Origin of the sequence: Pseudomonas sp. SMV71, assembly GCF_052042015.1 — a bacterium.
Lineage (GTDB): Bacteria > Pseudomonadota > Gammaproteobacteria > Pseudomonadales > Pseudomonadaceae > Aquipseudomonas.
Genome location: NZ_JBKGGU010000001.1, coordinates 54,727 through 167,571, shown reverse-complemented (window position 1 = coordinate 167,571; position 112,845 = coordinate 54,727). Strand labels below are relative to the sequence as shown.

Annotated in this window: 114 protein-coding genes (2 of these 114 cut by a window edge); 88 read left to right on the top strand and 26 right to left on the bottom strand. The window is 61.6% G+C overall.

Annotated elements, in window-relative coordinates; all coding sequences use genetic code 11:
- Positions 1-452 carry the beginning of a putative ABC transporter substrate-binding protein YdcS gene (gene ydcS / locus ACLEJQ_RS00845; RefSeq protein ID WP_440791286.1) on the bottom strand. The gene continues 700 nt to the left of window position 1, outside the view, so 452 of the gene's 1,152 nt are visible here — the first part of the coding sequence; its start codon is at positions 450-452; the stop codon falls past the left edge of the window.
- Positions 453-647: 195 nt separating this feature from the next.
- Between ydcS and ACLEJQ_RS00840 the strand changes: the two genes are divergently transcribed.
- From ACLEJQ_RS00840 to ACLEJQ_RS00770, 15 genes are all read left to right on the top strand, one after another.
- Positions 648-1,367 (top strand): tellurite resistance TerB family protein, encoded by a 720-nt coding sequence (locus ACLEJQ_RS00840; protein ID WP_440791285.1) that lies wholly within the window; start codon positions 648-650, stop codon positions 1,365-1,367.
- A 208-nt stretch (positions 1,368-1,575) separates the two neighbouring features.
- Positions 1,576-3,198 carry a methyl-accepting chemotaxis protein gene (locus ACLEJQ_RS00835; protein WP_440791283.1) on the top strand — a complete coding sequence of 541 codons (1,623 nt, stop codon included), beginning with the start codon at positions 1,576-1,578 and terminating at the stop codon, positions 3,196-3,198.
- Positions 3,198-3,734, top strand: coding sequence for a chemotaxis protein CheW (locus tag ACLEJQ_RS00830; RefSeq protein ID WP_440791281.1), 537 nt, complete (start codon positions 3,198-3,200; stop codon positions 3,732-3,734). Before ACLEJQ_RS00835 ends, ACLEJQ_RS00830 begins: the two co-directional genes overlap by 1 nt.
- On the top strand, positions 3,731-5,002 hold the full coding sequence (locus tag ACLEJQ_RS00825; protein ID WP_440791279.1) for a CheR family methyltransferase: 1,272 nt from the start codon (positions 3,731-3,733) through the stop codon (positions 5,000-5,002). Before ACLEJQ_RS00830 ends, ACLEJQ_RS00825 begins: the two co-directional genes overlap by 4 nt.
- Positions 4,999-5,670: a chemotaxis protein CheW gene (locus tag ACLEJQ_RS00820; RefSeq protein WP_440791277.1), complete on the top strand. Its 672-nt coding sequence runs from the start codon at positions 4,999-5,001 to the stop codon at positions 5,668-5,670. Before ACLEJQ_RS00825 ends, ACLEJQ_RS00820 begins: the two co-directional genes overlap by 4 nt.
- Positions 5,667-7,946, top strand: coding sequence for a hybrid sensor histidine kinase/response regulator (locus ACLEJQ_RS00815; protein WP_440791275.1), 2,280 nt, complete (start codon positions 5,667-5,669; stop codon positions 7,944-7,946). The genes ACLEJQ_RS00820 and ACLEJQ_RS00815 overlap by 4 nt, the downstream gene beginning before the upstream one ends.
- On the top strand, positions 7,943-8,953 hold the full coding sequence (locus ACLEJQ_RS00810) for a chemotaxis response regulator protein-glutamate methylesterase (protein ID WP_440791273.1): 1,011 nt from the start codon (positions 7,943-7,945) through the stop codon (positions 8,951-8,953). Before ACLEJQ_RS00815 ends, ACLEJQ_RS00810 begins: the two co-directional genes overlap by 4 nt.
- Before the next feature lie 44 nt (positions 8,954-8,997).
- Positions 8,998-9,999 (top strand): diguanylate cyclase domain-containing protein, encoded by a 1,002-nt coding sequence (locus ACLEJQ_RS00805; protein ID WP_440791271.1) that lies wholly within the window; start codon positions 8,998-9,000, stop codon positions 9,997-9,999.
- A 306-nt stretch (positions 10,000-10,305) separates the two neighbouring features.
- Positions 10,306-11,401, top strand: a protein-coding gene (prfB, locus tag ACLEJQ_RS00800) for a peptide chain release factor 2 (RefSeq protein WP_440791269.1) whose coding sequence is annotated in 2 segments (ribosomal slippage) — positions 10,306-10,377 and positions 10,379-11,401 — 1,095 coding nt in all. Because the reading frame shifts where the segments join, the coding sequence is not laid out codon by codon here.
- Between the two features lie 109 nt (positions 11,402-11,510).
- Positions 11,511-13,013 (top strand): lysine--tRNA ligase, encoded by a 1,503-nt coding sequence (gene lysS / locus ACLEJQ_RS00795; protein WP_440791267.1) that lies wholly within the window; start codon positions 11,511-11,513, stop codon positions 13,011-13,013.
- 101 nt (positions 13,014-13,114) lie between these two features.
- Complete coding sequence (locus ACLEJQ_RS00790) at positions 13,115-13,831, top strand: TetR/AcrR family transcriptional regulator (RefSeq protein WP_440791265.1); 717 nt, start codon at positions 13,115-13,117, stop codon at positions 13,829-13,831.
- 156 nt (positions 13,832-13,987) lie between these two features.
- The gene (locus ACLEJQ_RS00785) at positions 13,988-14,545 is read left to right on the top strand and encodes a hypothetical protein (RefSeq protein ID WP_440791263.1); all 558 of its coding nucleotides are present in this window, start codon (positions 13,988-13,990) and stop codon (positions 14,543-14,545) included.
- Between the two features lie 35 nt (positions 14,546-14,580).
- Positions 14,581-15,858: a flavohemoglobin expression-modulating QEGLA motif protein gene (locus ACLEJQ_RS00780; protein ID WP_440791261.1), complete on the top strand. Its 1,278-nt coding sequence runs from the start codon at positions 14,581-14,583 to the stop codon at positions 15,856-15,858.
- Between the two features lie 145 nt (positions 15,859-16,003).
- Positions 16,004-16,909, top strand: a complete 906-nt coding sequence (locus ACLEJQ_RS00775; protein WP_440791259.1) for an alpha/beta hydrolase — start codon at positions 16,004-16,006, stop codon at positions 16,907-16,909.
- Entirely contained in the window at positions 16,906-17,235 is a 330-nt protein-coding gene (locus ACLEJQ_RS00770) for a hypothetical protein (protein ID WP_041024802.1), read from the top strand. Before ACLEJQ_RS00775 ends, ACLEJQ_RS00770 begins: the two co-directional genes overlap by 4 nt.
- 198 nt (positions 17,236-17,433) lie before the next feature.
- Here the strand turns inward: ACLEJQ_RS00770 and ACLEJQ_RS00765 are convergent, their stop codons facing one another.
- The 3 genes from ACLEJQ_RS00765 to ACLEJQ_RS00755 form a co-directional block, all read right to left on the bottom strand.
- A complete protein-coding gene (locus tag ACLEJQ_RS00765; RefSeq protein WP_440791636.1) occupies positions 17,434-18,222 on the bottom strand; it encodes an OmpA family protein in 789 nt (262 codons plus the stop codon).
- Positions 18,223-18,274: 52 nt separating this feature from the next.
- Positions 18,275-18,688, bottom strand: coding sequence for a DUF4398 domain-containing protein (locus ACLEJQ_RS00760; protein ID WP_440791257.1), 414 nt, complete (start codon positions 18,686-18,688; stop codon positions 18,275-18,277).
- 284 nt (positions 18,689-18,972) lie between these two features.
- On the bottom strand, positions 18,973-19,317 hold the full coding sequence (locus ACLEJQ_RS00755; protein ID WP_440791255.1) for a pilin assembly protein: 345 nt from the start codon (positions 19,315-19,317) through the stop codon (positions 18,973-18,975).
- A 205-nt stretch (positions 19,318-19,522) separates the two neighbouring features.
- On the opposite strand from ACLEJQ_RS00755, the gene ppc reads away from it, so the two are divergent.
- From ppc to ACLEJQ_RS00720, 7 genes are all read left to right on the top strand, one after another.
- Positions 19,523-22,153 carry a phosphoenolpyruvate carboxylase gene (ppc, locus tag ACLEJQ_RS00750; protein ID WP_440791253.1) on the top strand — a complete coding sequence of 877 codons (2,631 nt, stop codon included), beginning with the start codon at positions 19,523-19,525 and terminating at the stop codon, positions 22,151-22,153.
- Between the two features lie 290 nt (positions 22,154-22,443).
- Positions 22,444-23,094, top strand: coding sequence for an adenylate kinase (gene adk / locus ACLEJQ_RS00745; protein WP_440791252.1), 651 nt, complete (start codon positions 22,444-22,446; stop codon positions 23,092-23,094).
- A gap of 93 nt (positions 23,095-23,187) precedes the next feature.
- Entirely contained in the window at positions 23,188-23,865 is a 678-nt protein-coding gene (tsaB, locus tag ACLEJQ_RS00740) for a tRNA (adenosine(37)-N6)-threonylcarbamoyltransferase complex dimerization subunit type 1 TsaB (RefSeq protein WP_440791250.1), read from the top strand.
- A gap of 314 nt (positions 23,866-24,179) precedes the next feature.
- Positions 24,180-24,488 carry a hypothetical protein gene (locus ACLEJQ_RS00735; protein ID WP_440791248.1) on the top strand — a complete coding sequence of 103 codons (309 nt, stop codon included), beginning with the start codon at positions 24,180-24,182 and terminating at the stop codon, positions 24,486-24,488.
- Positions 24,488-25,348 (top strand): DUF72 domain-containing protein, encoded by an 861-nt coding sequence (locus ACLEJQ_RS00730; protein WP_440791246.1) that lies wholly within the window; start codon positions 24,488-24,490, stop codon positions 25,346-25,348. The genes ACLEJQ_RS00735 and ACLEJQ_RS00730 overlap by 1 nt, the downstream gene beginning before the upstream one ends.
- Positions 25,349-25,380: 32 nt before the next feature.
- The gene (locus tag ACLEJQ_RS00725; RefSeq protein WP_440791244.1) at positions 25,381-26,205 is read left to right on the top strand and encodes an isocitrate lyase/PEP mutase family protein; all 825 of its coding nucleotides are present in this window, start codon (positions 25,381-25,383) and stop codon (positions 26,203-26,205) included.
- A 13-nt stretch (positions 26,206-26,218) separates the two neighbouring features.
- Positions 26,219-26,917 (top strand): extensin-like domain-containing protein, encoded by a 699-nt coding sequence (locus tag ACLEJQ_RS00720; protein ID WP_440791242.1) that lies wholly within the window; start codon positions 26,219-26,221, stop codon positions 26,915-26,917.
- Position 26,918: 1 nt separating this feature from the next.
- Here ACLEJQ_RS00720 and ACLEJQ_RS00715 read toward each other — a convergent pair whose 3' ends face one another.
- Positions 26,919-27,539 carry an energy transducer TonB gene (locus ACLEJQ_RS00715; RefSeq protein ID WP_440791240.1) on the bottom strand — a complete coding sequence of 207 codons (621 nt, stop codon included), beginning with the start codon at positions 27,537-27,539 and terminating at the stop codon, positions 26,919-26,921.
- Positions 27,540-27,632: 93 nt separating this feature from the next.
- On the opposite strand from ACLEJQ_RS00715, the gene ACLEJQ_RS00710 reads away from it, so the two are divergent.
- The gene (locus ACLEJQ_RS00710; protein ID WP_440791238.1) at positions 27,633-28,415 is read left to right on the top strand and encodes a class I SAM-dependent methyltransferase; all 783 of its coding nucleotides are present in this window, start codon (positions 27,633-27,635) and stop codon (positions 28,413-28,415) included.
- A gap of 280 nt (positions 28,416-28,695) precedes the next feature.
- Here ACLEJQ_RS00710 and ACLEJQ_RS00705 read toward each other — a convergent pair whose 3' ends face one another.
- Complete coding sequence (locus ACLEJQ_RS00705; protein ID WP_440791236.1) at positions 28,696-29,331, bottom strand: TetR/AcrR family transcriptional regulator; 636 nt, start codon at positions 29,329-29,331, stop codon at positions 28,696-28,698.
- A 94-nt stretch (positions 29,332-29,425) separates the two neighbouring features.
- Here ACLEJQ_RS00705 and ACLEJQ_RS00700 point away from each other — a divergent pair, with 94 nt between their 5' ends.
- Together ACLEJQ_RS00700 and ACLEJQ_RS00695 are read left to right on the top strand one after the other, a co-directional pair.
- Complete coding sequence (locus tag ACLEJQ_RS00700) at positions 29,426-30,526, top strand: efflux RND transporter periplasmic adaptor subunit (protein WP_440791234.1); 1,101 nt, start codon at positions 29,426-29,428, stop codon at positions 30,524-30,526.
- A 6-nt stretch (positions 30,527-30,532) separates the two neighbouring features.
- The gene (locus ACLEJQ_RS00695) at positions 30,533-33,598 is read left to right on the top strand and encodes an efflux RND transporter permease subunit (RefSeq protein WP_440791233.1); all 3,066 of its coding nucleotides are present in this window, start codon (positions 30,533-30,535) and stop codon (positions 33,596-33,598) included.
- 187 nt (positions 33,599-33,785) lie between these two features.
- Here ACLEJQ_RS00695 and ACLEJQ_RS00690 read toward each other — a convergent pair whose 3' ends face one another.
- The 4 genes from ACLEJQ_RS00690 to plsB all read right to left on the bottom strand — a co-directional run bounded on the left by ACLEJQ_RS00690 (position 33,786) and on the right by plsB (position 38,001).
- Positions 33,786-34,475: a DUF4197 domain-containing protein gene (locus ACLEJQ_RS00690; RefSeq protein WP_440791231.1), complete on the bottom strand. Its 690-nt coding sequence runs from the start codon at positions 34,473-34,475 to the stop codon at positions 33,786-33,788.
- Positions 34,476-34,507: 32 nt separating this feature from the next.
- The gene (locus ACLEJQ_RS00685; protein ID WP_440791229.1) at positions 34,508-34,912 is read right to left on the bottom strand and encodes a YbaY family lipoprotein; all 405 of its coding nucleotides are present in this window, start codon (positions 34,910-34,912) and stop codon (positions 34,508-34,510) included.
- A gap of 95 nt (positions 34,913-35,007) precedes the next feature.
- Positions 35,008-35,382, bottom strand: coding sequence for a hypothetical protein (locus ACLEJQ_RS00680; RefSeq protein ID WP_440791227.1), 375 nt, complete (start codon positions 35,380-35,382; stop codon positions 35,008-35,010).
- A 96-nt stretch (positions 35,383-35,478) separates the two neighbouring features.
- The gene (gene plsB / locus ACLEJQ_RS00675; RefSeq protein ID WP_440791225.1) at positions 35,479-38,001 is read right to left on the bottom strand and encodes a glycerol-3-phosphate 1-O-acyltransferase PlsB; all 2,523 of its coding nucleotides are present in this window, start codon (positions 37,999-38,001) and stop codon (positions 35,479-35,481) included.
- Between the two features lie 225 nt (positions 38,002-38,226).
- On the opposite strand from plsB, the gene ACLEJQ_RS00670 reads away from it, so the two are divergent.
- A complete protein-coding gene (locus tag ACLEJQ_RS00670; RefSeq protein WP_003184959.1) occupies positions 38,227-38,436 on the top strand; it encodes a cold-shock protein in 210 nt (69 codons plus the stop codon).
- An 86-nt stretch (positions 38,437-38,522) separates the two neighbouring features.
- Here ACLEJQ_RS00670 and ACLEJQ_RS00665 read toward each other — a convergent pair whose 3' ends face one another.
- The 3 genes from ACLEJQ_RS00665 to dapE all read right to left on the bottom strand — a co-directional run bounded on the left by ACLEJQ_RS00665 (position 38,523) and on the right by dapE (position 40,944).
- The gene (locus ACLEJQ_RS00665; protein ID WP_440791223.1) at positions 38,523-38,900 is read right to left on the bottom strand and encodes a hypothetical protein; all 378 of its coding nucleotides are present in this window, start codon (positions 38,898-38,900) and stop codon (positions 38,523-38,525) included.
- Between the two features lie 83 nt (positions 38,901-38,983).
- Positions 38,984-39,793 carry a putative RNA methyltransferase gene (locus ACLEJQ_RS00660; protein ID WP_440791221.1) on the bottom strand — a complete coding sequence of 270 codons (810 nt, stop codon included), beginning with the start codon at positions 39,791-39,793 and terminating at the stop codon, positions 38,984-38,986.
- Positions 39,793-40,944, bottom strand: coding sequence for a succinyl-diaminopimelate desuccinylase (gene dapE, locus ACLEJQ_RS00655; protein WP_440791219.1), 1,152 nt, complete (start codon positions 40,942-40,944; stop codon positions 39,793-39,795). Before dapE ends, ACLEJQ_RS00660 begins: the two co-directional genes overlap by 1 nt.
- A 332-nt stretch (positions 40,945-41,276) precedes the next feature.
- Between dapE and tcdA the strand changes: the two genes are divergently transcribed.
- Positions 41,277-42,095 carry a tRNA cyclic N6-threonylcarbamoyladenosine(37) synthase TcdA gene (gene tcdA / locus ACLEJQ_RS00650; RefSeq protein ID WP_440791217.1) on the top strand — a complete coding sequence of 273 codons (819 nt, stop codon included), beginning with the start codon at positions 41,277-41,279 and terminating at the stop codon, positions 42,093-42,095.
- 124 nt (positions 42,096-42,219) lie between these two features.
- On the opposite strand, the gene ACLEJQ_RS00645 is transcribed toward tcdA, so the two are convergent.
- From ACLEJQ_RS00645 to ACLEJQ_RS00630, 4 genes are all read right to left on the bottom strand, one after another.
- Positions 42,220-42,624, bottom strand: a complete 405-nt coding sequence (locus tag ACLEJQ_RS00645; RefSeq protein ID WP_440791215.1) for a SufE family protein — start codon at positions 42,622-42,624, stop codon at positions 42,220-42,222.
- Positions 42,621-43,826: an aminotransferase class V-fold PLP-dependent enzyme gene (locus ACLEJQ_RS00640; RefSeq protein ID WP_440791213.1), complete on the bottom strand. Its 1,206-nt coding sequence runs from the start codon at positions 43,824-43,826 to the stop codon at positions 42,621-42,623. The genes ACLEJQ_RS00645 and ACLEJQ_RS00640 overlap by 4 nt, the downstream gene beginning before the upstream one ends.
- A 74-nt stretch (positions 43,827-43,900) precedes the next feature.
- Positions 43,901-44,935 carry a 2,3,4,5-tetrahydropyridine-2,6-dicarboxylate N-succinyltransferase gene (gene dapD / locus ACLEJQ_RS00635; protein ID WP_440791211.1) on the bottom strand — a complete coding sequence of 345 codons (1,035 nt, stop codon included), beginning with the start codon at positions 44,933-44,935 and terminating at the stop codon, positions 43,901-43,903.
- A 32-nt stretch (positions 44,936-44,967) separates the two neighbouring features.
- The gene (locus tag ACLEJQ_RS00630) at positions 44,968-45,330 is read right to left on the bottom strand and encodes an ArsC family reductase (RefSeq protein WP_440791209.1); all 363 of its coding nucleotides are present in this window, start codon (positions 45,328-45,330) and stop codon (positions 44,968-44,970) included.
- A gap of 177 nt (positions 45,331-45,507) precedes the next feature.
- On the opposite strand from ACLEJQ_RS00630, the gene ACLEJQ_RS00625 reads away from it, so the two are divergent.
- The 3 genes from ACLEJQ_RS00625 (at position 45,508) to ACLEJQ_RS00615 (ending at position 49,459) form a co-directional block, all read left to right on the top strand.
- Complete coding sequence (locus tag ACLEJQ_RS00625) at positions 45,508-46,863, top strand: type III effector protein RopAA (RefSeq protein WP_440791208.1); 1,356 nt, start codon at positions 45,508-45,510, stop codon at positions 46,861-46,863.
- 183 nt (positions 46,864-47,046) lie between these two features.
- On the top strand, positions 47,047-48,684 hold the full coding sequence (locus tag ACLEJQ_RS00620) for a Na+/H+ antiporter (RefSeq protein ID WP_440791206.1): 1,638 nt from the start codon (positions 47,047-47,049) through the stop codon (positions 48,682-48,684).
- Positions 48,685-49,099: 415 nt separating this feature from the next.
- A complete protein-coding gene (locus ACLEJQ_RS00615) occupies positions 49,100-49,459 on the top strand; it encodes a DUF6124 family protein (protein ID WP_440791204.1) in 360 nt (119 codons plus the stop codon).
- 241 nt (positions 49,460-49,700) lie between these two features.
- On the opposite strand, the gene ACLEJQ_RS00610 is transcribed toward ACLEJQ_RS00615, so the two are convergent.
- From ACLEJQ_RS00610 to map, 4 genes are all read right to left on the bottom strand, one after another.
- Positions 49,701-50,003 carry a Fis family transcriptional regulator gene (locus tag ACLEJQ_RS00610; RefSeq protein ID WP_440791202.1) on the bottom strand — a complete coding sequence of 101 codons (303 nt, stop codon included), beginning with the start codon at positions 50,001-50,003 and terminating at the stop codon, positions 49,701-49,703.
- Between the two features lie 257 nt (positions 50,004-50,260).
- Positions 50,261-51,460 (bottom strand): succinyldiaminopimelate transaminase, encoded by a 1,200-nt coding sequence (gene dapC, locus ACLEJQ_RS00605; protein WP_440791200.1) that lies wholly within the window; start codon positions 51,458-51,460, stop codon positions 50,261-50,263.
- Positions 51,461-51,599: 139 nt separating this feature from the next.
- The gene (locus ACLEJQ_RS00600; protein ID WP_440791198.1) at positions 51,600-54,302 is read right to left on the bottom strand and encodes a [protein-PII] uridylyltransferase; all 2,703 of its coding nucleotides are present in this window, start codon (positions 54,300-54,302) and stop codon (positions 51,600-51,602) included.
- Positions 54,303-54,346: 44 nt separating this feature from the next.
- On the bottom strand, positions 54,347-55,129 hold the full coding sequence (gene map / locus ACLEJQ_RS00595; RefSeq protein WP_440791196.1) for a type I methionyl aminopeptidase: 783 nt from the start codon (positions 55,127-55,129) through the stop codon (positions 54,347-54,349).
- 463 nt (positions 55,130-55,592) lie between these two features.
- Here map and rpsB point away from each other — a divergent pair, with 463 nt between their 5' ends.
- From rpsB to ispD, 23 genes are all read left to right on the top strand, one after another.
- Complete coding sequence (gene rpsB, locus ACLEJQ_RS00590) at positions 55,593-56,330, top strand: 30S ribosomal protein S2 (RefSeq protein ID WP_003198231.1); 738 nt, start codon at positions 55,593-55,595, stop codon at positions 56,328-56,330.
- 192 nt (positions 56,331-56,522) lie between these two features.
- Positions 56,523-57,389 carry a translation elongation factor Ts gene (tsf, locus tag ACLEJQ_RS00585; RefSeq protein ID WP_440791194.1) on the top strand — a complete coding sequence of 289 codons (867 nt, stop codon included), beginning with the start codon at positions 56,523-56,525 and terminating at the stop codon, positions 57,387-57,389.
- A gap of 213 nt (positions 57,390-57,602) precedes the next feature.
- A complete protein-coding gene (gene pyrH, locus ACLEJQ_RS00580) occupies positions 57,603-58,346 on the top strand; it encodes a UMP kinase (protein ID WP_003189161.1) in 744 nt (247 codons plus the stop codon).
- Complete coding sequence (gene frr / locus ACLEJQ_RS00575) at positions 58,343-58,900, top strand: ribosome recycling factor (RefSeq protein WP_440791192.1); 558 nt, start codon at positions 58,343-58,345, stop codon at positions 58,898-58,900. The genes pyrH and frr overlap by 4 nt, the downstream gene beginning before the upstream one ends.
- Positions 58,901-58,913: 13 nt before the next feature.
- Positions 58,914-59,669: a polyprenyl diphosphate synthase gene (uppS, locus tag ACLEJQ_RS00570; protein ID WP_440791190.1), complete on the top strand. Its 756-nt coding sequence runs from the start codon at positions 58,914-58,916 to the stop codon at positions 59,667-59,669.
- A complete protein-coding gene (locus ACLEJQ_RS00565; protein WP_440791189.1) occupies positions 59,669-60,475 on the top strand; it encodes a phosphatidate cytidylyltransferase in 807 nt (268 codons plus the stop codon). The genes uppS and ACLEJQ_RS00565 overlap by 1 nt, the downstream gene beginning before the upstream one ends.
- Complete coding sequence (ispC, locus tag ACLEJQ_RS00560) at positions 60,472-61,662, top strand: 1-deoxy-D-xylulose-5-phosphate reductoisomerase (RefSeq protein WP_440791187.1); 1,191 nt, start codon at positions 60,472-60,474, stop codon at positions 61,660-61,662. Before ACLEJQ_RS00565 ends, ispC begins: the two co-directional genes overlap by 4 nt.
- Positions 61,663-61,714: 52 nt before the next feature.
- Positions 61,715-63,067, top strand: coding sequence for an RIP metalloprotease RseP (gene rseP / locus ACLEJQ_RS00555; RefSeq protein ID WP_440791185.1), 1,353 nt, complete (start codon positions 61,715-61,717; stop codon positions 63,065-63,067).
- A gap of 74 nt (positions 63,068-63,141) precedes the next feature.
- Complete coding sequence (gene bamA / locus ACLEJQ_RS00550; RefSeq protein WP_440791183.1) at positions 63,142-65,529, top strand: outer membrane protein assembly factor BamA; 2,388 nt, start codon at positions 63,142-63,144, stop codon at positions 65,527-65,529.
- Positions 65,530-65,574: 45 nt separating this feature from the next.
- Positions 65,575-66,078, top strand: a complete 504-nt coding sequence (locus tag ACLEJQ_RS00545; protein WP_024779019.1) for an OmpH family outer membrane protein — start codon at positions 65,575-65,577, stop codon at positions 66,076-66,078.
- Positions 66,079-66,081: 3 nt separating this feature from the next.
- Positions 66,082-67,137, top strand: a complete 1,056-nt coding sequence (gene lpxD, locus ACLEJQ_RS00540) for a UDP-3-O-(3-hydroxymyristoyl)glucosamine N-acyltransferase (protein ID WP_440791182.1) — start codon at positions 66,082-66,084, stop codon at positions 67,135-67,137.
- Positions 67,138-67,242: 105 nt separating this feature from the next.
- Complete coding sequence (gene fabZ / locus ACLEJQ_RS00535) at positions 67,243-67,683, top strand: 3-hydroxyacyl-ACP dehydratase FabZ (RefSeq protein ID WP_440791181.1); 441 nt, start codon at positions 67,243-67,245, stop codon at positions 67,681-67,683.
- The gene (lpxA, locus tag ACLEJQ_RS00530; RefSeq protein ID WP_440791179.1) at positions 67,680-68,456 is read left to right on the top strand and encodes an acyl-ACP--UDP-N-acetylglucosamine O-acyltransferase; all 777 of its coding nucleotides are present in this window, start codon (positions 67,680-67,682) and stop codon (positions 68,454-68,456) included. Before fabZ ends, lpxA begins: the two co-directional genes overlap by 4 nt.
- 2 nt (positions 68,457-68,458) lie before the next feature.
- Complete coding sequence (gene lpxB / locus ACLEJQ_RS00525; protein ID WP_440791177.1) at positions 68,459-69,586, top strand: lipid-A-disaccharide synthase; 1,128 nt, start codon at positions 68,459-68,461, stop codon at positions 69,584-69,586.
- A complete protein-coding gene (gene rnhB, locus ACLEJQ_RS00520) occupies positions 69,586-70,239 on the top strand; it encodes a ribonuclease HII (protein WP_440791175.1) in 654 nt (217 codons plus the stop codon). Before lpxB ends, rnhB begins: the two co-directional genes overlap by 1 nt.
- Positions 70,240-70,450: 211 nt before the next feature.
- Positions 70,451-73,972 (top strand): DNA polymerase III subunit alpha, encoded by a 3,522-nt coding sequence (gene dnaE / locus ACLEJQ_RS00515; protein ID WP_440791173.1) that lies wholly within the window; start codon positions 70,451-70,453, stop codon positions 73,970-73,972.
- 148 nt (positions 73,973-74,120) lie between these two features.
- The gene (locus tag ACLEJQ_RS00510) at positions 74,121-75,068 is read left to right on the top strand and encodes an acetyl-CoA carboxylase carboxyltransferase subunit alpha (protein ID WP_440791171.1); all 948 of its coding nucleotides are present in this window, start codon (positions 74,121-74,123) and stop codon (positions 75,066-75,068) included.
- Positions 75,069-75,202: 134 nt separating this feature from the next.
- On the top strand, positions 75,203-76,531 hold the full coding sequence (gene tilS / locus ACLEJQ_RS00505) for a tRNA lysidine(34) synthetase TilS (RefSeq protein ID WP_440791169.1): 1,329 nt from the start codon (positions 75,203-75,205) through the stop codon (positions 76,529-76,531).
- Between the two features lie 274 nt (positions 76,532-76,805).
- Positions 76,806-78,437: a CTP synthase gene (locus tag ACLEJQ_RS00500; protein WP_440791168.1), complete on the top strand. Its 1,632-nt coding sequence runs from the start codon at positions 76,806-76,808 to the stop codon at positions 78,435-78,437.
- Positions 78,438-78,441: 4 nt separating this feature from the next.
- On the top strand, positions 78,442-79,287 hold the full coding sequence (kdsA, locus tag ACLEJQ_RS00495) for a 3-deoxy-8-phosphooctulonate synthase (RefSeq protein ID WP_041022908.1): 846 nt from the start codon (positions 78,442-78,444) through the stop codon (positions 79,285-79,287).
- 247 nt (positions 79,288-79,534) lie between these two features.
- A complete protein-coding gene (gene eno / locus ACLEJQ_RS00490; protein ID WP_440791165.1) occupies positions 79,535-80,824 on the top strand; it encodes a phosphopyruvate hydratase in 1,290 nt (429 codons plus the stop codon).
- A 171-nt stretch (positions 80,825-80,995) separates the two neighbouring features.
- Complete coding sequence (ftsB, locus tag ACLEJQ_RS00485; protein ID WP_030139474.1) at positions 80,996-81,274, top strand: cell division protein FtsB; 279 nt, start codon at positions 80,996-80,998, stop codon at positions 81,272-81,274.
- Positions 81,271-81,978 (top strand): 2-C-methyl-D-erythritol 4-phosphate cytidylyltransferase, encoded by a 708-nt coding sequence (gene ispD / locus ACLEJQ_RS00480; protein WP_440791163.1) that lies wholly within the window; start codon positions 81,271-81,273, stop codon positions 81,976-81,978. The genes ftsB and ispD overlap by 4 nt, the downstream gene beginning before the upstream one ends.
- Before the next feature lie 96 nt (positions 81,979-82,074).
- On the opposite strand, the gene ACLEJQ_RS00475 is transcribed toward ispD, so the two are convergent.
- Positions 82,075-82,971: a LysR substrate-binding domain-containing protein gene (locus ACLEJQ_RS00475; protein ID WP_245139385.1), complete on the bottom strand. Its 897-nt coding sequence runs from the start codon at positions 82,969-82,971 to the stop codon at positions 82,075-82,077.
- Between the two features lie 107 nt (positions 82,972-83,078).
- Between ACLEJQ_RS00475 and ACLEJQ_RS00470 the strand changes: the two genes are divergently transcribed.
- From ACLEJQ_RS00470 to rpoS, 8 genes are all read left to right on the top strand, one after another.
- The gene (locus ACLEJQ_RS00470; RefSeq protein ID WP_440791161.1) at positions 83,079-84,191 is read left to right on the top strand and encodes an S-(hydroxymethyl)glutathione dehydrogenase/class III alcohol dehydrogenase; all 1,113 of its coding nucleotides are present in this window, start codon (positions 83,079-83,081) and stop codon (positions 84,189-84,191) included.
- A gap of 93 nt (positions 84,192-84,284) precedes the next feature.
- Complete coding sequence (fghA, locus tag ACLEJQ_RS00465) at positions 84,285-85,130, top strand: S-formylglutathione hydrolase (protein WP_440791160.1); 846 nt, start codon at positions 84,285-84,287, stop codon at positions 85,128-85,130.
- A 43-nt stretch (positions 85,131-85,173) separates the two neighbouring features.
- Entirely contained in the window at positions 85,174-85,647 is a 474-nt protein-coding gene (gene ispF / locus ACLEJQ_RS00460; RefSeq protein WP_440791158.1) for a 2-C-methyl-D-erythritol 2,4-cyclodiphosphate synthase, read from the top strand.
- A complete protein-coding gene (gene truD, locus ACLEJQ_RS00455) occupies positions 85,644-86,702 on the top strand; it encodes a tRNA pseudouridine(13) synthase TruD (RefSeq protein WP_440791156.1) in 1,059 nt (352 codons plus the stop codon). The genes ispF and truD overlap by 4 nt, the downstream gene beginning before the upstream one ends.
- Complete coding sequence (gene surE, locus ACLEJQ_RS00450; protein ID WP_440791154.1) at positions 86,690-87,439, top strand: 5'/3'-nucleotidase SurE; 750 nt, start codon at positions 86,690-86,692, stop codon at positions 87,437-87,439. The genes truD and surE overlap by 13 nt, the downstream gene beginning before the upstream one ends.
- A gap of 41 nt (positions 87,440-87,480) precedes the next feature.
- On the top strand, positions 87,481-88,116 hold the full coding sequence (locus ACLEJQ_RS00445) for a protein-L-isoaspartate(D-aspartate) O-methyltransferase (protein ID WP_171061419.1): 636 nt from the start codon (positions 87,481-87,483) through the stop codon (positions 88,114-88,116).
- A gap of 211 nt (positions 88,117-88,327) precedes the next feature.
- The gene (locus ACLEJQ_RS00440) at positions 88,328-89,173 is read left to right on the top strand and encodes a peptidoglycan DD-metalloendopeptidase family protein (RefSeq protein ID WP_440791152.1); all 846 of its coding nucleotides are present in this window, start codon (positions 88,328-88,330) and stop codon (positions 89,171-89,173) included.
- A 106-nt stretch (positions 89,174-89,279) separates the two neighbouring features.
- A complete protein-coding gene (gene rpoS, locus ACLEJQ_RS00435; protein WP_440791150.1) occupies positions 89,280-90,290 on the top strand; it encodes an RNA polymerase sigma factor RpoS in 1,011 nt (336 codons plus the stop codon).
- Positions 90,291-90,973: 683 nt separating this feature from the next.
- On the opposite strand, the gene fdxA is transcribed toward rpoS, so the two are convergent.
- The 4 genes from fdxA to ACLEJQ_RS00415 form a co-directional block, all read right to left on the bottom strand.
- A complete protein-coding gene (fdxA, locus tag ACLEJQ_RS00430) occupies positions 90,974-91,297 on the bottom strand; it encodes a ferredoxin FdxA (protein ID WP_072387901.1) in 324 nt (107 codons plus the stop codon).
- A 148-nt stretch (positions 91,298-91,445) separates the two neighbouring features.
- Complete coding sequence (mutS, locus tag ACLEJQ_RS00425; RefSeq protein ID WP_440791148.1) at positions 91,446-94,013, bottom strand: DNA mismatch repair protein MutS; 2,568 nt, start codon at positions 94,011-94,013, stop codon at positions 91,446-91,448.
- Between the two features lie 342 nt (positions 94,014-94,355).
- Positions 94,356-94,523, bottom strand: coding sequence for a hypothetical protein (locus ACLEJQ_RS00420; protein WP_245139393.1), 168 nt, complete (start codon positions 94,521-94,523; stop codon positions 94,356-94,358).
- Positions 94,520-95,245, bottom strand: a complete 726-nt coding sequence (locus ACLEJQ_RS00415) for a zeta toxin family protein (protein WP_440791634.1) — start codon at positions 95,243-95,245, stop codon at positions 94,520-94,522. Before ACLEJQ_RS00415 ends, ACLEJQ_RS00420 begins: the two co-directional genes overlap by 4 nt.
- Before the next feature lie 197 nt (positions 95,246-95,442).
- Between ACLEJQ_RS00415 and ACLEJQ_RS00410 the strand changes: the two genes are divergently transcribed.
- From ACLEJQ_RS00410 to recX, 27 genes are all read left to right on the top strand, one after another.
- Positions 95,443-96,177 (top strand): LexA family transcriptional regulator, encoded by a 735-nt coding sequence (locus ACLEJQ_RS00410; protein ID WP_440791632.1) that lies wholly within the window; start codon positions 95,443-95,445, stop codon positions 96,175-96,177.
- A 479-nt stretch (positions 96,178-96,656) separates the two neighbouring features.
- Entirely contained in the window at positions 96,657-97,085 is a 429-nt protein-coding gene (locus tag ACLEJQ_RS00405; RefSeq protein WP_440791146.1) for a hypothetical protein, read from the top strand.
- Between the two features lie 73 nt (positions 97,086-97,158).
- The gene (locus tag ACLEJQ_RS00400) at positions 97,159-97,341 is read left to right on the top strand and encodes a Com family DNA-binding transcriptional regulator (protein ID WP_440791144.1); all 183 of its coding nucleotides are present in this window, start codon (positions 97,159-97,161) and stop codon (positions 97,339-97,341) included.
- 18 nt (positions 97,342-97,359) lie between these two features.
- The gene (locus tag ACLEJQ_RS00395; protein ID WP_440791142.1) at positions 97,360-98,004 is read left to right on the top strand and encodes a hypothetical protein; all 645 of its coding nucleotides are present in this window, start codon (positions 97,360-97,362) and stop codon (positions 98,002-98,004) included.
- 109 nt (positions 98,005-98,113) lie between these two features.
- On the top strand, positions 98,114-98,464 hold the full coding sequence (locus ACLEJQ_RS00390) for a phage holin family protein (protein ID WP_440791141.1): 351 nt from the start codon (positions 98,114-98,116) through the stop codon (positions 98,462-98,464).
- 38 nt (positions 98,465-98,502) lie between these two features.
- Positions 98,503-99,015: a hypothetical protein gene (locus ACLEJQ_RS00385; protein ID WP_440791139.1), complete on the top strand. Its 513-nt coding sequence runs from the start codon at positions 98,503-98,505 to the stop codon at positions 99,013-99,015.
- A 3-nt stretch (positions 99,016-99,018) separates the two neighbouring features.
- Positions 99,019-99,630: a phage baseplate assembly protein V gene (locus ACLEJQ_RS00380; RefSeq protein WP_440791137.1), complete on the top strand. Its 612-nt coding sequence runs from the start codon at positions 99,019-99,021 to the stop codon at positions 99,628-99,630.
- 10 nt (positions 99,631-99,640) lie between these two features.
- A complete protein-coding gene (locus ACLEJQ_RS00375; protein ID WP_245139372.1) occupies positions 99,641-99,973 on the top strand; it encodes a phage baseplate protein in 333 nt (110 codons plus the stop codon).
- Positions 99,970-100,965 (top strand): baseplate J/gp47 family protein, encoded by a 996-nt coding sequence (locus ACLEJQ_RS00370; RefSeq protein ID WP_440791135.1) that lies wholly within the window; start codon positions 99,970-99,972, stop codon positions 100,963-100,965. Before ACLEJQ_RS00375 ends, ACLEJQ_RS00370 begins: the two co-directional genes overlap by 4 nt.
- Positions 100,962-101,606: a phage tail protein I gene (locus ACLEJQ_RS00365; RefSeq protein WP_440791133.1), complete on the top strand. Its 645-nt coding sequence runs from the start codon at positions 100,962-100,964 to the stop codon at positions 101,604-101,606. Before ACLEJQ_RS00370 ends, ACLEJQ_RS00365 begins: the two co-directional genes overlap by 4 nt.
- The gene (locus tag ACLEJQ_RS00360; protein WP_440791131.1) at positions 101,603-102,133 is read left to right on the top strand and encodes a hypothetical protein; all 531 of its coding nucleotides are present in this window, start codon (positions 101,603-101,605) and stop codon (positions 102,131-102,133) included. Before ACLEJQ_RS00365 ends, ACLEJQ_RS00360 begins: the two co-directional genes overlap by 4 nt.
- Before the next feature lie 24 nt (positions 102,134-102,157).
- Positions 102,158-102,778: a hypothetical protein gene (locus ACLEJQ_RS00355; RefSeq protein ID WP_440791129.1), complete on the top strand. Its 621-nt coding sequence runs from the start codon at positions 102,158-102,160 to the stop codon at positions 102,776-102,778.
- Between the two features lie 9 nt (positions 102,779-102,787).
- Entirely contained in the window at positions 102,788-103,045 is a 258-nt protein-coding gene (locus tag ACLEJQ_RS00350) for a tail fiber assembly protein (protein WP_440791127.1), read from the top strand.
- Between the two features lie 89 nt (positions 103,046-103,134).
- A complete protein-coding gene (locus ACLEJQ_RS00345) occupies positions 103,135-103,362 on the top strand; it encodes a hypothetical protein (RefSeq protein ID WP_440791125.1) in 228 nt (75 codons plus the stop codon).
- Positions 103,363-103,364: 2 nt separating this feature from the next.
- Entirely contained in the window at positions 103,365-104,531 is a 1,167-nt protein-coding gene (locus tag ACLEJQ_RS00340; protein ID WP_440791123.1) for a phage tail protein, read from the top strand.
- On the top strand, positions 104,531-105,037 hold the full coding sequence (locus tag ACLEJQ_RS00335; RefSeq protein ID WP_440791121.1) for a phage major tail tube protein: 507 nt from the start codon (positions 104,531-104,533) through the stop codon (positions 105,035-105,037). Before ACLEJQ_RS00340 ends, ACLEJQ_RS00335 begins: the two co-directional genes overlap by 1 nt.
- 183 nt (positions 105,038-105,220) lie before the next feature.
- Positions 105,221-105,787, top strand: coding sequence for a phage tail assembly protein (locus ACLEJQ_RS00330; protein ID WP_440791119.1), 567 nt, complete (start codon positions 105,221-105,223; stop codon positions 105,785-105,787).
- Positions 105,784-105,909 carry a hypothetical protein gene (locus tag ACLEJQ_RS00325; RefSeq protein ID WP_038436473.1) on the top strand — a complete coding sequence of 42 codons (126 nt, stop codon included), beginning with the start codon at positions 105,784-105,786 and terminating at the stop codon, positions 105,907-105,909. Before ACLEJQ_RS00330 ends, ACLEJQ_RS00325 begins: the two co-directional genes overlap by 4 nt.
- Positions 105,910-105,915: 6 nt before the next feature.
- Entirely contained in the window at positions 105,916-108,114 is a 2,199-nt protein-coding gene (locus ACLEJQ_RS00320; RefSeq protein ID WP_440791117.1) for a phage tail tape measure protein, read from the top strand.
- Complete coding sequence (locus ACLEJQ_RS00315) at positions 108,114-108,497, top strand: phage tail protein (protein WP_245138891.1); 384 nt, start codon at positions 108,114-108,116, stop codon at positions 108,495-108,497. The genes ACLEJQ_RS00320 and ACLEJQ_RS00315 overlap by 1 nt, the downstream gene beginning before the upstream one ends.
- Positions 108,490-108,702 (top strand): tail protein X, encoded by a 213-nt coding sequence (locus ACLEJQ_RS00310; protein ID WP_440791115.1) that lies wholly within the window; start codon positions 108,490-108,492, stop codon positions 108,700-108,702. Before ACLEJQ_RS00315 ends, ACLEJQ_RS00310 begins: the two co-directional genes overlap by 8 nt.
- A 9-nt stretch (positions 108,703-108,711) precedes the next feature.
- On the top strand, positions 108,712-109,728 hold the full coding sequence (locus ACLEJQ_RS00305) for a phage late control D family protein (RefSeq protein ID WP_440791113.1): 1,017 nt from the start codon (positions 108,712-108,714) through the stop codon (positions 109,726-109,728).
- 101 nt (positions 109,729-109,829) lie between these two features.
- Complete coding sequence (locus ACLEJQ_RS00300; RefSeq protein ID WP_440791630.1) at positions 109,830-110,393, top strand: glycoside hydrolase family 19 protein; 564 nt, start codon at positions 109,830-109,832, stop codon at positions 110,391-110,393.
- Positions 110,375-110,908 carry a lysis system i-spanin subunit Rz gene (locus ACLEJQ_RS00295; protein ID WP_440791111.1) on the top strand — a complete coding sequence of 178 codons (534 nt, stop codon included), beginning with the start codon at positions 110,375-110,377 and terminating at the stop codon, positions 110,906-110,908. Before ACLEJQ_RS00300 ends, ACLEJQ_RS00295 begins: the two co-directional genes overlap by 19 nt.
- A gap of 71 nt (positions 110,909-110,979) precedes the next feature.
- Entirely contained in the window at positions 110,980-111,480 is a 501-nt protein-coding gene (locus tag ACLEJQ_RS00290; RefSeq protein WP_440791109.1) for a CinA family protein, read from the top strand.
- A gap of 83 nt (positions 111,481-111,563) precedes the next feature.
- Positions 111,564-112,616, top strand: a complete 1,053-nt coding sequence (recA, locus tag ACLEJQ_RS00285; protein ID WP_440791108.1) for a recombinase RecA — start codon at positions 111,564-111,566, stop codon at positions 112,614-112,616.
- An 8-nt stretch (positions 112,617-112,624) separates the two neighbouring features.
- Positions 112,625-112,845 carry the beginning of a recombination regulator RecX gene (gene recX / locus ACLEJQ_RS00280; protein ID WP_440791106.1) on the top strand. The gene runs 247 nt beyond the window's last position, so only the first 221 of its 468 coding nucleotides appear in the window; it begins with the start codon at positions 112,625-112,627; its stop codon lies off the right edge, out of view.

Genomic DNA, 112,845 nt, shown 5'->3' with positions numbered 1-112,845 from the left:
AGCACGTTCGGGCCCCACTGGTACGGGGTGCCGTAGGTTTGCTGGTCGACCACGTACCACGGTGCATCCTTGAGGCGTGGGTCGAGGTTTTTCCAGTTGGGAATCAGCGCGGTATTGATCGGTTGCACGCGCTTGCCGGCGATCAGGCGCAGGGAGGCATCACCCGAGGCGGTCACCAGGTCGTAGCCGCCCTTGGTCATCAGGCTGACCATCTCGTCGGACGTCGCGGCGGTTTTCACATTGACCTTGCAGCCGCTGGCCTTCTCGAAACCAGTGACCCAATCATAGGCCTTGTCGCTTTCGCCTCGCTCGATGTAGCCCGGCCAGGCGACGATGTCCAACTGGCCTTCGCCGGCGCCGACGGCCTTGAGCGGTTCGGCGGCCTGGAGGCTGACGCTGGTCAGCAGCGCCATGGTGATTGCGCCGGGCAATGCGGTCTTGTGCGCGTACATGGAAATCCCTCTTGCTTTAATGGTGGTCGGGGCAGGGGCGCGACGGTACGAACGGCCATAGAGGCCTGCTAACAGCGTAGTGCTGTTCTTTATCCAGGCAACATCTGGAAGCAAACTCGTCGCGGCTGCCGGGCACTTTCGATCTAGGCTGGTGGCCTTAATGGTTCGCTTGACCCGAATGTGTGGAGGTTTCAAATGAACACTCGTGGATTGCTCGATCAGCTACTCAAGTCCGGCCAGGAACTGCTGCAGAACAAGGCGGGCGGCGCACAGGGCAAGTCATCCGGGGGCTTGGGCGGGTTACTCGGTGGCTCCGGTAACGCTGGCGGCCTGGGCGGCATGCTCTCCGGCGCAGGCGGCAAGGCGCTGGCCGCCGGGGCCATGGGCCTGCTGTTGGGCAACAAGAAGGCCCGCAACTTTGGCGGCAAGGCCCTGGCCTATGGTGGCCTGGCGGCCCTGGGCGTCATCGCCTACAAGGCCTACGGTAACTGGCAGGCCCAACAGGGCAAGGCACCGCTAACCGAACCGCAGACACTGGACCGCGTTCCGCCGGCGCAGGTCGAACAGCACAGCCAGGCGATTCTCAAGGCGCTGGTGGCGGCAGCCAAGGCCGACGGCCACGTGGACGAGCGCGAGCGGCAGTTGATCGAAGGCGAATTTACCAAGCTCGACAACGACCAGGAACTGCAACACTGGCTGCACGCCGAACTCAACAAGCCCCTGGATCCCACCGACGTCGCGCGCGCCGCCGGCACGCCGGAAATCGCGGCGGAAATGTACATCGCCAGCGTGATGCTGGTAGACGAGGAGAACTTCATGGAGAAATCCTACCTCGATGAACTGGCACGCCAGCTCAAGCTGGAGCCGGGGTTGAAGGCGGAGTTGGAGAAGCAGGTGCGCGAGGCGGCTGTGTAAGGCCAGATTTCATCGATCTTCGGGCGAACATTATCCCCTGTGGGAGCGAGCAGGCTCGCTCCCACAGGGGTTGTGTGTTGGCGCCAATACCTGTGGTTGCAGTTCCTTTGGGGTGATTATCGAGTCAAAAATTCCCCGCTACCGCCATACAGACCCCACGCAACCCTCGGCTATACTCCCCACCATTTCAAAGGCCTGAGGTTTTACTGTGAAGAACTGGACGTTGCGCCAACGCATCCTGGCGAGTTTTGCAGTCATCATCGCCATCATGCTGCTGATGGTGGTGGTCTCCTATTCACGGTTGCTGAAAATCCAGGAAAGCGAAGAAAAGGTACGGGCCGATGCGGTGCCGGGGGTCTATTACAGCTCCATGATTCGCGGCGGTTGGGTCGACAGCTATGTCTTGACCCAGCAGATCGTCGGTCTTTCGGGGAACCGGGAAATCACCGCCGACGACACGGCCCGCTACCAGGGCTTCGAGCGGCACCTGCGCGAAGAAATACAGAACTATCAGAAGCTGATCCAGAACCCTGCCGACCAGGCCTCCTTCGATGAGTTCGAGGCCCAGCACCAAGCGTTCAACCTGGCCATGGCGAAGGTCTTGGATCTGTACCAGCGCAAGGACTACGAAGGAGCGCGGCAGGCACTGGAGAAGGAGCTGACGCCGGCCTGGATTGGCGGGCGCACGCACTTGAATCACATCATCGAGCGCAACCGTGAACTGGCGCAAAGCGCGACCGAGACCATCGGCGATGCTGTCACCGCGGCCAAGGTCGCCATGGGCCTGTCGTTTCTCGTCGCACTGGTCATCGCTTTGCTCTGCGGCTTGCTGTTGATGCGCGCGATCATGGCGCCGATGAATCGCATCGTCGAGATCCTCGAAGTCATGCGCACGGGCGACCTGAGCGGGCGCCTGAACCTGGCGCGCAAGGACGAATTCGGCGCGGTGGAGACCGGTTTCAACGACATGATGACCGAGCTGACGGCGCTGGTCTCCCAGGCCCAGCGTTCCTCGGTGCAGGTCACCACCTCGGTGACCGAGATCGCCGCCACTTCCCGCGAGCAACAGGCCACGGCCACCGAAACCGCCGCCACCACTACCGAGATCGGCGCGACCTCCAGGGAAATCGCCGCCACTTCTCGGGACCTGGTGCGCACCATGACCGAAGTGTCCACTGCCGCCGACCAGGCCTCGGTAGCTGCCGGCTCCGGCCAGCAAGGCCTGGCGCGGATGGAGGAAACCATGCACTCGGTGATGGGCGCCGCCGACCTGGTGAACGCCAAGCTGGCGATCCTCAACGAGAAGGCCGGCAACATCAACCAGGTGGTGACCACCATCGTCAAGGTGGCTGACCAGACCAATCTGCTGTCGCTCAACGCCGCCATCGAAGCCGAGAAGGCTGGTGAATACGGACGCGGTTTCGCCGTGGTCGCCACGCAAGTGCGGCGGCTGGCTGACCAGACGGCCGTGGCAACCTATGACATCGAGCAAATGGTCCGTGAGATCCAGTCCGCCGTTTCGGCCGGCGTAATGGGCATGGACAAGTTCTCCGAAGAGGTGCGCCGGGGCATGGCCGAAGTGCAGCAGGTGGGCGAGCAACTGTCGCAGATCATCCATCAGGTCCAGGCCCTTGCACCGCGGGTGCTGATGGTCAACGAGGGCATGCAGGCCCAGGCCACCGGCGCCGAGCAGATCAACCATGCCCTGGTGCAACTGGGCGATGCCAGCAGCCAGACGGTGGAGTCGCTGCGCCAGGCCAGTTCCGCCATCGACGAGCTGAGCCAGGTGGCCGTAGGGCTGCGCAGCGGCGTCTCGCGTTTCAAAATCTGATGGGCGAATCAGAGACCAGGCGCGGTGCGGCGCCGGCGGCCCGCCAGGCGTTGTTCCTGGTGTTCTGCATCGGCGGCGAACGCTATGCCCTGCAGGCCACCGATGTCGTGGAGGTGTTGCCGCGCCTGTCCCTCAAGCCCATTGCCCGAGCGCCGTCCTGGGTGGCGGGTGTGTTTGCCTGGCGCGGGACCGTAGTACCGGTGATCGACCTCTGTGCCTTGACGTTCGGGCGGCGCGCCGAGGCCCGTACCAGCACGCGCCTGGTGCTGGTCAACTATCGACCCGACGTCGAGCCAACGGCGCGAGTGTTGGGGCTGATCCTCGAACAAGCCACCGACACGTTGCGCTGTGACCCGGCGGATTTTCAGCCCTATGGCCTGGAAAACCGCCAAGCGCCGTATCTCGGCCCGGTGCGCGAAGATGCTCAAGGATTGCTGCAATGGGTGCGGGTCAACGACCTGCTGGACGAGTCGGTCCGCGCCATGTTGTTCCCTACGCCTGCGCTGAACCTCGATGATTTCGAGGACCTGACATGAACAACGACCAGCGTTTTTTCGATTTTCTCAAGGAGCGCATCGGCCTGGATGTAACGTCCGTCGGCACCGCTATCATCGAGCGGGCGTTGCGCCAGCGTACCGCTGCCGTGCCCGGACGGTCCGCCGATGATTATTGGCAGTGCCTGCAACATTCCGCACAGGAACAACAGGCGCTGATCGAGGCGGTGATCGTCCCGGAGACCTGGTTCTTCCGCTATCCGGAATCCTTTGCGACCCTCGCCAGGCTGGCGCTCAAGCGCCTCGCCGAGATCAGGCACCTGCGAGCCTTGCGCATCCTCAGTCTGCCGTGTTCCACCGGTGAAGAGCCTTATTCCATTGCCATGGCGCTGCTTGACGCAGGCCTTGGGGCCCATCAATTCAAGGTGGACGGGCTGGACGTCAGCCCCGCGTCGGTGGAGCGTGCGCGGCAGGCACTGTATGGCAGGAACTCCTTCCGTGGCGCAGACCTGGTGTTCCGCGAACGGCATTTCACCGCCGAAAACGAGGGCTATCGCCTCAGCGAGCGGGTGCGGGAACAGGTCCGTTTGCAGGTGGGGAACCTGTTGGATCCGGCCTTGCTGGCGAACGAAGCGCCCTACGATTTCGTGTTCTGTCGCAACCTGCTGATCTATTTCGACCAACCGACTCAGCAGCAGGTGTTCGAAGTGCTCAAGCGCCTGACGCATCAGGACGGCGTGTTGTTCATCGGCCCCGCCGAAGGCAGTTTGCTGGGCCGCCTGGGCATGCGCTCGATCGGGGTGGCCCAGTCGTTCGCCTTCAGCCGCCAGGGTGTGCCCGAATCGCAGCCTCAGCCACAGCCGGCGTTGATGCCGACGCCGTTGCCGGTTCGCCAGCCTGCGGCCCGGGTCGTTCCGGCGCCGGTCCGGCCCCGCCCGTTTGCCACCAGTACCGCGCCGATCGCCGTGCCCAAGGGCAGCGACGCCGCGACCTTGCTGGCGCAGATTACCGCCCTGGCCAACAGTGGCAAGAGCGCCGAGGCCCGCGCCGCCTGCGAGCACTACCTGCGCAACCACGAACCCAAGGCCCAGGTGTTCTACTGGCTGGGGCTGCTCAGCGACATGGCCGGCAGTGCGCTTGAAGCCCAGGGCTTTTATCGCAAGGCACTTTATCTCGAACCGCAGCATGCCGAGGCCCTGGTGCATCTGGCGGCGCTGCTGGCTTCTCAGGGAGACGCGGCCGGAGCCCGTCGATTGCAGGATCGCGCTGCCCGCAGCGGGCGCGCGACAGACAGTGAGCGTAAACGATGAGCGGTTCGGCTCCTTACAAGGTCACCCACGATGAGGCCCAGGTCATCGACGATTGCTGGAACCGCATCGGGGTGCACGGCGACAAATCCTGCCCATTGCTGGCCGAGCATATCCATTGCCGCAACTGCTCGGTGTATTCGGCTGCCGCGACCCGGCTGCTGGACCGCTATGCCTTGCAGCAAGAGGATCGGCAACCGGCCCGCGCTGCGCCGGACAGCGAGATTGTCACGCGTTCGCTGTTGATGTTTCGCCTTGGCGAGGAGTGGTTGGGCCTGACCACTCGCAGCCTGGTGGAAGTGGCGCCGTTGCAGCCGATCCACTCCTTGTCCCACCAGCGCTCGCGAGCCTTGCTGGGCGTGGCGAACGTGCGCGGCGCCCTGGTGGCCTGCCTGTCGCTGGTGGAATTGCTGGATCTGGAACCCGGCGCGGCGGTGCAGGCCGGCGCAAGGATCATGCCGCGCATGTTGATTGTCGCCGCCAAGGGCGGGCCGGTGGTGGTGCCGGTGGACGAAGTGGACGGTATCCATGCCATCGACGAGCGGATCCTGGCGAGTGCTTCGCAATCGGCGGGCAAATACACCCGCGGCGTACTGCCCTACAAGGGGCGCAGCCTGCGCTGGCTGGACGAGGAACAGTTGCTCGCCGCCGTGGCCCGGAGCCTGTCATGACCCCTGACCAGATGCGCGACGCCTCGCTGTTGGAACTGTTCAGCCTGGAAGCCGAGGCCCAGGTCCAGGTGCTCAGTACCGGATTGCTGGCCCTGGAACGTGATCCGACCCAGGCCGAATACCTGGAATCGTGCATGCGCGCGGCGCATTCGCTCAAGGGCGCGGCGCGCATCGTCGGCGTAGACGCCGGGGTCAGCGTGGCGCACGTCATGGAAGATTGCCTGGTCGGCGCCCAGCAGCGGCGCCTGGTGCTGAGTGCCGAACACATCGATGCCTTGCTGCGAGGCACCGACCTGCTGACGCGTATCGCTACACCGGGCAACGACGTGGGCGCGCCGGACATTGAGGCCTATGTGGCGATGATGACGCGTCTGGTTGACCCGGATGCGCCGCAGGTTCCCCTGGTGGCGCAGACTCCGGTGGCGCCGACGGAAATCCAGACGCCCGTCGAACCGGTGCGTGTCGAGGTGCCTGAAGCAGCACTCGATGCGCCAACGGAACCAGCCCCCCGCAACAGGCGGGTCACCGACAGTGGCGAGCGGATCCTGCGCGTCACCGCTGAACGCTTGAACAGCTTGCTCGACCTGTCGAGCAAATCCCTGGTGGAAACCCAGCGCCTGCAACCCTGGCTTGCGGCGATGCAGCGGCTCAAGCGCCAGCAAAGCAACGGCCTGCGAGCCCTTGAAGCGCTGAACGTGCACCTCAAGGACCACGCGCTGAGCCTGCAAGCCCAGGAGGCCCTTGGCGATGCCCGGCGGATGCTGGCTGAAACCCAGCAATTGCTGACGGACAAGACCGCCGAGCTGGACGAGTTCGCCTGGCAGGCCGGCCAGCGTGCCCAGGTGCTGTATGACACGGCGCTGGCCTGCCGCATGCGTCCGTTTGCCGATGTGCTCTCGGGCCAGGTGCGCATGGTTCGCGACCTGGGTCGCAGCCTGGGCAAACAGGTACGCCTGGAAGTCGAAGGCGAGAAAACCCAGGTCGACCGTGACGTGCTGGAAAAACTCGAAGCGCCGCTGACCCATCTGCTGCGTAACGCAGTCGACCATGGTATCGAGAGCCCGGAACAGCGGATGCTGGCCGGCAAGCCCGCCGAAGGCGTGATTCGCCTGCGCGCCTCCCATCAGGCCGGCCTGCTGGTACTGGAGCTGGCGGACGATGGCGCTGGCGTGGACCTGGAAAAGGTCCGCCGCAGCGTCGTCGAGCGCGGCCTTTCTCCCGAGCACACCGCCGCCAGCCTGAGCGAAGAGGAGCTGCTGACCTTCCTGTTCCTGCCCGGTTTCAGCCTGCGGGACAAAGTCACCGAAGTTTCGGGGCGGGGCGTGGGCCTCGATGCCGTCCAGCACATGGTCCGGCAGTTGCGCGGTGCGGTGGTGCTGGAGCAGACGGCGGGCGAGGGCAGTCGTTTCCATCTCGAAGTGCCGCTGACGCTGTCGGTGGTGCGCAGCCTGGTGGTGGAGGTCGGCGGTGAAGCCTACGCCTTCCCCCTGGCCCACATCGAGCGCATGTGCGACCTGGCCCCGGAAGATATCGTCCAGGTCGAGGGGCGCCAGCATTTCTGGCACGAAGGCCGGCATGTCGGGCTGGTCGCGGCGAGCCAGTTGCTCAATCGCCCGGCGACCCAGAACAGCGGCCAGACCCTCAAGGTCGTGGTGATCCGAGAGCGCGAGACGATCTACGGCGTGGCGGTGGAGCGGTTCATCGGCGAGCGGACCCTGGTGGTCCTGCCGCTGGACGAACGCCTGGGCAAGGTCCAGGACATTTCCGCCGGGGCCTTGCTGGACGACGGTTCGGTGGTGTTGATCATCGACGTCGAAGACCTGCTGCGCTCGGTGGACAAGTTGCTCGACACCGGGCGCCTGGAACGCATCGCCCGGCAGAACCAGGCCCAGGCCCCGCGCAAGCGGATCCTGGTGGTGGACGACTCGCTGACCGTACGCGAGCTGCAACGCAAGCTGTTGCGGGGGCGCGGCTACGACGTGGCGGTGGCGGTGGACGGCATGGACGGTTGGAACGCCTTGCGCTCGGAAGAGTTCGATCTGCTGATCACCGACATCGACATGCCGCGCATGGACGGTATCGAACTGGTCTCGCTGCTGCGGCGCGACAACCGCCTGCAATCGTTGCCGGTGATGGTGGTGTCCTACAAGGATCGCGAGGAAGATCGCCGTCGTGGCCTGGACGCCGGAGCCGACTATTATCTAGCCAAGGCGAGTTTCCACGACGACGCCTTGCTCGATGCCGTGGTCGAATTGATCGGAGGGGCCCGCGCTTGAAGATCGCCATCGTCAATGACATGCCCCTGGCGGTCGAAGCCCTGCGCCGCGCCCTGGCGTTCGAGCCGGCGCACCAGTTGGTCTGGGTGGCCGCCAACGGCGCCGAAGCGGTGCAACGCAGCGCCGAATATACCCCGGACCTGATCCTGATGGACCTGTTCATGCCGATCATGGATGGGGTGGAGGCCACCCGGCGGATCATGGCCGAGACGCCATGTGCCATTTTGATCGTCACCGGTGACAGTCAGCAGAACGTCCACCGCGTGTTCGAGGCCATGGGCCACGGCGCACTGGATGTCGTCGATACGCCGGCCCTCGGGGTCGGCAAGCCGCAGGACGCCGCGGCACCGCTGCTGCGCAAGATCACCAACATCGGCTGGTTGATCGGTGAGCGCAACAAGCATGAGCGCCCGGCTCAGGCGGCCCAGCGTTGCGCCGTGTCGCGCAACAGCCTGGTAGCGATCGGTTCATCGGCGGGCGGGCCGGCGGCGCTGGAGGTGCTGCTCAAGGCACTGCCTCGCAACTTCGAACCGGCCATCGTGCTGGTCCAGCATGTGGACGAGGTGTTTGCCGCCGGCATGGCGCAGTGGCTGGGTAGCGCGTCGGGCCATAAGGTTCGCCTGGCGGTGCACGGCGAGACGCCACAAAGCGGCACGGTGCTGCTGGCCGGGACCAATCACCATCTGCGTTTGTTGAAGGACGGCACCCTGGCTTACACCGCCGAGCCGGTGAACGAGATCTACCGACCCTCCATCGATGTGTTCTTCGAAAGTGTCGCCCAGTTCTGGAGCGGTGACGCAGTAGGCGTCCTGCTCACCGGGATGGGGCGCGACGGTGCCCAAGGGCTTAGACTCATGCGCCAGCAAGGCTGCGTGACCATCGCCCAGGACCAGCGCAGCAGCGCGGTGTACGGCATGCCGAAAGCGGCGGCCGCTGTCGACGCCGCTACCCATATCCTTGCCCTGGACGATATTGCACCACGGCTGTTGAAGATATTTACCCAATGACAAGCTCCGGCAGCCTTGTCCCTAGCCGTACTCAGGTAAGTCCCATGAATGAATTACAGCTCGACGAATTCAAGAGCGATGAAAATGCCGCCATGGTCCTGCTCGTCGACGACCAGGCCATGATCGGCGAGGCAGTGCGGCGCGGGCTGGCGGATGAGGAAAACATCGACTTCCATTTCTGTTCCGACCCGCACCAGGCTGTCGCCCATGCGATCCGTATCAAGCCTACGGTGATTCTCCAGGACCTGGTGATGCCTGGTCTCGATGGCCTGAGCCTGGTGCGTGACTACCGCAACCACCCGGCCACCCGGGATATTCCGATCATTGTCTTGTCCACCAAGGAAGACCCGCTGATCAAGAGCGCGGCGTTCGCGGCCGGGGCCAATGATTACCTGGTGAAGTTACCGGACAACATCGAGCTGGTGGCGCGCATCCGCTATCACTCGCGCTCCTACATGATGTTGTTGCAGCGTGACGCGGCCTATCGCGCCCTGCGGGTCAGCCAGCAGCAGCTGCTCGACACCAACCTGGTGCTGCAACGCCTGATGAACTCCGATGGCCTGACCGGGCTCTCGAACCGCCGGCACTTCGACGAATACCTGGAGCTGGAGTGGCGGCGGGCGTTGCGCGACCAGAGCCAGCTGTCGCTGCTGATGATCGACGTGGACTACTTCAAATCCTACAACGACAACTTCGGTCACCTGGATGGGGATGAGGCCCTGCGCAAGGTCGCTACGGCCATCCGCGAGGCGTGCAGCCGGCCCTCCGACCTGCCGGCCCGCTACGGCGGCGAGGAGTTCGCCCTGGTCCTGCCCAGCACCTCGCCCGGCGGCGCACGGCTGATGGCCGAGAAACTCCGGCAGAGCGTCGCGGCCCTGCAAATCCCCCACGCCACGCCGAACGGCGGCCAGTACCTGACCGTCAGTATCGGCGTCTCGACCGTGACCCCGCAGCAGGGCGGTGATTACCGGCAAGTGATCTCTGCGGCAGACAAGGGCCTGTACATGGCCAAGCACAATGGGCGCAATCGGGTGGGGGTGGAGTAGCCCCTCGCGGACGAAGATGCTTCTGTGGCGAGGGAGCTTGCTCCCGCTGGGCTGCGCAGCAGCGCCAAAACCGACGACTCAATCGTCCCGACACACCGCGCCGCCTGGTTTCAGGGCCGCTTCGCGCCCCGGCGGGAGCAAGCTCCCTCGCCACGGGAACTGCACAGCACCTGCACTTTGGTGCCCACACGGTCTGCACAGGGGTTGCACATTGGTGCCCCTAAAGCCGCCAGGCGGGCTGCCGCTGGCGCTTGATTACGTTATACTCGCCGGCTTTCAAAAGTTCGCCAACGAGTGCTGCCCGCCATGGAAATCAACCCGATCCTGAACACCATCAAGGACCTGTCCGAGCGCTCCGAAACTATTCGGGGGTATCTTTGACTACGATCAAAAGCATGAGCGCCTGACTGAAGTCAACCGCGAGCTTGAAGATCCGAGTGTCTGGAACAACCCTTCGTACGCCCAGGAACTGGGCCGCGAGCGTTCTGCCCTGGCGCAGATCGTCGAAACCCTGGACGAGCTGTCCAGCGGCCTGGCCGATTGCCGCGACCTGCTCGACATGGCTGTCGAAGAAGCCGACGAAGGCGCGGTCGGTGATGTCGTCGCCGAGCTGGCGCGCCTCGAGGAGTCCCTGGCCAAGCTGGAATTCCGTCGCATGTTCAGCGGTGAGATGGACATGAACAACGCCTACCTGGACATCCAGGCCGGCTCCGGCGGTACCGAAGCTCAGGACTGGGCCAACATCCTGCTGCGCATGTACCTGCGCTGGGCCGACAAGCGCGGTTTCGATGCGACCATCATGGAGCTGTCGGCCGGTGAAGTCGCCGGGATCAAGGGCGCCACCGTGCACATCAAGGGTGAATACGCCTTTGGCTGGCTGCGTACGGAGATTGGCGTGCACCGCCTGGTGCGCAAGAGTCCGTTCGACTCCGGCAACCGTCGCCACACCTCGTTCTCGGCGGTGTTCGTTTCGCCGGAAATTGATGACAACATTGAAATCGAGATCAACCCGGCGGACCTGCGCATCGACACCTACCGCTCTTCGGGCGCCGGTGGCCAGCACGTCAACACCACTGACTCGGCCGTACGGATCACCCACGTACCGACCAACACCGTGGTCAGTTGCCAGAACGAGCGCTCCCAGCACGCCAACAAAGACACCGCGATGAAGATGTTGCGGGCCCGTTTGTACGAGCAGGAAGTGCAGAAGCGCAACGCGGCGTCCCAGGCCCTGGAAGACACCAAGTCCGACATCGGCTGGGGTCACCAGATCCGTTCGTACGTGCTCGACGCCTCGCGGATCAAGGACCTGCGCACCAATATCGAACGCAGCGACTGCGACAAGGTGCTCGACGGCGACATCGACGAATACCTGGAAGCGAGCCTCAAGCAAGGGCTTTGACGCGACAACCATGCGCCGGACGGGCACGCTTGCACGATGAAGCGAGGCTTGCCGGCAAACTCCGGCCGGGGGCCGGAGGCAACGAACCTGTGATGGAATCCTTAAAGACATGAGCGACCTAGAACTCGACCCGCAAGCCCTGCAACAGGAAGAAAACTCCCTGATCGCCCTGCGCAAGGAAAAGCTTGCTGCCGAGCGCGCCAAGGGCCAGGCCTTCCCGAATGATTTCCGCCGCGACGCGTATTGCGACGTGTTGCAGAAGCAATACGCGGACAAGACCAAGGAAGAGCTGGCCGAGGCGGCGATCCCCGTCAAGGTGGCCGGTCGCATCATGCTCAACCGCGGGTCGTTCATGGTGATCCAGGACATGACCGGGCGCATCCAGGTCTACGTCAATCGCAAGACGCTGCCGGAAGAAACCCTGGCCGCCGTCAAGACCTGGGACCTGGGCGATATCATCGCCGCCGAAGGCACCTTGGCCCGTTCCGGCAAGGGCGACCTGTACGTTGAAATGACCAGCGTGCGCCTGCTGACCAAATCCCTGCGACCGCTGCCGGACAAGCACCACGGCCTGACCGACACCGAGCAGCGCTATCGCCAGCGCTACGTCGACCTGATCGTCAATGAAGACGTGCGCCAGACGTTCCGCGTGCGCTCGCAGGTCATTGCCCACATCCGCAGCTTCCTGATGAAGCGTGACTTCCTCGAAGTCGAGACGCCGATGCTGCAGACCATCCCCGGCGGTGCGGCGGCCAAGCCGTTCGAGACCCACCACAACGCCTTGGACATGGAAATGTTCCTGCGCATCGCGCCCGAGCTGTACCTCAAGCGTCTGGTGGTCGGTGGCTTCGAGAAGGTCTTCGAGATCAACCGCAACTTCCGTAACGAAGGCGTTTCGACCCGGCACAACCCCGAGTTCACCATGCTCGAGTTCTACCAGGCCTACGCCGATTACAAAGACAACATGGATCTGACCGAGGAACTGTTCCGCGAGCTGGCACAGCTTGTTCTCGGCAGCACCGACGTGCCGTACGGCGACAAGGTGTTCCACTTTGGCGAGCCGTTCGCGCGGCTGTCGGTGTTCGATTCGATTCTCAAGTACAACCCGGACATCACCGCCGCCGATCTGCAGGACGTCGACAAGGCGCGGGCCATTGCCAAGAAGGCCGGCGCCAAGGTGCTCGGCTTCGAAGGCCTGGGCAAGCTGCAAGTGATGATTTTCGAAGAGCTGGTCGAGCATAAGCTGGAGCAGCCGCATTTCATCACCCAATACCCGTTCGAAGTTTCGCCGCTGGCCCGTCGCAACGACGAAAACCCGAGCGTGACCGACCGCTTCGAGCTGTTCATAGGCGGCCGTGAAATCGCCAACGCCTACTCCGAGCTCAACGACGCCGAAGACCAGGCCGAGCGCTTCATGGCCCAGGTGGCCGACAAGGACGCGGGTGATGACGAAGCCATGCACTACGACGCCGATTTCGTGCGCGCCCTGGAGTACGGCATGCCGCCGACCGCCGGTGAGGGCATCGGGATCGATCGCCTGGTGATGTTGCTGACCAACTCACCGTCGATCCGGGATGTCATTCTCTTCCCGCACATGCGGCCTCAAGCGTAAGTGCTTCAATTAAAAAGCCGCCTCGATGGGCGGCTTTTTATTGCCTGTCTGGTACAAACGTATCAAATGGTTACTTGTGAAACAGCGAGGAAAGACCTGTCGTGAATCGTGCAATGGCTTCAGAAGGTGCAGCGGGCGTCGCCACGGCTGTCGCTGAAAGTGTTCAGTACCAGGGTCGCAAGGCCAGCCGGCAGGGCAGTGAGCAGCGTCGCCAGGAAATTCTCGACGCGGCCATGCGCATCGTGGTGCGCGACGGCGTGCGGGCCGTGCGCCATCGTGCCGTGGCCGCCGAAGCGGGCGTGCCACTGTCGGCCACCACTTACTATTTCAAGGACATCGATGACCTGCTCACCGATACCTTCGCCCAGTATGTGGAGCGCAGTGCCGCGTTCATGGCCAAGCTGTGGACCAACAAGGAAGGCCTTTTGCGGGAAATGGTCGCCTACGGGGACGGCAGCGCCGAGTCCCGCTCACAACTGGCGGACGATATGGCGCGCCTGGCCGCCGATTACGTGCAACACCAGCTGCATACCCGTCGTGAGTACCTGATGGCCGAGCAAGCCTTTCGCCAGGAGGCACTCCTTAACCCCCGGCTGGCTGAACTGGTGCGTTCCCATCAGCAGATCCTGCTGCAAGGTACCTGTCAGATTTTCCAGGTACTGGGCTCGCGCGATCCGCAACAGGATGCCAAAGTGTTGACGGCGATTATCGGTCGGATGGAATATCAAGGCTTGCTCAATGGCGCCGAGCCGGTGGCCGATGAAGACATGCTCGGCATCCTGACCCGCTACATGCACCTGGTATTGGCGTCGGTGTAAACCCATTTTTGGGGGGGCACCATTGTCTTGTGGCGAGGGAGCTTGCTCCCGCTTGAGTGCGCAGCACTCACAAAATGGGGCCGCTGCGCAGCCCAGCGGGAGCAAGCTCCCTCGCCACAAGAGAGACAAAAGCGTCGTCTACCATAGGGAGTTCAAATGAAAGCCTGGCGTGCCGTTGTACTGGCCGTGTCGTTGCTGCTGCTGCTCAGTGGCTGTCTGGTGTCTTTCAAGGCGCCGTTGCCTGACAGCGAAGCCGCGCCCAAGGGCCTGCTCGGTCACTGGACCAGCACCAATGCCTGGGGCGAGCCGCTGAATCTTGAACTCACCCAGGTCAGCAAGCATCATTACCAGGCCATCAGCTACTTCCGGGCCCGCCCCCAGGAGCGCGAAGCCATCCCCCTGACCGTCTCCCGACATGGCAGCCGCTGGTACCTGTCGGCCAAGGTGCCGGCCCGATTCGGCGGCCATTACATCATCGCCGGTTTTGAACTGACCGATCGGCAGGAACTGGTGGTCTACAACCTGGACCTGGAGCAGATCAACCAGGCCATCGGCCAGAAGCGGCTCAGCGGCCAGGCGAACCCGAGCGATGAAGGTGATGGCGTGCTGATAGACAGCGACATGCGCACGGTCTTCCGTTACCTCGACGATCCGGCCAATTCCGATGTGTTCTCCGAGGCCGTGCGCTACCGGCGGCTGGACAAAACCCAATAACGCAGCAGGCAGACGTTTTTTCACAGGAGTTCCGGGTGGACGATTACCAGCAGACGATACGCACCTTGTCCGATCGCATTGTGCTGGCGCAAACGCCGATTCGCATCCTCGATGCGGTGAAGTGGGACGAGAACATCCGCAAGGGGTTCCTTAAGGCCAAGGGCAAGGAAATGCCTGCGGTGGACCGCGATTATTACCTCAACCGGCCGCTGTCCTTCGATTCCAGCAAAGTGAAGCTGGAGTTCCAGAACATCGAGCGCGACATCACCCGCCAACTCGGGCAGTTCAACCCAGTGGGCCAGATCATGCGCCGCATGTGCAAGGAATACCGCATGGTGGTGCGCATGCTCGAAGCCCGTGGGACCGAGGATTTCGGGCTGATTTCCCAGGAGTTGTATGGCGCCGCGTCCGACGCGTTCCATGCCGGCGACCCGACCCTGGCCGACCTGGGCCTGATGCTATCCGACTACTTGAACAACATCGACGGCCGTGGCGACTTGAAGGACGAGCCCAAGGTGCTCAGTGCCAAGGAAGCCGTCGATCTGCTGCAACACCGCCTGAACCGGGTCTTCGGCGAGGCCGAGGAAACCATTCGGGTGTACGAGTCCGATGGCATCGTGGCCGACGCGGCGGCGGGCGCCGACTACATCAAGATCCGCACCGATGCGATGTTCAACGAGCGCGACGTGCGGGCCCTGGAAGTCCATGAAGGACTGGTGCATGTCGGCACCACACTCAACGGCCTGAACCAGCCGATCTGCACCTTCCTGTCCAAGGGGCCACCCTCGTCCACGGTGACCCAGGAGGGCCTGGCGATCCTCATGGAAATCATCACCTTCGCCTCCTACCCGAGTCGGCTGCGCAAACTCACCAACCGCACCCGCGCGATCCACATGGTGGAGGAGGGCGCCGACTTTCTGCAGGTCTTCGAATTCTTCCGTGAGCAAGGCTTCGAGATGGCGGAAAGCTACGGCAACGCCAGCCGGGTTTTCCGTGGCTCGGTGCCGACCGGTCTGCCATTCACCAAAGACTTGTCCTACCTCAAGGGCTTCATCATGGTTTACAACTACATTCAGCTGGCCGTGCGCAAAGGCAAGCTGGAACAAGTGCCGCTGCTGTTCTGCGGCAAGACCACCCTTGAAGACATGCGCACCCTGCGGCAACTGGTGGATGAGGGCCTGGTCGTACCGCCCAAATACCTGCCCGAGCAATTTCGCGACATGAACGCGCTGTCGGCCTGGATGTGTTTCTCCAACTTCCTGAACCACCTGAGCCTGGATCGGATCGAAGCGGATTATTCCAATATCCTTTAACCACAACGCGGTCAAAAATGTGGGAGCGAGCTTGCTCGCGATAGCGGTTGTTCAGTCGACATAGATGTTGAATGTTCGACCGTCATCGCGAGCAAGCTCGCACCCACAGGTCCTGCATTTCAACCCTCCATCGAGGCTTCACCGGATGCGAACCCTCGGCATTATCTGCCTGCTATTGACACTCAGTGGTTGCAGTTCGCTGCTGTTCTACCCCGAGCGCGGCCTGCCGTTCACCCCGGAGCGGGCCAGACTCGACTACCGCGACGTGACTCTTGTCACCGCCGACGGCCTCAAGCTCCACGGCTGGTGGTTGCCGGTCAAAAAGGGCGTCGAGGTCAAAGGCACGGTGCTGCACCTGCACGGCAATGGCGGCAACCTGGCCTGGCACCTGGGTGGCAGTTGGTGGTTGCCGGAACAGGGTTATCAGGTGTTGATGGTGGATTACCGGGGGTACGGCGTGTCTGAAGGCGAGCCGAGCCTGCCGGCGATTTACCAGGACATCGATGCGGCCTTCAACTGGCTCGACCAGTCGCCCGAGGTCCAGGGCAAGCCACTGGTGTTGCTCGGCCAGAGCCTGGGTGGCGCGCTGGCAGTGCATTACCTGGTGGAGCATCCACAGCGCCAGCGTCAGCTCAAGGCCCTGGTGCTCGATGGCGTACCTGCCAGCTATCGCGACGTCGGGCGTTTCGCCTTGAGTACTTCATGGTTGACCTGGGCCTTCCAGGTGCCGTTGTCCTGGCTGGTGCCCGACGGTGACAGTGCCATCGGCTCGATCGCGCAACTGAGCGAGGTGCCGAAACTGATCTACCACAGTCTCGATGATCCCATCGTGCCGCTTTCCAATGGCATTCGTCTGTATCAAGCTGCGCCGCCGCCCAGGGTCTTGCAATTGACCCGCGGCGGGCACGTGCAGACATTCGCCGACCCGACCTGGCGCACCGTGATGCTGCGCTACCTCGACGACCCCCGGCATTTCGACGGCCTGCGTCGCCTGGGCGAAGTGCCGAATTATCCGAAATCACCCGCTGAATCCCCAGAGAGCCCGCAATGAGCGAAGAACGTAACGCCATCCCCCTGATCATCACCGGCATCTGTAGCATCCTCGGCACCGTCGCGGTGCTGTGGTACTACGGCTACCTGCACTTCGCCAAGCCCGAGGATGCGCTGCTGCTCAACGAGTTCACCATGCTCAAGACCGTGCCGGGCGAAGACTACAAAGTTTCCCTGGAGCCGGCGCCCCAGGTGGCCCAGTGCATCGACGGCGTGCTGGTGTTGTTCGACACCGAACAGAAAGGCCTGACCGGCGTATTGGTCAACGAGAAGAAGCGCGCCGTGCGCTGCATGGGGCAGGAGACGCCGCAGAAGCTTCAGCCGTAATGCTCTGAATGTCGGTGATCCCTGTGGGAGCGAGCCTGCTCGCGATAGCGGTGGGACAACCAGTTATGAGTTGACTGGTTCACCGCAATCGCGAGCAGGTTCGCTCCCACAGGGAATGTGTTCAGTCGAATTATGTGACAGCCCATAAAAAGCCCCGCCTGATCGCTCAGGCGGGGCTTTTGCGTTGCACTCAGCCGATCAGTTGGCGCTCATGCTCGAACGCGGGGCGACGGGCTGGTTGTCGTTGGAAATGGTCACTTCCACACGACGGTTCATGGCACGGCCCGAGACGCTGGTGTTGTCGGCGACCGGGAATTCCTTGCCGTAACCCTGGGTCACGATACGGGCCGGATCGACGCCCATTTTCACCAGGGCGGTACGCACCGAGCTGGCGCGACGCTCGGACAGCGACTGGTTGTAGGAATCCGAACCGGTGCTGTCGGTGTAACCCTCGATGATCACCTTACGGTCCGGGTTTTCCTGGAGGAATTGCGCCAGTTTGTTCACATTGGACACGCCGCTGGCACGCAGGTCGGACTTGTTGGTGGCAAACAGCACGTCGCCGAAGGTCACCAGGGTGCCGCGTTCGGTCTGCTTGGCGTTCAGGCTGTCCTGCAGTTTCTTGATCTGCGCGTTGCGTGCGTCGAGCAAGGCGCGGGCGCGTTCGTCGCCGGCGTTTTTCAACGCGGCTTCGGCGTTGCGCAGGGCGATGGTCTGCTTGGCCACTTCAACGCGCTGGTTGGTCAGGTAGGCCAGTTGGTCGACCTTGGCTTCGTCTTCCTTGTCCAGGTAGGCCTTGTCAGCCTTGGCCAGGAAGTCGGCAGCGTCCTTGGTTTCCAGGGCGGCGACCTTGGTGGCGGCCGGGTCGGCCTGCAGGCCGTTGTAGTTGGTGCGAGCCTGTTCCAGGTTGGCGTTCGGATCGTGAGAGCAAGCGGCCAGTGCAACGCAAGCGGCGAGCAGGGCGGGCATCATCAAATGTTTGTGCATCATAGTCTGTCGTCCTTTTATCAATGGGCAATACGTCGTGGCGTGAACAGGTTTACTGAATCTTGTTCATGCCTTCCTGACGCAGTTCCTGAACCCCTTTCTGGGAATCCTTGAGCGCTTGTTCAGCCTTGGCGGCCTGGGCCTTGCGTTCGGCGACGCGGGCGTCCCACTCGGCCTGTTCGGCCAGACGCTTGGCTTCGTCGTATTTCTTGTCGTGCATGGCCAGCTCGGCTTGCTTGAGCTTGTCCTGGGCGGACTTCATTTCCACGGCGGCGAATTCGGTACCGCCTGCGGTGACGGCGCTGTTGACCGCCGATTGGGTCACGGCGTACTGCTCCGAAGGCGGGTTGCCAGCGCAACCGGCCAGGATGAAGCCGCTACCGATGGCCAGGGCAGCCAATTTCAGGCCACGCAGGCCCGCGGATGAGGGTTTGGCAGTGCAGGTATTCATAGGCTTCAACTCCATTGGAAAACTCCTGAAAAAAACTACATATCCATGCCGAGGCATCAGCCATGACGTCTAGGTGGCGCTGGCGCCAAGGGTGTTTATCAAACGACCGTTCCAGCATGGTTATTCGGTGTGACCTGAAGCTTTTTTCAAAAGTTCAGCGGGGATGGCCAATCGCCAAAAAGCAATTGCTGACTGATCGGTCAGCGCTAAAAAGCTGAACTTTCCAGGCGCGCGGTGGTATCCCCGGCACTTGTCGCGCAGTCAGGACAGTGTGCCGGGAGACGCAATGGGGGAGGCTTTCAGTGTTTCGACTTGTCAGTCTGGGAAGTGAGTTGCTGTAGGTGTCGACGGGACAAGGCGAGGAATCGCGGGGTCGGGCCGACGTCTTCGTACAGCGGGTCGCCTTCCTCATCGGTGGAGACGACTTGCGAACCCTTGACGTATGGGAAGCTCGCCTCAAGCTCTTCCAGCGCTGCGCCGATCAATTCACCCAACAGTTCTTCGGGCTGACGCTTGGGGTACATGTCGCAGATCGCCGCCAGGCGGGCGGCCGCTTCCATGTCCAGATGAATCGTATAGCCGGTCTGGGTCAAGCGACCCTTGGCATTCTGTTCCCAGTGCTGGGCAAGCTCGCGGATTTTCATGATGACCTCAATCAGCCTGCTCGTGGCGGCGCGGTGAGTGACAAGCCGTTGTGTGGCTTATTCATCAGACTAGCTTTGTCCTACAAGGTTTACAGACCCTTCGTCGCTTGTCATAAACGATCAGCATCGGCACTCTTTACCCAGTGCGTCTATCTCAATGTGTCTAATCCGATCGCTGTCCGGACCTTTTGCTGGAGAACTGCTGATGACCGATATCGATGCGCGTCTGCGCGAGGATGTTCACCTGCTCGGCGAACTGCTGGGCAATACCATCCGCGAGCAGTACGGGGACACGTTTCTCGACAAGATCGAACAGATCCGCAAGGGCGCCAAGGCCGACCGCCGTGGCTCCGTGGACGCCGAGCTCAGCGCCAGTCTCAATCAATTGAGCGAAGACGAATTGCTGCCCGTGGCGCGGGCATTCAACCAGTTTCTCAACCTCGCCAACATCGCCGAGCAGTACCAGTTGATCCACCGCCGCGAGGAATCGCAGCCGGCGCCCTTCGAGGCGCGGGTCCTGCCTGAGCTGCTCGGCCGACTGCGGGCCGAGGGGCATGGCGCCGAGTCCCTGGCCCGACAGTTGGCGCGCCTGGAGATCGAACTGGTGCTCACGGCCCACCCTACGGAAGTGGCGCGCCGCACCCTGATCCAGAAATACGATGCCATTGCCGCGCAACTGGCAGCCCAGGATCACCGCGACCTGACCAGCGCCGAGCGCGCCCAGATTCACCAACGCCTGCAGCGGCTGATCGCCGAAGCCTGGCACACCGAAGAAATCCGCCGCACCCGGCCGACGCCGGTCGACGAGGCGAAGTGGGGATTCGCGGTGATCGAGCATTCGCTGTGGCAGGCCATTCCCAATTACCTGCGCAAGGCCGACCAGGCCCTGCACGCCGCCACGGGGCTGCGCCTGCCTCTGGAAGCGGCGCCGATCCGCTTCGCTTCGTGGATGGGCGGTGACCGTGACGGCAACCCGAATGTCACCGCGGCGGTGACTCGTGAGGTTTTGCTACTGGCGCGCTGGATGGCGGCAGATCTTTATCTGCGGGACGTCGACCACCTCGCTGCCGAGCTGTCCATGCAGAAAGCCAGCGAGGCCTTGCGTGCCCAGGCGGGCGACAGCGCAGAACCCTATCGCGCCGTGCTCAAGCAACTGCGTGAGCGCCTGCGCGCCACGCGCAACTGGGCCCAAGCTTCCCTGAAGTCCGCCACGCCGGTCACCGCCGACGTGTTGCAGAACAACCGCGAACTGCTGGAGCCGCTGGAGCTGTGCTATCAGTCACTGCATGAATGCGGGATGGGTGTGATTGCCGACGGGCCGCTGCTCGATTGTCTGCGCCGGGCGGTCACCTTCGGCTTGTTCCTGGTGCGCCTCGACGTGCGCCAGGATTCGACGCGCCATACCGCGGCCATGACCGAAATAACCGATTACCTGGGTCTTGGCCGCTACGAGGACTGGAACGAAGAACAGCGCATCAGCTTTTTGCTGGAAGAGCTGAACAACCGCCGTCCATTGCTGCCGGCGCATTTCAAGCCCTCGGCCGATACGGCGGAAGTCCTCGCCACTTGCCGGGAAGTCGCTGCGGCGCCGGCGGCGTCCCTGGGGTCGTACGTTATTTCCATGGCCGGCGCGGCTTCCGATGTACTCGCGGTGCAGCTGTTGTTGAAAGAGTCCGGCGTGCTGCGGCCGATGCGCGTGGTGCCGCTGTTCGAAACCCTGGCCGACCTGGACAACGCCGGGCCGGTGATCGAGCGATTGTTGCTGCTGCCGGGCTATCGCTCGCGGCTGCAAGGGCCGCAGGAAGTAATGATCGGCTATTCCGATTCGGCCAAGGATGCCGGGACCACCGCGGCGGCCTGGGCGCAGTATCGGGCCCAGGAACGCCTGGTGGAGATCTGCCGCGAGCAGCAGGTCGAACTGCTGCTGTTCCACGGTCGCGGTGGCACCGTGGGGCGTGGCGGCGGTCCGGCGCACGCGGCGATCCTGTCCCAGCCGCCGGGCTCGGTAGCCGGGCGCTTCCGTACCACGGAACAGGGCGAAATGATTCGTTTCAAATTCGGCCTGCCGGACATCGCCGAACAGAATCTCAATCTTTATCTGGCCGCCGTGCTGGAGGCGACGCTGTTGCCACCGCCGCCGCCGACGCCGCAATGGCGAGACCTGATGGACGAGCTCGCCACAGATGGCGTCAACGCCTACCGCGCCGTGGTGCGGGAGAACCCGCAATTCGTCGAGTACTTTCGTCAGTCCACGCCGGAGCAGGAGCTGGGCCGCTTGCCCCTCGGCAGCCGGCCGGCCAAGCGCCGGGCAGGCGGGATCGAGAGCCTACGGGCCATTCCGTGGATCTTCGGCTGGACCCAGACCCGCCTGATGTTGCCGGCCTGGCTCGGCTGGGAAACCGCACTGGGCAAGGCGCTGGAGCGCGGCGAAGGCGCCTTGCTGGCCCAGATGCGCGAGCAATGGCCGTTTTTCCGGACCCGCATCGATATGCTGGAAATGGTGCTGGCCAAGGCGGATGCCGATATCGCCCGCTCCTACGACGAACGTCTGGTGGAACCTGAACTGTTGCCTTTGGGTGCGCACTTACGCGACCTATTGTCGCAGGCCTGCTCCGTTGTACTCGGGTTGACCGGTCAGTCGCAGCTACTGGCACATAGCCCGGAGACCCTGGAATTCATCCGCCTGCGCAACACCTACCTCGACCCGCTGCACCTGTTACAGGCTGAACTGCTGGCGCGCTCACGTAAGCCGGAAGTCGCCCAGGGCAGCCCCGTGGAACAGGCGTTGCTGGTGTCTGTGGCAGGGATTGCCGCCGGTTTGCGCAACACCGGCTAAAGTCAGATAGCCTACCGAAACGGCCCGCCCACAGGCTCGTGGCGTTCCCCGGCAGGAGGAGGCAACAGGTCGGCCAGGCGACAGTTTGTTGTCGGGTTGCGACGCTTGCAACCTCCTCCGAAGGTCGCGCCGGGGGCCGGTTCCTCCGACTTTTGGCGGCTTGTGTGGGTGGGGCCTGCTGTGTATCTTGATCAGCCTTTGGCCGTTTGGGCGGTCACCAACCCGTTTTGCGAGATTGGCCCCACGAGGCGAATCCGAGCGTTTACATAAAAAAATTGAGGAGCACATCGATGCGCGTCATTCTGCTGGGAGCTCCCGGGGCCGGTAAAGGTACTCAGGCAAAGTTCATCACCGAAAAATTCGGTATCCCGCAAATCTCCACCGGCGACATGCTGCGCGCCGCGGTCAAGGCCGGCACGGAGTTGGGCGTCAAGGCCAAGAGCATCATGGATGCCGGCGGCCTGGTATCGGATGACCTGATCATCGCCCTGGTCAAGGACCGTATCGCTCAGGCCGATTGCGCCAATGGCTTTTTGTTCGACGGTTTCCCACGCACCATTCCCCAGGCCGAAGCCCTGGTAGAGGCCGGCGTGGAGCTCGATCACGTGGTTGAAATCGCCGTCGATGACGAGGAGATCGTCCAGCGCATCGCCGGTCGTCGCGTCCACGAGCCGTCGGGTCGCGTCTACCACACCGTGTACAACCCGCCGAAACTCGCCGGCAAGGACGACATCACCGGTGAAGAGCTGGTGCAGCGCAAGGACGATACCGAGGAAACCGTGCGCCATCGCCTGTCGGTCTACCATTCCCAGACCAAGCCGCTGGTAGCCTTCTATCAGCAGTTGTCGGCCAAGACCCAGGGCAAGCCGAAGTACAGTCACATCGCCGGCGTCGGTTCGGTAGAAGCCATCACCGGCAAGGTGCTTCAAGCGCTGAGCTGAAAAGTCCGATTGCTGCAATCATCCACGGCCCGCTTGCGGGCCGTAGTTGTTTATACTGGCGCACTTTTTCCCACCTGATTTACGGACACACCGATGAGCACCTTGCTGGCCCTGGACACCGCGACTGAAGCCTGCTCTGTTGCCTTGCTGCACGACGGCAAGGTCACGAGCCATTACGAGGTGATCCCGCGCCTGCATGCCCAGAAACTCTTGCCGATGATTCAGCAACTGCTTGGCGATGCCGGAGTGACCTTGCAGCAAGTGGATGCGATTGCCTTCGGTCGCGGGCCTGGAGCCTTTACCGGCGCACGGATTGCCATCGGCGTGGTGCAGGGCTTGGCCTTTGCCCTGGAACGACCGGTGTTGCCGGTTTCCAACCTGGCGGTACTGGCCCAGCGTGCGTTGCGTGAGCATGGCGCCCGACAAGTGGCGGCGGCCATCGATGCGCGCATGGACGAGGTGTACTGGGGTTGCTATCGCGAAACCGATGGCGAAATGCGTCTGGTAGGCGCTGAAGCGGTACTGCCACCGGAAGCGGCGACATTGCCAGCGGGTGCTGACGGCGACTGGTTCGGCGCCGGCACCGGCTGGGGCTATGGCGAGCGGATCGCCGTCAACCTCAGCGGCCGAGACGCAACCGCGCTGCCCCATGCGCAAGACCTGCTGGCCCTGGCCCGCTTCGCCTGGGAGCGCGGCGAAGTCATTCCGGCGGACGATGCGCAACCGGTGTATCTGCGGGACAAAGTCGCTGTTCCCAAGTCTGAGCGGTAAATCTCTATAGCGATGAACATTTGAGTGGGCAGCGTTGTGGCGAGGGAGCTTGCTCCCGCTTGAGTGCGAAGCACTCATCGCTTTTTTTGGGGCCGCTTCGCGACCCAGCGGGAGCAAGCTCCCTCGCCACAGGGGGATGCGTTTCTCTCGAAAGTCATTTCCCAGTCGCAAAGTCACACCCCATATCGCCAGTCGTCACTTTTTCATCGGGTTTTTAAACCTTTTCGGCTTTATGTGTTCTAGTTATCACTTGTGCGTTTGCGCGGCCAGGAAAGTGCCGCTAAATTGCCATCACTGATACCGAGCATTTTGTCATGCGTATAGACGGCGTTTCCTCTCAGTCCTATCCCATCAAGCGCAAGCCTCGTGCGAGCAAGGCTGCCGAGCCCGAGTCTTTCGATGACATCGATGGTGAGTTGGAAACCCCATCTGAAGAACAATTGGCCGCCCGCGCCGCCAAGGCTTCCGCGCAACGCCTGAGCAATCTTCCGGCCCGCCAGCAAGACATGCTGTATCACCGCTCCATGAGTCGCAGCGTGGCGACGGCCCTGGCCAGCTACCTGAGCACCGCCGGCTTCGTCGATTGGGATATGGAAGTGCTGGGTCTCGACCTCTACATCTGATGGTGTTGCCTTACTACCTGGGCTGTCCGTCCTGGAGCGAAAACGCCTGGCGTGACTATCTGTATCCCCAGGATGCCAAAAGCTCCGATTTCCTCAATCTCTATTCCCAAGTGTTCAACGCCGTGGAAGGCAACACGACCTTCTACGCGAGCCCGTCTGCGACCATTGTCCAGCGCTGGGCCGAGAGCATGCCCGAGCACTTTCGCTTCACCGCCAAGCTGCCCGGCGACATCAGCCACAACGGCGACTTGCGCGAGCATCAGACGGCTATCGAAACCTTCGTGCAGCTGCTCAGCCCATTGGGACAGCGGGTTTCGCCGTACTGGTTGCAGTTGTCCAAGGCCTTCACGCCCCATCGGCTGCCAGAGCTGGCAGGTTTTATCGATGCCTTCGACGGGCCGTTGGCGGTAGAAGTCCGCCACGCCGAGTTTTTCGCCAAGGGCGAGGCTGAGCGACGTCTCAATCGCCTGCTGCTGGATCGGGGCATCGAGCGCATCTGCCTCGACCCTCGGGCCTTGTTCAGTTGTACCTCCACCGATCCCTCGGTGCTCCACGCCCAATCGAAAAAGCCCCGTGTGCCGCCCAGGCCCACGGCGTTCACACAGTGTCCGCAGGTGCGTTTCATCGGGCATCCGGTGTTGGAAGCCAACGAATCGTTCCTGACCCCGTGGGTGGAGAAAATCGCCGGCTGGATCGAAGAAGGGCGCACGCCTTACATTTTCCTGCACACCGCCGATAACCGGCTGGCGGCAAAACTGGCGCAACACTTCCACAGTCGATTGATGCGTCGATTGCCTGGCTTGCCGGCCTTGCCTGAGCTATACAGAGAGCCCGCCGCCGAGCAACTCGGTTTGCTCTGAGGCGCATTCTTCCCTGCCCAGGAGCGAACACCATGGATGCGCAAATTCGACGAGCCCAGGCCTTCAAGGCCCTGCATGAACGTGACGGGGCGTTTGTCATCCCCAACCCGTGGGATGCCGGGTCCGCCAAAATGCTCGCCTCTCTTGGATTCCAGGCCCTGGCGACGACCAGCGCTGGCCACGCGTTTTCCCTGGCGCGGCCCGATGGTGCGGTGGGGCTGGAAGACACCCTGGCCAATGTCCGGGCGATTGTGGCGGCCACCGACCTGCCGGTGGCAGTAGACCTGGAAAACGGCTTTGCCGATGCGCCCGAGGATTGCGCCCGCAACCTGCTGCGTGCGGCAGAAGCCGGCGCGGTGGGCGGCTCCATCGAGGACGCCACGGGGCGTGAGGACAGCCCGATCTATTGCTTCGATCATGCCGTGGCACGGGTCAAGGCCGCAGCCGAGGCGGTGCGCAATTTGCCGTACCCGTTCCTGCTGACTGCCCGTGCGGAAAACTTCCTGCATGGCAATCCGGACCTGGACGACACGATTCGCCGCCTGAAAGCCTTTGCGGATGCCGGCGCCGATGTGTTGTATGCCCCGGGGCTGAGCACCGCCGGACAAGTGCTGGCGGTGGTACAGGCCGTGGCACCGAAGCCGGTGAATGTGCTGATGTCCGGCGCGTTGGACATGACCGTTGCGCAATTGAGCGAGCTGGGCGTCAAGCGCATCAGTGTCGGGTCGGCTCTGGCCTTGGCGGCATATGGCGAGTTTTTCCGTGCTGCCGAGGAAATCCAGCAGCAGGGCACGTTCACCTTCACCCGGCGCTCGATGCCGTTCAAGCAGGCCAACGAGCTGTTCAAGGGGCGATGAACGAGGCATGGCCGTGCGGGTTCTGAAAGGATTACTGGTGCTGGGGCTATTGATTGGCGTTGCGGCGTTCGCGGTGTGGCGCGGTTGGCTGTCACTGCCGCCGCAATGGAATCCCTGGGCGCCCCTGGACGTCAACGCGGCGCCGAACCTGCTGACCCGCTACAAGCTCATGGCCCTGCGCAACGACCCGCAACTGTGCGACCAGGCCATTGCGACCTCCGGGCTGCGGACCGCTCGCCAGGCCGATAGCGGCGCCAAGACCGATTGCCCTCTGGTCAATGTGCTGCGGGTTCAGGGCGGTGAAGTGGCGTTGAGCAGCAGCTTTCTGGCCAGTTGTCCGCTGGCGGTGGCGTTCGCGCTGTTCGAGCGTCATGCGCTGCAACCGGCGGCGGCAGCGGCCTACGGGCAGAAAGTCGCACGGGTCGACCATCTCGGCAGTTTCGCCTGTCGCAATATGTACGGGCGTGAGAGCGGGGCGCGCAGCCAGCATGCCACGGCCAGCGCCCTGGACATCGCCGGTTTTCGCTTGGCCGATGGGCGCACGGTCAGCGTGCTCAGGGATTGGCCGAAAGACAGCAACGACGCGCGTTTCCTGCGTCAGGTGCGCGACGGCGCCTGTGACACGTTCAGTGTGGTCTTGAGTCCGGATTACAACGCCGCGCACCGTAACCATTTTCATCTGGACGTGGGGCCGTGGTGGATCTGTCGCTGAATCAAGCGGCGATGCGCAGGTTCTGCAAGACGATCGGGCGTGCCCAGCGGGTGTCGAAGTCCAGTTCTTTCTGCTGGGCCACGAGTTCTTCTTCCGGGAACGGCGGGAAGGGTTTGTCCAGCAGGTCGAGATCGAACTCGGCGATAGGCAGGTGCAGCGGGCGCGGCTGTGGCGCCGGGCCGGGCTCTGGCAATGGTTGGCCGGCGGCAAGGACGATGGGGCGAACCCAGTGGCTTTCGAAATCCTGCTGTTTTTGCTGGGCGGTGATTTCTTCCGGCGGGAAGGGTGGGAAGGGCTTGTCCAGCAGGTCGAGTTCGAATTCGGCAATCGGCAGGAACAGCGGCTCGGGCGGGGCCACCAGGGTTTCCTTCACGTCGCAGGTGCGCTGGCTGACAATGTGGTCCAGCAGCTCGGCGCCGAGGGTCGGCTCGACATTTTCATCAAGGGCAACGGGCTGGTAACTACCCGGCGCCGGAGCGGCATCACCCAACTGATCGGCCAGGGCCTGGGCAAAAAAATCCTGCCACAGGTGACTGACGCCGCTCAGGGCCTGGGTGTTGCGCAGGCGGTAATCACCGTAGGGGGAGATGATGCCTGGCGCTATGGAATGAATGTCTGACATTTTTCTCGGTCGACGCTCAGCTCTGGCAAAATGCCGTTCACTGATGTTATCGGCCGGTTTTGCCGATCCTTAATTTTTTGAGCGTGTTTTTCCATGAGCGAACAACCGGCGGCCTGCCGCATCCATGTCGAGGCCCTGGCCCCGAATTTCCAGGCGCAGGCCGAACATTGGGCGCAGCGGCTCGACTTGCCGTTGCAGGTAGACGATGGCGAATTCGCCTTGCAAGTCGGCGAACAAGGGCTGCAACTCCAGCAATTGGGCCCGGATGCGCCGGGGCCGGTGCGGGTGGACTTCGTCGAGGGCGGCGCGGCCCATCGTCGGCTGTACGGCGGTGGCAGCGGCCAGATGATCGCCAAGGCGGTCGGCATCGCCCAGGGCGTGCGTCCGCGAGTGCTGGATGCCACAGCCGGGTTGGGCAAGGATGCATTCGTGCTGGCGAGCCTGGGCTGTGAAATGAGCCTGATCGAGCGCCAGCCGCTGATCGGCGCCTTGTTGGAGGATGGCCTGGCCCGTGCGGCGGAGGATTTCGACGTCGCACCGATTGTGGCCCGCATGCGTTTGCTCAAGGGCAATTCCATCGAGGTGATGCGCAACTGGGAAGGGGAGCCACCCCAGGTCATCTACCTGGACCCGATGTTTCCTCATCGTGAGAAGACGGCCCTGGTGAAGAAGGAAATGCGTCTGTTCCGTCCCCTGGTGGGCGATGACCCCGACGCCCCGGCGCTGCTCGCCGCAGCCCTGGCCCTTGCGACCCACCGGGTGGTGGTCAAGCGCCCGAGAAAGGCCCCGTGCATCGAAGGGCCGAAGCCGAGCCACGGGCTTGAGGGAAAATCCAGTCGCTACGATATTTATCCCAAGAAAGCCCTCAAGGCCTGAGACCGCGGCGCCCCCATCGCGAGCAGGCTCGCTCCCACAGGGTCCTGTGGTGTGCCGTAAATCCTGCAAACAACATAGATCACTGTGGGAGCGAGCCTGCTCGCGATAGCGGTGGGTCAGTGGGTGCAGATCTTGATTGTGCCGACGCTTTCGCGGGCAAGCCCGCTCCCACAGGGGGGGCTGCGGTGGACATGGATTCTGTGGGCACCTCGATCAAAACTGTGGGAGCGAGCCTGCTCGCGATGAGGCCCTTGTAGCCCGCGCAAAGCTGCGGGATGACCTAAGGCCTGTAAGCCCGCAGGAACAACCCCACCACCTCCTGCACATGGGCTTCGGCCGCTTCGGGTCCCAGCGGGGCGCCGCAGCCATACAGCAGCCGGAAATTCGCCGCGCCCTTGATCAGGCAAAAGAAATGCTCGGCGGCATTGCGGGGTTTGTCGATGTTCAAGGCGCCGCTCTGGTTGACCTTGTTCAGCAGGCGCTCCATGCCGGACAGCATCCGCTGCGGGCCGGCCTCGTAGAAAATCGCCGAGAGTTTCGGATCCTGGCTGCCCAAGGCCATGATCACCCGATGCAGATTCACCGACTCTTCGCTGTTGATCAACTGGTGAAAGCCGCGGGCGATGTTCAACAACACCTGTTCAATCGCAGCGCCGTCCGGCCATTCGAAGAACAGCGGCGGTACCTGCTCCTCGCATTTGGCGATCACGGCGGCGGAAAACAACGTCTCCTTGTCATTGAAATGGCTGTACACCGTCAGCTTGGAAACACCCGCCTCGGTGGCGACTGCGTCCATGCTGGTACTGGCGTAACCCAGGCTTACGAACAGGCGTTTGGCCGCGTCAAGAATGGCCTGGCGCTTGGCCGGGTCCTTCGGACGGCCGGGGCCGCTGGGAGTTGAAAGATTGTTCGACATTTCTTCGCTTTAATACTGGACTGGTCAGTTTGCTATTAATAACATACTCGCCAGTATAATTATTCCAAGCATCATTAGCGAAAGGTCGCCCGCCATGTTCCGCTATGCGTTGTCCCTCGCCGTGCCAGTCAGCCTGGCTTTTTTATTGTCTGCGTGTGGCCATGACGAGCCGGTGGCCGTCGCCGTGCGCCCGGCCATGGTGGTCAAGCCCGAGCCTTCGGCCCAGGCGACAGAGAGTTATCCCGGTGAAGTACGCGCGCGGTTCGAGCCTGACCTGGCGTTTCGCATCGGCGGTAAAGTGAGCCGGCGGCTTGTTGAAGAGGGGCAGCGGGTCAAGGCCAATCAGCCGCTGGCTGAGCTCGATCCCGAAGATGTCCGGTTGCAACTGGAAGCGACCCGGGCCCAGGTCGCTGCCGCCGAGGCCAACCTGAACCTGGTGCGCGCCGAGCGTGATCGCTACAAGACCCTGATGGAGCGGCAGATGGTCAGCCGTTCGCAATACGACAACGCCGAAAACCTCTATCGCGCAGGCAGCGCGCGACTCAAGCAGATCAAGGCCGAGTTCGATGTAGCCAGCAACCAGGCCAGCTACTCGGTGCTGCGTGCTCCCCAGGATGGCGTGGTCGCCCGCCGTGCAGTGGAAGTCGGGCAAGTGGTGTCGGCTGGGCAAACCGTCTTCACCCTGGCCACCGACGGTGAGCGTGAAGTGCTGATCAGCCTGCCGGAACAGAGCTTTGGCCGGTTCAAGGTTGGTCAGCCGGTCTCGGTGGAACTGTGGAGCCAGCCCGACCAGCGTTTCAGCGGTCGCATTCGCGAACTTTCCCCGGCCGCCGACCCCAGGTCTCGTACCTTCGCGGCCCGTGTTGCCTTTAACGCTGGCAGTGTGCCGGCCGAACTGGGCCAGAGTGCCCGAGTGTTTATCCAGACCGCCGACAAGGTGCCGCTGGCCGTGCCATTGTCAGCCCTGACGGCGGAGAACGGTGCGACCTATGTCTGGGTGGTCAACCCTGACAGCACGGTGAAGAAAGTCCCGGTCCGGGTCGGCGCCTTTGGCGAAAAAACCGTCCCAGTGCTCGAAGGCCTTGGCGCCAATGACTGGGTGATCGCGGCGGGCGTGCACGTGCTGCTCGACGGCCAGAAGGTGCGGCCGGTGGATCGCTCCAATCGCGTGGTCAACCTGGCGGCCAAGGAGTAATCCCCGATGGGTTTCAATCTTTCCGAATGGGCGCTGCGCAATCGCCAGATCGTACTGTTCCTGATGCTGTTGCTGGCCATCGTTGGCGCGCTTTCCTACACCAAACTGGGGCAAAGCGAGGACCCGCCGTTCACCTTCAAGGCCATGGTCATCCGGACCAACTGGCCGGGAGCGACCGCCGAGGAAGTCTCGCGCCAGGTCACCGAGCGCATCGAAAAGAAACTGATGGAAACCGGCGATTATGAACGGATCGTTTCGTTCTCTCGCCCTGGTGAATCCCAGGTGACGTTCATGGCCCGTGACTCCCTGCATTCGGCGCAGATTCCCGAGCTTTGGTATCAGATCCGCAAGAAGGTCAGCGACATTCGCCACACCTTGCCGCCGGGCATCCAGGGGCCGTTTTTCAACGATGAGTTCGGCACGACTTTTGGCAATATCTACGCGCTCACCGGTGACGGTTTCGACTACGCGGTACTCAAGGATTACGCCGACCGTATCCAGATCCAGCTGCAACGGGTCAAGGACACCGGCAAGGTCGAACTGATCGGCTTGCAGGACGAAAAGATCTGGATCGAGCTATCGAACGTCAAGCTGGCCACCCTCGGCCTGCCGATGGCTGCGGTCCAGCAGGCCCTTGAGGAGCAGAATGCGGTGTCCACCGCCGGGTTCTTCGAAACCAGCAGCGAGCGTTTGCAGCTACGGGTCTCGGGCAATTTCCAGACCGTGGAGGAGATCCGCAACTTCCCGATCCGCGTCGCCGACCGCACGTTCCGTATCAGCGATGTCGCCGATGTACGTCGTGGTTTCAACGATCCACCGGCGCCGCGCATGCGCTTCATGGGCGAGGACGCCATCGGCCTGGCCGTGGCGATGAAGGAGGGCGGTGACATCCTGGTGCTGGGCAAGGCCCTGGAAGCCGAGTTTGCCCGGATCCAGAACAATCTTCCCGCCGGCATGCAGTTGCGCAAGGTTTCCGATCAGCCGGCGGCGGTGAAGACCGGCGTCGGCGAGTTCGTCCGGGTGCTGGTGGAGGCGCTGGTGATCGTGCTGCTGGTGAGCTTCTTTTCCCTGGGGCTGCGCACCGGGATGGTGGTGGCCCTGGCGATTCCGCTGGTGCTGGCGATGACCTTTGCCGCGATGTACTACCTGGGGATCGGTCTGCACAAGATCTCCCTCGGTGCGCTGGTGCTGGCTCTCGGATTGCTGGTGGATGATGCGATCATTGCGGTGGAGATGATGGCGATCAAGATGGAGCAGGGCTTCGACCGGCTCAAGGCCGCCAGTTTCGCCTGGACCAGCACCGCGTTCCCGATGCTGACCGGTACGCTGATCACTGCGGCGGGCTTCCTGCCGATTGCCACCGCGCAATCAGGGACCGGCGAATACACCCGCTCGATTTTCCAGGTGGTGACCCTGGCCTTGCTGGCGTCCTGGGTGGCCGCGGTGGTGTTCGTGCCCTACCTGGGTGAGCGGCTGCTGCCGGACCTGGCGAAAATCCATGCAGCCAGGCATGGCAGTGGTCACGGCCAGCCCGATCCCTACGGCACGCCGTTCTACCAGCGCGTGCGGCGGTTGGTGGAATGGTGCGTGCGGCGGCGCAAGACCGTCATCACCCTGACCGTGCTGTTGTTCGTCGGCTCGGTGGTGCTGTTCCGTTTTGTACCGCAGCAGTTCTTCCCGGCGTCAGGGCGGCTGGAGCTGATGGTCGATTTGAAACTTGAAGAAGGCGCGTCCCTGAGTAACACCGCCGAGCAGGTCAAGCGTCTGGAGGCGTTGCTCAAGGATCACCCCGGCATCGACAACTATGTCGCTTATGTCGGCACCGGTTCACCGCGCTTCTACCTGCCGCTGGATCAACAACTGCCGGCGTCCAGCTTCGCCCAGTTTGTGGTGCTGGCCAAGACCATCGAAGACCGCGAGCCGCTGCGCAGCTGGTTGATCAGCACCTTGAACGAACAATTCCCGACCCTGCGCTCGCGGGTCACGCGCTTGGAAAACGGTCCGCCGGTGGGCTACCCGGTGCAGTTTCGCGTGACCGGGGAGCACATCGAGGAAGTCCGGGCTCTGGCGCGGAAAGTGGCGACGAAGGTTCGCGAAAACCCCTACGTGACCAATGTGCACCTGGACTGGGAAGAACCGAGCAAGGTGGTGTACCTGAACGTCGATCAGGACCGTGCCCGTGCCCTGGGCGTGAGCACCGCCAACCTGGCGAGCTTCCTGCGCAGTTCCCTGACCGGGTCCAGCGTCAGCCAGTACCGTGAAGACAACGAGCTGATCGAGATCCTGCTGCGGGGCACGGTGCACGAGCGCACCGAGTTGTCGCTGTTGCCGAGCCTGGCGGTGCCTACCGAGAATGGGCGCAGCGTTGCGCTGTCGCAGATCGCGACATTGGAGTACGGCTTCGAAGAGGGCGTGATCTGGCACCGCAACCGCCTGCCGAGCGTGACCGTGCGGGCGGATATCTACGGCAAGGAACAACCGGCGTCCCTGGTGCAGCAGATCTTCCCGACCCTGGACCCGATTCGTGCCGAGCTGCCGGACGGTTATCTGCTGGAAGTCGGCGGTACGGTGGAAGATTCGGCCCGTGGACAGAAGTCGGTGAATGCCGGGGTGCCGTTGTTCATCGTCGTGGTGTTGACGCTGCTGATGCTGCAACTGCGCAGCTTCTCACGCACGGCGATGGTGTTTCTGACCGCGCCTCTGGGCTTGATCGGCGTCACGCTGTTCTTGCTGGTGTTCCGCCAGCCGTTCGGGTTCGTCGCCATGCTCGGCACCATCGCGCTCTCGGGGATGATCATGCGCAACTCGGTGATCCTGGTGGATCAGATCGAGCAGGACATCGCAGCCGGGCTCACGCCTTGGCAGGCGATCATCGAAGCGACCGTGCGCCGTTTCCGACCCATCGTGCTCACCGCACTGGCGGCGGTGCTGGCGATGATCCCGCTGTCGCGCAGCCTGTTCTTCGGCCCGATGGCCGTGGCGATCATGGGCGGGCTGATCGTGGCGACGGCGTTGACGCTGTTGTTCCTGCCGGCGCTGTATGCGGCGTGGTTCAGGGTCAAGAAGGCCTGACACGCCACTGCACTCCGAAACTGTGGCGAGGGAGCTTGCTCCCGCTCGGTTGCGCAGCAACCGCAAACGCTTGGGGCCGCTGCGCGGCCCAGCGGGAGCAAGCTCCCTCGCCACAGGTCATGTAGTTTGTCAGGTATGTAGTATTTTCATCGCGAGCAGACTCCCACAGTTTGTTTTATGTGGGGGCTTAGAGCGTCCCGAACACCTTCTTCGCCAGGCTGGTCGCCGCGGCAGCCGGGTTCTGGCGAATGGTGGCTTCCTGTTTGCCGATCATTTCGAACAACCCGTCCAGCGCCTGTTCGGTCACGTAGTTCTCGATGTTCGCGCTCTTGGCGTCCACCACGCCGAGGGACGCGGCCTGGCCGGCGAAGGTGTTGTATTTCTGAGCCAGACCGACCTTGTCGGTGGCTTGCTTGACGATGGGCAGGAACTTGGCGCGGATCTGCTCGCGGCTGCTCTTGTTCAGGTATTGCGTCGCCGAGTCATTGCCACCGCTCAGGATGCCCTTGGCATCGTCCACGCTCATGTTCTTCACCGCGTTGACCAGGATCGGCTGGGCCTGGACCACCGCCGCTTCGGCGGCCTGGTTCATGCTGGTTTCCAGTTGATCGACCTGCTCGCCCATGCCGAAGGCCTTCATCTTGCTGGCGACTTTGCCGAGCTTGCCCGGCAGCTCGATCTTCACGTCCGGGTTATTGCTGAAACCGCCCGGCGCGCCCAGTTGCTTGACCGCCACTTGCGCGCCCTGGGTCAGGGCATCCTTGAGGCCACCGGTGGCATCCTTTTGCGACAGGTCGCCCAAGGACAGGGCCATGGCGTTGGCGCAGATCAGCAGGCCCGCGCACAGGCCGGTGAAACGGAGGGTAGAACGGAGCATGGTGGCGTCCTTGAAGAAGTTTGGAGAGGCAATCAGCGTGCGGCGTTGACGCGGATCTTCAACGGTTGCGGGTCCTTACCGTCGAGCTGCACGGGGTGTTGCTCGGTGGTGATGAACATCAACTGGCCGTCCGCCTCGATGCGGGCGCTGACGGCGTAGCGATGGCCGGGCTTGACCCGGGTGGGATCATAACTGAGGTGGAACGGTAGTGGGACCTGGCCGTTGACCGGGCCGCTCTGCTCGTCGAGCACCACGGCTGGCGCGTCGGCCAGCGAGACATCCTGCAGGCTCACGCTCAAGGTGGCGTTGGGCGGCAGGGCGATGCGTTGCAGGTAGAAGACTTCACCGTCCAGGGACGCGACGGTGGCGGTAGGGGATGGCGCCGATTGGCAGGCGGCCATCAGGGCGATGGATGCAAACAGAGCGATTTTTTTCATTGGAAGTACCTGGTTCGGTGGCGCCCGGCATGTACCGGGCGCCACCGAACCTCTAGCGAAATTTACGTCCAGGCATCCAGCCGTTACGTCGCGGTTCAGGAACCGAACGCGGGTGCCTGGGCAGTTTCAGCCTGCGATGCTGGCGCCAGGCTCAAGGGGATGTCAACGTGTTGATCGGTGCCATCCCAGGCGAAGGTGTGTTCGGTATCCAGAAAAACAGCGGTGGCCCCTTGGTAAATCTGGGCGCTGACCGACAGCTCGTCCCCTTCGTCAAAGGCTTGCGGATCGATCTGGAAACGATGCTGCCAAGGGTTTGCAGCCACCGGTTCCGTTGGCGCTACGTTGGAACCCTGGCCGCCGCTTGCGCTGATCTGAATGCCGCGGGCGTCCCGAACACTGACTTCGGGGCGGCCGTCTTCCGGCAGTTGAAAGCCTTCCGGCAGGCGCATGGTTAATGTGATGATCTTCATGATGACTTCCTTTTCATTACGTCGACATTGACGTGAGCCCATCCTAGGGCTCACTTACGCAGCTTTCTGTAGGTCTTTTCTTCGAGTGCTGTGGGTTTATCCGTTTAGCGGTGTCGAATCATCGCTTTCCGTGGTCATGACGGCCTCCGCCGCGTCCTCGCTGCGATGCAACGCGACCTGGCGGATCGACAGGCGAATCTCTGCCGGCAGCACCCGCTTCGCCGCGCCCTCGGCCAACTCGCCCAGCAGTTCGTGATAGCTCAGCTTGCCGGCTTCGTCGCGACGCAGTACGTCGAGGTCGAGCAGGGTCTGGATGAAGTGCCGGAACAGGCTCTTGTCGAAGAACTCCGGGGCGTTCAGCCCATGCAGGATCGACAGGCGCTGGGCCATCACGGTGCACAGGTCTTCCAGCTCTTCGGCGCTGACGCTGTTCTGCCCACTGTTGAGCAGCAGCGAGACGGTCATGTAGAAACGCTGCAAGGTCTGGGCGATGCTCTTGGACAGCAACGTCAGCAATACGAAGTGCCGCGAGCTCGGGGCCGGGCGCAGGTACAGATCCTTTTCGAAACGCAGCAGGCCCTGTTCGACGAACGCTTCGAGCCACTGGTCGACCACGCCCTCCAGCTCCTCCAGCGACCAGCGAATGAACAGCTCCGATTGCAGGTACGGGTACAGCGCACGGGTGTAGCGCAGGATTTGCTCGCGGCTCATGCGCGAGGTGCTCTGGAAGAAGCTGGCAAGCAACGCCGGCAGGGCGAAGATGTGCAGCACGTTGTTGCGGTAGTAGGTCATCAGTACCGCATTCTGCTCGTCCAGGTACAGGATTTTGCCCAGGGCGTCGCTCTGTTCGGACAGCAGGTCCATGTCCTTCACATGTTTGATCAGCGCTTGCCCGTCGCCCTCGGGCAGGGTGGTGTGGGGGGAATAGGGCACTTTGCGCAGCAATGCCAGGTAAAGGTCCAGCACCCGGGCCATGGCATGGTGGTCCAAGGCCAGGCGGCTGGTGGACAGCAAGGCCAGGGCCACGAGGTTGACCGGGTTGATCGCCGCGGCTTCGTTCAAGTGCCGGGCCACGCGCTCGCCCAGGCGATGGGTGGTTGCGTTGAGCCACGCCGGTTTGAACTGTGGCCCCAACTCCTGTTGACGCCAGTCGGGCTGTTCGGCGTCCAGAAACTCCGCCAGCTTGATCGGCTCGCCGAAGTTCACTGCCACCTGGCCAAAGCGCTGCTTGAGGGCGCCGATGACTTTGAAGATATCGAAGATCGATTCCTTCTTCTTGCTGGCCCCGCGCAGTTCGCCCAGGTAGGTACGGCCTTCCAGCACGCGCTCGTAGCCGATATAGACCGGCACGAAGACGATGGGCGTGCGCGATGAACGCAGGAAGCTGCGCAGGGTGATGGCGAGCATGCCGGTCTTGGGTTGCAGCATGCGCCCGGTGCGCGAGCGCCCGCCCTCGACGAAGTATTCCACCGGGAAGCCCTTGGTGAACAAGGTGTGCAGGTATTCGTTGAACACCGCGGTGTAGAGCGGGTTGCCCTTGAACGTGCGGCGCATGAAAAACGCTCCGCCACGGCGCAGCAGGCCGCCGATGACCGGCATGTTCAGGTTGATGCCGGCGGCGATGTGCGGTGGTGTCAGGCCGTTGCGAAACAGCAGGTACGACAGCAGCAGGTAGTCGATGTGGCTGCGGTGGCACGGTACATAGATGACCTCGTGACCGGGCGCGATCGCTTGCACATTTTCGATGTGGTTGACCTTGATGCCGTCGTAGATCTTGTTCCAGAACCAGCTCAGCACCACCTCCAGGAAACGGATCGCGGTGTACGTGTAGTCGGAGGCGATTTCATTGCCGTAGCGCAGGGCCTGGGCCTTGGCTTTTTCCGGAGCAATCTTTTCCCGTTCGGCCTCGTCGGCAATCGCCTGCTTGACCAGCGGCTGGTTCAACAGGCCCTTGACCAGGTTGCGCCGGTGAGAAATGTCGGGGCCGATGACCGCAGACTTCAGGTTGCGAAAGTGCACCCGCAGGATCCGCTGGGCCATGCGCACGGTGCGTTCGTGGCCCTTGTCGTGCTCGATCAGCTCGCGCAGGTGGATCGGCGCGGAGAACTGCACGCGGGTCTTGCGCCCCAGGATCATGATGCTCAGCAGACGCCGCAGGCGCCCGGTGACGGCCCAGCTGTCGGCGAACAGCAGCTTCCAGGGACTGGATTCACTGTCGGGCGATTGGCCCCAGAACACGCTGACCGGGATGATCTGCGCATCCTCGGCGGCATCATGGCTCAGCACATTGACCAGCCGCGTCAGGGTCGGCGGCGCGCCGCGTTTGTCCTGGCGCCCGAGCCAGTCCGGTGCCGGGGTCAGGTAAAAAAACGCCGCCGGCTCCAGCAAGTTACCTACTGATACTGGCAGAACCGGACGGGGCAGGCCGGCCTTGGTGCACTCGGTGTCGAGCACCGCCAGGTCGGTCAGCGATGGATCTTGCAGGACGTAGAACACCGGACGGCTGCGGTCGAGGTTGAGGGTGAAGGACGACTGGTTGATGGTCTCGGAGCGAACCCAGAGGTACAACAGCCGGCGCAAGGTGCCAAACACAAGACGGCGGAACGGAGAACGGGTCATACGGCTTCTGCATGAGTGGATGAAACCGAGCGGCTGCTCGGGCTGGCTAGTGTGCAGGATTCATCGAAAATCGGCAAAAAAGCGCCGAAGTAAAGTCAGTTGAGAGTTTTTGCGGCTGTCATATACTCGGTCGGCTAGCCGCCTTCGCATCTCATGGACGGTCGGAGGCCGGCGAAAGTTCGTACGACTACCAGTCGGCTAAAAATAAGAATAGGAGTGAGCATCATGGCAGCACGCGAAACCGGCAACGTGAAGTGGTTCAACGACGCCAAAGGCTATGGCTTCATCCAGCGCGAAGGTGGGGCGGATGTCTTCGTGCATTACCGCGCGATCCGCGGCGAAGGCCACCGCTCGCTGACCGAAGGCCAGCAGGTCGAATACGCGGTGGTGGAAGGGCAGAAGGGCTTGCAGGCTGAGGATGTGGTGGGGTTGTAAACTTTTTCAGCCATATCAGGGACCCCTGTGGGAGCGAGCCTGCTCGCTCCCACATCGGATCTGCTTTTACATCCGCAAAGGCTGCATCAAGCCGTCCGCCAGGTAATCTCCTCTTCCCCATCGGCACTGATGCGAATCCAGCGGTCCGCCGATTCTTCCCCTTCTTCCTCCACCCATGACCCCGGTGCGCAGCGCACTTCGACGTTCAGCGCGGCGTAGGCGGCGCGGGCGCAGGCGATGTCGTCGTCCCACGGGGTCTGGTCGCTTTCCAGGTACAGGCTGTTCCACTTGCCGACGGCTTTGGGCAGCCAGGTCACCGGGATGTTGCCGGCCTTGCACTTGTAGGTCTGGCCTTTCTGAGTCCATTCGCTGCACGGGCCCAGCGCCTGGGTCAGCCAGGCGGCGATGGCCTTGTGGTCGACGTCGGCGTCCTTGAGGTAAATCTCGATATCGGGTTGGCGCATGGATGTCCTCGCTGCGGTCCTGAAAAATCCATTCGCGGATTTATCTGGCCCCGGCCGAATGACCGAGGCCTGGAATCTAAAGGTTATTGAAGAACGAAATAATCGTAGCGCATCGACACCGTGACCTCGAAGGGCGCCGCCTGCTCAATCACGCTGGCGCGGCGTTCGGCGCTGGCGCGCCAGCCGTGGGGCGTCATTGCCAGCAAGTTGGCGCGGTCCTGGCCGCTGTCGAGCGTGAGCTTGAATTCCAAGGTCTCGCTGTGATCCAGCATCATGCCGGCAGGCACCAGGGCCAGGTGTTTGTCATCGGTGTATTCGCGCACTTCGTCGTACAGCCGCTCGCGCAGTTCCATCAGGTGGCCGCTGGTGGGGCCGACTTTCATCAGGCCGCCACCGGGGCTGAGCAGGCGCTTGGCCTCCTGCCAGTCCAGTGGGCTGAACACGCTGGCCAGGAACTGGCAACAACCGTCCGCCAACGGCACCCGGGCCATGCTGGCAATCAACCAGGTCAACTGTGGGTTGCGTTTGCAGGCGCGTTTGACCGCCTCGCGGGAAATGTCCAGGGCATAGCCGTCGGCATGGGGCAGGGCGTCGGCGATTTGTGCGGTGTAATAGCCTTCGCCACAACCGATGTCCAGCCAGCGTCCCGGCGCACGTTCAGCCGCCAGCTCGGCCAGGCGCCGGGCGACGGGGGCATAATGCCCCGCGTTGAGGAAATCCCGGCGGGCCTCGACCATGGCCTGGTTGTCGCCCGGATCGCGGCTGTTCTTGTGCTGCACCGGCAGCAGGTTCAGGTAACCCTGGCGGGCGCGGTCGAATCGATGGCCGGCCGGGCAGACCACGCCGTTGTCCACCGCATTGAGCGGTTCATTGCAGATCGGGCAGGCGAGCATCAGGCGAGCAACTTGATCAGCGTCTGGTAGTAGATCTCGGTCAGCACGTCGAGATCGGCCGCCAGCACGCGTTCGTCCACCTGGTGGATGGTCGCGTTGACCGGCCCCAGTTCCACCACTTGAGTGCCCATGGTAGCGATGAAACGACCATCGGAGGTGCCGCCGCTGGTGGAGGCGTGGGTTTCGCGGCCGGTGACGTCCTTGATGCTCGACGACACCGCGTCCAGCAGCGCGCCCGGCTCGGTGAGGAAGGGCAGGCCGGACAATGCCCAGTCGATGTGCCAGTCCAACTGATGTTTATCAAGGATGTCGGCCACCCGCTGTTGCAGGCCTTCGACCGTGGACTCGGTGGAAAAGCGGAAGTTGAACACCGCCACCAGCTCGCCTGGGATCACGTTGGTCGCGCCTGTGCCGGCGTTGAGATTGGAGATCTGGAAGCTGGTGGGCGGGAAGAAGTCGTTGCCGTGGTCCCAATGCTCGGCAGCCAGTTCCGCCAGGGCCGGCGCGGCCAGATGGATCGGGTTTTTCGCCAGGTGCGGATAAGCCACGTGGCCTTGCTTGCCGCGCACGGTCAGTTTTGCACCGAGGGAACCGCGCCGGCCGTTCTTCACCACGTCGCCCACCAGGGTGGTGCTCGACGGCTCGCCGACAATGCACCAGTCCAACCGCTCCTGCCGTGCCTTGAGGCGCTCGACCACAGCCTTGGTGCCGTGGTGGGCCGGGCCCTCTTCGTCACTGGTGATCAGGAAAGTCACGGAGCCCTTGTGGTCCGGGTAATCGGCGACAAACCGTTCCGCCGCCACCACCATCGCCGCGAGGCTGCCTTTCATGTCCGCCGCGCCACGGCCGCAGAGCATGCCGTGCTCGTCGATGACCGCATCGAACGGGTCGAGCTGCCAGGCCTGCACCGGGCCGGTCGGCACCACGTCGGTGTGCCCGGCGAAACACAGCACCGGCCCGTCATGCTTGCCATGGCTGGCCCAGAAGTTATCCACATCCTCGATGCGCATGGGTTCGAGTTTGAAACCCGCTTGGCCCAGTCGCTGCATCATCAGTTTCTGGCAATCGGCATCCACCGGCGTGACGGACGGACGGCGGATCAGGTCGCAGGCGAGTTGCAGGGTCGGCGAGAGGTCGGCGTGGGCCGTCATGGAAAGCTCCGGGAAAAGGGATGATGGCTGGATCTTGTGGGAGCGGGCTTGCTCGCGAAAGCGCTGTATCAGTCACATATCTATTGCCTGACACACCGTATTCGCGAGCAAGCCCGCTCCCACAGGATCTGAGGTCGACCATTGGATAGGTGTTCGGCCAACGCTCACAAAATGGCGGTTATCTTATAGCAAAACCAACCTGATGGGCGCCTTGGCCCCGTCGGTTGGAACATAAAACCTGTGGGAGCGAGCCTGCTCCCACAAAGGTTTTCGACAGGCCTGCATCGCCATCGCTCACGGGTGCCCTATAATGCGCGCCGGTTTTTGGGGTAATGGTCATGAGTACAGAAGATCCACGATTTGCCGGTATCGCCCGGTTGTACGGCATCGAAGGCCTCGATCGCCTGCGAGCGGCCCATGTGGCGATTGTCGGGGTGGGCGGTGTGGGATCGTGGGCGGCGGAAGCCATAGCCCGTTGCGGCGTGGGCGAGATTTCCCTGTTTGACCTGGACGATGTCTGCGTCAGCAACGCCAACCGCCAGTTGCACGCGCTGGACAGCACCGTTGGCAAGCCCAAGGTCCAGGTGATGGCCGAGCGCTTGCGCGGCATCAATCCCGACTGCACCGTGCATGCGGTGGCGGATTTCGTCACCCGCGACACCATGGCCGAGTACATCACGCCGAACATCGATTGCGTGATCGACTGCATCGACAGCGTCAACGCCAAGGCCGCACTGATTGCCTGGTGCAAGCGCCGCAAGATCCAGATCATCACCACCGGCGGCGCGGGCGGGCAGATCGACCCGACGCTGATCCAGGTCTGCGACCTGAACCGCACATTCAACGATCCGCTGGCCTCGAAAGTGCGCTCTACCCTGCGCCGCGACTACGGTTTTTCCCGCACCGTGACCCGCCACTACAGCGTGCCGTGCGTGTTCTCTACCGAACAACTGCGCTACCCGAAGCCGGATGGCAGCATCTGCTTGCAGAAGAGTTTTGTCGGCGATGGTGTGAAGCTCGACTGCGCCGGCGGGTTTGGCGCAGTGATGATGGTCACGGCGACATTCGGCATGGTCGCGGCGACCAAGGCTGTGGATAAGATCGTGGCGGGGGTTCGACGGCCGGCCGACCGGGCCAAGCCCGCGCAGTGACTGCCATTGTGGCGAGGGAGCTTGCTCCCGCTGGGTCGCGAAGCGGCCCCCATTGCGGGATCAATCATCTTGAACTCAAGGCGGCTGCTTTGCAGCCGAGCGGGAGCAAGCTCCCTCGCCACCGTTATCGCGCCAATTCAACCATTCGCTGCAACACCGCATTCAACCCATTACTGCGCGAAGGCGAAAGCTGACGCGACAATCCCAACTCAGCAAACCACCCCGGCAGATCGACCTGCAGCAACTCAGTGGCGGTCAGGCCGTTGACCCGTGCCAGCAATAGCGCCACCAACCCGCGAATCAACCGGGCCTCACTGGCCGCAGAAAACTGCCAGTGCCCATCCTGCAACTGGCCCACCAACCACACCTGGCTTTCACAACCACTGACCAGGTTGGCCTCGCATTTGTCCGCGTCGCTCAGGGGCGGCAGGCGCTCGCCCCATTGCATCAACAGGCGGGCGCGTTGTTCCCAGCCCGAGGCATCCTGGAAAACGTGCAACGCGGTGGCGGCGTCGGTCGGCAGATTCATCGCAGCATCTCCAGAGCCTGATCCAGCGCTTCAAAAAAACGCTCGATGTCGGCGGAGTCGTTGTACAGCGCCAGCGAGACCCGGATCGCCCCCGACAGCCCGAGGTGCTTGAACAGCGGCATGGCGCAATGATGCCCGGCACGTACGGCGATGCCTTGCTCGGTCAGCAGGTGGGCCAGGTCAGCGTTATGCACGCCCTCGACGCCGAAGCTGACCAGAGCCAGGCGCGGGTTGCCGATCAAGCGCACACCATTGCGTGCCAGCAGACCCTGGAGCAGGTAGTCGTGCAGCGCTGCCTCGTGGTCGACGACGCTTTGCGGATCGAGCGCGGACAGGTAGTCCAGGCTTGCTCCCAGGCCGATCACACTGGCGACCGGCGGCGTGCCGGCCTCAAAGCCCAGCGGTGCAGGGCGGAACGTGGCGTGGTGGTAATCGGCCTGCTGCACCATTTCACCGCCGAACTGCCAATGACGCAGTTGGCCGAGCGCTTCGTTACGACCAAACAGCACGCCCAGCCCGTCGGGACCGTAGAGTTTGTGGCTGGAAAACACGTAGAAATCGCAGCCCAAGGCCTGCATGTCGTGACGACCATGCACCACGCCCTGGGCACCGTCGACCACCGTCAGCGCCCCGTGGGCCCTGGCCAGGGCCAGCAGCGCCGGCAACGGCTGCCAGGCGCCCAATACGTTGGACAACTGGCTGACCGCCAGCAGCCGGGTACGCGGGCCGATCAGTTCGGCGGCGGCATCCACGTCGATCACGCCGTCGGCACCCAACGGCAACACCACCAGCTTCAACGAGCGGCGTTCGGCCAGTTGTTGCCAGGGCAGCAGGTTGGCGTGGTGTTCCAAGGCGCTGATGACGATTTCATCGCCCGGGCTGAACCGATGTTCCAGCCCGTAGGCCAGCAGATTCAGTGCGCTGGTCGCGCCATGGGTGAAGACGATCTGCCCGCAATCGCCCGCGTCGAGCCATTGCGCCACTTTCAGGCGACTGTCTTCGAACGCCTGGGTGGCGTGGGCGCCCGGCAAATGCTGCGCGCGGTGCACGTTGGCCGCGCCGTTGGCGTAGTAATGCGCCAGGGCGTCTAGCAAGGCTTGGGGTTTTTGCGTGGTGGCGGCGTTGTCCAGGTAGGTCTGGCCTTGCCGTTGCAGGGCGGCGATGGCCGGGAAATCAGCGCGCCAGGGAGAGGGGATCAACATGCTTTCGGGCCCTGCTGGAGTGAAGCCGGACCCTGTGGGAGCACGTCGGCTCCCACAGGTGACTGTGAAGCGGCTTAGTTATGCGCGTGCAGTGCTTCGTTCAGCTCGATGGCCGACTTATGGGTCTTGCATTCCACCGCGCCGGTTTCGGAGTTGCGGCGGAACAGCAGGTCAGGCTGGCCGGCCAGGTCGCGGGCCTTGACCACCTTGACCAGCTGGTTGTTGTCGTCCAGCAACGCGACCTTGGTGCCGGCGGTCACGTACAGGCCCGACTCCACGGTATTGCGATCGCCCAACGGGATACCGATGCCGGCGTTGGCGCCGATCAGGCAGCCTTCGCCAACCTTGATCACGATGTTGCCGCCACCCGACAGGGTGCCCATGGTCGAGCAACCACCGCCCAGGTCCGAACCCTTGCCGACGAATACGCCCGCCGAGACACGGCCTTCGATCATGCCCGGGCCTTCGGTGCCGGCGTTGAAGTTGATGAAACCTTCATGCATCACGGTGGTGCCTTCGCCCACGTAGGCGCCCAGGCGGATCCGTGCGGCATCGGCGATGCGCACGCCGGCCGGGACCACGTAGTCAGTCATTTTCGGGAACTTGTCCACCGAGAACACTTCCAGCAGCTCACCGCGCAGGCGCGCTTCGAGCTGGTGCTCGGCCAGTTCGGCGAGGTCGATCGCGCCCTGGCTGGTCCAGGCCACGTTCGGCAGCAATGGGAAAATCCCGGCCAGGTTCAGGCCGTGGGGCTTGACCAGGCGATGGGACAGCAGGTGCAGCTTGAGGTACGCCTCGGGGGTGGAGCTCAGTTGAGCGTCTTCGGCCAGCAGGGTGGCGACCAGTGGCTTATGGCTCTCGGCCAGGCGGGTCAGCAGCTTGGCTTGTGCCGCGTCGACGCCCTTGAGGGCTTCGGCCAGCTGCGAGGCCTGGGCGGTGGTAAAGGTGATGGCCTGGTTGCCTTCGCTGTAGTTCAGGATCGGCGCGACGGCGTTGACGATATCTGCCGATGGGTTGAGCAGTGGCTGTGCGTAGAACACCTCCAGCCAGGCGCCTTCACGGTTTTGAGTGCCGACACCAAAGGCCAGGCTGAACAGGGTAGTGGACATGAAATTACCTCTAGAAAATGGACTGGGCAGGATTACTTGATCGCTGCCGCATAACTATCTGGCTTGAAGCCAATCAGGGTTCGGTCACCGAGATCCAGCACCGGGCGCTTGATCATCGAGGGTTGGGCGAGCATCAGTTCGATGGCTTTCGTCTGGTCGAGATCGGCTTTGCGTTCGTCGTCGAGCTTGCGAAAGGTCGTACCGGCACGGTTCAACACCACCTGCCAGCCGTGCTCGTTGCACCATTGGGTCAGGTGCTCACGATCGATGCCGGCAGTTTTGTAGTCGTGAAAGTCATAGCGCACCGCGTGCTCATCGAGCCAGGTACGCGCTTTTTTCATCGTATCGCAGGCTTTGATGCCGAAAAGCTGTAAGTGCTTGTTTTCCTTGGGCATGTAGGGTCCCCCAAAACGTTCCCGGTATCGTCCTGAAAATCAGCGGACGATTATGCCACGTCGATCCTTTCAGTGCCTTGACTGTCGCGACGGATCGGGCGAGGCGGAACCGATAGCAAAGAGGTAACCACACAGCACAGGTAAACCCAGCACTTTTTTCGCACAAGAGACCCGCCCATGGATCCCATCTCCCTGACACCGCCCCATCCACTGACGCTTCAGACTGAAGAGACGCTTGCGCCCCATTCAACGACATCGACCACCGGGACCACTGCATCCGTCCCGATCGGCCCTGTCTCGGCTGAACAGGACCTGGCAAATCGAACTGGTGCAATCAAGGCCCAGCTCACCCGGATATTCGAGCCGCATATGAACGGTGCCAATCGCCAGGCCTTCGAAGCACTGATCGACGATCGGTCGCGTACCCTGGCCAATGACGGGGAAACCGCGCAAAGCGTCGATGCTGTGCTGACCAAAGGCTCGCGGCTGGATCGCGCGTCTCATGACGCTGTTGGATTCATTCGTTCGGTTCCCTTCGGCGCGGCGTCCATCGCGCTGGACTTCGCCCCGGCGGTGACCGGCAATGGCTCGATTACCGCGCCATTGGCATTGTCGGCGATTGCCGGCCTGGTCAGCAGCGCCACCGACACGGTCGGCAATGGCCTGATCAAGCGCGCCACCAGCGACACCCAGTGGCTGGTGGCCGAGAATGCCGATCTGGAGCCGGTCATGCAGGAAGCCGCCCAGGCGGTGAAGCCGAGCCTGACGACCCAGGCTATTGAAGGCAGCCTGACTTTCCAGACCTTCTCCGCGCGAAACGTGCTGCGCACGGTCATCCAGCCCGTCGTGACGAAGACCGTCGATGCGCAAACGGGCAGCAAGGTGGACTCGGTGATAGCTGCCGTCGGTTCTCCGCTTTCAGGCATGGCCGCTTATGACCTGCAACATTCCATTGATAAATCGAAACACCGGATTGGCCCGGAATACCTGTTGGGGCGTCAAGACTGGCATCAGCGTTACAAGGATCTCAAGAATTACGGCGTGGGAAGCGCTGCGATGGGCATTGCGAAGCGGGTCGGCAGCCTGCCGCTGGACGCGATGCGCGATGGCAGCAAATCGCTGCAAGCCTTGGTTACGCCGACAGGCTTGGTCAGTGGTCTCGGCGCCTTGGCCGGCGGTATTACCGCGATCGGCATGGCCCAGACCGCCGCTGTCAACGCAGCCAGGAGCGCCGGGATTTCGCCTGCGGGTGTTGCAGCGGCGGGCAAGGCGACGGTTACAGCGACGATGGCCCCGGTGCTCGCCGCCTGGGTGACCACGGCTGTGATGACCCAACCGTTGGCGGACAAGGCTTCTGCGGCGTTGGACAGGCTTTCGGCCGGTCCCGCGCATCCGGATGAGCTGCAGGGAATGTTGCCCCTGGTCGAAAGGTCGACGACCGAACATATCGCGGATGACAGCGACAACGAGGGTGACAGCGTCGATTTTGTCTCGGCTCGCTCGACGCTCAGTGCCGCCGAGCGAGCTGTTTAGCGTCGGATAATCGCCGGTCGCTCCTGCCGCGTGGAGGTTAGGAGCGGCCAAGGGGCGATTGCGCATTGACGCCGCTGAGGTGCGACCAATGTGCAAAGGCGGGGGTTCACCTTGGCAGTTAATATGGCACTTCTGCGGCCGGCTGTTGCCGCAGATGTGTATGGCTGTCATTGGAAGTCCGTTATGCAAAGCGCCTATACCGTCCTGATCCTGTTGATGCTGGTGGGCGTCTCGCGCCTGATCGGACGGTTGATCCCGCTGCCGTTGCCCCTGGTGCAGATCGGCGCCGGCGCTGTGCTGGCCTGGCCGTCCCTGGGGCTGCATGTAGCCCTTGATCCTGAGCTGTTCCTGTTTCTCTTTTTGCCGCCCTTGCTGTTCTCCGACGGCTGGCGCATGCCCAAGCGCGAGTTGTGGCGTCTGCGCGGGCCGATTCTGATGCTGGCGGTGGGGCTGGTGTTGTTCACCGTGGTGGGAGCGGGTTACTTCATTCATTGGTTGCTGCCGAGTATCCCGCTGCCGGTGGCCTTCGCGTTGGCGGCAGTGTTGTCGCCCACCGACGCCGTGGCCGTCTCGGCGATTGCCCGCGACCGCTTGCCCGCGCCGCTGATGCATATGCTCCAGGGCGAAGCGCTGATGAACGATGCGTCGGGGCTGGTGACCTTCAAGTTCGCCCTGGCAGCGGCCATCACTGGTGCGTTTTCCCTGGCCAATGCCAGCCTGACGTTCATTCTGGTGGCGCTGGGCGGACTGCTGGTCGGCGTGGCCCTGAGTTGGCTGGTGGGGCGGCTGCGGGCCTGGATGGTCGCCCGGGGCTGGGACGATCCCGCTACCCATGTCGTATTCATGTTGCTGTTGCCGTTCGCCGCTTATGTGCTGGCTGAACGGCTGGGCGCGTCGGGGATTCTCTCGGCGGTGGCAGCAGGGATGATGCAGAGCTGGCTCGACCTGCTGCCGCGCCAGACCGGCACGCGGCTGCTCAACCGCAGTGTCTGGGCGCTGTTGGAGTTCGCCTTCAACGGCCTGATCTTCCTGCTGCTGGGCCTGCAACTGCCGGACATCATCAAGGCCGTGACCAGCCACGAAAACGCGCTGTGGCCAATGCTGTTCTACCGCTGCCTGGACGTGGTGGCGATATTCCTCGTGCTGCTGGTGCTGCGGTTCATCTGGGTACAGAGCACCTGGCGGCTGTCCGGACTGCTGCGGCGCTGGCGCGGTCGGGGTGAACTGACCCTGGTGCCGACGGCGCGTTCATGCTGGCTGCTGACATTTGGCGGCGTGCGCGGTGCAGTGACCCTGGCGGGTGTGCTTTCAGTGCCGCTGATGATCGACGCGGGCGAGGCGTTTCCCGAGCGGGACCTGCTGATTTTCATCGCCGCCGGGGTGATCCTGCTGTCGCTGGTCGCGGCCTGCATCGCCCTGCCCATGCTGCTGCGGGGCGTCGAAAAAAGCCCCGACGACAAACGTCGCAACGAAGTCCGCGACGCCTGGCGCAAGACCGCTGAAGCGGCAATCCGAGCGCTGGAAGTGGAAGAACCAGCCGAGCCTGCCAGCGCGCCGGCTGCGGCCATGTCGACCGAGGTCAAGGCGCGACTGATGTCCGAATACCGTCATCAGTTGGAAGTCTTCAACGACTCCGCCGAAGCCCAGGCCCTGGCGTTCGAAATGGACCTGCTGGAACGCCGGCTGCGCTTGAAGGCACTGAAGGCGCAGCGGCTGGAGCTGTATCGGCTTAGCCGCCTTCATCAGATTGGCGATGACGTGTTGCGCGAGGTGTTGGGGGAGTTGGATCTGGCGGAGGCGAATTTGGGGTTGGTTAAATAGTGCGGGTCAGAGTGGAAGGTAGGCCTTTCTTACTCACAGCTCTTTGTAGCCATCGGATTGGAGCGTAGTACGTTTTATTTGTTTTTTGTCTGAACAGCCGGTCGTGGTCTGTCAGACGCGCCGAAGTTTCCGACAAGTTTTTAGGGTTGTCCGTCGGAAGCGAGCGCTCTAGCCTCTGGGGGTCGCTGCCAATTCAGCGACCGGACGTGAGAATCCGATCTCCTCTAGGCGAGCAGGCGCCCACCATATAAAGTGCAGGCGCTTTTCGTCTGCGCATTGATATGGCGGCTGTGCGCGGGCATGCTTCGGCATGGCCGAGTTCCTAGAGACTCGGATTCTCACCCCGCGTATGGCTGCCACCTTCCGGTCCGTGAGAAGACTCGGTGGCGGCTCCCAATTCTCTAGGAGCATTAGCATGATCAAAGAAACGCCGAATCCGCCAAATCCAGCCTCCACGTTCCCCTACGGCGACTACGCCCCCGAAAAGCTGCAAGAAGCCGCTGATCGGGCACTGGATCACTACCTCAAGCCTGAGGAAAGCAAATCAGAACCCCCATCCTCGTCGCAGCTGTTCAAGGTGGTGGACACGGCCGATACCGAAGTCCTGCTGGCCAATCTCAGCGAAACCCTGGCCTCGGCCAATGCCATGCTCAACGACTTGCTCTTCGACCTGAACGGCTCGCGGCGGCATGTGGCGTTGGGGGTGGTGCAGATGATCGAGTTTGGGGGCTTGCTGGTGGACAAGGCTTTGGATCGGGTCGAGGTTCGGACTTGATGCAGTAAGGTCCGGCCCCATCGTCGGAACGCCGCCCGGAGCAGGCTCGCTCCTACAGTGGATTGGTGTCGTTTACAAAAATACGAATCGACACCAAGCCCCTGTGGTGAGAGAGCTTGCTCCCGCTGGGGCGCGAAGCGCCCCCAAGCCCTGATACCCCGATGTGTCAGGCAAATTGAGTAGACTGCCTTGGGGCCGCTGCGCAGCCCAGCGGGAGCAAGCTCCCTCGCCACAACAGCATTTACGCGTGAGTCCCTTCCTGCTCAGGAACCAGCCGTACCTCCACTCTCTGACCCAGCGCACGAGCCGCACTGGCAAGCGTTGCCAGTGTCATTCCCGCATCGTTCTGATCAAGCGCACGATCAACCGCGGTACGGCTGGTATGCATACGCTCCGCCAAGGCCTTTTTGGTCACTTTCTGAAGTCGCATGGCCTCGGCAATTTGCCAGGAGATGACGCGTTTGAGCGCGGCCGCAGAAACTTCCTCGGCAATGCCTTGCTCGGCAAGGAAGTCGTCAAAGTCAGATCCAATGTGTTTGTTCATTGCCGGTGTCTCGTAACAGGTTCCAGTTCTCAGTGGTTCTCTGAATGCTGTTAGCCCCGCCGTCCGGTGTGGGAGCGAGCTTGCTCGCGATGAGGCAATGTCAGGCAGTGAAGATTTGATGCCGGTCAGAAAGCTCTTGTGGCGAGGGAGCTTGCTCCCGTTGGACTGCGCAGCAGTCCCAAAAAGCGAGGGACGCTTCGCGCCCAGCGAGAGCAAGCTCCCTCGCCACAGGTTCAGTGTCCAACCGAAACGGCCTATCAACCCCGTCGTTGGATGAACGCCCGGATCCGCTCCGCCGCTTCTACACATCCCGCCAGCGGCGCGACCAGGGCCATGCGCACGCGTCCGGCGCCGGGGTTGGTGCCGTTGACGTCGCGGGACAGGTAGGAGCCCGGCACCACGGTGACGTGTTCCTGTTCGAACAGGTCCCGGCAGAATGCCGCGTCGTCGCCCGCCACGTTCGGCCACAGGTAGAAGCTGCCGTCGGGTCGTTGCACGTCCAGTACCGGGCTGAGGATGTCCAGCACGGCATCGAACTTCTCCCGATACAGCGCCCGGTTGGCTCGCACATGTTCTTCGTCGTTCCACGCGGCGATGCTCGCCAGTTGAGTCTGCACTGGCATCGCGCAGCCGTGGTAGGTGCGGTATAGCAGGAAGCCCTTGAGGACGTCTGCGTCGCCGGCCACGAAACCCGAGCGCAGGCCTGGCAGGTTGGAGCGTTTGGACAGGCTGTGGAACACCACGCAACGCTTGAAGTCCTTGCGTCCCAGTTCGACGCAGGCACTGAGCAGGCCCGGCGGTGGGGTCTGTTCGTCGAAGTAGAGTTCGCTGTAGCACTCGTCCGCCGCGATCACGAAGTCATGCTCATCGGCCAGGGCGATGAGTTTTTTCAGCACATCCACAGGAATCAGCGCGCCGGTCGGGTTGCCGGGCGAGCACAGGAACAGGATCTGGCAACGTTTCCAGATGTCCGGCGAAACGGCGTCGAAGTCCGGATTGAAGCCGTTTTCGTCCAGGCACGGCAGGTAATGCGGCTTGGCTCCGGCCAGGAACGCGGCGCCTTCATAGATCTGGTAGAACGGGTTCGGGCTGACCACCAACGCATCGTCGCCACGGTTGACCACGGTCTGGGTGAAGGCGAACAGCGCTTCACGGGTGCCGTTGACCGGCAGCACATGGCGCGCCGGGTCGAGCCAGCCGTTCGGAACGTTGAACCGCCGCTCGCACCAACCGGTGATGGCTTCGCGCAGTGCCGGCAGGCCGAGGGTGGTCGGGTACACCGCCATCTGGTCGAGGTTGTTTGCCAGGGCCTCGGCCACGAAGCTTGGCGAACGGTGCTTGGGTTCGCCGATGGACAGGGCGATCGGGCGCTTGCCAGGGTTCGGCGTGACGCTGCCCAGCAGGGCGCGAAGCTTTTCGAACGGGTAGGGCTGCAACTGGTTCAGAGCGTTGTTCATCGGGGGCCTCGTTCAATGTGGGCGCTGCCCTTGTGGGAGCGAGCCTGCTCGCGATTGCGGTGGGTCAGGCAACATCAATTTGGATGTTCTGCCGCCATCGCGAACAGGCTCGCTCCCACAGGGGAAAAAATCCTTGGGTTCAGATGCTGATGCGCGTCGGGTTGATATCGTTTTCCTGATTGACGCTCAAATGCCGCACCATCTCTTCCTGCAAGCGACTGCACAACTGCGGGTCGGACAAGGGCTGGTTATGGGCGTCGGTGATGAAGAACACGTCCTCCACCCGCTCGCCGAGAGTGGCGATCTTGGCGTTTTGCAACGACAGGTCGAAGTCCAGGAAAATATGTCCGACCCGCGCCAGCAGGCCCGGGCGGTCCGGGGCGCTGAGCTCCAGGACGGTGACCTGGCGCAGGGCATCGTTGTGGATGGTCACCTGGGGCGCAAACGCGAAATGCTTGAGCTGGCGCGGCACCCGGCGCTGGATGATGGTCGGGTAGTCCGCCGGGTTGCGCAGGGCTTCGGTGAGACCGTCGCGAATCTGCTTGATCCGTGCAGGATTATCGCCAATCGAGTCGCCATCGGTGTCGAGCACGATGTAGGTGTCGAGGGTGAACTGGCTGCTGGAGGTGATGACCCGTGCGTCATGGATGTTGAGGTTGAGCTGGTCCATCGCGGCCACGGTCACGGCGAAGAAGTCATGCTGGTCCGGCGCATAAATAAAGATCTGCGTGCCGCCCTCGAACTCCCGCTGCGTGGTTTCCTTGATCAGTACCAACGGGCCGCCATCGGCCGGTTGCTGCAGGATCGCGTCGCTGTGCCAGGCCACGTCGCCGGCGGTGTGGCGCAGGAAGTAGTCATCGCCCAGTTGCGACCAGAGCTGCTCGACGTCGTCCGGGTCGGTGCCGCCGCGCACCAGAATATCCAGGGCGGCGCTTTGGGTACGACGGATCTGCTCCTCACGGTCCACCGGGTTCTCCAGGCCTCGGCGCAAGGCGCGCTTGGTCTCGGTGTAGAGCTGGCGCAGCAGGCTGGCGCGCCAGGAGTTCCACAGGGTCGGGTTGGTGGCGTTGATGTCGGCCACGGTCAGTACATAAAGGTAATCCAGACGGGTTTCATCGCCGACGATCTGGGCGAAGTCGTGGATCACCTGCGGGTCGGACAAGTCCTTGCGCTGGGCGGTGGTCGACATCACCAGGTGATTCTGCACCAGCCAGACGATCAGCCGGCTGTCCCATACCGGCAGTTGATGGCGCTGGCAGAACGCCTCGGCATCCACCGCACCGATTTCGGAATGGTCGCCTTGACGGCCCTTGCCGATGTCGTGGTACAGCCCCGCCATGTAGATCAGCTCAGGCTTGGGCAGTTTGCCCATGAGCTTGCTGGCGAGCGGGAATTTCTCCGATACCTGGGTGTATTGCAGCTTGCGCAAGTGCTTGATCAGGTTCAGCGTGTGGGCATCCACCGTATAGATGTGGAACAGGTCGTGCTGCATCTGCCCGACGATGAAGCCGAACTCCGGCAGGTAGCGCCCCAGGATTCCGTAGCGGTTCATGCGCCGCAGGTTGCGGTGAACGCCGATCTTGCACTTGAACAATTCGATGAACAGGCTGGTGTTGCGGATATCGTGGCGGAAGCCGTCATCGATCAGATGGCGGTTTTCCCGCAACAGGCGGATGGTGTCGGCGCGTACACCCTTGATGTCCGGCTGCTGGGCCATGAGCACGAAGATTTCGAGCATGGCAAACGGCGTACGACGGAACACATTGGCGTTACGCGCTTCGATGTAGCCGTCGTGCAACTGGAAGCGCGCATTGATCGGTTGCGGCGCCTCTTCATCTGCCGGGGCGAGGATGACTTCCTCGAAGTGCTGAATGATCAACTCACTGAGCTGGGCGATGCTCATCACCACCCGGTAGTACTGTTGCATGAAGTTTTCGATGGCCTGCTTGGCGTCCTGACCCTCGAAACCCAGCAGGCCCGCGATGGAGCGCTGGTGATCGAACAGCAAGCGGTCCTCGGCACGACCGGCGAGCATGTGCAGGGCGTAGCGAACTTTCCACAGAAACTCCTGGGACGAGGCCAGCAGGGCGTTTTCGCTTTCCACCAGGAAACCTTCGCCGGCTAGGGCGCGCAGGTTCAGCGTGCCGTACTGACGACGGGCGACCCAGAGAATCGTCTGGATATCCCGCAGCCCGCCGGGCGAGCCTTTGACGTTGGGTTCCAGGTTGTACTCGGTGTCGTTGTACTTGTGGTGACGGGCTTTCTGCTCGGCGTGCTTGGCCAGGAAAAAATCCTTGCTCGGCCACATGTGCGCGGTGCTGGTGACATCGAGCATGCGCTGGCGCAGCCGTTCCGGGCCGGCGATGGTGCGGCTTTCCATCAGGTTGGTGATCACCGTCAGGTCGGCGCGGGCCTCGTCGGCACATTCCTGCACCGAACGTACGCTCTGGCCGACTTCCAGGCCGATGTCCCAGAGCAGCGTCAGGAAGCGCTCGATGGAGTCGCGAAACACCTCGTGATCGGCATTGTCCAGCAGGATCAGCAGGTCGATGTCGGAGTAGGGGTGCAGTTCGCCGCGCCCGTAGCCACCCACCGCCACCAAGGCGATGTCGGCCTCCTGGCTCCAGTCGAACTGGTCCCAGGCCCTTTGCAGGATGTTATCGACGAACCAGGCGCGGTCCTCGATCAGCCGGCGGATGTCGCGGCCATCGCGAAAGCGTTGGTCGAGCACTTCGTGGGCCTGGCGGATCGCCTTCTTGAAGGCCGCGATGGGGCTTGCCTTCAGGGCCAGTTCAGCCTGGAACTGGCCACGGTCGAAGAGTTCGGGATCCACCTGCGGCATCGAATGGCTTTCCTTTCTATCTATAGCTATAGGCTGGGTTCGGTTCAGGCAGAAACGCGAGGTATGGTGTCGTCGCTGCGCAAGGTGAAGATCTCATACCCGGTCTCGGTCACCAGCAGGGTGTGCTCCCACTGGGCCGACAACTTGCGGTCCTTGGTGATGGCGGTCCAGCCGTCGCCCAGCACCTTGGTGTCGGCGCGGCCCTGGTTGATCATCGGCTCGATGGTGAAGGTCATGCCGGCCTGCAGTTCCATGCCGGTACCGGCACGGCCGTAGTGCAGGATCTGCGGTTCTTCGTGGAACACCTTGCCGATGCCGTGACCGCAGAACTCGCGTACCACCGAGAAGCCATTCTTTTGCGCGTGCTTCTGGATCACTTCGCCGATGTCCCCGAGGCGGCAGCCCGGTTTCACCAGTTCGATGGCCATGTACATGCATTCCTGGGTGACCTTCGACAGGCGCTGGGCCCACTCCGGCACGTTGCCGACATGGAACATGCGGCTGGTGTCGCCGTGATAGCCGTCCTTGATGACCGTGACGTCGATGTTCAAGGTGTCGCCATCCTTCAACGGCTTTTCGTTGGGGATGCCGTGGCAGACCACGTGGTTGATCGAAGTGCAGATCGACTTCGGAAAGCCTTTATAGTTGAGCGGCGCGGGGATAGCCTTCTGTTCGTTGACGATAAAGTCATGGCAGATGCGGTCCAGCTCTTCGGTGGTCACGCCAGGCTTGACGTAATCGGCGATCATTTCCAGCACGTCGGCGGCGAGTTTGCCGGCGACACGCATTTTGGCGATGTCCTCGGGAGTCTTGAGGGTAACGGTCATACAGGCTCTCTCTGCGCCCGACGGCGCTGTTCGATGCGAAATGGGCGGCGGGTGATGATACGCCGAGCCCTGAAAGAGGCGATTCTAACAGACCATCCTGGCAATCCGCGCCTGTCAGCAATACCAGATCGGTCAGGCACCATAAATAAACCGTGGCGAGGGAGCTTGCTCCCGCTGGGGCGCGTAGCGGCCCTCGCTTTATTGGGGCTGCTGTGCAGCCCAGCGGGAGCAAGCTCCCTCGCCACGGTTTTGTGCCCGGCTTGAGGTGTTTTGCCTACCTGCAGAATCCGTGTTCCGTTTTCGCCCACGCTGTGGTATAAAATGCGCCGCTTTCCGGGGATGACCCCGCAAGCTTAAATCCACACACGTGTCGACACGATGACCTGGGTGCCTTCGGCTCATGCAGCTGCTGGTTGGTCATTGGGATACGTGGAGGCCAAACCCGACTTATCAAGGAACTATCATGTCCCAAGTCAACATGCGCGATATGCTGAAGGCCGGTGTGCACTTCGGTCACCAGACCCGTTACTGGAACCCGAAAATGGGCAAGTACATTTTCGGCGCGCGTAACAAGATCCACATCATCAACCTTGAAAAAACCCTGCCGATGTTCAACGAAGCACTGACCTTCGTAGAGCGCCTGGCCCAGGGCAAGAACAAGATTCTGTTCGTCGGCACCAAGCGTTCCGCTGGCAAGATCGTTGCTGAAGAAGCAGCACGTTGCGGTTCGCCGTACGTCGATCACCGTTGGTTGGGCGGCATGCTGACCAACTTCAAGACCATTCGTGCTTCCATCAAGCGTCTGCGTGACCTTGAAGTGCAGTCCGAAGACGGTACTTTCGCCAAGCTGACCAAGAAAGAAGCGCTGATGCGCACTCGCGATCTTGAGAAGCTGGACCGCTCCCTGGGCGGTATCAAGGACATGGGCGGCCTGCCTGACGCACTGTTCGTGATCGACGTAGACCACGAGCGCATCGCGATCACCGAAGCCAACAAGCTGGGCATCCCGGTCATCGGCGTAGTCGATACCAACAGCAGCCCGGAAGGCGTTGACTACATCATCCCAGGCAACGATGACGCCATTCGCGCCATCCAGCTGTACATGGGTTCGATGGCTGACGCTGTTATCCGTGGTCGCAACAATGTTAATGGCGGCACCGAAGTCTTCGCTGAAGAAGCTCCGGCCGCAGCCGCTGAGTAATCGACGCCCTGGCGTTGACTCAGTAAGCAAAAAGGGGGCTTGGCCCCCTTTTTGCCACCTCGAAAACCATTTGTCGCCGGCGCAGCTACCTGTTTGTCACGTGTCCCGGTCTATAAGCAGTGGTTCGAGGAAGAATTGATCGCCCGTTCGGTCGGGTGGAATGGTTGAAAACCTATCCAAGAGGATTTTGAAATGGCAGAGATTACTGCAGCGTTGGTCAAAGAACTGCGCGAGCGTACCGGCGAAGGCATGATGGACTGCAAGAAAGCCTTGACCAAGGCTGGCGGCGACATCGAGAAAGCCATTGATGACATGCGTGCCTCGGGCGCCATCAAGGCCGCCAAGAAAGCGGGCAACGTTGCCGCTGAAGGCGCCATCGCCATCAAGGACGACGGCAAGGCCGCCGTTCTGCTGGAAGTCAACTCCCAGACCGACTTCCTGGCTCTGCAGGATGACTTCAAGGCATTCGTCGCTGCCAGCGTCGAGAAAGCCTTCGCTGACAAAATGACCGACGCCGCTCCGCTGATCGAAGCCCAGGAAGCTGCACGCCTGGTCCTGGTCGGCAAGACTGGCGAGAACGTCAACATCCGTCGCCTGGTTCGCGTCGAAGGTGACGTGGTCGGTACTTACCTGCACGGTAACAAGATCGGCGTGGCTGTTGTCCTCAAGGGCGGCGACACTGAGCTGGCGAAAGACATCGCCATGCACGTGGCTGCGTCCAACCCTGAGTTCCTGCTGCCTTCGGACGTATCGGCCGAAGCGATCGAGCGTGAAAAGAACGTCTTCCTGCAACTGAACGAAGAGAAGCTCAAGGGCAAGCCTGCCGATATCGCCGAGAAGATGGTTTCCGGTCGTATCTCCAAGTTCCTGGCTGAAGCAAGCCTGGTCGAGCAAGCGTTCGTCAAGAACCCGGAAATCAAGGTCGGCGATCTGGCGAAGAAAGCCGGTGCCGAAATCGTTTCGTTCACCTACTTCAAGGTTGGTGAAGGCATCGAGAAGCCGGTCGACAACTTCGCTGAAGAAGTTGCTGCCCAGGTAGCTGCTGCCAGCAAGCAATAAGACAGGTTTTTACAACTGTCGCCCGGAAGAGGCTGCCCGCTCACGCGCGCAGCCTCTTTTTGGATGAGGATGCCGATTTTTATTGGTTTCCTGTCGGAACTGACTTACAAAGCCGTGTTCCGATGGCGCTGTGTCAGCGCCAAGCTAGAGTGAACGCAGGCTGTAAAACGGCCGCAGAGAATTTTCAAAAATACGCCGCAGGAGAGATTCGCAATGGCTCAGCAGGGCAGTGGTTATCAGGCTCGCTATAAACGCATTCTACTCAAGCTTAGCGGCGAGGCCCTGATGGGCTCCGAAGAGTTCGGAATCGATCCGAAAGTGTTGGATCGCATGGCCCTGGAAGTCGGTCAGCTGGTCGGCATCGGTGTCCAGGTCGGCCTGGTCATCGGCGGTGGCAACCTGTTTCGCGGCGCGGCGCTGAGCGCAGCCGGCATGGATCGGGTCACAGGCGACCACATGGGCATGCTGGCCACCGTGATGAACGCCTTGGCTATGCGCGATGCGCTGGAGCGTGCCAATATCTCGGCCATCGTGATGTCGGCCATTTCCATGGTTGGCGTGACCGATCACTACGATCGCCGCAAGGCCATGCGCCACCTCAACTCCAAGGAAGTGGTGATTTTTGCCGCCGGCACCGGTAATCCGTTCTTCACCACGGATTCGGCTGCCTGCCTGCGAGCGATCGAGATCGATGCCGATGTCGTGCTCAAGGCAACCAAGGTCGATGGTGTCTACACTGCCGACCCGTTCAAGGACCCGCATGCCGAGAAGTTCGATCATCTGACCTACGATGAAGTACTGGATCGCAAACTGGGGGTCATGGACCTGACGGCCATCTGTCTGTGCCGCGACCACAAGATGCCGCTGCGCGTCTTTAACATGAACAAGCCCGGCGCCCTGCTGAATATCGTACACGGCGGCGCGGAAGGGACTCTGATCGAGGAAGGCCAACAATGATCAACGAAATCAAGAAAGACGCCCAAGCGCGTATGCAAAAATCCCTGGAGTCTCTGAGCCACGCGTTTGGCCAGATCCGTACCGGCAAGGCGCACCCGAGCATCCTGGGCAGCGTGATGGTGCCTTACTATGGCGCCGACACGCCTATCAGCAGCGTTGCCAACATCACCGTCAAGGATTCGCGAACCCTGCAAGTCGTGGCCTTCGAGCGCAACATGCTCGCGGCGGTCGACAAGGCGATCCAGAGCGCCGGCCTGAACCTCAACCCGACCAACCTGGGCGAGTTGCTGCTGGTCTCCATGCCTGCCCTGACCGAAGAAACCCGCAAGGGCTTCACCAAGCAGGCGCGCAGCGCAGCCGAGGATGCTCGGGTGGCTGTGCGCAACATCCGCCGCGATGCCCTGGGTGAGCTGAAGAAGCTGGTCAAGGACAAGGAAATCAGCGAAGACGAAGAGCGTCGCGCAGCGGCCGACATCCAGAAGCTGACCGACAAGGCAGAGGCTGACATCGATGCGGCCACCAAGCAAAAAGAAGCGGACTTGATGGCCGTATAAGGGTCTCGTTTTCATGGAAAAGACCAAGCAGGCCTTGCCGTTCGCGGTGCCGCGCCATGTGGCGATCATCATGGACGGCAATAACCGTTGGGCCAAGAAACGCTTCATGCCTGGCGTTGCCGGGCATAAGGCCGGGGTCGACGCGGTTCGCGCGGTCATCGAGGTGTGTGCCGAGGCCGGGGTCGAAGTGCTGACCCTGTTCGCGTTCTCCAGTGAGAACTGGCAGCGCCCGGCCGATGAGGTCAGTGCTTTGATGGACCTGTTCCTCAAGGCCCTGCGCCGCGAGGCCAAGCGCCTCAACGATAACAGCATCAGCCTGCGCATCATCGGTGATCGCTCGCGTTTTCATCCCGAGCTTCAAGCTGCGATGCGCGAAGCCGAGGCTGCAACGGCCGGTGCCGACCGGTTTGTCCTGCAGATTGCCGCCAACTACGGTGGCCAGTGGGACATCGCCCAAGCCGCCCAGCGGCTGGCACGGGAAGTCCAGGCCGGTCATCTGCGTCCGGAAGATATCACCCCGGACCTGCTGCAGACCTGTCTGGCGACCGGGGACCTGCCGTTGCCGGACCTGTGTATCCGTACCGGTGGCGAGCACCGCATCAGCAACTTTCTGCTCTGGCAACTGGCTTACGCCGAGTTGTACTTCTCCGACCTGTTCTGGCCGGACTTCAAACACGAAGCCATGCGCACCGCACTGGCCGATTTCGCTTCCCGTCAGCGTCGCTTCGGTAAAACGAGCGAGCAGATCGAGGCTGGAGCCCGGGTTTAATGCTCAAACAACGAATCATCACCGCCCTGATCCTGTTGCCCATCGCCCTGTGCGGCTTTTTCCTGCTCGAAGGTGCCAGTTTTGCCCTGTTCATCGGGCTGGTCGTGACACTGGGCGCTTGGGAATGGGCGCGGTTGGCGGGTTTTCCTGCGCAGTCGGCACGTGTGACCTACGCCGTGGCGGTGGCCGCCATGCTGTTCATCATGCATCTGATACCGGGCCTCGCGCCCTGGGTGCTGGGGGCTGCGGTGCTCTGGTGGGCGACGGCGACCTTCCTGGTGCTGACCTATCCGAACACCACTCATCATTGGGCCAATGCGGCCACCAAACTGATGATCGGCCTGCTGATCCTGCTGCCCGCCTGGCAAGGCCTGATCTGGATCAAACAGGGACCGTTGGGCAACTGGCAGATCATGGCGGTCATGGTGCTGGTCTGGGGCGCCGACGTCGGCGCGTATTTCTCCGGCCGGGCCTTTGGCAAGCGCAAGCTGGCCCCCAAGGTCAGTCCCGGCAAGAGTTGGGAAGGGGTCTATGGCGGCCTGGCCTTGAGTCTGGTCATCACGACCGTGGTCGGTTTCGTGCGGGACTGGACGGTCGCGCAGTTGCTGATGGGCCTGTTTGGCGCCGCTGTCGTCGTCTTTGTGTCGGTAGTCGGCGACCTGACTGAAAGCATGTTCAAGCGCCAGTCCGGAATCAAGGACAGCAGCAACCTGTTGCCCGGTCACGGCGGCGTGCTGGATCGTATCGACAGCCTGACCGCCGCGATTCCGATCTTCGCCGTGCTGCTGTGGATGGCGGCTTCGTGAGTCGGCCGCAACAAATCACAGTACTGGGTGCCACCGGCTCGATCGGGCTCAGTACGCTTGATGTCATCGCTCGGCATCCCGAGCGTTATCAGGTATTCGCCCTGAGTGGCTTCACACGCCTGAGTGAGTTGCTGGCGTTGTGCATGCGCCACGCGCCTCGGTTTGCCGTGGTGCCCGAGGCGGGCGTAGCGCAGGCCTTGCAGGATGATCTGCGCGCCGCCGGGCTGTCCACCCGAGTGCTGGTGGGGGAGGAGGGCCTGTGCCAGGTAGCCTCCGACCCGGAAGTCGATGCCGTGATGGCGGCAATTGTCGGCGCGGCGGGCTTGCGTCCGACGCTCGCAGCGGTGGAGGCCGGCAAGAAGATCCTGCTGGCCAATAAGGAAGCCCTGGTCATGTCCGGCGCACTGTTCATGCAGGCCGTGCGCAAGAGCGGCTCGGTGCTGCTGCCCATCGACAGTGAACACAATGCGATTTTTCAATGCATGCCGCAGGATTTTTCCCGTGGCCTGGGCGCGGTCGGGGTCAGGCGGATTTTGCTGACAGCCTCCGGCGGTCCGTTCCGGCAGACACCGCTGGAAGAATTGATGCATGTTTCACCCGAGCAGGCCTGTGCGCATCCGAACTGGTCCATGGGGCGCAAGATTTCCGTGGATTCGGCCAGCATGATGAACAAGGGGCTGGAGCTGATCGAAGCCTGCTGGCTGTTCGATGCCAAGCCGTCGCAGGTCGAGGTGGTGATTCACCCGCAGAGCGTGATTCACTCCCTGGTGGACTACATAGACGGTTCGGTGCTGGCTCAGTTGGGCAACCCGGATATGCGCACGCCGATCGCCAACGCCCTGGCCTGGCCGGTGCGGATCGATTCCGGCGTCGCGCCGCTGGACCTGTTCGCCATCGCTCGCCTGGATTTCCAGGCGCCTGACGAACAGCGCTTCCCCTGCCTGCGCCTGGCCCGACAGGCGGCCGAGGCGGGCAACAGCGCGCCAGCCATGCTCAACGCGGCCAATGAAGTGGCGGTTGCGGCGTTTCTCGATGGGCGTGTCCGTTACCTCGAGATCGCGAGTATCATCGAGGAAGTGTTGAATCTGGAAGCCGTGGTCGCGGTCGACGACCTCGATGCGGTATTCATGGCGGATGCCAGGGCTCGTGAATTGGCGGGCCAATGGCTGCAGCGCCACGGGCGTTGAAGCTGCGATACGTTAGCCAGGGTCGCCCTGGACAGGATTGCGGAGAAAACAGATGAGCGCGCTCTATATGATTGTCGGCACCCTGGTAGCTCTGGGGGTGTTGGTTACCTTTCACGAATTCGGTCATTTCTGGGTCGCACGTCGCTGTGGCGTCAAGGTGCTGCGTTTTTCCGTGGGCTTTGGCATGCCCCTGGTGCGCTGGCACGACAAGAAAGGCACCGAGTTCGTCGTGGCGGCGATTCCACTGGGCGGCTACGTCAAGATGCTCGATGAGCGCGAAGGCGAAGTGCCCGCCGATCAGCTCGATCAATCGTTCAATCGCAAGAATGTCCGCCAGCGCATCGCTATTGTCGCTGCGGGGCCGATTGCGAACTTCCTGCTGGCGTTGGTTTTTTTCTGGGCGCTGGCAATGCTGGGCAGCGAACAGGTGCGTCCGGTCATCGGCGCGGTAGAGGCGGGCAGTGTGGCGGCCCGGGCCGGATTGGGGGCTGGGCAGGAAATCGTCGCCATCGACGGCGAGCCGACATCGGGCTGGGCCGCAGTCAATCTGCAACTGGTGCGTCGTCTGGGTGAGAGCGGCTCGTTGCAATTGAAGGTGCGCGAGCAAGGTTCCTCGGTAGACACGCCGCGCGAGCTGATGCTGGATAACTGGCTCAAGGGTGCGGACGAGCCGGATCCGATTCGCTCCCTGGGCATCCGCCCATGGCGTCCTGCGTTGCCGCCGGTGCTCGCCGAACTCGATCCCAAAGGCCCGGCCCAGGCTGCCGGTCTCAAAGCCGGCGACCGTTTGCTGGCACTCGATGGCCAGGCCGTGACTGACTGGCAACAGGTTGTCGATGCGGTTCGCATACATCCTGATACCAAAATTGTGCTGCGCGTCGAGCGTGACGGGGCTCAGATCGACGTCCCGGTCACCCTGGGTGCCCGTGGCGAGAGCAAGGCGCCGACCGGCTACCTCGGGGCGGGCGTCAAGGCCGTCGACTGGCCGCCTGAAATGGTCCGCGAAGTCAGTTTCGGTCCGGTGGCGGCGATTGGCGAGGGCGTGCGTCGTACCTGGACCATGAGCGTGTTGACCCTCGACTCGCTGAAGAAAATGTTGTTCGGCGAGCTCTCGGTAAAAAACTTGAGTGGACCGATAACCATTGCTAAAGTGGCGGGCGCTTCTGCCCAGTCGGGCGTCGCTGATTTCCTGAATTTCCTTGCTTATCTGAGCATTAGCCTGGGGGTTCTGAATTTGCTGCCCATCCCGGTGCTGGATGGGGGGCATCTGCTGTTCTATCTGATTGAGTGGGCGCGTGGTCGTCCCTTGTCGGATCGGGTTCAAGGTTGGGGGATACAGATTGGTATCAGTCTGGTGGTCGGGGTGATGTTGCTTGCCTTGGTCAACGATCTGGGTCGTCTGTAACGCTTTGCTGAATTGCGAATCTGCCGCATTTTGCGGCAGTTTGTTTATTGCCAGTTGGAATAAGAAAGGACTTCATGAAACGTCTGCTGCTAACCGCGGTTATTACCGTGTTGATGATCGCCGAAGTTCACGCCGAGTCCTTCACTATCTCTGATATTCGCGTCAACGGCCTGCAGCGGGTTTCCGCGGGCAGCGTCTTTGGTGCCTTGCCGTTGAACGTCGGTGAGCAGGCGGATGATCGGCGCCTGGTGGAGTCCACTCGTGCGCTGTTCAAGACCGGCTTCTTTCAAGATATCCAACTGGGCCGTGACGGCAATGTCCTGGTCATCACGGTAGTCGAGCGTCCGTCGATCGCCAGCATCGAGATCGAAGGCAACAAGGCGATCTCTACTGAAGACCTGATGAAAGGCCTCAAGCAATCGGGCCTCGCCGAAGGCGAGATCTTCCAGCGCGCCACCCTCGAAGGCGTGCGTAACGAACTGCAACGCCAGTATGTCGCCCAGGGCCGCTACTCGGCCACCGTCGACGCCGAAGTCGTACCGCAGCCGCGCAACCGCGTGGGCCTGAAGGTCAACATCAACGAAGGCACCGTGGCCGCCATCCAGCACATCAACGTGGTGGGCAACACGGTTTTCCCTGACGAAGACCTGACCGACCTGTTCGAACTCAAGACCACCAACTGGCTGTCGTTCTTCAAGAACGACGACAAGTACGCCCGTGAAAAACTCTCCGGTGACCTGGAGCGGCTGCGTTCCTACTACCTGGACCGGGGCTACATCAACATGGACATCGCTTCGACCCAGGTGTCTATCACCCCGGACAAGAAGCACGTCTACATCACCGTCAACGTCAATGAAGGCGAGAAGTACACCGTTCGTGACGTCAAGCTCAGCGGTGACCTCAAAGTCCCGGAAGACCAGGTCAAGTCGCTGCTGCTGGTGCAGAAGGGCCAGGTGTTCTCGCGCAAGCTGATGACCACCACGTCCGAACTGATCACCCGTCGCCTGGGGAACGAAGGCTACACCTTCGCCAACGTCAACGGCGTGCCACAGCCGCACGATGACGACCACACCGTCGATATCACCTTCGCGGTGGACCCTGGCAAACGTGCCTATGTGAACCGCATCAACTTCCGTGGCAACACCAAGTCCGAAGACGAAGTGTTGCGGCGTGAAATGCGCCAGATGGAAGGTGGCTGGGCCTCGACCTACCTGATCGACCAGTCCAAGACCCGCCTGGAGCGCCTGGGCTTCTTCAAGGAAGTCAACGTCGAGACGCCGGCGGTGCCGGGTGTCGATGACCAGGTCGATGTGAACTACAGCGTGGAAGAGCAGGCTTCCGGTTCGATCACCGCCAGTGTCGGTTTCGCCCAGAGCGCGGGCCTGATCCTCGGTGGCTCGATCACCCAGAACAACTTCCTGGGTACCGGTAACAAGGTCAGCATCGGCCTGACCCGCAGCGAGTACCAGACCCGTTACAACTTCGGCTATGTGGACCCCTACTGGACCGCCGACGGCGTCAGCCTGGGCTACAACGCCTTCTATCGCACCACCGACTATGACGAGCTCGACTCCGATATCTCCAGCTATGCAGTGGACAGCCTGGGTGCAGGCGTCAACGTGGGGTATCCGATCAGCGAAACCTCGCGCCTGACCTTCGGCCTTACTGCTCAGCAGGACAAGATCAATACCGGTCGCTACACCGTCGACGAGATCTTCGATTTCGTGAACCGTGAAGGCGACAACTACCTGAACTTCAAGGCCTCGGCCGGCTGGTCCGAATCGACCCTGAACAAAGGCGTGCTGGCGACGCGTGGCCATTCCCAGAGCCTGGTATTGGAAACCACGACCCCTGGCAGCGATCTGTCGTTCTTCAAGCTCGATTACCGCGGCCAGTTGTTCCAGCCGTTGACCGACAACTACACCGTGCGCCTGCACACAGAGTTGGGCTATGGTGATGGCTACGGTTCGACCGACGGCCTGCCGTTCTACGAGAACTACTACGCCGGTGGTTTCAACTCGGTTCGTGGCTTCAAGGACAGCACGCTGGGGCCTCGCAGTACGCCGAGCCGCGGCGTAGGCGCCACAGGCAACGTAGGTACGATTGCGGACCCGGATCAGGATCCGTTGCCGTTCGGTGGCAACGTGCTCATCCAGGGCGGTCTCGAGGTGCTGTTCCCGATGCCGTTCGTCAAGGATCAGCGCTCGCTGCGTACCTCGGTTTTCTGGGACGTGGGTAACGTTTTCGACTCCAAGTGCGAAACCACCACCAATACCAATGGGACCAAGTCCAACACGACGTGCAACGACATCAGCCTGAGCAACATGGCCAGTTCCGTCGGCGTGGGTGTGACCTGGGTCACTGCGCTCGGTCCTTTGAGCTTCGCCCTGGCGATGCCGATCAAGAAACCGGATGACGCTGAAACCCAAGTGTTCCAATTCTCCCTCGGCCAGACGTTCTAAACGCCTGACCCAAGACAACGACAATGGATTTTGTAGGAGTGCATCGTGCGTAAGTTGACTCAATTGGTTCTCCTGGCGACCGTACTGGTCGCAGGTCCGGCTTTTGCCGACATGAAGATCGCCGTGCTGAACTATCAGATGGCCCTGCTGGAATCCGATGCGGCGAAGAAATACGCCGTGGATGCCGAGAAGAAGTTCGGCCCGCAACTGACCAAGCTCAAGAGCCTGGAAAGCAGCGCTAAGGGTATCCAAGACCGCCTGGTAGCCGGTGGCGACAAAATGGCCCAGGGCGAGCGTGAGCGCCTGGAGCTTGAATTCAAGCAAAAGGCCCGTGACTTCCAGTTCCAATCCAAGGAGCTGAACGAAGCCAAAGCCGTTGCCGACCGTGAGATGCTCAAGCAGCTCAAGCCGAAACTCGACAGCGCCGTGGAAGAAGTCATCAAGAAAGGTGGTTTTGACCTGGTGTTCGAGCGGGGTGCCGTGATCGATGTCAAACCGCAGTACGACATCACGCGCCAGGTCATCGAGCGCATGAATCAGCTGAAATAATCCATGACAGCGACTATCAAGCTCGGCCAGTTGGCCGAGTTCCTCGGCGCCACCCTGCGTGGCGACCCGGAGAAGGCAATGACTGGGCTAGCCACTTTACAAGAGGCTGGCCCAGCTCAGTTGAGCTTCCTGGCAAACCCCCAATATCGTAAATACCTGGCCAATAGCCGGGCCGGCGCGCTGTTGCTCAAGGCGGCGGATGCCGACGGGTTTGCCGGCGATGCCTTGATCGTGCCTGATCCGTACCTGGCGTACGCGCGGATTTCCCATCTGTTCGATCCCAAGCCCAAGTCGGCCGCCGGTATTCACCCCAGCGCGGTGATCGCACCGGACGCGATAGTCGATCCCAGCGCCAGCATCGGTCCATTCGTGGTCATCGAAAGCGCGGCGCGGATCGGCGCCGGTGTCACCCTGGGCGCTCATTGCGTCATTGGTGCACGCAGTGAAGTCGGTGAAGGCGGCTGGCTGGCGCCACGTGTGACCCTGTACCACGACGTGCGCATCGGCAAGCGGGTGGTGATTCAATCGGGCGCGGTGTTGGGCGGTGAAGGCTTCGGTTTCGCCAACGAGAAGGGCGTCTGGCAGAAGATCGCTCAGATTGGTGGCGTCACCATTGGCGATGACGTTGAAATCGGCGTCAACACGGCGATTGACCGTGGTGCGCTGGCTGACACGATCATTGGCAATGGCGTCAAGCTCGACAACCAGATCCAGATCGCTCACAACGTCCAGGTCGGTGACCACACCGCCATGGCTGCCTGCGTGGGTATTTCCGGCAGTACCAAGATCGGCAAGCACTGCATGCTCGCCGGTGGCGTCGGGCTGGTGGGGCATATCGATATCTGTGACAACGTGTTCCTGACCGGGATGACCATGGTGACCCACTCGATTACCGAGCCGGGTGCCTATTCTTCCGGTACGGCGATGCAACCGGCGGCCGAATGGCGCAAGAGCGCGGCCCGCATTCGTCAGCTCGATGACATCGCGCGACGTCTGCGGCAACTGGAAAAGCGTGTAGGGGACGTGACCCCTGACGGTAATGCTTCATCAGATGGCTGATACCATTTCCATATCAAGTGTGCACAGCCGTTAGGGCATCTTGATTTGCTAGCGGAGTGCGCGTCACTCGTGCGCTCCCAATCTTTACATAGGCTTCCCCCCGAAATGATGGACATCAACGAGATTCGCGAATACCTGCCTCACCGTTACCCGTTCCTGCTGGTGGACCGGGTGGTGGAACTGGATGTCGAAGGCCAGCGCATTCGCGCCTACAAGAATGTCAGCATCAACGAACCGTTCTTCAATGGTCACTTTCCCGCGCATCCCATCATGCCGGGCGTGTTGATCATCGAGGCGATGGCTCAGGCTGCCGGGATCCTTGGTTTCAAAATGCTCGACGTAAAGCCTGCCGACGGCACGCTCTACTACTTCGTAGGCTCCGACAAGCTGCGTTTCCGCCAGCCGGTCACCCCGGGCGATCAGTTGATCCTGGAAGCCAAGTTCATCAGCTGCAAACGCCAGATCTGGAAGTTCGAATGCCAGGCTTCGGTCGATGGCAAACCGGTCTGCTCGGCTGAAATCATCTGTGCGGAACGCAAGCTATGAGTTTGATCGACCCTCGCGCAATCATCGATTCGACGGCCGTCCTGGCCGCCGATGTCGAGGTCGGCCCGTGGTCGATCATCGGCGCAGGTGTGGAAATCGGCGAGGGTACGGTGATTGGTCCCCACGTGGTTCTCAAGGGACCGACCCGGATCGGCCGTCACAATCGCATCTACCAGTTTTCCTCGGTAGGCGAGGACACCCCCGATCTCAAGTACAAAGGTGAAGAAACCCGCCTGGTCATCGGCGATCACAATGTGATCCGCGAAGGGGTGACGATTCACCGTGGCACCGTCCAGGATCGTTCCGAAACGACCCTGGGCGACCACAACCTGATCATGGCCTATGCTCATATCGGCCATGACAGCGTGATCGGCAACCATTGCATCCTGGTCAACAACACCGCGCTGGCCGGCCATGTGCACGTGGACGACTGGGCGATCCTGTCCGGCTTCACCCTGGTGCACCAGTATTGCCATATCGGTGCCCACAGCTTTTCCGGCATGGGGACCGCCATTGGCAAGGACGTACCGGCCTATGTCACGGTATTCGGCAACCCGGCCGAGGCCCGCAGCATGAACTTCGAAGGCATGCGCCGACGGGGCTTCAGCGAAGAGGCCATCACTGCATTGCGCCGCGCCTACAAGGTTGTGTATCGCCAGGGCCTGACGGTGGAGCAGGCACTCACCGAGCTGGCCGAGGCCGCGGCCCAGCACCCGGAAGTCGCGATATTCCGCGACTCCATCCAGTCTTCGACCCGCGGCATCACGCGTTAATCATGGCCAATCTGCGTATCGCGCTGGTGGCAGGAGAGGCTTCCGGCGACATTTTGGGCGCAGGCCTGATGCGGGCGCTCAAGGCGCAGCATCCGGCGGTGCAGTTCATCGGTGTCGGCGGGCCGTTGATGCAGGCCGAAGGGCTGGTGTCCTACTTCCCGATGGAACGCCTGTCGGTCATGGGCCTGGTGGAGGTCCTCGGTCGCCTTCGGGAACTGCTCGCGCGGCGCAAGAAACTGATCGAAACCCTGATCGCCGAACAACCGGATGTGTTCATCGGTATCGATGCCCCGGATTTCACCCTCAACATCGAGCTCAAGCTACGCCAGGCCGGTATCAAGACCGTGCACTACGTCAGCCCTTCGGTCTGGGCCTGGCGGCAGAAGCGAGTGCTGAAGATCCGCGAAGGTTGCGACCTGATGCTGACTTTGCTGCCCTTCGAAGCCCGGTTCTACGAAGAGAAGGGCGTGCCGGTGCGGTTTGTCGGCCATACCCTGGCCGATACCATCCCGCTGGAAGCCGACCGCCCGGTTGCCCGGCAACTGCTGGGCCTGCCGGACGGTCCGCTGGTAGCCTTGATGCCTGGCAGCCGTGGCGGTGAAGTGAGTCGCCTGGGCGGGCTGTTTTTCGACGCCGCCGAACGTCTGCTGGCGAAGCGTCCGGATGTGCGATTTGTCCTGCCGTGTGCCAGCCCGGAGCGCAGGGCCCAGCTTGAAGCGCTGCTGGCCGGACGCGATCTGCCGGTGACCCTGCTCGACGGGCGCTCCCATGACGCGCTGGCCGCGTGCGATGCCGTGTTGATTGCCTCCGGCACTGCTACGCTTGAGGCGTTGCTGTTCAAACGCCCGATGGTGGTCGCCTATCGCCTGGCGCCGCTGACGTTCTGGATCCTCAAGCGCATGGTCAAGAGTCCTTACGTGTCCTTGCCCAACTTGCTGGCCCAACGGCTGCTGGTGCCTGAACTGTTGCAAGATGCCGCCACGGCCGATGCGTTGGCCGATACGCTGGCGCCATTGATCGACGGCGGGCAGGAGCAGACCCGGGGCTTTGACGAAATTCACCGTACCTTGCGTCGCGATGCTTCCAATCAGGCCGCCGACGCGGTACTGACCCTGATCGGCGCGAAATAATGATTAACTCGAAGCTACAGATGGGCCTGGACTTCAATCTGGTCGCTGAAGTCGACGCGCTGGTGGCCGGCGTCGATGAAGTGGGCCGTGGCCCTTTGTGCGGCGCGGTGGTGACGGCGGCGGTGATTCTCGATCCGAACCGGCCCATCCTGGGACTCAACGACTCGAAGAAACTCACCGAGGCCCGTCGTGAAAAGCTCTACGACGAGATCTGCGAAAAGGCCCTGAGCTGGTGCATTGCCCGCGCCGAGGTCGAAGAAATCGATGAGTTGAACATCCTGCACGCGACCATGCTCGCCATGCAGCGCGCCGTGGAAGGCCTGCACATCAGGCCGAAACTGGCGATGATCGATGGCAACCGTTGCCCGAAACTGTCGATGCGCGCCGAGGCGGTGGTCCAGGGCGACGCGAAGGTGCCCGCCATCGCGGCGGCATCGATTCTGGCCAAGGTCAGCCGCGACCGGGAGATGAGCGCTTTTGAACTGATCTACCCAGGCTACGGCATCGGCGGCCACAAGGGTTATCCGACGCCCGTTCATCTGGAAGCCCTGGCGCGCCTCGGGCCAACGCCGATCCACCGGCGCTCGTTCGCCCCGGTGCGGCTGGCTTATGAAGCGCGCGAAGGGCTGATCGAAAGCGAGAGATTCGCCTGACTCATTGTGGCGAGGGAGCTTGCTCCCGCTGGGGCGGTCCGACGTCTCGGGCGAAGCGCCCATAAGAAAGGGGACTGCTGTGCAGTCCAGCGGGAGCAAGCTCCCTCGCCACGGTTTCCGTCCTGAAGAGCATGAGCTGCTGGCTGATGTTTTACCCCAGGCCCGGTACAATCCGGGCCTTGTTGTTTTCATGACTTTACGCAGGATCACTATGCCGGCTTCATTCGTTCATCTACGCCTGCACACTGAATACTCCCTGGTCGACGGTCTGGTGCGGATCAAGCCCCTGGTCAAGACCCTGGTGGGCATGAATATGCCGGCCGTGGCGGTCACCGACCAGAACAACATGTGCTCGCTGGTCAAGTTCTACAAGACCGCCATGGGCGCCGGTATCAAGCCGATCTGCGGCGCCGACCTGTGGCTGTCGAACAAGGACCCGGACGCCCCGCTGAGCCGTATCAGCCTGCTGGTGATGAACGCCGTGGGTTATCGCAACCTGACCGAGCTGATTTCCCGTGGTTTTATCGACGGCCAGCGCAACGGCTCGATCATCATCGAGCGTGAGTGGGTGGCCGAGGCCAGCGAAGGCTTGATCATGCTGTCGGCGGCCAAGGAAGGCGAGATCGGCCTGGCCCTGCTCAGCGGCAACGCCGAAGAGGCCGAGACCCTGGCGCGTGACTGGATGGCGGTATTCCCGGACCGCTTCTACATCGAGGTGCAGCGCACCAGCCGCCCCAACGACGAAGAACACCTGCACGCCGCCGTTGCCCTGGCAGACCGGATCGGCGCGCCGCTGGTGGCGACCAACGATGTGCGCTTCATCAAACAGGAAGATTTCGAGGCCCATGAAACCCGCGTCTGCATCGGCGAAGGCCGGGCCCTGGATGATCCGCGTCGCTCCAAGAACTACAGCGACCAGCAATACCTCAAGAGCGCCGAGGAGATGGCCGAGCTGTTCAGCGACCTGCCCGAGGCGCTGGAAAACACGGTCGAAATCGCCAAGCGCTGCAACATCGAAGTGAAGCTGGGCAAGCACTTCTTGCCCAACTTCCCGATTCCCGATGGCATGACCATCGACGAATACTTCCGCAAGGTTTCCTTCGATGGCCTGGAGGAGCGCCTCAGCGTCCTGCTGCCCAAGGACACCACCGAAGATTACGAAGCCAAGCGCCAGGTCTACGTCGACCGGTTGAATTTCGAGCTGGATATCATCATCCAGATGGGTTTTCCCGGTTACTTCCTGATCGTGATGGACTTCATCCAGTGGGCCAAGAACAACGGCGTGCCGGTAGGCCCGGGGCGTGGATCGGGTGCGGGCTCGCTGGTGGCCTATGTGCAGAAGATTACCGACCTCGACCCGTTGGAATACGACCTGCTGTTCGAACGTTTCCTCAACCCGGAACGGGTCTCCATGCCCGACTTCGACGTTGACTTCTGCATGGACGGCCGTGACCGGGTGATCGACTACGTGGCCGAGAAATATGGCCGTAACGCCGTGAGCCAGATCATCACCTTCGGTTCCATGGCTGCCAAGGCGGTGGTGCGGGACGTGGCGCGGGTGCAGGGCAAGTCCTACGGCCTGGCGGATCGCCTGTCGAAGATGATCCCGTTCGAAGTCGGCATGACGCTGGAAAAGGCCTATGAGCAGGAAGAAATCCTGCGGGACTTCATCAAGGTCGACGAAGAGGCGGCGGAAATCTGGGAGATGGCCCGAAAGCTCGAAGGCATCGTCCGTAACGTCGGCAAGCACGCCGGTGGCGTGGTCATCGCGCCGACCAAGCTGACCGACTTCTCGCCGATCTATTGCGATGAAGAGGGCGACGGCCTGGTCACCCAGTTCGACAAGGACGACGTCGAGGCGGCGGGCCTGGTGAAGTTCGACTTCCTCGGCCTGCGGACCCTGACCATCATCGACTGGGCACTCAAGACCATCAACCGCGACCGGGCCAAGGCCGGCGAAGAACCGCTGGACATCGCGTTCATTCCGTTGGACGACAAACCGACCTACAGTCTGTTGCAGAAAGCCGAAACCACTGCGGTGTTCCAGCTTGAATCCCGGGGCATGAAGGAGCTGATCAAAAAGCTCAAGCCCGACTGCCTGGAAGACCTCATCGCCCTGGTGGCCCTGTTCCGTCCGGGCCCGTTGCAATCGGGCATGGTGGACGACTTCATCAACCGTAAGCACGGTCGCGCCGAACTGGCGTACCCGCATCCGGATTATCAGTACGACGGTCTCAAGCCGGTCCTGGCGCCTACCTATGGCATCATCCTGTATCAGGAACAGGTGATGCAGATCGCCCAGGTCATGGCGGGTTACACCCTCGGCGGCGCGGACATGCTGCGTCGGGCGATGGGTAAGAAAAAGCCTGAAGAGATGGCCAAGCAGCGCGGTGGTTTCATCGAGGGTTGTGCGAACAACGGCATCGATGCGGACCTGGCCGGCAACATCTTCGACCTGGTCGAAAAGTTCGCCGGTTATGGCTTCAACAAATCCCACTCCGCCGCCTACGGCCTGGTGTCGTACCAGACCGCCTGGCTGAAAGCCCACTATCCGGCGCCGTTCATGGCCGCGGTACTGTCGGCGGATATGCACAACACCGACAAGGTCGTGACCTTGATCGAGGAAGTGCGGACCATGAAGCTGCGCCTCGACGCGCCGGACGTGAACGCTTCGGAGTTCAAGTTCACGGTGAATGACGAAGGTCGCATCATCTATGGCCTCGGCGCGATCAAGGGCGTGGGCGAGGGGCCGGTGGAGGCCATCACCGAAGCGCGCCAGGACGGGCCGTTCAAGGACCTGTTCGATTTCTGTGCGCGGGTTGACCTCAAGCGTATCAACAAGCGCACCCTCGACGGTTTGATCCGCAGTGGCGCGCTGGACCGCCTGGGTCCCTATTTTCACGATGAGCCCAAGGCCTACCAGGCCAACATCGACCGCAATCGGGCGGTGTTGCTGGCAGCCATGGAAGAAGCGATCAAGGCCGCCGAGCAAACCGCCCGCACTCACGACAGCGGTCACGCCGACCTGTTTGGCGGGCTGTTCGTCGAGGAGGATGCCGATGTCTATGGCAACCATCGCAAGGCCAAGGAGCTGACCCTCAAGGAACGCCTCAAAGGCGAGAAAGACACCTTGGGCCTGTACCTGACCGGGCACCCGATCGACGAATACGAAGGCGAGATCCGTCGCTTCGCCCGCCAGCGCATCATTGACCTGAAGCCGGCCCGCGACACCCAGACCGTCGCCGGCATGATCATCGCCCTGCGGGTGATGAAGAACAAAAAGGGCGACAAGATGGGCTTTATCACCCTCGATGACCGCTCCGGGCGCATTGAGGCATCGTTGTTTGCCGATGCGTTCCACTCGGCGCAATCGCTCTTGCAGACCGACGCGATGGTGGTGGTCGAAGGCGAGGTCAGCAACGACGACTTCTCCGGTGGCCTGAGGCTGCGGGTCAAGCGGGTGATGAGCATGGAAGATGCCCGCACCAACCTCGCCGAGAGCCTGCGCCTGAAATTGCAGACCCAGGATCTCAACGGCGATCAGCTACGCTGGTTGGGTGAGTTGTTCAAGCGCCATCGCGGCGCCTGCCCGATCACCATGGAGTACATGCGCCCCGACGCCAAGGCGGTGTTGCAGTTCGGCGAAGGCTGGCGAATTGACCCGGCGGATGCGTTGATTCAAGCCTTGCGTGACCAGTTCGGCAAAGACAACGTCTTCCTCCAATACCGTTGACGGCCAGGGGCCACTGTCCAAACCTGTGTGCCCCTGATCTCGACCCGGATTTTAATCTCGACCTGAACGCGCCTCTCCCTTAAGGTAGGCGCGAATAGACAACCGGCCGGCCCAAGCTCTCTTGGACGTCGACCCAAGACGGACGCCTATGAACCCGAATTTTCTAGATTTCGAACAGCCGATCGCCGACCTGCAAGCCAAGATCGAAGAGTTGCGCTTGGTCGGTAACGACAATTCGCTGAATATCGGCGATGAAATCTCTCGTCTGCAGGACAAGAGCCGTACGCTGACCGAAGACATCTTCGGCAAGCTGACCAGTTGGCAGATCGCTCGCCTGGCGCGTCATCCGCGCCGTCCGTACACGCTGGACTACATCGATCACATCTTCACCGAGTTCGACGAACTGCACGGCGATCGTCATTTTGCCGACGACGCCGCGATCGTCGGCGGTGTCGCCCGCCTGGACGACCAGCCGGTCATGGTGATCGGTCACCAGAAAGGTCGCGAAGTCCGCGAGAAGGTGCGCCGCAACTTCGGCATGCCGCGTCCGGAAGGCTACCGCAAGGCCTGCCGCCTGATGGAAATGGCCGAACGCTTCAAGATGCCGATCCTGACCTTCATCGACACCCCGGGTGCCTACCCTGGTATCGACGCCGAGGAGCGCAACCAGAGCGAAGCGATCGCCTGGAACCTGCGCGTCATGGCCCGCCTGAAAAACCCGATCATCGCCACCGTGATCGGTGAAGGTGGTTCCGGCGGTGCACTGGCCATCGGTGTCTGCGATCAGTTGAACATGCTGCAGTACTCCACCTATGCGGTGATCTCGCCGGAAGGCTGTGCCTCGATTCTGTGGAAAACCGCCGAGAAGGCGCCGGATGCGGCCGAAGCCATGGGCATCACCGCCGAGCGGCTCAAGGGCCTGGGCATTGTCGACAAGGTGATCAGCGAGCCCGTGGGCGGCGCTCACCGCGACCCGGCCGCAGCCGCAGCATTGATTCGCACCGAGCTGAGTTCGCAACTGGCGATGCTGAAGAAACTCGACAACGACGCGCTGCTGGCCCGTCGCTACGAGCGGTTGATGAGCTACGGTCTCTGACCTGACCCTGCCTCATCCCATGTGGGAGCGAGCCTGCTCGCGATTGCGGTCTGACAGCCAACAGATAGGTTGAATGTTAAGCGGTCATCGCGAGCAGGCTCGCTCCCACATTTGTTTTGTGCAAGGTAATCGATATGAGCCAGCCAACGATTGATCTTGTAGCCCGGCTGCTGCTGAATCTTGCCCCCTGGCGCAACGCCGCCACTTGGCGCATCGCCTTCTCCGGCGGCCTCGATTCCACCGTCCTGTTGCACCTGCTCGCGTCTCTCGCAACCCGCCATTCCCTGCCGCCCCTCGGCGCCATCCATGTTCACCACGGTCTTCAATCGGCGGCGGATGCCTGGCCAGCTCATTGCCGTTCGGTGTGCGAGGCTGTTGGCGTGCCATTGGAGGTCGTGAATGTCCAGGTGCTGCCCGGCGCCAGTGTCGAGCGGGCTGCTCGGGATGCGCGTTACGCGGCATTCTGCGCCGCGCTTCACAGTAATGAGGTGCTGCTCACTGCCCAGCACCGCGACGACCAGGCCGAAACCCTGCTGTTTCGCTTGCTGCGTGGGGCAGGGGTGCGGGGGCTGGCGGCGATGCCGAGACAACGCCCACTGGGGCAGGGACATCTGCTGCGGCCACTGCTCGATGTTTCACGAGCCGAGCTGGAAGGTTACGCCACGCAGCACGGCTTGAGCTGGAACGAAGACCCGTCCAATGCCGACCTCCGCTACGCCCGCAATTACCTGCGCCAGCGGGTTTTCCCGGTATTGGCCGAACAGTGGCCGCAAGGCTCGCAGACGCTGGCGCGTAGCGCCGGGCACATGGCTGAGGCCCAGGGCTTGCTGGAGGAGCTGGCGCAGCTCGACCTGGCCCAGGCCTCGACCCCCTGCGCGTTCGACTGGCTCGGTTTGCGCTCCTTGGCGCTGGCACCGTTGCAGGCGTTGTCGCCGGCTCGTCAGCGCAATGCGTTGAGCCACTGGCTGGCGTCAATGACCCCGTTGCCCGATAGCGATCACTGGTCTGGCTGGGAATCGTTGCGCGATGCCGACAGCGATGCCCGACCCATCTGGCGGTTGGCGGCAGGTGAGTTGCATCGGGCCGGCGGGCGGGTCTGGTGGCTATCCGACCACTGGCTGCGTCCGGTTGCAGGCATCGTACCCTGGCCGGATCCGACGATAGCGTTGTACTTGCCTGGCAATGGCTCGCTGGCCTTCAGCGGCACCGCGCCGCCGGGGCCACTTTGCATACGCTATCGTCAGGGCGGCGAGGTGATGGAGTTATCGGGTCGAGGTCATCGTGATCTCAAGCGTTTGCTCAATGAACGCGCCGTGCCGGCGTTCATTCGCAGCCGATGGCCGCTGCTTTTTCGAGGTGAACAATTGCTGGCGGTGGCCAATCTGCCGGGGCTCGACAGCGCAACTGATGGCAGTTGGCAATTGAACTGGGCACCAGGAGGCCAAGATCGGGGTTTGAGCTGATAGGGGGTTTCCGGTAGACTACGCTCCCTTCTTGATACAACTTCTGTGGATTCGCCTGAATTGCAGGAGTTGCCGATTACCAAGCAGTCTTTGCTGGGCGATTCCAAAAAATGTGTAGCGAGCAACGTACCGGTGATTTCACTTCCGGTCTGTCCCAACGCGGCGGTTTTTTTGAAAGGTGCACTGTGATTAATGCAGGTGATCGGGGGCTTCGGCCTTCCTTCGCTTTCCCCGGCGGCTCGGACCGCTTTAACGCAGACTTCTAGGGTTTTTCATGACGCGCTACATATTCGTCACGGGCGGTGTTGTTTCTTCATTGGGGAAAGGCATTGCCTCGGCTTCATTGGCGGCCATCCTGGAGGCGCGGGGGCTCAAAGTCACCATGCTCAAGCTGGACCCCTACATCAACGTCGACCCGGGCACCATGAGCCCGTTCCAGCACGGTGAGGTGTTCGTCACCCACGACGGCGCCGAGACCGACCTGGACCTGGGCCACTACGAGCGGTTCATCCGCACGACCATGACCCAGAACAACAACTTCACCACCGGCCGTGTCTATGAGCACGTGCTGCGCAAAGAGCGCCGTGGTGACTACCTGGGCGCGACCATTCAGGTCATCCCGCACATCACCGACGAGATCAAGCGCCGCATCATCAAGGGTGCAGGCGATGCCGACGTGGCCATGGTCGAGATCGGCGGTACCGTGGGCGACATCGAGTCCCAGCCGTTCCTGGAAGCCATCCGCCAGCTGCGTTTCGAAATCGGCGCCAAGCGCGCGATGCTGATGCACCTGACACTGGTTCCCTACATCGCCACTGCCGGCGAAACCAAGACCAAGCCGACCCAGCACTCGGTCAAGGAACTGCGTTCCATCGGGCTGCAACCCGACGTGCTGGTCTGCCGCTCCGATCATCCGATCGACATCTCGTCGCGTCGCAAGATCGCTCAGTTCACCAACGTTGAAGAGCGTGCGGTCATCGGCCTGGAAGACGCCGATACCATCTACAAGATCCCGGGCATCCTGCACTCCCAGGGGCTGGACGATTTCGTCGTCGAGCGCTTCGGCCTGCAATGCGCCGGCGCCGACCTGTCCGAATGGGACGCCGTGGTCGATGCCAAGCTCAACCCGGAGCACGAAGTTACCATCGCCATGGTCGGCAAGTACATGGAACTGCTGGACGCCTACAAGTCGCTGATCGAGGCGATGAGTCACGCCGGTATCAGCAACCGCACCAAGGTCAACCTGCGCTACATCGATTCCGAAGACATCGAGAACCAGGGCACCGGCCTGCTAGAAGGCGCCGATGCGATCCTCGTACCGGGCGGCTTCGGCCTGCGCGGCGTGGAAGGCAAGATCACCGCCGTGCAGTACGCTCGCGAAAACAAGGTGCCTTACCTGGGTATCTGCCTGGGCATGCAAGTGGCGGTCATCGAGTTCGCCCGTAACGTCATGGGCTGGAAAGACGCCAACTCCACTGAATTCGATCGCGCCAGCGGCCACCCGGTCGTGGGCTTGATCACCGAGTGGGAAGACGCCACCGGCGCCGTGGAAATCCGTACCGAAGCCTCCGACCTGGGCGGCACCATGCGCCTGGGCGCCCAGGAATGCCTGCTCGAAGCTGGCTCCCTGGTGCACCAGTGCTACGCCAAGGACGTGATCGTAGAGCGTCACCGTCACCGCTACGAAGTGAACAACAACCTGCTGCCGCAACTGATCGAGGCCGGCCTGAAAATCTCCGGTCGTTCCGGTGATGGCGCGCTGGTGGAAGTCGTCGAGGCCCAGGACCACCCATGGTTCGTCGCCTGCCAGTTCCACCCCGAGTTCACCTCGACGCCGCGCGACGGTCACCCGCTGTTCAGTGGTTTTGTGAAAGCCGCTTTGGCCCAACATCAGAAAAAGGCATAAGACGATGGCCCAGAAGATCATCCGCGTCGGCGACATCGAGATCGCCAACGACAAACCAATGGTGCTGTTTGGCGGCATGAACGTGCTGGAAAGCCGCGACATGGCGATGCAGGTCTGCGAGGAATACGTGAAGGTCACCCAGAAACTGGGCATCCCCTACGTGTTCAAGGCCAGCTTCGACAAGGCCAACCGTTCGTCCGTGACCTCCTACCGGGGGCCGGGCCTGGAGGAGGGCATGCGGATCTTCCAGGACATCAAGCAAGCCTTTGGCGTGCCAATCATCACCGACGTCCACGAGCCTGACCAGGCCGCGGTCGTGGCCGAGGTCTGCGACATCATCCAGCTGCCGGCCTTCCTGTCGCGCCAGACCGACCTGGTGGTCGCGATGGCCAAGACCGGCGCGGTGATCAACATCAAGAAAGCTCAGTTCCTCGCGCCCCAGGAGATGAAACACATCCTGAGCAAGTGCGAAGAGGCCGGTAATGACCAGTTGATCCTCTGCGAGCGGGGCTCCAGCTTCGGCTACAACAACCTGGTGGTGGACATGCTCGGCTTCGGCATCATGAAGCAGTTCGAGTACCCGGTGTTCTTCGACGTGACCCACGCCTTGCAGATGCCTGGCGGCCGTTCCGACTCTGCCGGTGGTCGTCGCGCCCAGGTGACGGACCTGGCCAAGGCGGGCATGAGCCAGTCCCTGGCAGGCCTGTTCCTGGAAGCCCACCCGGACCCGGACAATGCCAAATGCGACGGCCCTTGCGCGCTGCGCTTGAACAAGCTGGAACCGTTCCTGTCTCAGCTCAAGGCTCTGGATGAGCTGGTCAAGGGTTTTCCGACGATAGAAACCGCGTAACGCGGTTTTCTCCGGTAAAGTACCGCTCGATTATCGCTCTGGCCCGCGGGCCGCATTGCTCTTGTGGGAGCCTGGTTTGCGATGGTGTCCTTCAGGGCTCATCGTCGGCAAGCCTTGCTTCTTGTGGCGAGGGAGCTTGCTCCCGCTGGAGCGCGAAGCGCTCCCCATCCAGGCTCTGGGCTGCATCGCAGCTGAGCGTGAGCACGTTTTCTACAACGTTCTAGTCAACTTTGGAGTGTTTACAACAATGGCAAAAATCGTCGACATCAAAGGTCGTGAAGTTCTCGACTCCCGCGGCAACCCCACTGTTGAAGCGGACGTGCTTCTCGACAACGGTATCATCGGCAGCGCCTGCGCGCCGTCCGGTGCTTCCACTGGCTCGCGCGAAGCGCTGGAGCTGCGTGATGGCGACAAGAGCCGTTACCTGGGCAAGGGCGTGCTCAAAGCCGTCGCCAACATCAACGGTCCGATCCGCGACCTGTTGCTGGGCAAGGATCCGGCCGACCAGAAAGCCCTCGACCTGGCGATGATCAAGCTCGACGGTACTGAAAACAAAGCCTCCCTGGGCGCCAACGCGATTCTCGCCGTGTCCCTGGCCGCCGCCAAGGCCGCTGCCCAGGACCAGGACCTGCCTCTGTACGCACACATCGCCAATCTCAACGGTACGCCGGGCGTCTACTCGATGCCGGTGCCGATGATGAACATCATCAACGGCGGCGAACACGCCGACAACAACGTCGACATCCAGGAATTCATGGTGCAGCCGGTGGGCGCCAAGACCTTCTCCGAAGGCCTGCGCATGGGCACCGAGATTTTCCATCACCTCAAGGCCGTGCTCAAAGCCCGTGGCCTGAGCACTGCGGTAGGTGACGAAGGTGGCTTCGCGCCGAACCTGGCCTCCAACGAAGATGCGCTGAAAGTGATCTCCGAGGCCGTGGCCAACGCCGGCTACAAGCTGGGCACCGACGTGACCCTGGCCCTGGACTGCGCCGCCAGTGAGTTCTTCGAAGATGGCAAGTACAACCTGTCCGGCGAAGGTCAGGTGTTCACCGCCGAAGGTTTCGCCGACTACCTCAAGGGCCTGACCGAACGCTACCCGATCATCTCTATCGAAGACGGCCTGGACGAGTCCGACTGGGCTGGCTGGAAAATCCTCACCGACAAGATCGGCGAGAAAACCCAGCTGGTGGGCGACGACCTGTTCGTGACCAACACCAAGATCTTGAAAGAAGGCATCGACAAGAAGATCGCCAACTCGATCCTGATCAAGTTCAACCAGATCGGCACCCTGACCGAAACCCTGGAAGCCATCCAGATGGCCAAGGCTGCCGGTTACACCGCCGTGATCTCCCATCGCTCCGGCGAAACCGAAGACTCGACCATTGCCGACCTGGCCGTGGGCACTGCGGCGGGCCAGATCAAGACCGGTTCGCTGTGCCGTTCCGACCGCGTTTCCAAGTACAACCAACTGCTGCGTATCGAAGAGCAGTTGAACGGCAAGGCCAAGTACAACGGTCGTGGCGAGTTTCGCGGTTAAGCTGTAAATGATAAAAAGACAGCGGGTTGGCTCGGAAAAGTCGTCATGACAGCGCTTTTCCCTCTAATCTGATGCCTTATCAAGCACAAGCCTGGTTCTTCCAGGCTTCGTGCTATCAGACGCTTCAACGTTTGGCATGGCGGTCTTTTTCCACTGGATACCTGATATTCGATGCGCAGTCCCAATTGGTTGTTTCTTGTCTTGCTCCTGTTGCTGGCCGGTCTGCAGTACCGCCTGTGGGTGGGCAATGGCAGCCTCGCGCAAGTGGCCGAGCTGACTCAGCAGATTGCCGACCAGCATGCCGAGAACGAGGCGCTGCTGGAGCGCAACCGGGTGATGGACGCCGAAGTGATGGAGCTGAAAAAAGGCATGGAGACCGTCGAAGAGCGGGCTCGTCATGAACTGGGCATGGTCAAGGAGGGTGAAACCCTCTACCAGTTGGCCCAATGAGTATTCGTCTACCGGCCTTCTGGGCCGTGATTCCTGCCGCGGGCGTTGGAGCCCGGATGGCCGCTGACCGTCCCAAGCAATACCTGCAACTGGGCGGACGCACAATTCTCGAACACAGCCTTGGCTGTTTCCTCGATCATCCGACCGTCAAGGGCGTGGTGGTCAGTGTCGCACACGATGATCCTTACTGGCCGACCCTGGCCTGCGCCGGCGACCCGCGCATCCAGCGCGTGGATGGTGGCGAGCAGCGCTGCGATTCAGTGCTCAATGCCTTGCTGCATCTGCACGGGCAGGGCGCGGACGTTCACGATTGGGTGCTGGTGCACGACGCCGCCCGACCCAACTTGTCCCGGCACGACCTGGACACGCTGCTCAGTGAGTTGGCGAACGACCCGGTCGGCGGCCTGCTGGCGGTCCCGGCGCGCGATACCCTCAAGCGCGTCGACAAGCAGGGCCGGGTGCTGGAAACCGTTGACCGTAGCGTGATCTGGCAAGCCTACACCCCGCAGATGTTCCGCCTTGGCGCGTTGCATCGGGCGTTGGCGGACAGCCTGGTGGCCGATGCCTTGATCACCGACGAGGCCTCGGCGATGGAGTGGGCAGGGCAGGCGCCCCGGTTGATCGAAGGGCGGTCGGACAACCTCAAGATCACTCGCCCCGAGGACCTGGAGTGGTTGCGCCAGCGTTGGGCGAATCGGCATTGAGCCGGATCTGTTTCCTCGTTAGATTGTCATCGTCTGGGCCGGCGCCATCGCGAGCAAGCTCGCGATGGCGTCATCCCGGACGACAAGAAAGCACTGTCATCCCCGATACTCCGGCCGCTGCGCCAACCCTTCCTTCAAATACTCCACCAACTTGCGCACCTTCGGCGACAAATGCCGCTGCTGTGGATACAACGCCCACACCGCCGTGTTGGGTGGCTGGTGGGCTTCAAGCAGCGAGATCAACGCCCCGCTGTGCAGATGCTCCAGCACGTAATAATCCGGTAACTGACACAACCCCACGCCTTGCAGGGCAGCGTCCAGCACCGCCTGCCCACTGTTGCAGCGCCAGTTACCCTGAACGCGCTGGGAAAACTCCCGCCCGTTCTGCTCCAGTTGCCAGAGGTCGGAGCTGCCGATCAGGCAGTTGTGGCGGCTCAGTTCCGACAGGCTGTGGGGGCGACCGTAGCGTTCCAGGTAGGAAGGCGAAGCGCACAAGTACATGCGCCGCGGCGCGAGGCGGGTGGCTACCAGGCGAGAGTCCTGCAAGCGACCCAGGCGAATCGCCAGGTCCAGGCCCTCGTGGACCAGGTCCAGCGGGCGGTTGCTCAATTCAATGTCGACCCGCAATTGCGGGTAAAGCCCCATGAAGCGCGTCACCAGCGGCACGATAAAGCGCTCGCCGTAAGCCACTGCACAGGTCATTCGCAACATGCCCTTGGGCTCGCTGGTCAGGTCCCCCACCGCCCGCAGCGCTTCCTCACGGCCATCCTGCAAGCGTTGGCAATGCTGCAAGAAGGTCTGGCCGGCCTCGGTCAGGGTGACCCGACGGGTGCTGCGATAAAGCAAGCGTGTCTGCAGGCGCTCTTCCAGCCGTACGATCTGGCGACTGATATGGGAAGAAGAAACCCCCAGACGCTCAGCCGCCGCAGTGAACTGGCTGCATTCAGCCACGGCGACAAACTCGTCGATCCCATCCCAGCGGTTATCCGACATGAAGGATTATCCCTGTACGGCAATAATGTTTTGCTTTCGGCTGGATTATTCATTGTCCGGCAGCGGATTACACTCCCGATCTCGTTTTTATTTGCTGGAGAATCCGGATGATCAAGTCCCGCGCCGCTGTCGCCTTCGAGGCCAAGAAACCCCTGGAAATCGTTGAAGTCGACGTCGCCATGCCCAAGGCGGGTGAAGTAATGCTGCGGGTGGTCGCGTCCGGGGTCTGCCACACCGACGCCTACACGTTGTCGGGTGCCGACCCGGAAGGGATTTTCCCGTCGATCCTCGGCCATGAAGGCGGCGCGATTGTCGAAGCCATTGGCGAAGGCGTGACGTCGGTTGCCGTGGGTGATCATGTGATCCCGCTGTACACACCGGAATGCGGCCAGTGCAAGTTCTGTAAGTCGGGCAAGACCAACCTCTGCCAGGCAATTCGTGCCACCCAGGGCAAAGGCCTGATGCCGGACGGTACCTCGCGTTTCTCCTACAAGGGCGAGACGATTTTCCACTACATGGGCACCTCGACTTTCTCCGAGTACACCGTGCTGCCGGAAATCTCCGTGGCGAAGATCCCTAAAGAAGCCCCTCTGGAGAAAGTCTGCCTGCTGGGTTGCGGCGTCACCACCGGGATCGGCGCGGTGATCAACACCGCCAAGGTCCAACCGGGCGACACCGTGGCGATCTTCGGTCTGGGCGGCATCGGTCTGTCAGCGGTGATTGGCGCGGTCAAGGCCAAGGCTTCGCGCATCATCGCCATCGACATCAACCCGGCCAAGTTCGAAATCGCCAGGCAACTGGGCGCCACCGATTGCGTCAACCCGAAGGACTTCGACCGTCCGATCCAGGAAGTCATCGTCGACATAACCGACGGCGGCGTGGACTTTTCCTTCGAGTGCATCGGCAATGTCCAGTTGATGCGTGCCGCCCTGGAGTGCTGCCACAAGGGTTGGGGCGAGTCGGTGATCATCGGCGTCGCCGGGGCCGGCCAGGAAATCGCTACCCGTCCGTTCCAGCTGGTCACCGGGCGCGTCTGGCGCGGTTCGGCATTCGGCGGCGTGCGCGGGCGCAGTGAGTTGCCGAGCTACGTGGACATGGCCGAGAAGGGCGAGATCCCGCTGGACACCTTCATCACCCACACCATGGGCCTGGAAGATATCAACAAGGCGTTCGACCTGATGCATGAAGGCAAGAGCATCCGTACCGTTATTCATTTTTAAGGAGCAGCTTCAAGTTGCACGCTACAAGCTGCAAGTGAAGCGCAGTGCTTTTCTTGCAGCTTGAAGCGTGCAGCTTGTAGCTGAGGTGAAGTTATGAGCCTTGAAAACATTTCCTGCCAGAAAAGCTTCGGCGGCTGGCACAAGCGTTACCGGCACCGCTCCGAAGTGCTGGGTTGCGACATGGTGTTCGCCGTCTACCTGCCGCCGCAGGCCGAACAGGGGGGCAAGTTGCCGGTGCTGTATTGGCTGTCCGGGCTGACCTGCACCGATGAAAACTTCATGCAGAAGGCAGGCGCCCAGCGCATGGCCGCCGAACTGGGGCTGATCATCGTGGCGCCGGACACCAGCCCTCGCGGCGCCGAGGTGCCGGGCGATCCGGACGGTGCCTGGGACTTCGGCCTGGGGGCGGGCTTTTATCTGAACTCCACGCAGGAACCTTGGGCGCGGCATTATCGGATGCATGACTACGTGGTGCAGGAGTTGCCGGCGCTGGTCGAAGCCCATTTCCCGGCCTCGGATAAACGCGGCATCAGCGGTCACTCCATGGGCGGCCATGGCGCGCTGGTCTGCGCGCTGCGCAACCCCGGGCGTTACCGTTCGGTGTCGGCCTTTTCGCCGATCAACAACCCGATGGATTGCCCGTGGGGCCAGAAGGCTTTCTCTCGTTACTTAGGAGAGGATCGTTCGAAATGGCGCGAATGGGACGCCTGTGCGTTGATCGCCGAGGCTACCGAGAAGCTGCCGCTGTTGGTGGACCAGGGCGATCGCGACGATTTCCTCGACAACCAGCTCAAGCCCCAGGCCCTGCAGCAAGCGGCCAAGGCGGCCGATCATCCGCTGGAGTTGCGTTTGCAACCGGGCTACGACCATAGCTACTACTTCATCGCCAGCTTCATTGATGAACACTTGCAGCATCATGCACGCGCCCTGAGCCGCTAATGCAGGTAGAATCACGCCCTGACAAAAATCGGGGCGTTTTTTTATGCGTATTGGCCACGGCTACGATGTTCACCGTTTCGCTGAAGGCGACTTCATTACTCTGGGCGGCGTGCGTATCGCACACGGCTTCGGGCTGCTCGCGCATTCTGACGGTGATGTCCTGCTGCACGCCCTGAGCGATGCATTGCTCGGCGCAGCGGCGCTGGGTGATATCGGCAAACATTTCCCTGACACCGACCCGCAATTCAAGGGCGCCGACAGCCGCGTGCTGTTGCGTCATGTGGTCTCGCTGGTTCACGCCAAGGGCTGGAAAGTCGGCAATGTTGATAACACCATCGTTGCCCAGGCACCGAAGATGGCGCCGCACATCGAGGCGATGCGCCAGTTGATTGCCGAAGATCTGCAAGTGGAGCCGGACCAGGTGAACGTGAAGGCCACCACCACTGAAAAACTCGGTTTCGTCGGTCGCGAGGAAGGCATCGCCGTTCACTCCGTTGCCTTGTTGCTGCGCTCATGACCGAACTGGAACTGCTGGGCCCACGAGCCTATGGCGAGTCGCTGGGCAGTGCGGTGCTCAAGGCCACCGCTGAAGATTTCCAGGTCGATGAAGTGCTCGACATCCCGTTGACCGGTGATGGCGAACACCTGTGGATCTGGGTCGAGAAACGCGGCCTGAACACCGAAGAGGCCGCCCGGCGAATTGCCAAGGCCGCCGGCGTGCCGTTGCGCACCGTCAGCTACGCCGGGCTCAAGGACCGGCAGGCCCTGACCCGCCAGTGGTTCAGCGTTCAATTGCCCGGCAAGGCCGATCCGGACCTGTCGGCGGCCGAGAACGACACGCTGAAGATCCTCAAGACCGCCCGGCATAAACGCAAGCTGCAACGCGGCGCGCACTCGGCCAACGGTTTCACCCTGCGCCTGACCCAGTTCAAGTGCGACGCGGCGGCGATCGATGCGCGCCTGCAACAGATTGTCCGCCAGGGCATCCCCAACTATTTCGGTGCCCAGCGGTTCGGCCACGATGGCGGCAATGTCGTCGATGCCCGTAGCTGGGCGTCGCGCAAGGCCTTGCCCGAACAACGCAACGTGCGTTCGCGGCTGCTGTCGGCGGCCCGCAGCTTTCTGTTCAACAAGGTCTTGGCGGCCCGGGTCGCCGATGGTTCCTGGCAGCGCGCCCAGGTCGGCGATTTGCTGGCCTTCACCGACAGCCGCAGCTTTTTCCCCGCTGGCGAGGCCGAGTGCAGCGACCCGCGCCTGGCGATTCTGGACCTGCACCCGACCGGGCCACAGTGGGGCGAGGGGCCTTCGCCTGCCGCCGGCGCCACTTTCGAGCTTGAACAGGCGGTCGCCGAAGGCGAGGCCGAGCTGCGCGACTGGTTGGTAAACGCGGGGATGAGTCACGAACGTCGCATCCTGCGACTGCCCATTGGCGGGCTGTCGTGGCATTATCCCTCGCTAGACATTCTGCAATTGGAATTCGTCCTGCCGGCCGGATGTTTCGCCACTGTCTTGGTGCGCGAACTCGTCGATCTGGTGCCGGTGGGGCAGACGGACAGCCCATGCGTATTCTGATTTCTAACGACGACGGGGTGACAGCACCCGGTCTTGCCGCGCTTTATGCTGCGCTGGCCGATTATGCCGAGTGCGTGGTCATCGCTCCGGACCAGGACAAGAGCGGCGCCAGCAGTTCGCTGACGCTCGACCGTCCGTTGCATCCCTGCTATCTGGATAACGGTTTCATCAGCGTCAACGGGACACCGACCGACTGTGTGCACCTGGGGATCCACGGGTTGCTGGAGCGTGAGCCGGACATGGTCGTCTCAGGCATCAACCTGGGTGCCAACCTCGGCGACGATGTGCTGTATTCCGGCACGGTGGCCGCCGCCCTGGAAGGGCGGTTCCTGGAACGACCGTCGTTTGCCTTTTCGTTCGTTTCGCGCCAGGTCGATAACCTGCCGACCGCAACCTACTTCGCCCGTAAACTGGTGAAGGCCCATGGCGAGCTCGACTTGCCGCCGCGTACGGTGTTGAACGTGAATATCCCGAACCTGCCGCTCGATCATATCCGTGGTATCCAGCTCACGCGCCTGGGCCATCGCGCCCGCGCCGCCAAGCCGATGCACGTGGTCGACCCGCGCGGCAAGGCCGGTTACTGGATCGCCGCTGCCGGTGATGCCGAGGATGGTGGGCCGGGCACCGATTTTCATGCGGTGATGCAAGGCTATGTCTCGATCACGCCGTTGCAGTTGGACCGCACCTTCAACGATGCCTTTCGGAGTCTCGATGGCTGGCTGGAGGGGCTGCACTGATGCCTCGTGAGCAAGACGATATGTTGCGCCGCGGAATCGGCATGACCTCCCAACGGACCCGTGAGCGGTTGATACAGCGTCTTTACGAAGAAGGCCTATCCAACGCCCAGGTCCTGGAAGTGATCCGCCGTACGCCCCGGCATCTGTTCGTTGACGAAGCCCTGGCCCATCGCGCCTATGAGGACACGGCGTTGCCTATCGGCCACAACCAGACCATTTCCCAGCCTTATATGGTGGCGCGCATGAGCGAGCTGCTGCTGGAGGCGGGGCCGCTGGACAAGGTGCTGGAGATTGGTACCGGCTCGGGTTATCAGACGGCCGTGTTATCGCAACTGGTAGAACGGGTGTTCTCGGTAGAGCGGATCAAGGTACTGCAGGATCGCGCCAAGGAGCGCCTGGTTGAACTGAACCTGCGCAACGTGGTGTTTCGCTGGGGCGATGGCTGGGAAGGCTGGCCGGCCCTGGCGCCTTATAACGGCATCATCGTGACTGCCGTCGCCACCGATGTGCCCCAGGCCCTGCTGGACCAACTGGCACCGGGTGGGCGATTGGTCATTCCGGTGGGCGCCGGCGAAGTGCAGCAACTGATGCTGATCGTGCGCGAAGAACAGGGTTTCTCCCGACACGTGCTGGGAGCGGTGCGTTTCGTGCCGCTGCTCAACGGGCCATTGGCCTGAGCATTTATGAACAAACGTTGAATTGCGCGGCGGCGATTTTGTCTTACAGCGGCACCGTGTGCATGAACAACGTCCGTTGGTGTCAGGCAAACGTGTGCGGTGGCATTTTTCGCTTCATTAATAGAGGCAGGGTTGCAGCCAGCCTGATTTGCGTGACCTCTGCCTGGACAGGCAGTTTTCCATTTTTCAGCCACCACAAAGGGAGCGGCGGGTGAGTCTCACAGTCATTGCGCAGCGTATGGGTATCACGAGCTTTCAGCGCCTGGTGACTGGCCTCGTCTTGAGTACCTTGCTGGTCGGTTGCTCCAGTACGCCATCGGGTAATGTCCGAGTGGTCGATCGCAACAGTGCAGCACCTCAGCGTCCTACAGTAACGACCGGCCAGTATGTAGTCCGTCGCGGCGATACGCTGTTTTCCATCGCTTTTCGGTACGGCTGGGACTACAAGGCTCTCGCAGCACGGAACAACATTCCTGCGCCTTATACGATTCACCCGGGTCAGACGATTCGCTTCGACGGTCGTAGTGGATCAACACCGACCGCTGTCGTCACGCACTCGGGTTCGACCCCTTCGTCATCGAGTAAAACCACGGTCATTCGCCGTCCGGCCGGGCCGGAAACGGCGACAGTACCGTCCGTCGCGAGCAAACCGGCCCCGGCGCCGATGCCCCCGGCAGGCCCCGCCCCGACGGGCTGGGGATGGCCTTCTAATGGCGTTCTCATTGGAAAATTCTCTTCAAACGGTAGTTTGAATAAAGGAATTGATATCGCCGGGGATTTGGGACAGCCTGTTTTAGCTGCGTCTGATGGCACGGTTGTGTACGCCGGGAGTGGTTTGAGGGGCTACGGCGAACTCGTCATCATCAAACACAGCGATACCTACGTCAGTGCCTATGGTCACAACCGCAGGCTGTTGGTTCGGGAGGGGCAGCAGGTCAAGGTCGGACAGACAATTGCCGAAATGGGATCGACAGGAACGGACCGGGTGAAACTGCATTTTGAGATTCGCCGACAAGGTAAACCTGTGGATCCGCTGCAATTCCTGCCACGGCGTTGATTTGATTGTCAGCCTGTTCCGTCACGTAGAGGGAACAGGCTCCAGCGTTGCCAAGGATAAAGGCGTCGCTTGAGCTTGAGGTCGAACTCACCAAAGGACTATAACAATGGCTCTCAGTAAAGAAGTGCCGGAGTTTGACATCGACGATGAGGTTCTCCTGATGGAGACCGGCATCGCTATGGATTCGATGTCGAATGATGAAGGGGCGTCGTCTCCACCTTCCGTTCGTGCCAAATCCAGACACTCCGCTTCGCTTAAACAACATAAGTACATCGACTACACCCGGGCGCTGGACGCCACTCAGCTGTACCTCAACGAAATCGGTTTCTCGCCACTGCTCTCCCCCGAGGAAGAAGTTCATTTTGCGCGGCTTTCGCAAAGTGGCGATCCGGCCGGTCGAAAACGCATGATTGAAAGCAACTTGCGCCTGGTGGTGAAAATCGCCCGGCGCTACGTCAATCGCGGGCTTTCGCTGCTGGACCTGATCGAAGAGGGCAACCTGGGGTTGATTCGGGCGGTCGAGAAATTCGACCCCGAGCGAGGCTTCCGTTTCTCGACCTACGCGACCTGGTGGATCCGCCAGACCATCGAGCGGGCGATCATGAACCAGACCCGGACCATCCGGCTGCCGATTCATGTGGTCAAGGAGCTGAACGTCTACCTGCGGGCCGCCCGTGAGCTGACCCAGAAGCTCGACCATGAACCTTCGCCGGAGGAAATCGCCAACCTGCTGGAAAAACCGGTAGGCGAGGTCAAGCGCATGCTTGGGCTCAACGAGCGGGTTTCCTCGGTGGATGTCTCCCTGGGGCCGGACTCGGACAAGACCCTGCTCGATACCCTCACCGATGACCGACCCACCGACCCGTGTGAGTTGCTGCAGGACGATGACCTCTCCCAGAGCATCGACCAATGGCTTTCCGAACTGACGGACAAGCAGCGGGAAGTGGTGATCCGGCGCTTCGGCTTGCGCGGTCATGAGAGCAGCACCCTTGAAGACGTTGGCCTGGAGATCGGGTTGACCCGTGAGCGGGTCAGGCAGATCCAGGTCGAAGGTCTGAAGCGTCTTCGGGAGATCCTGGAGAAGAACGGTTTGTCGAGTGAGTCGCTGTTTCAATAGCAGCCATTGTTGTATGAGCATGTGAAGAAGGGCGCCATGAGGCGCCCTTCTTCTGTTTTTGATGATGCATGACTCAAGACCACCTGTGGCGAGGGAGCTTGCTCCCGCTGGGCTGCGAAGCGGCCCCGGCGTTTTCAGCCGACATACTGCAGGGGACGCTGGCGCGTCCAACGGGAGCAAGCTCCCTCGCCACAGAGTCTGTGGCTTACCCAAGTGACCTCGGCGAATCATCAGGGCTTTTCCATTCCCGCGAGAGACAGCTTCTGCTTCCTCCCATTTTCCAGCTCAGTTTGTAAGCCTTTGCCTACTGTTGCGTAAGCGTTCGGATTTCCTGCCCAGGGATAGACACCCATAAAATACGTCGGACATTTATATCTAGCTGATCTATAAAGGTTTTTATTTTATGACCGTCCTGTTACAGCGCCTGTGGACGCTCCGGGCTCCATTGCACTCGCTCGGGAAGACACTAATATCAGTCCTGTGTCGACGGACAGACACACCCGTCAAGGATGATGGGACAGGAAGGACATCGCAGGATGCGATTCATCAGGACGATGAAAAGGATTAAAGGGATTAGGGAAAAAATGTGGGCGGGTCAAACCGCCCCTTTTTTTGCCTGCGTTTTGGCAAATCCGGAAAAGCAAAAAGGCCCGCAAGGGGCCTTTTTTGAGAAAGCAGGGCGATCAGCGTTCGAGATCAGCGATCTTGCCTGGCTTGCCGTCCCACTCTTCAGCGTCCGGCAGAGCGTCTTTCTTCTCGGTGATGTTTGGCCAGATGTCCGCCAATTCGGCGTTCAGCTCGATGAAATTCTCCATGCCAGCCGGCACTTCGTCCTCGGAGAAAATGGCTTGTGCCGGGCATTCCGGTTCACACAGGGCGCAGTCGATGCACTCGTCCGGGTGAATGACCAGGAAATTCGGGCCTTCGTAGAAGCAGTCCACCGGACAGACTTCTACGCAATCGGTGTACTTGCACTTGATGCAGTTGTCGGTGACGACGAAGGTCATTTCTAATTCTCTCCTCAGGCGGCTACGGCGAAGCCCCTTCACGGGTGGGGTCGCCAGGTTCGGGAGCGATAGTCTGCCTGCGGGCCAGGCTAATAGCCCGCAGCATCCCAAACCGCGCGAGATTCTAACAGCTTGAAAGCCCTGTGCGTTAGATCCGCGTCTTCAATGTGTAGAGTAAATCCAGGGCTCGACGCGGGGTCAGGTCGTCCAGGTCGAGCTTGGCCAGCTCGTCGAGCACCGGGTGCGGCAGGCTGGCGAACAGATCGCTCTGCTGCGGCGTGGCCGGCTTACCTTTGGTCGGGCGCGGCGCCTCGTGTGGCAGGCTGGTGGTTTCCAGACGGCTCAGGTGCTCGCGGGCGCGGCTGATCACCTCACCGGGTACGCCGGCCAGTTGCGCCACGGCCAGGCCGTAGCTCTGGCTGGCCGGGCCAGGCAACACGTGGTGCAGGAACACAATGCGCTCGTTGTGCTCGGTGGCATTGAGGTGGACGTTAGCCACCAACGGCTGGCTCTCCGGCAACACCGTCAGTTCGAAATAGTGCGTGGCGAACAGTGTGTAGGCCCGCAGTTGCGCCAGCCGCTCAGCTGCCGCCCAGGCCAGAGACAGGCCGTCGAACGTACTCGTGCCGCGGCCGACTTCGTCCATCAACACCAGGCTGCGCTCAGTGGCGTTGTGCAGGATGTTCGCGGTTTCGCTCATTTCCACCATGAAGGTCGAACGGCCGCCGGCCAGGTCGTCACTGGAACCGATCCGCGTGAAGATCCGGTCCACCAGCGACAGCTCGCAAATGGCCGCCGGCACGAAGCTGCCGATGTGGGCCAGTAAGACGATCAGTGCGGTCTGGCGCATGTAGGTGGATTTACCACCCATGTTCGGTCCGGTGATCACCAGCATCCGGGTGTTGTCGTCCAGGCTCAGGTCGTTGGCTACGAACGGTGTGGTCAACACTTGCTCGACCACCGGGTGCCGGCCTTGGCTGATGCGCATGCACGGTTCGCTGACGAAGCGAGGGCAGTTGAGGTCCAGGTTCAGCGCACGCTCGGCCAGGTTGCTCAGCACGTCCAGTTCCGCCAGGGCGGCGGCGGTGTCTTGCAACGGCGGCAGCTGGCTGATCAGGTCCTCGAGCAGCGCTTCGTAGAGCATCTTTTCCCGAGCCAGGGCGCGGCTTTTGGCCGACAATGCCTTGTCTTCGAACGCCTTGAGTTCCGGAGTGATGAAACGCTCGGCACCCTTGAGGGTCTGACGGCGAATGTAGTCTGCCGGGGCCTGTTCGGCCTGTTTGCTGGGCAACTCGATGAAATAGCCGTGGATACGGTTATAGCCGACTTTAAGGTTGGTCAGGCCGGTACGGGCTTTTTCCCGGGCTTCGAGGTCGATCAGGAACTGGCCGGCGTTTTCGCTCAGCGATTGCAGTTCGTCGAGTTCGGCGTCATAGCCGGTTTTCAGTACGCCGCCGTCACGGATTACCGCCGGCGGGTTATCGATGATGGCTTTTTCCAGCAGCGCCGCCAGCTCAGGATACGTGCCGGTGGTGCGTGCCAGTTGTTGCAGGTGCGGCGCTTCAAGATCGGTCATCGCCGCTTGCAATTCCGGCAGGGCACCGAGGGCATCGCGCAGCCGGGCCAGGTCCCGGGGACGGGCGTTGCGCAGGCCGATCCGCGCCAGGATCCGCTCGATATCGCCGATTTCCTTGAGCTGCGGTTGCAGTTGCTCGAAACGATAACGATCCAGCAGGCAGGTAATGGAAGACTGCCGCGCAAGAAGAACCGTCAGGTCCCGCAGCGGTCGGTTCAACCAGCGCGTCAACAGGCGACTGCCCATTGCGGTCTGGCAACGGTCGACCACCGATTGCAGGGTGTTGTCCCGTCCGCCGGCGAGGTTGGTGTCCAGTTCCAGGTTGCGGCGGCTCGCGCCATCCAGCACAACAGTGTCATCCAGGCGTTCATGGCGCAGGCTGCGCAAGTGGGGCAGGGCGGTGCGCTGGGTTTCCTTGGCATAGGCCAACAGGCAGCCCGCTGCGCCGATGGCGAGGGTCAGGTTCTCGCAGCCGAAACCCTTGAGGTCCTGGGTGGAAAATTGCTGGCAGAGACTTTTCAACGCCGAATCGCGCTCAAAATCCCACGGCGCCCGACGCCGAACCCCACGACGTTTCTCCGCCGGGAGGTCCTTGGGCCAGTCATCCGGGATCAACAGCTCGACCGGGTTGACCCGCTCCAGCTCCGCCAGCAGGTTTTCCCAGCCCTTGATCTCCAACACCGAGAAATTGCCGCTGGTGATGTCCAGCACTGCCATGCCGAACAGGCGCTCATCCCCCAGCACCGCAGCAATCAGGTTGTCGCGGCGTTCATCCAGCAAGGCCTCGTCACTGACGGTCCCCGGGGTGATGATCCGCACCACCTGGCGTTCCACCGGCCCTTTACTGGTGGCCGGGTCGCCAACCTGCTCGCAAATCACTACCGACTCGCCCAGCTTGACCAGTTTCGCCAGGTAACCTTCCGCCGCGTGGTAAGGAATCCCACACATCGGAATCGCCATGCCCGCCGATTGCCCACGCGCCGTCAGGGTGATGTCCAGCAACTTGGCGGCTTTCTTCGCATCCTCATAGAAGATCTCGTAGAAGTCGCCCATGCGATAGAACATCAGCTGATCGGGGTGCTGGTTCTTCAGACGCCAGTATTGCTGCATCATCGGGGTGTGGGAGGACAGATCGTTCACGGCGGTATTCATCGGTGTCAGGCAAACTCGTTGAAAGATGTAGGGCAAAAGGAGGGGCATCGGCCCGGCTTTTCCGCGATGGGCGCAAGGTTAACATGGGGGGGCGGGGGCGACCCAGGGATGAGTGAATTTGGGGTCGAGGGTATGGAGATGCCTATCGCGTAATGCCTGCGTTCGGCCTAAGCGGTTAACGGGGCGCCAGATCAAAAGCCGACCAGCCCCCTGGCTGTACCTGGATTCACTTGTGGCGGCAAAGCTTGTTTGCGACAGCGGAGTATCAGCTAGCTCAATATCGAGTTAAAAAACCCGGCACTTGGCCGGGTGTCTCTGAAAAACTTGATGTCAGGCTCGTTTCGATTCGGCTTGCATCATCACCAAGTTCTGTTGCTTGGTAGCCTCAGTCAAAACTTCGCTGTAGACACGTTTTTTTTGATCCGATTTGGCGTGACGGATGAAGTCGGCAAATGTACTTTTGGTGCCCTTGGACAAGCCTAGCTTGATCGAGATCATAAGTGCGCTCCAGATAGCGGCCCGAGCGTAGCCTCTAGGTCGGCTCGCGTGTGTTGCTCAGGGATATGGTAGTCAATTTTATCGACACCAGCCTTGTAAAGTCGTCCCGAGTTGTCGATATGCTTGAGCAGAAGATCTACATGAACATCGCCTCGATACTCTAGCTTAAGCGCGTTCACCACGTCACGTGCGGCAAAGTACTGGTCGATGAAATGTTCCTTATGAATCCTCCTGCCCTCGGCAGCCTCGCGGGCATTTACAAAGCCCCAGGCCAGTTGCGGCGCCTGGTACACGTATAAAATTTGCACGAACCTGCCCTTTTTCAAGGAGCGGTCCACATTTCTTCTGGCCACGTCAATGTTTGAAAACGTTCCATCGAGGATGAAGGACTGTCTTTGATCCAGCGCAAAATCCAGGATTTTTTCAACGAGAATCGATACGCCGCCCTGAAAGAGCCAGGAGTTCTTCCCCTGGTAACCTGGAAATTCGTGGCGCAGTTCATCAGGATCTATACGTAGGATTGCGGCATCCGCAAATAGATTCACCAAAGCAATTGAAGCTTCGGTTTTGCCTGCGCCGGGTGATCCTGCCATGAAAACTGAAACGGGGGCTTCTTCCGGCGGGTAAAGCAGCTTGTCGGTGCGCCGCCTTGCAACAATTTTCTTGTTCGAGCGAGCGAAACGCAGTGCATCTTCGCAAAGGCTTTGCTCTGCTGGCGTCATCAAGCAGCGTCCTCCATCAGCACCCGCTCCTACATGTAAGTTCGAACGTCTGTACTATTCGGGCCAGACCTTTCGCAGTCGAGTCAGGTTAGCACCACCGACCAGGGACGCTGCGGACGGAGTGTTTCTTCATTTATATGCGGATTTATGCGAATCAGCATTTGTCTTCCGCAAAAAGAACAAGCATCATGCGCGTTATGCAAAAACGCAACGTATCTACCGTATTAAGAGCATTGCTCGATCAGCACGGGATCTCCCCCACGGAGCTTCACCGTCGTACCGGCGTGCCCCAATCCACCCTCTCACGGATTCTCAGCGGCAAGATTGTCGATCCTTCGGATAAACACATCTCGAAAATCGCCGAGTACTTCGCCGTCAGCACCGATCAGTTGCGCGGGCGTGCGGAGGTTGCGCCGTTGGGCGGCGTTCGCCGTGACGCTTTGCATGCCGAGCTCAAGGACATAAGCCTTTGGGATGACGAAACACCGGTCGAGGAAGACGAGGTGTCGGTCCCTTTTCTGCGTGAGGTCGAATTGGCTGCTGGATCAGGAAGATTCGTCATCGAGGAGAGCGAGCGCTCCAGCCTGCGTTTCGGCAAGCGCAGCCTGCGGCATAACGGCGTGCAGTTCGACCAGGCCAAATGCGTAACGGTGCGCGGCAACAGCATGTTGCCGGTGCTGCGCGACGGCGCCACGGTCGGGGTGAATGCGGGCAAATGCGGGATCGGCGACATCGTCGACGGCGATCTCTACGCCATCAATCACAACGGCCAGCTGCGGGTGAAGCAGCTCTATCGTCTGCCCACCGGTATCCGCCTGCGCAGCTTCAACCGCGATGAACATCCGGATGAAGACTATAGCTTCCAGGAAATGCAGGACGAGCAGATCGTCATTCTCGGCCACGTCTTCTGGTGGGGCATGTACGCCCGTTAACCCCATCGCTGTCAGATAAAACCCGCCACCGTGCGGGTTTTTTTTCGCCCATGAATTCCTCCCCGATCCCCGTGTTCATTGAGGCTCGATGCGCCAATGCATTTGACGTGCATAAATAAATGCATTTGCGCATTGACTGTATATGCATACATGCATACTCTGTGTCCAAGCCGCTCGACAAAGCGGCTGGCAGCAAAGCTCTTTAGTGGCAATCCACAGGCAGCGATGAACCGGCCTTGACGGTTCAGAGGGTTGGCAACTGACCCAGGTGTGCAGCGTAAAGCACCAGAAGCAGTTATCCGGCGGGCAGGGGCCGCGGTCGGAGGAACAATTTGAATGGATCCGTACCGCGCCAGTCGCGCCGAAAGATCAAGCGCATTACTGAAAAGCCTGGGCGACCGGGCTTTTTGGAATGCCTGTGCCAATAGGCAGCGTTGTACCCACGTCTCGAACCCTATTTACCTAAAGGAATTAGACCCATGAAAAAACTGTTCGGAGTGCTTATCGCGGCGGTCCTGGCGAGCCAGACCTTCCAGGCGTTTGCCGAAACGTCGCCTGTCGGTTCCTGGCAATTCGCTGCCTACCATGTTCCAGGCGGTGGCTTTTATGCCAACCAGACGATCTGTTTCAAGGAGGACAACACTTGGTATTCCAGTTCGCAGGCTGGTTGGAATGGCGCGTGGTTCCAGAACGGGGGTGACCTGCAATGGAATGGCAGTGTGCCAATGAAGGGCGCAGGAAGCGCCAACAATCTCGCCACCATCGCCATGGGCAAGATCACCGCCGCAGGTGCGATGTCGGGTAGCTATGCGGAATGGGCTGCACCCAGCACGCTGCCGCTGTCGTGGGACAGGCATTACACCTACACCATGACTTACAAAGGCGCGACCTGCGGCGCTCCGAAGTGAAGCCAGTCTTGTTCAATCGAGCAACAAAGGCTTGAGCCGAACGCATCTCGCCGTCGCCCAAGGAGGGTTTTCAATGCTGAAGGATTTCAGATGCGGTCAGTGCAATCGACTTCTGGCCCGCGTGGGCGAGAACACCGAACTCCAGATCAAATGCTCCCGATGCGGGACGTTGAATCATGTGAAGGCCGTTGAGCCTCGAGTGAACGCCGGCGAGCGAAAAGTTTGCGGGATAGACCGTACAACCATAGCTCAATGACATCTATCGAGGTCACAAATGAAACTGCTCAAGACTCTTCTGTTGGCAACGGCGCTTCTGTCGTCCTTTTCCTCCCTGAACGCCCTGGCGGATACGGCCATGTCGTGGAATCTGGCCCGGGACATGTACCTGATGACCGAAGCCGCGCCTGCCGGGTCGCCCTGGTCCTTCATGCAAAACAAATCGGGGATAAATGCTTCGGCCAACTACACGCTTTTCCCGACGTTCCAGGGCGGGGTCTGCAACGGAAAGCCAACCACCTGTTGGCGGGACGATGCCACCGGTGCCTGGATTTCCATTCCCAACGCAAGCTTCACCTTCACCGGTTCGGGCACCAGCTTCGTGTTCAAGCAGGGCGACGTAGCGACGCATCCAGGGACCGCCAGCCAGAGCATCTTTCGCTGGGCCAGTCCGGTCACCGGCAATATCAACGTGTTGGGGCGGGTCAATAACTTGCACAACGCTTGTGGTGACGGCATTGGCTGGTCGCTCAACCTGGGCGACACCGTGCTCCAGTCTGGCAGCCTGGCAAACGGCGGCAGCAGCACTTTCATGCTCAACAATGTCGCGGTCACGCCTACGTCTTTGCTGTATCTGGTGATTGACCGCAAGGCCAACAACACCTGCGACGCGACCAGCGTCGACATGCTCATCACTCGCTGATTGTCATCGAGTAATGCGTGCCGGCTTGAGTTTTACATCCAATCTGAACGGCTCGGGAGCCTGCAATTAGGCCCTGAGCTTTCGAATCGTCGCCCCCCAGGAGGCGTGAATGACAAACGAGCAACAAGCGTTGCTGGAAATGCCGATCTGGCTGGTCATCGTGCTCGCCCTGGTGGGCGGGGTGTCCGGCGAGATGTGGCGCGCCGACAAGGAGGGCGCCCGCGGCTGGCCATTGCTGCGTCGTGTCGCCCTGCGGTCCGGTGCCTGCGTGGTCTGCGGGGTCTCGGCGACCATGCTGTTGTATGCCCTCGGCATGTCGATCTGGAGCGCCTGCGCCCTGGGTTGCCTGACCGCGATGGCCGGTGCCGATGTGGCTATCGGTCTCTACGAACGCTGGGTCGCCAAGCGGATCGGTGTGTGCGAAGCACCGCCGCCGGATTCCCGTTCCGACCAACATTGAGCCCCGGTGCCACCGATCCTCAGGAAAGAGGCTATTCCATGCCCGCTCCCATTGAAAAACCATCGCAGCTGTTTTCCGCCATCGCCGAGACGCTGCGTACCACGCTTCCCGGCCTGAAGGTCGGGAGTCCCCGAGACTTTGACGATACGGGCGATCAACCTTGGGTCTTGATCGCCATCGAGCGCGACGCATCAGGCAACCGTGCCAACGACGGACGTATTGCCCATGTCCTGACGCTGTCCATGCAGGTCGTGTCGCCCGGCACGGGCCTGACGGCGTGCGATCTGGCCAGTGAGTTGAAACGCGTGATCGTCGACAACCGCTGGAACCTGTCGGCCGAGCAATGCAGCCGGCCAGCAGACGTCGAGGGTATTGCGTCCGCCTTCAGCGCCGGGACTCGGCCGTATACCGCCTGGACTCTTTCATTCACCCAAACCTTGTACCTCGGTCCAACGCTGTTGGAGGACCCGTTGGGCACGCCGAGATTTGCCCGGACCTGGGAAGTTTCGGACATCGACGACCCGGATCAATACACCGCGCTGGAGGATTGAGCCATGTTCGATGCGCTTTTGCGCCTGCATCTGGCGCCGATCATCGAGCGTCTGGCCGAGATGGAAACCGAGCTCGAAGACCTGCATCGGCGTGCCGACAGCGTCTGTCGCATCGGCGTCTGCCAGGAGGTCGACGCTGTGAGCAACACCTGCAAGGTCAGCCATGGAGGGCTGTTGACGCCGGCAATCCGCTTCTTCAACCCGAGTGCCGGAGCGCAGAGCGAGTCGCGGATCCCTTCCGTGGGCGAGCAATGCCTGTTGCTCAACCATGGCGGCGGCGATGGCGGCGGGCTGTCGGTGGCGTTGTTCGGCCTCAACGGTGGTCAGTTTCCGCCCGTCTCGACGCAGGCATCGCTGACGCGTCGCCTCTATCAGGACGGTACGGAAAATGGCTACGACCACGCAGGACATGTCTTGCACTGGATAAACGGCCCGGCGGCGTTCAGTGGTTCCCGTGAATCCCTGGAGCTGAGCATCGGCCCGTCGAGGCTGACGATGACGCCGCAGTCCATTGAGGTGCAAATGGGCGCAGTCGGCATTCGTCTCGATGCGTCCGGTGCGCACTTCAGCGGCCCGTTGGTGGAGCACCAGGGCCGCGTCATCAGTACCGCATAAGAGGTTTCCCATGATTGGTATCGATCGCAACACCGGCGCGACAGTCGATGATTGGCTGCAGTTCGTGCAGCGCGCCACCCGGGCACTGACCACGCCGTTGGGCACCCGGCAGAAGCGGCCACTGTATGGCTGCGCACTGACCCGGTTGCTGGGCCAGAACCTGGGCGATGACCTGCTGATGCTCGCCCAGAGCCATGCGGCGCAAGCCTTCTACAACCCGCACAACGGCATTGGTGATTTCGAACCGCAAGTCATCGTGGCCAGCCGGCAGGGCGCCGGATTGTTATTGCGCTTCGCCGGCACCTGGAAAAACCGCAAGCAGACCTTCGAGGTGGTGACATGAGCATGTTGATCCCCGGTCAGAACCAGTTGGCTGAACCGGCTATCGTCACCGTCGAGGCGTTCGAGGACCTGCTGGCCGAATTCAAGACTTTCGTGGTCGAGTACGTCGGCGCGCGTTCCCCGGCAAGCGCGGCCAAACTGGTCGATAGCCTGGAAAACGAAAGCGAGCTGCTGACCCTGGCCCTCGAAGCGTTCTGCGTACGGCTGCAAACCCACGAACGCAAGTACAACGCCCGGATCAAGCAGATGCTGGCGTGGTGGGCCACGGGCAGCAACCTCGACGCCCGTCTGGCGGACATGGGCCTGGAGCGCCAGTTGATCGACCCGGGCGATCCGGCGGCGTTCCCGCCGATTCCCCCAATCTACGAGAGCGATGATGACGCGCGGTTGCGTTATTACCTGGCGCCCCATGCACCGGCGGCAGGTTCGCGGATGCAGTATCGGCGGGAGATCTTCACGCTGGGCGAGCGACCGGCGGTGAAGGTGCACAGCAGCGCAGCCGGCGTCGTGACGGTGACCTATACCTTTGACCCGGATGGTCTCGCGGCGCAGGTCAAGGATGGGAACGCACGTCGCACTGCTCCCGGCAAGGTGATGGTCACCGTGTTGTCGCGTGAAGGCAATGGCGTGCCTTCTTCGGCGTTGCTCGACGGTGTACGCCGACATTTTGCCCGGCCGGACGTCCGGCCGGAAACCGACCGTGTGACGGTACAGGGGGCGCAGATCAAACCCTACCGCATCCGCGTGATAGCGCGAATCAACGGTGGGCCGGACTCGGGGCTGACCCGCATGGCGGCGCAGCAGCAGTTGCAGAGTTATGCGCACGCCTGCCACCGACTGGAAGGTCGAGTGGATCCCAGTTGGATCGATTACACACTCCATTCGGCGGGTGCGGTGCAGCTCCAAGTCCTAGAACCGCTGGAGCCCATCGTTGCCAGTGCCTTCGAAGCGCCGTACTGCACGTCGGTAGACGTGGAGGTGTTGACACTATGAGTGACTCTGTTTCTCGCTCCAGTCTGCTGCCGGCCAACAGTTCGATGCTGGAGAAGGCGCTGGACCTGGGGTTCGCCAAGCTGCTCGATCGTGTCCAACCGCCGTTTCCCGAATTGATGAGCCCGAGTCAGACCCCGGCAGCGTTCTTGCCTTATCTGGCAGCTGATCGTGGTGTGAGCGAGTGGGATGCAGGGGCGAACGACCTGGAGAAACGCCTGACGGTTTCATTGTCCTGGCAGATTCAGCGCCAGGCTGGCACCCGTCAGGCGTTGAACCACGCTGTCGAGTCTATGGGATTCACGCCCCGCGTCACCGCCTGGTACGAACAGCAACCCAATGCTCAGCCTTACACCTTTGATGTGCAAGCCATCATCGGCCAAGGCTGGGCCAGCGGTGACCACAATCGCCTGATCCAACGAATCAATGCAGCCAAGAGCGAGCGTGACCTGGCCACCATCACCGTGGTGCATCAAACCAGTGGCGGTCTCGCGGTAACAGCGGCCATGCACCGGCCATTGAGCGATGGCGAGTTGTTTCTATGCGGCGCACTGCCGGCGCTCGAACTTCGCGCGAGGCTGACCCAGATCGGGGTTTCTCAACCCTACACCATTAACGATTACGACCTCAGGGCGCAGCCATGACAGAAGATATTACGCGTTTGGTTCGCTTCACTTCCGCCGGCCTGGCGGAAGTGTTGCAGGCAAAGAGCCAAGGCTTGAAAGGGGAGATCACCCACATCGGTGCGGGCACCGCCCGCTACGATCCGACCGGATCGGAGACTGCGCTGCGCGATGAACGACAACGTGGGGTGATCGTGGATTACGAAGACTTAGGTCCTGGACAGTTGAGGATGGCTGCGTTGTTCGATGGGGTGGATGAATACGAAATCGGTGAGTTCGGTTTTTATTTGTCTACCGGCACGTTGCTGGCGGTGTATTCGGTGGCTGGAAAGTTACTGACGTACAAGGCGGCTGCGGCGCGTGTGCTGCAAAAATTCACGCTGGATATTTCACCGTTACCGGCGCAAAGCGTCACGGTGGTTATCGGCTCCGAGAACCTGAACATCCTGGTCAGCGAGGAGATCGCTGCGCTGGCGACGGCCAATATCGACAACATGGCGCGGCATGTCGGCCTGATGTTCCGGGTCATGACGCTTGAAGCCAAATAATCAACTGCACAAGGAGTTTGAAACGTGAGTCTGGAAACTACTATCGCGTCACTGGTCACAGCGGCCAATAACTTGACCACGGTGGTCAATGGAAAGATTGGCAGTATCAATACAACCATGGCGACCGCATTGGCACAGTTCAATGAATGGCGAAGCCTGAAGGATGTGGAAGGAGATCCGACTGCGCTCGGTACCATTCGGCGCAATGTCTTGCAAGGACATGTCAACGGGACCGGAGGAACCTATGGTTCTAGCGCGCAAGGCGATTTTACATCCACCGAGCTCGGTTCCAGCACAAATGTATACATGCATTTCAAGGTGCCATTGAACGTCAATGCCAACTCGGAAATGTTTTGGTTCAACATCAAAGGGTATAGCTACGGCACGGCAAAAATTATCGAAGAGACCCTGGTCGGATATTGCTATCAGCCGTCTCGGGTTCTACAGAGTGTCTCCACTTTTGGGAACATGACGCCGGCGGTCTACGTTGATACGAGCGGTAACATTGTCATGCGCATCCTGATTCCCAACATTTATTACACCACCATCCGAATTGACACCATGCGTGTCGGCAACGGTCGGTTGTTCAACCTGGGCGACTTGAAGACCAAGTTGTCGCTGTCCGATACCGTCGTTTTCAATTAAGGAGCGAACATGTCTGATACCCCTTTTGTAGATACCTTCGAATTTCCACTCGCCATACCGTCACGCGAAATTGAATGGGCCACCATTCGTACCCGCCGCAACCAGTTTTTGCGAGATACGGATTTCACCCAACTGCTGGACTATCCTGCGACAGACGTCCAGCGAGCCGAGGTGAAAGCATACCGTCAGGCGTTGCGTGACATTCCCGAGCAGGCCGAGGATCCGTCCAAGCTCGTCTGGCCTGTGCTGCCGACCTTCATTAAGTAACCCCCCGACCGCGAGAGCGGTTTTTTTTCGCCCGCAATGAGCCCCAATGATCGGGGCTTTTGTGTTTTTGCGTCTGAAGGAACCCAAAGATGCCCATTCGAAAGCAATACACCGTGCTGCTGCCTTTCCCCATTGGCGGTGGCCACTGGTCGAGTGTCGACCAGAAGCTGGAGTTGCTGGATGTTGAGGCCAGCGCCTTGCGCAGTGCCGGTCGCCTTGAATTGACCAGCGTTCTGCAAACCAGCACGCAGGCCGCCGACACGCAAGCTATCCCCACCACCCCGGCCAAGAAGGCCGCCACCAAGAAGGCTGAATAACCATGGCTGAGGTTTTGAACTTCGAGCACAACGGCATTACCGTCAATGCCACTGAATCTCCCGAGGCCATGGGTGGCCTGGGGGACAACGTCATCGGGCTGGTCGGCACCGCGCCGAATGCCAATCCGCTGATTCCGAAAAACACCCCGTTCCGCATCAACAGCTTCACCACCCAGGCCCAGTTGGACCCGACGGGTGCCGAGGCGGGGACGCTGTTCCAGGCGGTCTACCAGATCCTCAAAGTGGTCAAGGTGCCGGTCTACGTGGTCATCGTCGAAGAAGGCGCGACCCTGGCCGACACGCAGAACAACGTCATCGGCGGCATCGAAGCACAGACTGGTCGCAAGCTGGGCCTGGCCGCACTGAGTGGCGTCGCCGAAGACCTGACGATCATCGGCGCGCCGGGCTTCACCGGCAGCAAAGCGGTGGCCGGTGAGTTTGCCTCATTCGGCAAGCGCATCAAGGCGCGGGTGGTACTCGACGGCAAGGACGCCTCGGTCGCCGACCAGGTGACCTACAGCCAGGAACTGGGCGGTGCGGACCTGGGTTTCGATCGTTGCCTGGTGGTGCACAACATGCCGGCGGTGTACTCCAAGGCCGCCAAGAAAAACGTTTTCCTGGCGCCGTCGAGCCTGGCGATTGCCGCACTCGCGAAGGTCAAGCAATGGGAAAGCCCGGGCAACCAGGTGACCTTTGCCGAAGACGTTTCCCGCACCGTGGAATACAACATCCTCGACACCTCCACCGAAGGCGATCTGCTCAACCGCTACGGCGTCAGCTACTACGCCCGCACCGTCCTGGGCGGCTTTTCGTTGCTGGGCAACCGCTCAGTCACGGGCAAGTTCATCAGCTACGTGGGCCTGGAGGATGCGATCAGCCGCAAGCTGGTGAAAGCCGGGCAGAAAGCCATGGCCAAGAATCTGACCAAGTCGTTCATGGACCAGGAGGTCAAGCGCATCAACGACTGGCTGCAAACCCTGGTCGCCGACGAAACCATCCCTGGCGGCAGCGTCTACCTGCACCCGGAACTCAACAGCGTCGAGAAGTACAAGAACGGCACCTGGTACGTGGTCATCGACTACGGCCGCTACGCGCCAAACGAACACATGATTTATCAACTCAACGCCCGCGATGAAATCATCGAGCAGTTCCTGGAGGACGTTCTCTAATGTTTACCAACCGCGTAAGACAGGCCATCGCGGCCACCCTGCAAGGCTTGCCGTTGTCGGCGACCGTGGAAACCTTCACCCCACCAAAGATCGAGTTCGCCATGGAGTCGATGACAGGCGGGCGCTTCATCGCCGAGGAAATGGCCAAGAGCGGCACCGTGCTCGGCGCTTCGTTGACGCTGCAAGGCATGGGGCCGGAAGTCATGCTGGCCCTGGGTGTGAACCTGGGCGACGACATCCTGCTGAATGTGCGCGAGGCCGGCCAGGATCAGGATGGCAACACCTGGTTCACCTACCACACCGTGGGTGGCAAGCTGAAATCCCTGACCGAAACGGCGCTGAAAATGGGGGAAAAACCGACCACCGCCCTGGAGCTCTCCTGCCGCACCTACAACCGCCTGGAAAACGGTGTCCCGGTAATTGACATCGACGTGCGCACTCAGAAGTTCGTGCTCAACGGCGTCGACATCCTTGGCGATGCCCGCCGTGCGGTGTTGTTGCCTTAATCACCGCAACACTTCCAATGCCCGTCAATTAAACGCAGTCCCTGTGGGAGCGAGCCTGCTCGCGATAGCGGTGTATCAGACCACTTGATATTGAATCTACCGCCGCCATCGCGAGCAGGCTCGCTCCCACAGGTTGTACACCGGGCTTTGTGTTTCCCTCTGCTCTCCAAGGAACCCCGATCCATGTCCTGGACCCCTCCCATCCATGTCCTGTTGTCGCCGATCACTGCCGACGATGGAACGCAGATCGACCAGCTACAACTCAAACCGCTGTTCTACGCCGCGCAGAAAGAAGCGCTGGCGCGTGCCGGTGACGACGAAGACGATCAGTTCTTCGAACTCGCCAGGCTGGCCACCGGCCTGTCGGTCAAGGAGCTGGAGCAGCTCAAGCGTCCCGACTACGTGAGCATCGCCCTGTACGTCCAAGAAATGTCGACCCGCCCGACGTCGCACTTCCTGGAGATCTCACAGGCTGACCCCGATCAGGTGCAGTTGCTGCAACCGATCAGCGTGGCAGGCCGCAGCGTGATGTCGCTGACCCTGGAAATGCCGGTGCTGCGGGCTACCAAGGCGATGAAAAAGCTGAAGACGGCCAAGGAACGCGCCGAGTTCATCACCGCCCATTGCACGGGCCTGATGATCCCTGATCTCGACCTGTTGAGTGTGCCCGACTGGACCCAGTTGCAGGTGCGCATCGACGATTTTTTAAACAAACCGGCGGACTTCTTTCGGAGCGCGACATCGAAGTGATCCTCGATGTGGTGCCGCTCATTTACCCGGTAAGTGAGGCGGAAATTCTGGAGTGGGACGCCGGCAAGGCACTGCGCCGTTACGACATCGCGATCACTCGCCTCGGCGTGAAACAGGAGTAAAGCGCAATGGCGGACGATAGATATTCGCTCAAGTACGCAGCCTTCGATCAGAGTGGCCTGGCGTTCGGTAACATCGGCCTCAGTCCGGCCGCAATGAGCGGCGCAACCGCCCAAAAGGCGGGCCTATTCGCCGCGGATCCGCTGTCTGGCCTGGGGCTGGCGCTGAATGACGTCGGGCTCAAGCTCGGCCTGCTGACGACCGCGATCGAGGCGTTGACGTTGAAGCTCTCGACCCAACGATTGTTGTCCCAGACGACGTCCGCCGGGTCCAAAAGTGAAGCTGGCGCTCAGCAAAAAGACGCGGCTAAGACTTCTGGCTTTTTTGACCCGCCGGATCTACTTAAACCTGCGATAGAAATGGATTCGGCCGTCGCCGATTTGAAACTGGCTACCCGATTCACCGCTCGCCAGAGCCAGGAAATGGCTCGGGACACGCAGCACATCGCCAGTGCTGCCCTAGTGTCGGCCGGTGGGACCAAAGCGGTGGACTTGGTGCGGATTGAAAGCCTGGCAGCCAGGGCCGGAATCGCCAGTAATCTGCCCGATGCCTCGGACCGCAAGTTCGAATTACTGCGTTTTGCCAGCGATGCGGGAGTGGTCGCCTCGGCGTTCAAGATACCGGCTATGGAGGTCGCCGAGATGCTGGCCTCCTGGCGCACCTCGATGAAGCTCAGCGGCGCCGAGGCGTTCGACCTGGCAGATGCCACCAACCAATTGGGCAAAATCCAGGGTGGCGCAAAAGCGAGTGACATCGGCACGGTCCTGCAGCGTGACGGTGCCGCTGCGACGCAAGCGGGCCTGGCCCCGGCGCAAGCCGCTGCATTGACGGCGGCTTTGCTCAATACCGGTACGCAACAGGCTGAAGCCGGCGTAGCCCTCGATAAATTCACCACGGCGTTGGGCAAGGGAGAGCACGCCTCCGCCACCGAACAAGCGGCCTGGAAGCAATTGGGCTTGGCGCCCGATGCGGTAGCCAATGGCTTGCGCGACAAGGACACCGCGCCTGGCACTTTGATGACGGTGCTGGCGGCACTGAGCGCGCAACCGGCCGAAAAACGCTCGACGCTTGCCGCCACGCTGTTCAGCAATGGCGATGAAGCCGTGCTGCGCATGGCGCGCAAAATCAGCGATGTGAACGAAGCCTTCGGGCAAGTAAAAGACCCCGCGCAGTATGCCACTTCGCAATTAGGTAACCAGGGCTCGGTCAGGCAGGACGCATTGGCGCTGTCGCAAACCCGGCAGGGTCAGTTGAACGCCATGAGTGCGCGCAGCGAGCGACTGTCGGTGGCTACGGGTGATGCCCTGGCGCCATTGATGGACAGCTCGCTCAAGATGTCGGGTTCGCTGGTGGACGGCATGAGCGAGCTGGCTGAAACCTCACCGAAGGCCGCCGCTGCACTTGTGCTGGTAGCAGCCGCGATCAAGCCTCTGGCGAGCGCGTTGCTCAAGGCCATCACGGACGAATTAGGCAGTCAAGTGGCCAAGCGTGTCCTGGGCGGTGTGGCGACGCGGCTGCCGGGGCGTTTGGGTGAGGTGATTTCCCAGGACGTCAGCAAGGGCAGGCCTACGGGCCGGCTGGATTTCAGGGAGACAAGCCGACTCGAGCCAACCAGCGTGGCGAAAGCCGAGGCGAGCATGAGTGCCAGCGGTTACCTGCGCGGTGCCAGTGCTGCACTGCGACCATTGACTCGAATGGTTCCTGCGGCGGTTGTGTTAACTGCCGCCCCGCAGGTGGCCGAAGGCGCGCTGAGCGGCGATGCCCGGATGATCGGCGCGGGCCTCGGAGCGGCGGGCGGCGGCTGGGCAGGGGCATCGGCCGGAGCGAGTGTGGGGGCCACCTTGGGCACCTTTATCTCACCGGTGATTGGCACGGCCATCGGTGGAGCGCTCGGCGCGATCATCGGTGGGCTGGGGGGAAGCTGGCTGGGCGGTGAGTCCGGTTCCTGGCTGGGCGAAAAGCTTGCCGCGCCCGTCGACAAACTCGCCACCCCGGAACAGGTCAGCAAGGACCTGACCAGCACCCAGACCAGCACCCAACAAAATACCATGACGGCCAACATCTACATCAACGGCCAGGACCAGGCCAGTGCCAATCAGCTGGCCAACCTGGTCGTGCAGCAGATCGCGGGCCAGTTCGGCCTGACCACCACGCCCGATTCACTCGCCATGCGCAGTGACGCGGCCCTGACCGACGGAGCCACCTGATGCGCCAACAAATGGCCCTTGGCAGTTTCATCTTCGGACTGTCCAGGGATTTCGCTTACCACAGCCTGTCACGTACGTCAGACGGCGGTTGGAAGAGCATCGATATTCTCACCAGCAAACCCAAGTCCAGCCAAGTCGGCCAAGGCCTGCAAGGGCTGACCATCACCGGCAAGTCGATGTACGCGACGGCCATGGATCGTCTCGATGAGCTGCGTGCATTGCAGGCGTTGCGTGCTCCGGTGCCGTTGATTGACGGCATCGGCCGCAACTGGGGCTTGTGGCAGATCAACAAGGTCTCGGAAACCCAGAGCGAGATCATCGATGACGGCACCGCGATGGTGGTCGGCTGGACGATTGAATTGACGGAGTTTGCCAATGCGTAGGGTTCGAAGCATCGCCGGTGATTCGGTGAACCTGTTGCTGTACCGCGAGCTTGAGCGCGGTGACGATGCGGCCGAGGAGGCGCTTTGGCGCCTCAATCCGCAACTGGCCGAGTGGGGGCCGGTGCTGCCGGCGGGCGTATGGGTGGTGCTGCCGGAATTGGAGCTCAAACCCGCCGCATCCACCCCCGTTTCAGCCTGGGATTAAGGAGGCGACATGGCTTTGGGTTTCACGCCAGCGGTGGAAATCTACGGCGCCAATGCGGCGCTGATCAATCAACGCCTGCTCAAATGGACGCATATCGACGCGGCGGGCATCGAGTCCGACCAACTGACCCTACTCATCAATCTGGAAGGGCTGGAAGGCTTGCCCAGCCTGGAAGGCAGAATCGGCCTGCGGGTCGGCTACCTGGAATCGGGGCTGGTGGATAAAGGCCAGTTTGTCATTACTCGGCGCACGCCTTCGTTGTTTCCCCTGACACTCACCCTGGTCGCCACGGCGGCGCCATTCAGTGCAGCGGATCAGACCGGATTCAAACAGCGCCGCTCCGTCAGCCACGGTCCGACGACGCTGGGGGCGCTGTTTCGCGAATTGACTTCCAGGCACGGGTTTTCCCCTCGTGTTGCGCCAGAGTTGTCGCTGATCAAAATCGAACACATCGATCAGTCCAACGAAACCGACATGGGGTTCCTGACGCGGCTCGCTCACCGTTACGACGCGGTCGCCAAGCCGATCAACGAGCTTTACGTGCTGGCCCGGCGCGGCCAGGCGAAATCGTTGTCGGGCAAGGTACTGCCAGAGATCAAACTCTCGGTGACCACCAATAACCGTCCGGGCGACGCTGCTTTTATCTCGGCCAAGTTCGATGAGACCGCCCGGGCCAAATACCAGGGCTGCAAGACCGCCTGGTGGGAGGCGGCGAGCGGCACGTTGCGCATCGAAGAGAGCGGCATCGCGCCGTTCAAGACCCTGCGCCAGCGCTTTCAGAGTGCCGACGATGCTCGCGCCGCTGGGGAAGGCGAAGTGCGCCGGATGCTGCGCGAATCCCTCAAGGTGACCATCGACTGTCCTGGCAACCCGAGCCTGTGCGCCGAAGGCATCGTACTGCTGGACCCCAGCTGGCCGGACTTCATGCGCGGCCGCTGGTCCATCGACAAAGTCACCGCCAGCGGCGACCGGGCCAGCAGCTATCGCTGCTCTGTCCACGCCACTTGCCTGGATGCCAGGGCATAACCCCCAGACGCCTGCGCCCTTGTGGGAGCGAGCCTGCTCGCGATAGCGGTGTGTCAGTCCGCATCACTCTCTTCAATAATCTGTCTTTCAACGGTCTGAACATGGACGTCACCCAACAGCAACTCATCAAGATCATGCCCAACGCCCGCTCCCAAGCGGGCGTTTTTGTTTCTGCGCTGAACGCTGCAATGTCCCGTCACCATATCGTCACGCCCAAACGCATCGCTGCGTTCCTGGCGCAGGTCGGCCATGAGTCGGGGCAACTACGTTACGTGCGGGAACTGGGCAATGAGCAGTATCTGAGCAAGTACGACACCGGCACGTTGGCCGTTCGCTTGGGTAACAGTCCCCAGGCCGACGGTGACGGTCAGAAATACTGCGGTCGAGGGCTGATACAGATTACCGGGCATGACAATTATCGACGTTGCAGCCTGGGCCTGTTTGGCGACGAGCGTTTGCTGACGCTGCCCGAGTTGCTTGAGAAACCGCAATGGGCGGCCGAATCCGCGGCCTGGTTTTGGGAGCAGAACGGCTTGAACGAACTGGCTGACCGCGACCAGTTCAACCTCATCACCCTGCGCATCAACGGCGGATTGAACGGTCTGAAGGATCGTCTGGAATTGTGGGCACGGGCGAGGGCGGTGCTATGCCAGTCTTCGGCCTGATGCCGTTTTCTTCGCGCACGCTCGGCATCGTTGCGTTGCTGGCGCTGTTGATCGGTGGTCCGGCGACGCTGGCGTGGCGGCTTCAGGACTGGCGCTATGGTCGACAATTGGCGCAAATGGCCCGCTCCCAGGCCGAAACCATGAATCAAATCACCCTGGCGGCAGCGCAGCAACAAACAGCCGAACAGGATAAACGCCTCGCCCTGGAGCAGAAACTCTCTGCCAGCGAACAAAAACACTACCGAGCCTTGAGCGATGCCCAACGAGACCAGGATCGCTTGCGCGATCGCCTTGCTACTGCCGATGTCCGGCTGTCAGTCCTCCTCGACGCCGACGATGTTGCCGGTTGTGCGGTGCCTGCCACCGCCGGCCCCGGCGGCCTGGATCATGGCGCCTCACGCGCCCGACTTGACCCGGCGCATGCTCAACGAATTATCGCCATCACCGACGAAGGGGACCGTGGATTGATCGCCTTGCAGGCTTGCCAGGCCTATATCAGAGCGTTGGGTCAGTAGTCCGACGCCCCTTGCAAGCTTCGAGTGCTCGTGTACGGTAGGCCTCATTGCGTCGACATCAGGAGAAGGTCATGGGGGAGATTACCGAACTGGCGGCTGAACTGGGCAGGCGCCTGCAACTGCTCAACGCCCATGTCACCACGGCCGAATCCTGCACCGGCGGCGGGATTGCCGAGGCCATCACCCGTATTCCCGGCAGCTCGGCCTGGTTCGAGGCCGGTTATGTCACCTATTCCAATCGCCAGAAGACCCAGCAGTTGAACGTGCCGCAAGAATTGTTCGCGACGGTGGGGGCGGTCAGTCGCGAAGTGGTCGAGGCCATGGTACGGGGCGCCCAGCAGCAAAGCCTGGCGCGTTATGCCGTGGCGGTCAGCGGCGTGGCCGGGCCGGACGGGGGCACGCCGAATAAACCGGTGGGCACCGTGTGGCTGGCCTGGGGCGTTGGCGAGACGGTCATCAGCGAGCAGCGATTCTTTCCAGGCAATCGCGACGAGGTCCGCCGACAAACGGTGAAGGCCGCGCTAGAGGGGCTGTTACAACATGCCAGCGGAGAAATCTCAAATCAGGGGTAGGCGATCCTCAATTGCTGTGGAATAATACTGGCTACTTATACAGGTGTTGGCCGTCAGGCCTTATTGATTACGTGAGGACTTTAATGGACGACAACAAGAAGAAAGCCTTGGCTGCGGCCTTGGGTCAGATCGAACGTCAATTCGGCAAGGGTGCCGTAATGCGTATGGGCGATCAGGACCGTCAGGCTATTCCTTCCATCTCCACCGGTTCCCTGGGCCTGGACATCGCGCTTGGCATCGGCGGCCTGCCAAAAGGCCGTATTGTTGAAATCTACGGTCCTGAATCTTCCGGTAAAACCACACTGACCTTGTCCGTGATCGCCCAGGCTCAAAAAGCTGGCGCGACCTGCGCTTTCGTCGACGCCGAACACGCCCTGGACCCGGAATACGCCGGCAAGCTGGGCGTCAACGTCGACGATCTGCTGGTTTCCCAGCCGGACACCGGTGAACAGGCCCTGGAAATCACCGACATGCTGGTACGTTCCAACGCGGTGGACGTGATCATCGTCGACTCCGTGGCAGCGCTGGTACCAAAAGCTGAAATCGAAGGTGAAATGGGCGACATGCACGTCGGCCTCCAGGCTCGTCTGATGTCCCAGGCCCTGCGCAAGATCACCGGTAACATCAAGAACGCCAATTGCCTGGTGATCTTCATCAACCAGATCCGCATGAAGATCGGCGTGATGTTCGGCAGCCCCGAGACCACCACCGGTGGTAACGCGTTGAAGTTCTACGCCTCGGTTCGCCTGGACATTCGTCGTACCGGCGCGGTGAAGGAAGGTGACGAGGTGGTCGGCAGCGAAACCCGCGTCAAGGTCGTGAAGAACAAAGTGGCTTCGCCGTTCCGTCAGGCGGAGTTCCAGATTCTCTACGGCAAGGGCATCTACCTCAATGGCGAGATGATCGATCTGGGTGTGCTGCACGGCTTTGTCGAGAAATCCGGCGCCTGGTATGCCTACAACGGTACCAAGATCGGTCAGGGCAAGGCCAACTCGGCCAAGTTCCTGGCGGACAACCCGGAAGTTGCAGCGGCGCTCGAAAAGCAACTGCGCGACAAGCTGCTGAGCCCGGTTGCAGACGTCAAGGCACTGGCAAGCCGTGAAACGGCTGATGATCTGGCTGACGCTGATATCTGATCGATTCAATGACCGCCGTACTCGATTCCCTCGTCGCGGTGCGACGAACCGCAATGGACCTGCTCGCCAGGCGCGAGCACGGTCGAGTCGAGCTGACGCGTAAACTGCGTCAGCGCGGTGCGCCGGATGAGTTGATCGACCCGGCCCTCGACCGTTTGACTGAAGAGGGCCTGCTGTCGGAATCCCGCTACCTGGAAAGCTTTGTCTCTTATCGCGCCCGATCAGGTTA

Coding starts and splice junctions, on each gene's coding strand:
- pyrH (WP_003189161.1), top strand. CDS start 57,603: ATGGCTCAGCAGGGCAGTGGTTATCAGGCTCGCTATAAACGCATTCTA.
- ACLEJQ_RS00725 (WP_440791244.1), top strand. CDS start 25,381: ATGGATGCGCAAATTCGACGAGCCCAGGCCTTCAAGGCCCTGCATGAA.
- lysS (WP_440791267.1), top strand. CDS start 11,511: ATGAGCGACCTAGAACTCGACCCGCAAGCCCTGCAACAGGAAGAAAAC.
- surE (WP_440791154.1), top strand. CDS start 86,690: ATGCGTATTCTGATTTCTAACGACGACGGGGTGACAGCACCCGGTCTT.
- adk (WP_440791252.1), top strand. CDS start 22,444: ATGCGCGTCATTCTGCTGGGAGCTCCCGGGGCCGGTAAAGGTACTCAG.
- ACLEJQ_RS00445 (WP_171061419.1), top strand. CDS start 87,481: ATGACCTCCCAACGGACCCGTGAGCGGTTGATACAGCGTCTTTACGAA.
- ACLEJQ_RS00830 (WP_440791281.1), top strand. CDS start 3,198: ATGGGCGAATCAGAGACCAGGCGCGGTGCGGCGCCGGCGGCCCGCCAG.
- ACLEJQ_RS00715 (WP_440791240.1), bottom strand. CDS start 27,539: ATGTCAGACATTCATTCCATAGCGCCAGGCATCATCTCCCCCTACGGT.
- ACLEJQ_RS00730 (WP_440791246.1), top strand. CDS start 24,488: ATGGTGTTGCCTTACTACCTGGGCTGTCCGTCCTGGAGCGAAAACGCC.
- ACLEJQ_RS00410 (WP_440791632.1), top strand. CDS start 95,443: ATGCAAAAACGCAACGTATCTACCGTATTAAGAGCATTGCTCGATCAG.
- ACLEJQ_RS00385 (WP_440791139.1), top strand. CDS start 98,503: ATGCCCGCTCCCATTGAAAAACCATCGCAGCTGTTTTCCGCCATCGCC.
- ACLEJQ_RS00610 (WP_440791202.1), bottom strand. CDS start 50,003: ATGAACAAACACATTGGATCTGACTTTGACGACTTCCTTGCCGAGCAA.
- ACLEJQ_RS00680 (WP_440791227.1), bottom strand. CDS start 35,382: ATGAAGATCATCACATTAACCATGCGCCTGCCGGAAGGCTTTCAACTG.
- tsf (WP_440791194.1), top strand. CDS start 56,523: ATGGCAGAGATTACTGCAGCGTTGGTCAAAGAACTGCGCGAGCGTACC.
- ACLEJQ_RS00615 (WP_440791204.1), top strand. CDS start 49,100: ATGATCAAAGAAACGCCGAATCCGCCAAATCCAGCCTCCACGTTCCCC.
- ACLEJQ_RS00300 (WP_440791630.1), top strand. CDS start 109,830: ATGGACGTCACCCAACAGCAACTCATCAAGATCATGCCCAACGCCCGC.
- rseP (WP_440791185.1), top strand. CDS start 61,715: ATGAGCGCGCTCTATATGATTGTCGGCACCCTGGTAGCTCTGGGGGTG.
- ACLEJQ_RS00840 (WP_440791285.1), top strand. CDS start 648: ATGAACACTCGTGGATTGCTCGATCAGCTACTCAAGTCCGGCCAGGAA.
- fghA (WP_440791160.1), top strand. CDS start 84,285: ATGAGCCTTGAAAACATTTCCTGCCAGAAAAGCTTCGGCGGCTGGCAC.
- lpxD (WP_440791182.1), top strand. CDS start 66,082: ATGACAGCGACTATCAAGCTCGGCCAGTTGGCCGAGTTCCTCGGCGCC.
- ACLEJQ_RS00820 (WP_440791277.1), top strand. CDS start 4,999: ATGAGCGGTTCGGCTCCTTACAAGGTCACCCACGATGAGGCCCAGGTC.
- ACLEJQ_RS00660 (WP_440791221.1), bottom strand. CDS start 39,793: ATGCTCGCCTGCCCGATCTGCAATGAACCGCTCAATGCGGTGGACAAC.
- ACLEJQ_RS00335 (WP_440791121.1), top strand. CDS start 104,531: ATGTTTACCAACCGCGTAAGACAGGCCATCGCGGCCACCCTGCAAGGC.
- ACLEJQ_RS00500 (WP_440791168.1), top strand. CDS start 76,806: ATGACGCGCTACATATTCGTCACGGGCGGTGTTGTTTCTTCATTGGGG.
- ACLEJQ_RS00690 (WP_440791231.1), bottom strand. CDS start 34,475: ATGCTCCGTTCTACCCTCCGTTTCACCGGCCTGTGCGCGGGCCTGCTG.
- ACLEJQ_RS00825 (WP_440791279.1), top strand. CDS start 3,731: ATGAACAACGACCAGCGTTTTTTCGATTTTCTCAAGGAGCGCATCGGC.
- ACLEJQ_RS00405 (WP_440791146.1), top strand. CDS start 96,657: ATGAAAAAACTGTTCGGAGTGCTTATCGCGGCGGTCCTGGCGAGCCAG.
- ACLEJQ_RS00475 (WP_245139385.1), bottom strand. CDS start 82,971: ATGTCGGATAACCGCTGGGATGGGATCGACGAGTTTGTCGCCGTGGCT.
- frr (WP_440791192.1), top strand. CDS start 58,343: ATGATCAACGAAATCAAGAAAGACGCCCAAGCGCGTATGCAAAAATCC.
- ACLEJQ_RS00305 (WP_440791113.1), top strand. CDS start 108,712: ATGGCTTTGGGTTTCACGCCAGCGGTGGAAATCTACGGCGCCAATGCG.
- tsaB (WP_440791250.1), top strand. CDS start 23,188: ATGAGCACCTTGCTGGCCCTGGACACCGCGACTGAAGCCTGCTCTGTT.
- ACLEJQ_RS00345 (WP_440791125.1), top strand. CDS start 103,135: ATGCCCATTCGAAAGCAATACACCGTGCTGCTGCCTTTCCCCATTGGC.
- lpxA (WP_440791179.1), top strand. CDS start 67,680: ATGAGTTTGATCGACCCTCGCGCAATCATCGATTCGACGGCCGTCCTG.
- ACLEJQ_RS00805 (WP_440791271.1), top strand. CDS start 8,998: ATGAATGAATTACAGCTCGACGAATTCAAGAGCGATGAAAATGCCGCC.
- ACLEJQ_RS00625 (WP_440791208.1), top strand. CDS start 45,508: ATGGATCCCATCTCCCTGACACCGCCCCATCCACTGACGCTTCAGACT.
- map (WP_440791196.1), bottom strand. CDS start 55,129: ATGACCGTTACCCTCAAGACTCCCGAGGACATCGCCAAAATGCGTGTC.
- ACLEJQ_RS00415 (WP_440791634.1), bottom strand. CDS start 95,245: ATGACGCCAGCAGAGCAAAGCCTTTGCGAAGATGCACTGCGTTTCGCT.
- ACLEJQ_RS00395 (WP_440791142.1), top strand. CDS start 97,360: ATGAAACTGCTCAAGACTCTTCTGTTGGCAACGGCGCTTCTGTCGTCC.
- dapD (WP_440791211.1), bottom strand. CDS start 44,935: ATGTCCACTACCCTGTTCAGCCTGGCCTTTGGTGTCGGCACTCAAAAC.
- ACLEJQ_RS00390 (WP_440791141.1), top strand. CDS start 98,114: ATGACAAACGAGCAACAAGCGTTGCTGGAAATGCCGATCTGGCTGGTC.
- ACLEJQ_RS00815 (WP_440791275.1), top strand. CDS start 5,667: ATGACCCCTGACCAGATGCGCGACGCCTCGCTGTTGGAACTGTTCAGC.
- ACLEJQ_RS00620 (WP_440791206.1), top strand. CDS start 47,047: ATGCAAAGCGCCTATACCGTCCTGATCCTGTTGATGCTGGTGGGCGTC.
- ACLEJQ_RS00670 (WP_003184959.1), top strand. CDS start 38,227: ATGGCAGCACGCGAAACCGGCAACGTGAAGTGGTTCAACGACGCCAAA.
- ACLEJQ_RS00420 (WP_245139393.1), bottom strand. CDS start 94,523: ATGATCTCGATCAAGCTAGGCTTGTCCAAGGGCACCAAAAGTACATTT.
- ACLEJQ_RS00695 (WP_440791233.1), top strand. CDS start 30,533: ATGGGTTTCAATCTTTCCGAATGGGCGCTGCGCAATCGCCAGATCGTA.
- ACLEJQ_RS00370 (WP_440791135.1), top strand. CDS start 99,970: ATGAGCATGTTGATCCCCGGTCAGAACCAGTTGGCTGAACCGGCTATC.
- ACLEJQ_RS00290 (WP_440791109.1), top strand. CDS start 110,980: ATGGGGGAGATTACCGAACTGGCGGCTGAACTGGGCAGGCGCCTGCAA.
- ACLEJQ_RS00760 (WP_440791257.1), bottom strand. CDS start 18,688: ATGGAGTTGAAGCCTATGAATACCTGCACTGCCAAACCCTCATCCGCG.
- ACLEJQ_RS00640 (WP_440791213.1), bottom strand. CDS start 43,826: ATGTTGATCCCCTCTCCCTGGCGCGCTGATTTCCCGGCCATCGCCGCC.
- ACLEJQ_RS00735 (WP_440791248.1), top strand. CDS start 24,180: ATGCGTATAGACGGCGTTTCCTCTCAGTCCTATCCCATCAAGCGCAAG.
- tilS (WP_440791169.1), top strand. CDS start 75,203: ATGAGCCAGCCAACGATTGATCTTGTAGCCCGGCTGCTGCTGAATCTT.
- rpoS (WP_440791150.1), top strand. CDS start 89,280: ATGGCTCTCAGTAAAGAAGTGCCGGAGTTTGACATCGACGATGAGGTT.
- ACLEJQ_RS00360 (WP_440791131.1), top strand. CDS start 101,603: ATGACAGAAGATATTACGCGTTTGGTTCGCTTCACTTCCGCCGGCCTG.
- rnhB (WP_440791175.1), top strand. CDS start 69,586: ATGATTAACTCGAAGCTACAGATGGGCCTGGACTTCAATCTGGTCGCT.
- kdsA (WP_041022908.1), top strand. CDS start 78,442: ATGGCCCAGAAGATCATCCGCGTCGGCGACATCGAGATCGCCAACGAC.
- ppc (WP_440791253.1), top strand. CDS start 19,523: ATGACCGATATCGATGCGCGTCTGCGCGAGGATGTTCACCTGCTCGGC.
- ACLEJQ_RS00685 (WP_440791229.1), bottom strand. CDS start 34,912: ATGAAAAAAATCGCTCTGTTTGCATCCATCGCCCTGATGGCCGCCTGC.
- ACLEJQ_RS00380 (WP_440791137.1), top strand. CDS start 99,019: ATGTTCGATGCGCTTTTGCGCCTGCATCTGGCGCCGATCATCGAGCGT.
- ACLEJQ_RS00470 (WP_440791161.1), top strand. CDS start 83,079: ATGATCAAGTCCCGCGCCGCTGTCGCCTTCGAGGCCAAGAAACCCCTG.
- ACLEJQ_RS00295 (WP_440791111.1), top strand. CDS start 110,375: ATGCCAGTCTTCGGCCTGATGCCGTTTTCTTCGCGCACGCTCGGCATC.
- ACLEJQ_RS00340 (WP_440791123.1), top strand. CDS start 103,365: ATGGCTGAGGTTTTGAACTTCGAGCACAACGGCATTACCGTCAATGCC.
- recA (WP_440791108.1), top strand. CDS start 111,564: ATGGACGACAACAAGAAGAAAGCCTTGGCTGCGGCCTTGGGTCAGATC.
- ACLEJQ_RS00320 (WP_440791117.1), top strand. CDS start 105,916: ATGGCGGACGATAGATATTCGCTCAAGTACGCAGCCTTCGATCAGAGT.
- ACLEJQ_RS00600 (WP_440791198.1), bottom strand. CDS start 54,302: ATGCCGCAGGTGGATCCCGAACTCTTCGACCGTGGCCAGTTCCAGGCT.
- ACLEJQ_RS00310 (WP_440791115.1), top strand. CDS start 108,490: ATGCGTAGGGTTCGAAGCATCGCCGGTGATTCGGTGAACCTGTTGCTG.
- ACLEJQ_RS00350 (WP_440791127.1), top strand. CDS start 102,788: ATGTCTGATACCCCTTTTGTAGATACCTTCGAATTTCCACTCGCCATA.
- ACLEJQ_RS00770 (WP_041024802.1), top strand. CDS start 16,906: ATGAGCGAAGAACGTAACGCCATCCCCCTGATCATCACCGGCATCTGT.
- ACLEJQ_RS00400 (WP_440791144.1), top strand. CDS start 97,159: ATGCTGAAGGATTTCAGATGCGGTCAGTGCAATCGACTTCTGGCCCGC.
- ACLEJQ_RS00565 (WP_440791189.1), top strand. CDS start 59,669: ATGCTCAAACAACGAATCATCACCGCCCTGATCCTGTTGCCCATCGCC.
- ACLEJQ_RS00710 (WP_440791238.1), top strand. CDS start 27,633: ATGAGCGAACAACCGGCGGCCTGCCGCATCCATGTCGAGGCCCTGGCC.
- ispD (WP_440791163.1), top strand. CDS start 81,271: ATGAGTATTCGTCTACCGGCCTTCTGGGCCGTGATTCCTGCCGCGGGC.
- dapE (WP_440791219.1), bottom strand. CDS start 40,944: ATGACGGCCCACGCCGACCTCTCGCCGACCCTGCAACTCGCCTGCGAC.
- ACLEJQ_RS00765 (WP_440791636.1), bottom strand. CDS start 18,222: ATGCACAAACATTTGATGATGCCCGCCCTGCTCGCCGCTTGCGTTGCA.
- ACLEJQ_RS00665 (WP_440791223.1), bottom strand. CDS start 38,900: ATGCGCCAACCCGATATCGAGATTTACCTCAAGGACGCCGACGTCGAC.
- ftsB (WP_030139474.1), top strand. CDS start 80,996: ATGCGCAGTCCCAATTGGTTGTTTCTTGTCTTGCTCCTGTTGCTGGCC.
- ACLEJQ_RS00775 (WP_440791259.1), top strand. CDS start 16,004: ATGCGAACCCTCGGCATTATCTGCCTGCTATTGACACTCAGTGGTTGC.
- ACLEJQ_RS00645 (WP_440791215.1), bottom strand. CDS start 42,624: ATGAATCTGCCGACCGACGCCGCCACCGCGTTGCACGTTTTCCAGGAT.
- ACLEJQ_RS00315 (WP_245138891.1), top strand. CDS start 108,114: ATGCGCCAACAAATGGCCCTTGGCAGTTTCATCTTCGGACTGTCCAGG.
- plsB (WP_440791225.1), bottom strand. CDS start 38,001: ATGACCCGTTCTCCGTTCCGCCGTCTTGTGTTTGGCACCTTGCGCCGG.
- ACLEJQ_RS00365 (WP_440791133.1), top strand. CDS start 100,962: ATGAGTGACTCTGTTTCTCGCTCCAGTCTGCTGCCGGCCAACAGTTCG.
- ACLEJQ_RS00700 (WP_440791234.1), top strand. CDS start 29,426: ATGTTCCGCTATGCGTTGTCCCTCGCCGTGCCAGTCAGCCTGGCTTTT.
- uppS (WP_440791190.1), top strand. CDS start 58,914: ATGGAAAAGACCAAGCAGGCCTTGCCGTTCGCGGTGCCGCGCCATGTG.
- fdxA (WP_072387901.1), bottom strand. CDS start 91,297: ATGACCTTCGTCGTCACCGACAACTGCATCAAGTGCAAGTACACCGAT.
- dnaE (WP_440791173.1), top strand. CDS start 70,451: ATGCCGGCTTCATTCGTTCATCTACGCCTGCACACTGAATACTCCCTG.
- ispF (WP_440791158.1), top strand. CDS start 85,174: ATGCGTATTGGCCACGGCTACGATGTTCACCGTTTCGCTGAAGGCGAC.
- eno (WP_440791165.1), top strand. CDS start 79,535: ATGGCAAAAATCGTCGACATCAAAGGTCGTGAAGTTCTCGACTCCCGC.
- fabZ (WP_440791181.1), top strand. CDS start 67,243: ATGATGGACATCAACGAGATTCGCGAATACCTGCCTCACCGTTACCCG.
- bamA (WP_440791183.1), top strand. CDS start 63,142: ATGAAACGTCTGCTGCTAACCGCGGTTATTACCGTGTTGATGATCGCC.
- ACLEJQ_RS00755 (WP_440791255.1), bottom strand. CDS start 19,317: ATGAAAATCCGCGAGCTTGCCCAGCACTGGGAACAGAATGCCAAGGGT.
- dapC (WP_440791200.1), bottom strand. CDS start 51,460: ATGAACAACGCTCTGAACCAGTTGCAGCCCTACCCGTTCGAAAAGCTT.
- ACLEJQ_RS00630 (WP_440791209.1), bottom strand. CDS start 45,330: ATGCCCAAGGAAAACAAGCACTTACAGCTTTTCGGCATCAAAGCCTGC.
- ACLEJQ_RS00375 (WP_245139372.1), top strand. CDS start 99,641: ATGATTGGTATCGATCGCAACACCGGCGCGACAGTCGATGATTGGCTG.
- ACLEJQ_RS00785 (WP_440791263.1), top strand. CDS start 13,988: ATGAAAGCCTGGCGTGCCGTTGTACTGGCCGTGTCGTTGCTGCTGCTG.
- ACLEJQ_RS00510 (WP_440791171.1), top strand. CDS start 74,121: ATGAACCCGAATTTTCTAGATTTCGAACAGCCGATCGCCGACCTGCAA.
- ACLEJQ_RS00705 (WP_440791236.1), bottom strand. CDS start 29,331: ATGTCGAACAATCTTTCAACTCCCAGCGGCCCCGGCCGTCCGAAGGAC.
- tcdA (WP_440791217.1), top strand. CDS start 41,277: ATGGTCATGAGTACAGAAGATCCACGATTTGCCGGTATCGCCCGGTTG.
- truD (WP_440791156.1), top strand. CDS start 85,644: ATGACCGAACTGGAACTGCTGGGCCCACGAGCCTATGGCGAGTCGCTG.
- ACLEJQ_RS00330 (WP_440791119.1), top strand. CDS start 105,221: ATGTCCTGGACCCCTCCCATCCATGTCCTGTTGTCGCCGATCACTGCC.
- lpxB (WP_440791177.1), top strand. CDS start 68,459: ATGGCCAATCTGCGTATCGCGCTGGTGGCAGGAGAGGCTTCCGGCGAC.
- rpsB (WP_003198231.1), top strand. CDS start 55,593: ATGTCCCAAGTCAACATGCGCGATATGCTGAAGGCCGGTGTGCACTTC.